Source organism: Mangrovibrevibacter kandeliae, assembly GCF_024519155.1.
Classification (GTDB): domain Bacteria; phylum Pseudomonadota; class Alphaproteobacteria; order Rhizobiales; family Rhizobiaceae; genus Mangrovibrevibacter; species Mangrovibrevibacter kandeliae.
Window position 1 is genome coordinate 1 of record NZ_JANIFJ010000004.1, and the last position, 114727, is coordinate 114727.

Consider the following 114727-nt stretch of genomic DNA (forward strand, 5'->3'; position numbering starts at 1 on the left):
AGATCGCCCGCGACGGGGAGGCCGAGATCGGCATCGAGGACGAGATCGGTGTCGGATGGATCGGACGGATCGCCCGCACCGTCGCCGGTGTCGAGCAGGCCATCTGTCAGGTCTGCCGCCGGATCGGAGAGGTCCGCGACCGCATCCGCAGTCGCCTCGACGCCGTCGCCGGTCGCTCCTGCGAGATCCAGGTTCACGTCGAGATCGAGGTCGATGTCGCCGACCAACGCCTCGACCGGGTCGAGCCCGACCTCGGCGTCCACCGCAAGATCGCCCAGGACGGGCAGGCCGAGGTCGCCATCGAGGACGAGATCGGTGTCGGATGGATCGGACGGATCGCCCGCACCGTCGCCGAGGTCGAGCAGGCCATCTGTCGGCTCGGCGACGGAGTCCGCCAGGTCCGCGACCGGGTCGGAGAGGTCCACGACCACGCCCGATATCGTTTCGACGCTGTCGAGCAGACCATCGGCGGTCGCGCTGAGGTCGCCGGTCGTCTGCGTGGCATCACCGACCGTTTCGACCCCGTCGCCGGTCGCTCCTGAGAGATCCAGGTCCGCGCCGAGATCGAGGTCGATGTCGCCGACCAGCGCCTCGACCGGGTCGAGCCCGACCTCGGCGTCCGCCGCGAGATCGCCCAGGACGGGGAGGCCGAGATCGGCGTCCAGCACGAGATCGGTGTTGGAGGGATTGGACGGATCGCCCGCACCGTCGCCGAGGTCGAGCAGGCCACTGGTCAGGTCTGCCGCCGGATCGGAGAGGTCCGCGACCGCATCGGCAGTCGCCTCGACGCCGTCGAGCACGCCATCGGCAGCCGCGCTGAGGTCGCCGGTCGCCTGTGGAACATCACCGACCGTTTCGACGCCGTCGCCGGTCGCTCCTGCGAGATCCAGGTCCGCGCCGAGATCGAGGTCGATGTCGCCGACCAGCGCCTCGACCGGGTCGAGCCCGACCTCGGCATCGGCCGTAAGATCGCCCAGGACAGGCAGGCCGAGATCGGCATCGAGGACAAGATCGGTGTCGGACGGATCGGACGGATCGCCCGCACCATCGCCGCCGGTGTCGAGCACGCCATCGGCGGTCGCGCTGAGGTCGTCGGTCGACTGCGGGGCAACGCCGACCGTTTCGACGCCGTCGCCGGTCGCTCCTGCGAGATCCAGGTCCGCGCCGAGATCGAGGTCGATGTCGCCGACCAGCGCCTCGACCGGGTCGAGGCCGACCTCGGCATCGGCCGTAAGATCGCCCGCGACGGGGAGGCCGAGATCGGCATCGAGGACGAGATCGGTGTCGGATGGATCGGACGGATCGCCCGCACCGTCGCCGGTGTCGAGCAGGCCATCTGTCAGGTCTGCCGCCGGATCGGAGAGGTCCGCGACCGCATCCGCAGTCGCCTCGACGCCGTCGCCGGTCGCTCCTGCGAGATCCAGGTTCACGTCGAGATCGAGGTCGATGTCGCCGACCAACGCCTCGACCGGGTCGAGCCCGACCTCGGCGTCCACCGCAAGATCGCCCAGGACGGGCAGGCCGAGGTCGCCATCGAGGACGAGATCGGTGTCGGATGGATCGGACGGATCGCCCGCACCGTCGCCGAGGTCGAGCAGGCCATCTGTCGGCTCGGCGACGGAGTCCGCCAGGTCCGCGACCGGGTCGGAGAGGTCCACGACCACGCCCGATATCGTTTCGACGCTGTCGAGCAGACCATCGGCGGTCGCGCTGAGGTCGCCGGTCGTCTGCGTGGCATCACCGACCGTTTCGACCCCGTCGCCGGTCGCTCCTGAGAGATCCAGGTCCGCGCCGAGATCGAGGTCGATGTCGCCGACCAGCGCCTCGACCGGGTCGAGCCCGACCTCGGCATCGACCGTGAGATCGCCCAGGACAGGCAGGCCGAGATTGGCGTCCAGCACGAGATCGGTGTCGGACGGATCGCCCGCACCGTCGCCGGTGTCGAGCAGGCTATCTGCCAGCTCGGCGACGGGGTCCGCCAGGTCCGCGACCGGGTCGGAGAGGTCCACGACCACGTCCGATGTCGTTTCGACGTCGTCGAGCACGCCATCGGCAGCCGCGCTGAGGTCGCCGGTCGTCTGTGTGGCATCGCCGACTGTTTTGACGCCGTCGCCGGTCGCTCCTGAGAGATCCAGGTCCACGCCGAGATCGAGGTCGATGTCGCCGACCAGCGCCTCGACCGGGTCGAGCCCGACCTCGGCGTCCGCCGTGAGATCGTCCAAGACAGGCAGGCCGAGATCGGCATCGAGGACAAGATCGGTGTCGGATGGTTCGCTTGCGTCGATCGGTCCGGACCCCTCACCGACCTCGCCATCACCGACAGGATCGTCGGCCTGATCGCTCGCGGGATCGGGTCCCTCGGCGACACTCGCGGTCGCGTCGACGCCATCGGTCGCCAAATCCAACACCGGAGGCGCCTCCGGGGTCGGATCGGCGCCCGGCTCCCCGTCCGGCAGCGGATCTGCGACGGAGGGCTCGTCATCGCTCGACCCGGGACCGATGGACGCTTCCTCGAACGACGCGCTGCCGGGCTCCTCCTGCGGCGGGTCGGCGGGACGACCGGTTGCCGTCGCCGTCTCCTGCACGGCGCCGACGGTTTCGAAGAGACCCGTCGGCGCGTTCGCCGTTGCGGAGAACGTCTCACCGGAACGCGCGATCACGGAGGCGGAAGCGTCGAGTGCTGACCCTGCGAGCGGCACCTCCGGCGCTCCCGAACCGATTTCTGGTCGCGGTGCGGCGCGCTCCCGCTGGAGCGACTCCCCGCCCGGTGCTTCCACGCCCATAACACCGTCTGCGACGTTCGACGTGCTGGTGGCGCCACGCGCTTCCTGAGATGCGGCATCTGCCGCGACAGTGGTGACTGTTGCCAGCCGGGCTGCGTCGCTTGCATCGAGAGCGGGCGCGTCGCTCGATCCCTCGGCGATCGACGAGGTCTCGACGTCCGCGCCCGCCAGCGCGCCGGCGCTGTCGAAAAGATCGAGAGATTCGTAGATCTTCGACTCGAGCGCGGACGGATTGCTGGTGTTCGACATGAGGGCCTCCTCGCCATGCTATACCGAGGAGATCTGAACTATATCTTTAAGCAGTAAGAGGAAAAAGATAAGTACATGATGATTACTGGTGGCAGAACTATCAGATATGCGTACAGTCACGACCATCGACTGCTTCGATAAGGTCCTCGTCGTGCGCGCTCAGGCGGGAGGGTCGGGCGCAGAGCGGATCAGGGCGCCTGGATGCGCCGACGCCGCCAGGGCTTCGGGCGCCAGAATGCGTGGCCGCATCGCCGCGGCGAACAGGACGCAACCGCTCAGCGCGAGCAGCCGATCTCCCGCATGATCGCCGCAACCTCGGCGCGTGAGCGGCAGACGTTCTCGCAGGGGATGCCGTCGCTGTCTCCGTCGGCTCCGGGATGACGACCGGCGCACCAGGCGACCACGGCCTCGCGGCAGGTCCGGTAGCTCTTGCAGGAGGCTGCGAGACTCTCGCCGAGGCAGCAGGCGGTGAGGAGGGCGGCGAGAGCGAGGCGAAGCAGGACCCGGCGCCTGCCGCCTGCGAACCGAGGCGATGCAATCATAGGATGTCCTTAGTCTTCCGAGGTTGCGGGCGTCAAGGCGCCGGGGCCGGCACCGCCGTGCCTGCTTCCCAACCGGCCCCGCCCGTGCTAGCAGCCCGTGCCATCCTTTCATCGGCCGATGGTTCGCCGAAACCGTCGCAGCCTCATCCGCAGGACTGGCATGGCCCGCATCATCGAGACAGCGACGGGCGCGATGGCGCTCACCTTCGACGACGTCCTCCTGCAGCCCGGGCACTCCGAGGTGATGCCGGGCCAGGTCGACATCCGCACGCGCATCACCCGCACGCTGAAGCTCAACATCCCGATCCTCTCGGCGGCGATGGACACCGTCACCGAGTCGCGCCTCGCCATCGCGATGGCGCAGGCCGGCGGCATCGGGATCATCCACCGCAACCTCAAGCCGGCCGAGCAGGCCGAAGAGGTGCGGCAGGTGAAGAAGTTCGAGAGCGGCATGGTGGTCAATCCGGTGACCATCGGCCCGGACGCGACGCTCGGCGATGCCCGCGCCCTGATGCAGCGCCACCACATCTCGGGCATTCCGGTGGTCGAGAACGGCGGTATCGGCGGCCAGACCAAGGGTCGGCTGGTCGGCATCCTGACCAATCGCGACGTGCGCTTCGCCTCCGACGACTCGCAGCCGATCCACGAGCTGATGACGCGCGACCGCCTGATCACCGTGCGCGAGACGGTCGACCAGGAGGAGGCCAAGCGCCTGCTGCACACCCACCGCATCGAGAAGCTGCTGGTGGTCGACCACGAGGGCCAGTGCATCGGCCTCATCACCGTCAAGGACATCGAGAAGAGCCAGCTCAACCCGAACGCCTCCAAGGACGCGCAGGGCCGCCTGCTGGCCGGCGCGGCGATCAGCGTCGGCGACGACGGGATCGAGCGGGCCGAGCGGCTGATCGACGCCGGCATCGACCTCATCATCGTCGACACCGCCCATGGCCACTCGCAGCGGGTGCTCGAGGCGGTCGGCACCGTCAAGCGCATGTCGAACCACGTGCAGGTGATCGCCGGCAACGTCGCGACGCCGGAGGGCACGCAGGCGCTGATCGACGCCGGTGCCGACGCGGTGAAGGTCGGCATCGGCCCCGGCTCGATCTGCACCACGCGCATCGTCGCCGGCGTCGGCGTGCCGCAGCTCTCGGCGATCATGGGCGCGGCGGAGGCGGCGGACCGGCAGGACGTGCCGGTGATCGCCGATGGCGGCATCAAGTTCTCGGGCGATCTCGCCAAGGCGCTCGCCGCCGGTGCTTCGGCCGCGATGATCGGCTCGCTGCTGGCCGGCACCGAGGAGAGCCCGGGTGAGGTCTACCTGCACCAGGGCCGCTCCTTCAAAGCCTATCGCGGCATGGGCTCGGTCGGCGCGATGGCGCGCGGCTCGGCCGACCGCTACTTCCAGGCCGAGGTGCGCGACACCCTGAAGCTGGTGCCGGAGGGTATCGAGGGCCAGGTGCCGTACAAGGGTGCGACCTCAGCCGTGCTGCACCAGCTGACGGGCGGCCTGCGGGCGGCCATGGGCTATGTCGGCGCCGGGGACCTGCAGAGCTTCCGCGAGCGCGCGACCTTCGTGCGCATCACCAATGCGGGCCTGCGCGAGAGCCACGCCCACGACGTGACCATCACGCGCGAAAGTCCGAACTATCCGGGCGCCGGCGGCTGACGCGACGCCCATAAGGGGAGACGGCGATGCCCGGCAATCCGGCGATCTTCTGGCCGATGATCCTGCAGGCGTTCCTGACGCTTGCGGTCTACGCGGTGCTGTTCGTGCGCCGCCGCGGCGCCGCGCGGGCCGGCGGCGACTTCGAGGTGATGGCCAACGGCGGCGCGGAGCCGGCCGGGTGCCGTCTCGCCAGCCGCAATCTCGCCAACCAGTACGAGCTGCCGGTGCTCTTCTACGCGGCCTGCCTGGCGCTGCACGCCACCAACGGCGCGTCCTGGCTGGCAGTGGCGCTCGCCTGGGTCTTCGCCCTGACGCGTCTCGTCCACGCCGCCATCCACCTCACGGTCAATCACGTGCCGGCTCGCGGCGCAGCCTTCATCGTCGGCTATGTCTGCGTCGGCCTGCTCTGGTGCCTCCTGGCGCTGCACCTGCTGGCGCCGGCCGCCTGAGCCCGGCCGTCGCGCCTTGCGCACGAATGCCGTTCTCCGGGACGGGCCGACGCGACGGCCTCCGGCCGCGACGGCCCGTGGCGCTGCCGCGGCGTCGCCGGATCAGTCGGTGTCCGCACGAACGGGGGCGAGACTGTCACGCAAAAGATCCGCCAGCGCCTCGAAGTCGGCACGGCGCGCGGCCGAGCGGCGGAAGCTGAGCGCCAGGGTGCGCGACGGCGCCGGCTCGGCGAGCGGCAGGAAGGCGATGCCGCCAGCCATCCGCTCGGACTCGACCGCGAGTTCAGGGATCAGCGTGATCCCAAGACCACCCGCCACCATGCGCAGGATCGTCGTCAGGCTGGTCGCGCCGAAGCTCGCCAGCCGTCCGGCTCCGGCGATCTCGCACACCTTCAGCGCCTGGTCGCGCAGGCAATGCCCCTCCTCGAGCAGGATCAGCTTCTCGTCCTTGAGACGCGCCAGCGGCACCGGCGTGCCGAAGCGGGCCTGCGCGGCCTCCGGCACGGCGAGATGGAAGCGGTCGACGGCAAGCTCGATGTGGTCGAGCCCCGCCTGTTCCACCGGCAGGGCGAGCACCACGCAATCGAGTTCGCCGGCTTCCAGGCCATCGATGAGGGCCGCCGTGACGCTCTCGCGCACCTCCAGCTCGAGCTGCGGATGGCGCTCGGCCGCAGCCGGGAGCAGGGTGGGCAGGAGGTAGGGCGCGACCGAAGCGATGACGCCGATCTTCAGGCGGCTCTGGAGGAGAGCCGGCCGTGCGGCGAGCGCCTCGAGATCGCGCACCTCGGTCAAGATGCGGCGGATCCGCTCGCCGAGGGCGGCCCCCTCGGCGGTCGCAATCAGGCCGTTGCTGCGGCGCTCGAACAGCGTCGTGCCGAAGAAGGCCTCCATCTGCGCGATCTGCGCCGACAGCGCGGGCTGGCTGATGTTGAGCCGGCGCGCGGCACGGCCGAAATGCAGGGCCTCGGCGAGGACTTCGAAGTAGCGCATCTGCCGGATGGTGATCATCGTGATAGGATAAACTGATCAGCGAGGCACGAAAATACGATTTGAAACTATCGGGTCGATGTGGTGCAAGGCGCCTGGAACCGTTCCAGACAGGGAAGGCAGGCCCAGATGGCTGACAGACTGACGACGACGGCCGGCGCGCCGCTTTCGAGCAACCAGAACTCCAAGACGGTCGGCCGCAACGGCCCGGTGCTGCTCGAGGACTACCAGCTGATCGAGAAGCTGGCCCACCAGAACCGCGAGCGCATCCCCGAGCGCGTCGTGCACGCCAAGGGCTGGGGTGCGTTCGGCACGCTGACCGTCACCGAGGACGTGTCGAAGTACAGCCGCGCCAAGGTGCTGCAGCCGGGCGCCAAGACCGACATGCTCGCTCGCTTCTCGACCGTCGCCGGCGAGCAGGGCGCGGCCGATGCCGAGCGCGACGTGCGCGGCTTCGCGCTGAAGTTCTACACCGAGGAGGGCAACTGGGACATCGTCGGCAACAACACGCCGGTGTTCTTCGTCGCCGACCCCTACAAGTTCCCCGACTTCATCCACACGCAGAAGCGCCACCCGCGCACCAACCTGCGCTCGGCGACCGCGATGTGGGACTTCTGGTCGCTCTGCCCGGAGTCGCTGCACCAGGTGACGATCCTGATGTCGGATCGCGGTATCCCGGTCGACCCCTCGCGCATGAACGGCTACGGCTCGCACACCTTCTCGCTCTGGAACGACAAGGGCGAGCGCTTCTGGGTGAAGTTCCACTTCAAGACCCGGCAGGGCCACAAGATCTACACCAATGCCGAGGCCGAACAGGTCATCGCCAAGTCGCGCGAGAGCTATCAGGAAGCGCTCTACGGCATGATCGAGGCCGGCAGCTTCCCGCAGTGGGACTTCTTCATCCAGGCGATGCCGGAGGGTGAAGAGGAAGAATTCGAGAAGAAGACCGGCTGGTCGGCCTTCGACCTCACCAAGGTCTGGCCGCACGGGATGTACCCGCTGATCAAGGTCGGCGTGATGGAGCTGAACCGCAATCCGGAGAACTACTTCTCCGACATCGAGCAGTCGGCCTTCAATCCGTCCAACGTCGTTCCGGGCATCGGCTTCTCGCCGGACAAGATGCTGCAGGGCCGCCTGTTCTCCTATCCGGACGCACACCGCTACCGGATCGGCACGCACTACGAGTCGCTCGCGGTGAACAAGCCGAAGAGCCCGGTGAATCACTATCACCGCGACGGCACGATGCCCTTCGGCCTCAGGACCAACCCCGACGCCTATTACGAGCCGAACTCGTTCGACGGCCCGGTCGAGGATCCCTCGGTGGAGGAGCCGCCGCACCGCTATGCCGGTCAGGTCGCCCGCTACGACTATCGCGGCGAGGCGGACCACTACTCGCAGCCGCGGGCGCTGTTCGAGCTCTTCGACGATGGCCAGAAGCAGCGGCTGTTCCACAACATCGCCGGCGCGATGCAGGGCGTGCCGCAGTTCATCGTCGACCGGCAGCTGGCGCATTTCGACAAGGTGCATGCCGACTACGGTGCGGGCGTGCGCAAGGCGATCGCCGAGCAGACCCGCGACGACGCCGAGGCGAGCCTTTCGACCAGCCACAGCGCTGCTGCAGAGTAAGCCTCGGCCGGCCGAAGGGTGGCCGGTGCGACAGAATAGGAGAGGCCGGGGGCGATCCCGGCCTCTTTGCATTCGCAAGGACGTCCGCTCGGGAGGATCGAGCCTCCCGACAGCTGACGGCGCGCGGCGCAGGGTCCTGCCAATGTCTCCCGCGCCCTACGGCGTTATTCCCCTCCCGCAACGCGGGATAGGGCGGATGGGAGCATAAGCGAGCAGCCGGGTGAGGGCCTGCAAAAGGTCCTTCTCATCCGCCTGCCGGCACCTACTCCCCGACGGGGAGACGGCCACGGCGTCGTTTTCAGCCGACCGTCGCACCTGTGCGCTCGGCCGCCGCGTCGCGAGCGTGACCGGGTCGCCTTCCCCGATATCCGATAGCACCAAGCGCGTCGGCATCGTTGAAGCCGCACGCCGTCCGGCCTAGTCTTTCTCTCGCACGCGGAGTTTGTCTGATGGGCAATCAGTGGACCTTGCAGGACGCAACGAACGAGTTCCCGGCGGTGGTCGAGGCTGCGCAGGGCGGGGCGCCGCAGCACGTCACCCGGCAGGGCGTGGAGGCCGTGGTCGTGCTTTCCGCCGAGGAGTATCGCCGGCTTATGGCGCTGGATGCAGGACGAGAGCCAAAGCGGGATTTCGTCGAGTTTCTGTTTAGTGCTCCTAAGTTGCCGGATGGACTAGAGGATCTCTTCGAACCGGAAGAGCGCCCGAAGATCGTTATGCGCGGTAGTCCATTTCGAGAGGGCGACTGATGTATCTCCTCGACACGATGGTGGTGTCGGAGAGTTTCAAGCGCCAGCCGAACGAGCATGTCCGCCGTTGGCTGGACGGAACGAGGCGCGATCGGCTCTTCATCAGCGTCATCTCGTTCGGAGAGATTGCGGATGGCGTCGTGCGGGCTCGGAAGAAGGACCCTGCCTTCGCCGCTCGACTCGCAAGTTGGGCGGCTTCAATGCAAGCCGAGTTCGGCGCGCGAACGATCCCGTTCGACCTCCCCGCTGCGATCTGTTGGGGAGACCTCTACGCGGAACTCGGCCGCCAGGATCTCGATCTCCTGATCGCCGCGACGGCCCTGACACACGACCTGACGGTCGTCACCCGCAACGTCCGGCACTTCGAACCGACCGGCGTCCGGCTTCTCGATGCCTACGAGGCTTGACCTCGACCCCGTCCGGCGGGCATCCGGGTCCACCAATGGCAGGCTCCTGAGAGCCTCGCCCGACCGCGCGCCCTGCGCGGCGACAGATTCAAGGACACGCCCATGCGCCTCGGCGGCCGCATCTCCGCTGCGATCGACGTTCTGACCGACATCGACACCCGGCACCGTCCGGTCGCCGACGCGCTCAAGGACTGGGGCCTGTCGCACCGCTTCGCCGGCTCGGGCGACCGCGCCGCGATCGGCAACCTCGTCTACGACGTCCTGCGCCGGAAGCGCTCGCTCGGCTGGCGCATCGGCGACGACACCCCGCCCGCGCTGGTCTACGCCGCACTTCTCGACGGCTACGGCCAGACCGGCGCCTCACTCGAGGCGGTGCTTGCTGGCGACCGCTTCGCGCCCGAACCCCTTGCGCCCGACATGGCCGAAACCTTCGCCGCGCGCGCGCTTGCCGGCGCGCCTCCGGCGGTCCAGGCCGACATACCCGATTGGCTTTCCAGGGAACTCGAGGCGCAGTTCGGCGAGGCATGGATCGCCGAGGCGCAGGCACTGGCCGAGCGCCCGCCGCTCGATCTGCGGGCCAACCGGCTGAAGGCGGATCGCGACAAGGTGCTGAAGGCGCTCGACGGGGAGGGTGCTCTGCCGTCCCGGCTGGCGCCGGATGGCGTACGCATCGCGCCGATCGCCGGCGACGGACGGCATCCGAACGTGCAGGTCGAGGCTGCCTTCCAGAAGGGCTGGTTCGAGATCCAGGACGAGGGGTCGCAACTGGCCGCCCTCCTTTCGGGCGCCGCCAGCGGCGAACAGGTCCTGGACCTGTGCGCCGGCGCCGGCGGCAAGACCCTCGCGCTCGCCGCCCAGATGGACAACCACGGCCAGGTCCACGCCTATGACAGCGACAAGCAGCGCCTCGCGCCGATCTACGAGCGCCTGAACCGTGCCGGTGCGCGCAACGTCCAGGTCCATCCGCCCCGGGCCGATCTCGCCGACCTGCAGGGCAGGATGGACCTCGTCCTCGTCGACGCGCCTTGCACCGGGACGGGGACATGGCGGCGCCGTCCGGATGCGAAATGGCGGCTCTCCGACGCCGCGCTCTCGCGACGCACCGACGAGCAGGATCGCGTGCTGGACCAGGCGACGAGCTTCGTCAGACCGGGCGGCCGTCTGGTCTATGTCACCTGCTCCATGCTGCGCAGCGAAAACGCAGCACGCGTCGAGGCGCTGCTTGCGCGCAACCCCGAGATCTCGGTGCTCGATGCCGCCGCGGCATGGGGCGAGCGGGTCGGCTCTGACGCCGGGGCCGATGCCCTCGTCCAGCCCATCGCCGGGGGGAGCGTGTTGACGATGACGCCCCGGCGCACCGGCACCGACGGCTTCTTCGTCGCCATCCTCCAGCGCCGGTGAATTGACCGACATGTCCAGGCCCTCCCGATCCGCAGCATGGCCGACGCTCGCCGGCTTCCTTCTCCTCACCGTCGGCGGCGGACTTGCCATCGGCTACTCGATCCAGCCCGGCAGCTGGTATGCGGGTCTGGCCAAACCGTTCTTCACGCCGCCGAACTGGCTCTTCGCGCCCGCCTGGACGATCCTCTACGTGCTCGTTGCCATCGCCGGATGGCGCGTCTGGCGGGTGGCTGCCGGCACGGCCACGCGGCTCTGGGCGCTGCAGCTCGCGCTCAACTTCCTCTGGACGCCGGTCTTCTTCGGTCTGCACCGCATGGGCGCCGGTCTCGCCATCCTGCTCCTGCTCCTCGTCACGATCCTCGGCTTCGTGCGCACCGCATTTTCTGCAGATCGCATCGCGGCGCTCCTCTTCCTGCCCTACGCCCTCTGGGTGGCCTATGCCTCGGCGCTCAACGCGGCGCTGTACATCCTGAACTGAGGCGGCGCCCGTCCGCTTTTCCGGCTGCGGGTTTCATGCTCTCTTCGCACCGCCGCATGGGTGCGGCATGAGAGGCCGCGGCGATGAGCGAGTTGGATCCGGGCACCATCGATGCGGCAACCGAGATGCTGGGCGGACGGCGGGTGCTGTTCGTCATGGCGGCGAGCGCCGAGTATGGGGCGCATCTGAAGGCGCGGATCCGGCCGCTGATGACCGGGGTCGGGCCGATCGAGGCGGCGCTCGCGACCGGCGTCGCGCTGCAGACGCTGACGATGGCCGGCGACAAGCCGGAGCTCGTGGTGTCGCTGGGATCGGCCGGGTCGCGCACGCTGGATCAGGGGCACGTCTACCAGGCCTCGTCCGTATCCTGGCGCGACATCGACGCCTCCCCGCTCGGTTTCGTGAAGGGCGTCACGCCCTTTCTCGATCATCCGGTCGACACGCCGTTGCCGACCCCGATCCCGAGCGTGCCGACGGCCCGCTTGTCGACCGGCTCCGACATCGTCACCGGGCTCGGCTACCACCGCGTCGATGCCGACATGGTGGACATGGAGACCTTCGCGGTGCTACGCGCCTGCCAGCGCTTCGCCCTTCCGCTGGTCGCCCTGCGGGGCATCTCCGACGGGGCCGCCGACCTCCACCACTACGACGACTGGACGACGCTCCTCCACGTGGTGGACGAGCGGTTGGCGGATGCGGTGGACCGGCTGGCCGTCGCGATCGAAGCGAAGCTTCTGTGACGTTCGCTGCAGCGCAGCGATCCAGCTTCGATCCATAAAGGCCGGTTAGCGTCCCCCTCGCCGGACCGGCTGTGCGAGATGTGGCGCAGGCTCCGGCTGGGAACGCGCGGCATCGAGTCTGGTGGTCTGCTGCCGTTCATCTTGCATCGCAAACGGACATCGGAGCGCAGCCAAATGTCGGATCTCGCAAGAGAGCGGCCCGCGCCACCTGAATCGATCCGCCGCCGCCCGGTGCAGGGCATGACGGCGCTCGCGCTGCTTTTCGGCTCGGCCTTGCTCGGCCTGGCCGGCTGCAGCACCGTCAACACCTACAGCTCGGTGGAGCAGGCGCGGACGCTGCTCCTCGGATTCTCACGCGACGACGTGCTGATGTGCGCTGGCTTCCCGAACCGCAAGCAGGTCGACGGCGACAACGAGATCTGGAGCTACGAGTCCAGCGAGAATCCCGGCGGCGCGTCGATCTCGACCACCCCGCTGTTCTTCGGTCTCGCCAATGCCTCGATCAACTACTCGCCCGGGGGTAGCTGCAAGGTGCAGATGCGCTTCGTCGACGGCAAGCTGCAGCGCGTGGCCTATGCCGGCAACAACGACTCGAGCACGGGCCGGGACACGATGTGTACGCCCGTCGTCGACGACTGCGTGAACTACGCCCACGAGGGCTATCGCATCCTGCCTCCGCCGGTGTTGCCGCCGCCGGACACCGGGGAGCCGCCGCGCTCGTGGAAAAATCCGGGGCCGGACAGCCGCTGAGCGGGCCGTTCCACCCGTACGTCGCGGAATTGCTGCGCAGCAATTCCAGTCGGAGTGAGAGGGCCGGCCAGCGGCCGACCCCTCCATCCTATCTTAGGCGGCCTTCTTGTTGACCGCGCTCTCGCCGAGCTTGCTGAGCGCCGAATCCGTCGCCTTCTCCTGCTCGAGCGTCTCCTCGAGCAGCGACACCACCTCCCCGTGGCCGAGGGTCTTGGCCCACGAGATCAGCGTGCCGTAGCGCGAGATCTCGTAGTGCTCCACCGCCTGGGCCGCCGCGAGCATCGCCGCGTCGAGGGTCTGTTCGTCCTCGACCTCCTCCATCAGCTCCTGGGCCTCTTCGATGATGCCCTCGATCGCCTGGCACTTCACGGCCTTCGACTTCTTGCCGAGGGCCTCGAAGACCTGGTCGAGACGCTCGACCTGGCCCTTGGTCTCCTCGAGATGCTTCTCGAACGCGCCCTTCAGCTCGCTCGAAGCGGCCTTCTTGGCCATCTTCGGCAGCGCCTTCACGATCTGTTTCTCGGCATAGTAGATGTCCTGCAGCGTGTGCAGGAAGAGGTCGTCCAGAGTCTTCACGCTTGCCATCGTTGTTCTCCAAGTCGGCGTCATGCCGAAGTGGCGACTCAACGAAGTTGTGATGGCTATGTTCCCGCCCAGTATTGCCGGCGCGCACCGGTTTTTCGCGGCGGCGCACTCGGCCGTGGCGGCTGCTTGCAAGGCTTGCAGGAGCAGCTTAAACGCTCGCCATGACGACCCATCCCGACTCCGTCCTCATCGTCGACTTCGGCTCCCAGGTGACGCAGCTGATCGCGCGCCGCGTGCGCGAGGCCGGCGTCTATTCCGAGATCGTGCCCTTCCAGTCCGCCGACGAGGCGCTGACCCGGCTGAAGCCGAAGGCGATCATCCTGTCCGGTTCGCCCGCGTCCTCCATCGACGCGGACTCGCCCCGGGCGCCGGCGGCGATCTTCGAGGCCGGGCTCCCGGTGCTCGGCATCTGCTATGGTCAGCAGACGATGTGCGCGCAGCTCGGCGGGCGGATCGAGGGCGGCCTCCACCGCGAGTTCGGCCGCGCTTTCGTCGAGGTGAAGAAGCCCTCGCCACTGTTCGACGGCATCTGGGCCGAAGGCACGCGGCATCAGGTCTGGATGAGCCACGGCGACCGCGTGACGGCCTTGCCCGACGGGTTCGACATCGTCGCCGTGTCGCCCGGCGCGCCCTTCGCCGCGATCGCCGACGAGCGCCGCCGTTTCTACGGCGTACAGTTCCACCCGGAGGTCGCGCACACGCCGGATGGCGGGCGGCTCCTGTCGAACTTCGTGCATCGCATCGCCAAGCTGCCGGGCGACTGGACGATGGCCGCCTTCCGCGAGCAGGCGATCGAGGACATCCGGAAGAAGGTCGGCTCCGGCCGGGTGATCTGCGGTCTCTCCGGCGGCGTCGACTCGGCCGTCGCAGCCGTTCTCATCCATGAGGCGATCGGCGAGCAGCTGACCTGCATCTTCGTCGATCACGGCCTTCTCCGGTTGAACGAGGCGGAGGAGGTCGTCTCGCTGTTCCGCGAGCATTACAACATCCCGCTCGTCCACGTGCAGGCGGAGGACACCTTCCTCGAGGCGCTGGCTGGCGTCAGCGATCCCGAGGTCAAGCGAAAGACCATCGGCCGCCTGTTCATCGAGACCTTCGAGGCCGAGGCGAAGAAGCTCGGCGGCGCGGACTTCCTCGCGCAGGGTACGCTCTACCCGGACGTGATCGAGAGCGTCTCCTTCACCGGCGGTCCCTCCGTCACCATCAAGTCGCACCACAATGTCGGCGGCCTGCCCGAGCGGATGAACATGCAGCTCGTCGAGCCGCTGCGCGAGCTCTTCAAGGACGAGGTGCGGGTGCTCGGCCGCGAGCTCGGCCTGCCCGAGAGCTTCGTCGGCCGCCACCCCTTCCCGGGTCCGGGCCTTGCCATCCGCGTACCCGGCGCGATCACCCGCGACAAGCTCGAGATCCTGCGCCAGGCCGACGCGGTCTATCTCGACGAGATCCGCAAGGCCGGGCTCTACGACGCCATCTGGCAGGCCTTCGCCGTGCTCCTTCCGGTGCAGACGGTCGGCGTGATGGGCGACGGGCGCACCTACGACTATGCCTGCGCGCTGCGCGCCGTGACCTCGGTCGACGGCATGACGGCCGACTTCTATCCCTTCGACATGGAGTTTCTCGGCGCCGCCGCGACGCGGATCATCAACGAGGTGCGCGGCATCAACCGGGTCGTCTACGACGTGACGTCGAAGCCGCCGGGGACGATCGAGTGGGAATGAATGAGGCCCGTCCAGACGTCGCGGTCGAAGCGTAGATCGTCGTAATGTTCTCCAACCTCGTCGAGTCCTGCTCCGGGCCGGACGCGCTCTAGAACAGCCCGATCGCAGGTTCGCCGGAGGGCGCGGCGTTGGCCCCGCGGGGTTGCGTCGGCATGTCGGTCGCGCGCGGTGCGGCCATGACTTGGGTATCGTACAGCGCGTCAGGCGATCTGCTGCAGCCGGCTGCCGTCCGCGGCGTCCGGCGAGCGCAGGAGATCGCGGATGCCGCGCCGGCCACCTCAAGCATCCCCCGCTCGACGTGCCCGCTCTGCTGGCGCACGATGTCCTGGAACTGCACGCAGCCCGCCAGCCTGGATCGGGACGTTGAGGCGGTCGCGGCCATTTGCCGGATCGGTTCCGCCCGACCCGGCACGATGTCGGAGAAGCGCTCGAGCGGCGCCGCTTCCTGTCCCAAAGAGTCGGCCGTTGACTCATCGGCCCCAGGAGCGGCGCCGGCCGACGGTGCATCGTCGGCTGCAGCCTGCATGCGCTCCTCTGCCTGCGCGACCGGCTTTGCCGCCGCTGGCGATGAGCCGGATCGCGCCGGATGTGCCCTAGCCGAAGCGATCGGCCCGGTAGGGGGACGGGTCGAGGAACGGCGGCGAACCGGTGACGAGTTCGGCGACGAGGCGGCCGCTCGCCGGCCCGATCGTCAGGCCGTGGTGGGCATGCCCGAAGTTGAACCACAGCCCGTCGTGGCGATGCGCGGCGCCGATCACCGGCCGCATGTCGGGCAGGCAGGGCCGGCGTCCGAGCCACGGCGTCGACTCGACCGGCTCGCCCAGCGGCAGCAGTTGGCGGGCCCGCCGCTCGGCGTGGGCGATCTGGCGTGCATCCGCGGGCCGGTCGGCGCGGGCGAACTCGATGCCGGTGGTCAGCCGGACTCCCTGACGCATCGGTGCGAGAACGTAGCCGGCCTCTTCGTCGACCATGGCGTGGCGCAGCCGCACCCCCTCGGGCAAGGCGAAGTGCCTGTGGTAGCCACGCTTGATGCCGAGCGGAATCCGGTAGCCGAGCCGGCGAAACACCAGCCCCGCCTGGGGACCCAGGGCCACGACGACATCCCGGGCGCGGACCTCGCCGTGCGCGCTCTCCACCGACCAGGACCGCGACGTCTCGGCGAGGGTGGCGGCGTCGCCGACGAGGATGCGGCCACCGCGCCGCTCGAACAGCCGGGCGTAGCGCTTCGTCAGTTCGCCGGGATCGCGCACCGTCTTCGGGTCCAGCCAGTGAACCGCGCCATGGATGCCGTCCCGGCCTGTCGTCATCGAGGGCTCGAGGGCCGACAACGCCGCCCCGTCGAGCAGCGCCAGCCGGAGGCCGTAGGGCGCCAGCGCGTCCGTCTCTGCGACCGCCGCCTGGAATCGCCGCGGCGTCCGGTAGGCGGCGATCCACCCGTCCGCCCGCACCAGGTCGCCGGCGCCGGCCGCTTCGATGAAGGCCTCGTGTTCGCTGACGCTCGCCTCGATGAGGGGGAGCATCGCCCGGGTGGCGGCTTGAAGGTTGCGCGGCGAGGACTGTCGCCAGTAGCGCAGGAGAAAAGGAACGGCCCCAAGCAGGTCGCGGGGCTCGTACCGGACGTCCGAGGAGCGATTGAGGGCATAGCGCAACAGGGTGGTGACGCTGCGCGGGAAGGCGTAGGGGACGACGCTCGACCGCTCGATCAGCCCGGCATTGCCGTAGCTCGTTCCTTCGCCGGGCTGGCCGCGGTCGACGAGCGCGACGTCGCGGCCGAGCGCCTGCAGGTGCAGCGCGGTGGAGACGCCGACGATCCCGGCCCCGAGGACGACGACGTCGGCCTTCATCCGTTCCTCTCGCACGCGGCGCGCCGGACACCGCCCTCGACTGCGCCGACCACGGGTCGGCGTCGCAAGGGAGGCTTGCTGCCGGCCATCCTGCCACAGGTGGAACCGGTGGCGATACCGACATCGCGGGGCTCTCGCGAAACGTCGGCGCCCGTCCAGAGCACGATGCCGGAGTCGCTCATGTCGAGAAGGCCTCGAACAACAGGCGCCCGATCTCCGGGAAGGCACGGGGGTTGTCCTCGCAGAGGCCTTTGCCGCGCGTCATCAGCGAGATCACGAGAGGAACGCCGTCGGCCGGGATCGTCCGGATGAGGTCGTGCTTGTGATAGGCGACGCGGGCGTCGCCCGTCCAGGCGAGCCGGCCCGCCTTGCTCCAGAGCGGCAGGCCCGCCGGGATTCCGCCGCCGAGATAGGTGTCCACCTGGAACAGGGGATTGCCGGCATCGGGACCGCGACGGTCGCGCACGAGAATGTCCTGTGCCCGGCGGCGGGCATCCGGGGAGAGGGGCAGGCCGTCGCCGAAGAGTTCGGCGAAGAGCCGGGCGGCGGCCAGCGGCGTCAGGGCGTTCATGTTCTCGCCCTCGATCCCGGCATAGCGCGCCTCGCGGCCGTAGCGCATGTCGTCCATCAGCTTCTGCGTGATGTTCGAGGTCGCAAATTCCGGCCAGCCCAGCGCCTGGAAGAAGCGGTTGAGGCCGTCGCGGCGGTGCCGCCACTCGTCCCACGCCGGCCCGTCCAGCAGGGTGTCGCCGGTGGTCCCGGTGATGATGTCGATGACGTAGTTCGTCGCCATGTTGGACGACCACAGGATCATGTCGCGCAGCGCACGGTCGAGTTCGGCATGCGGTGCGATGCGCCCCTCGTCGAGGAGCGCCAGGGCGTGCACGAGGTGGAAGGCCTTCACCACGCTGCACGGATAGCAGCGCCAGTCGCCGCGATAGGAGAAGCCCGTTGGACGCAAGCTGGCGTCGCCGCGGAGGACGACGAGGCCGAACCCGTCGGCGGTCAGTCCGGCCCCGGCGAACCGGTCCAGCAGCAGGGCCACCGCCGTCCGTCCTGCGGTCTCCATCGCCGGGGTGGTGTCGAAGAAGGTGGCGCCAGGCGCCACCGCGCTTTCGGTCATGTCAGATCGCTCCGAGAGGAGGTTTGGATGGATGCCGCGGCGAGAGGCGGTGCCTTCCAGCAGCGCACCAGCCCGCCGCCCGCGGCGTCGGTCAGGAGCTGCGGGGTCTCGCATCGCGGCTCGGCGAACCGGCAGCGGCTGGCGAAGCGGCAGCCGTCGATGACGGCGTAGGGATCGGGCATCTCGCCTCCGAGCGCGACGCGGGGTTCGCCGCGCCGTCGGGCGATGTCCGGGACGGCCTCCATGAGACCGGCGGTGTAGGGGTGCTGCGGCTGGTCGAAGAGCCGGTCGACCGGTGCGAGCTCGACCACCTCGCCGAGATACATCACCGCGACCCGGTCGCAGAGATGCCGAATGACCTGCATGTCATGCGAGATGAAGAGGATCGTGATGCCGGTGTCGGCCGAGAGCCGCTGCAGCAGGTTGATGATCTGTGCCTGTACGGAGGCGTCGAGGGCGGAAACCGGCTCGTCGGCGACGAGGATCTGCGGGCGCGGGCACAGGGCGCGGGCGATGGACACGCGCTGTCGCTGGCCGCCGGACAGCGCGTGCGGATACTTGTCCGCCGTCTCCGCCGGCAGGCCGACGCGCCGCAGCGCCTCGCCGGCTTCGGCGCGCCGCTCCGCGGCCGACAGGTCGCGGTGGTAGTGGGCAACGACTTCCTCGAGGAGCGCCCCGATCGTCATCCGCGGGTTCAGCGACGAATACGGGTCCTGGAACACCATCTGGATCCGTCCGGCGGGATCGGGCCCCTGCATCGGAGTGCCATCGAACAGGACCGCGCCCTCATCGGCCGCCTGCAGGCCGACGGCGAGCCGGGCCAGCGTGCTCTTGCCGCAGCCGGACTCGCCGACGATGCCGAGGGTCTCGCCGCGGTCGACGCTGAGATCGACGTGATGCACCGCCCGGAGCACGGCCGGTGGTCGGCGCAGGACGGCGTCGGCGAGGCTGCGGCGGGCCGGGAAGTGCCGCGACACGTCGCGGAACTCGAGGAGGGTCATCGCACACCTTCCAGGAGGCAGGCGTCGGCGTGCAGCGGCGCGGCGCGGTCGTGCAGCATCAGCGGCGGCGGCGGTCCGGCGCGGCAGACCTCCGCGGCCTGCGGGCAGCGCGGCGCGAAGCGACAGCCGGGCGGCGGGGCCGTCAGGCTCGGCGGCGTGCCTTCGATCGGCGCCAACGGCTTGCCGCGCATCGCGCGGGAGGGCAGGGCCGAGAGCAGGGCGCGCGTGTAGGGATGACGGGGCGAAGCGAGAACGGTCGCCGTCGAACCGGTCTCGACGAAGCGTCCGCCATACATGACCGCGACGCGGTCGCAGATCTCGGCGACGACTCCGAGATCGTGGGTCACCAGGATGATCGCCGTTCCGGTGGCGGCGCAGCGTTCGAGGAGCAGGCGCAGGATCTGGTCCTGGACGGTGACGTCGAGGGCCGTCGTCGGCTCGTCGGCGATGATCAGGCGCGGCCGCAGCGCCAGCGCCATCGCGATCACGACCCGCTGGCGAAGCCCGCCGGAGAGCTCGTGCGGCCAGGCATCCAGCCGCCGCTCCGGCGAGGTGACATGGACGTCGCGCAGGAGCTGGAGCGCGATCGCGCGCGCCTCGCGCCGCGACACCCTCCGATGACGCTCGACCACCTCCGCGATCTGCCGTCCGATGCGCATGGTGGGGTTGAGCGCCGTCAGCGGGTCCTGGAAGATGAAGGCGACGTCCCGGCCGCGGATCCGGGCGAGCTCGCGTTCGGGCAGGGTCGCAAGGTCGCCACTGCCGTCGAGGCGAACGGAGCCGCCGGCGATGCGGGCGTCGGCGCCGCCGAAGAGGCGGACGATGGACCGGCAGGTCGCCGACTTGCCGCAGCCGCTTTCCCCGACGATGCCGAAGATCTCGCCGGCATTGACGTCGAAGCTGACGCCGTCGACCGCCCGCGCGGTTCCGCCGGGGCCATGGAATTCGGTGACAAGGTTCTGGACCGACAAGAGCGCCATGATCAGCCCCTTGGTTGCAGGGCGGCGGCGAGGCCCTCGCCGAGCAGCGCGAAGGCGACGCCGACGAAGGCGATCGCAAGGCCCGGGAAAATCGTCATCCACGGCGCATCCCGCATGTAGTCGACGCTCTCGACGATCAGGAGACCCCATTCGGGGGCCGGCGGCTGGACGCCGAGGCCGAAGAAGGACAGCGCAGCGACCGCCTGCACCGTGAGCACCAGATCGGACATCGAGTAGACGATGGCCGGCGTCACCGCGTTCGGGAGGATGTGCCGGAGCATCGTGCGCGCCGGGCCGAACCGCAGGATGCTCAGCGCCTGGACATATTCGAGCCGCGCGATGACCAGGGTCTCACCGCGGACGATGCGCGCATAGCCGATCCAGTTCACCAGGAAGAAGGCGATGTAGAGATTGCCCTCGCCGGGGCCGAGGACGCCGACGATGGTGAGAACGAGGACGTAGAAGGGAAAGGCCCAGACCACGTCGGTGAGCCGCATCAGCGCGACGTCGATCCAGCCGCCGAAATATCCGGCGCACAGCCCGACGAGGATCCCGAGGAGCATGGGCCCGAACACGCAGGTGGTGGCCAGCCGGAGGTCGTAGGCGGCTCCCGCGAGGACGCGGGTGAAGATGTCGCGGCCGAAATTGTCGGTGCCGAACCAGTGCGTCGCATCCGGCGGCAGCAGGGCGTTGCCGAAGTCGAGCGCATAGGGATCGTAGGGCGAGACCAGCGGCGTCGCCACCACCGCGATCAGCAGCGCGAGGAGCATGACGAGGCCGCCGAGTCCCGCGGGACTGCGGAGCAGACGGTGGAGCATGGGCTTCACGTCAGCCTCGCTCTCGGGTCGGCAAGGGCATAGGCGATGTCGGTGAGGAGATTGACGAGAACGACGAGGACGGCGAAGCACACCGTCAGCCCGCGGATGACCGGGAAGTCACGCGCCTGGATCGCGTCGACGAGCAGGCCGCCGAGGCCGGGCACGGCGAAGATCTTCTCGACCACGACCGTGCCGCCGATGATCCAGCTGACCCGCACGCCGATGACCGAGATGGTCGAGATCAGGCTGTTGCGCAGGATGTGGCGGCGGAACACCTGGCTCGCGCTGAGGCCCTTGGCGCGGGCGGTGTCGACATAGTCCGCCTTCATCGTGTCGATGAGCGTCGCGCGGAGGCTCTGCTCGATCAGCGCGGCGGTCGACAGGCCGACGACGAGCGCCGGAAGGAACAGCCGGTGCAGGTTCTGGAGCACGCCGGTGCCGAGACCGCCGGTCGGAAACAGGCCAAGCCGCAGTGACGCCTCGAGGATCAGCACGAAGCACAGCCAGAACGGCGGCATGGCGAGGAGAAGCACGAACAGCTGGCGGATCAGGACGTCGGCCAGGCGCCCTCGCCGGAGCGCCGCGAGAATCGCGAAGGGCAGCGCGATGGCAAGGCCGATGCAGGTGGAATAGAGCGCCAGCGCCAGGGTGACCGGCAGGCGCTCCAGCACCAGTCGCGACACCGGCAGCTTGTAGAACAGCGAGAAGCCGAAGCTGCCGGTGGCGCAGTCGCGGAGGAAGATGAGGTACTGTTGCCAGAGCGGCAGATCGAGGCCCCACAGCCGGCGCATGGCCGCAAGGTCCTCGGCGCTCGCCCGGGTGCCCATCGCATGCTCCACCGGATCGCCCGGCATGACCTGCAGGAGCAGGAAGCTGAGGATCGTGATCCCGAACAGCACCGGCACGAGCATCATCACACGCTGGAGGATCAATCGGAGCATGATCGAGACCGGTCCTCGTGACCAGCGCTTTCGGACGCGTCGCGTCAGTCGGCGAAGGTGACGTCCTCGAGACGGAAGTTCGACGTCGGCAGGATCTCGAAGCCCTTGACGTCGTCATGCACCGCCCAGGCGGACGCGGGGTGGTAGAGGAAGATGTCCGGCGCGCCTTCCTTGAACAGGCGGATCATCTCTTGGAACTGCTGGCCGCGTTTGTCGCCGTCGACGGTCGATCGCTCTTCGGCATAGAGCGCGTTCAGCTGCTCGTTCTTCCACTGCGTGTGGTAGGCGTTCGCCCGCTCGGGATTGACCGCGAGGAAGCCGATCAGCTGGTCGGGGTCGATGGTATCGGAGGTCGCGAAGCTCAGCGCCGTCTCGTAGTTGCCGGCCTTGGTGGTCTCCCACATGGTGCCACCCTCGATCATCTGGATGTCGATCTTGACGCCCACGGCGCCGAGCATGGCCTGCAGGGCGACGGCGACGTTGCGGTGGGCGGCGTTGCTGGAGTTGACGAGCATGGTGGTGCTGAAGCCGTTGCCGAGGCCGGCCTCGGCCAGCAGCGCCTTCGCCTTCGCCGGATCGTAGGGATAGGGCTCCAGGCCCGGATCGGCATAGGCCATCACCGGCATGGCGGTCGCCGCCACCTTGCCGGCGCCGTAGAGGACGCCTTTGATCAGTCCTTCCTTGTCGACCGCGTAGTTCAGCGCCTGACGAACCTTCTCCTGGTCGAACGGGGGCTTGGTGGTGTTGAGCATGACGAAGTCGCTGCGATAGGGCACGACCTGGCCGACGCTGATGCCGTCTTTGGCCTCGAGTGCCTTCATCTGGTTCAGCGGCGGATCGAGAATGAGGTCGGATTCGCCCGCCTCGAGCTTGAGGACGCGGGCCGCTCCCTCGGCCACGATGTCGAGTTCGGCTCCTTCGATGCCGGGCTTGCCCGCCTGCCAGTAGTTCGGGTTGGCGGCAAGGACGATCTTCGAGCCGCGCGACCATTGCTTCAGGACGAAGGGACCGGAGCCGACCGGATGCTCGAAGAAGGCATCGCCTTCGGCCTCCAGCTTGGCCTTCGGCAGGATCGCGGCCGAGAACAGCGCGAGGTTGTTGAAGGCGGGCGTGAACGGCTTGTCCAGCGTCATGACGATCTCGTGGTCGCCCTGGATCTTGAAGCCGGTGATGGGCCGGAAGAAGCGGCCCCAGTCCGACTTCTCCGATGCGGCGCGACGCAGCGAGTATTCGACGTCCTGGGGCGTCACAGGCGTTCCGTCGGAGAACTTCGCCTCGCGCAGCTGAAAGGTCAGCGTGAGGCCGTCGGGCGAGACGGTCCAGGATTTGGCCAATCCCGGCTCGAGGCCGGTGCCGGCTTTGTCGGGCCGGATCAGGGTGTCGTAGATCAGGAGCTGGGTCCAGATCGAGCCGTTGTCGCTGGTGGCGATGGGATCGAAGGACACCGCATCGGTGCCCATGGCAACACGAAGCGTGCGGGCCTCGGCAGAGGCGGACAGGGCAAGGCTCGAGACGGCGAGGCAGCCGGCCAACAGGAACGCCTTCATTCTCTCTCTCATCGCATTCTCCTAACGCGCATTGCAGACGATTCTGACGCTTTATTGGGCAGCGGGAAACTTTGTGCTGTGACGCTAGCACGACGAATTTCCGCGCGGTAATAATAACGCGATGGTGTTCAATCGACTGGCTGATAATGAACCTGCGTGAGCTCGAGCTTTTCGGCACCCTGATGCGTGTCGGCACCACGATCGAGACCGCGCGGGTCCTGCGCATGTCGCAGCCGAGCGTCAGCGGCCATCTCAAGCGGCTGGAGGCGCGGATCGGCTTCTCGCTGTTCCACCGGGTCGGCAACAGGCTCGAACCCACCGCGGAGGCGCATCAGCTCTTCGCGGACGCCGGACCGATCTTTGCGACGCACACGCAGATCCGGGGGCGGCTTGGCGAACTCTCCGTGCAGGCGGTGCGGCCCGTCGCCATCTCGGCGACACCTGCCGTGGTCGAGGGCTATCTCGGCGCGCTGCTGTCCAGCGCCGGATACGAGGATTGGCAGAAGCGCCTGCATCTTCGCGTCACGGAGCCGGAGATCGACGTGCGGACCGGCTGGGCGGACATCGGCTTCCAGATGGCGGTCCCTCCCAAGGCGGAGTTCCACACCGAGGAGCTCGCACGAATTCCGATGCACGCGGTGTTCCGGCGCCAGCACCCGCTGGCATCCCGCCGGACACTGCGCCTTGCCGACCTCGCCGGTCTTCCCCTGGTCTGCTACAATCCAGGCTTCTCGCCTATGGGAGCGGCCATCCGGGATGCGTTCGAGGCACAGGGACTGTCCTACGACCCCAGCTGCATCGTGCCCTTCTCCTCCACCGTGTGCCATCTCGTCGAAACCTGCGGCGGGCTCGGCATCATCGACGAGCTGACGGTCTCGCGCCTGCGCTCCCCGGAGCTGCTCACCCGGCCGGTGATCGATATTCCGACCCTGGGGCTGATGGCCTTCCATCGACGCAACGAGCCGCTTCGCGCCGCCGTGCACGATCTGCTCGAGGCGCTCCTCAGACGCGGCTGAGGCCTCGCCGGCGCATCCTGTGGAGCGGCGACGAGGCCTGCGGCCCATCCCGGAGCGGCGGACCGGGTCGAGTCGAGACGTCGGGATCGTTGCGCGGCACGGTCGGATGCTCAGTCCGGCAACGACAGCCCGCAGGATCCTTCCGTCGCGGTCGACGAGCCACCGCCGCAGGCGCCGTTCGTCGACCTCTGGTTCTACGAGGTGCCGGTGCATGCCGACATCCCGCACCTCGATGTCGTCATTCTCGATCGTCCGGACGCCGTGTCGTCGCTGATGAAGGCAAGGCGCAGCGGCGAGATCGGCTCTGCGGCGTGGCCGCCGCCATCGGATGCAACGGGGGCCGATATTTCGAGAAGCGCCTAGAACGCTTAGCTCCATCGCGCCGCTGCCGGTCTGTCTCCCCCGCTATGACCTCAGTCTTCTGTCGAGCGGATCGCATGCGATTTCACCAATAAAGTGCATGCGATCGTGGCGGTGAAGCGATTGAGATAGAGGGCTCTGGACTGCTAGCGTCGCCCACACGAGCGAATGAGTCTTGAGCATGGATTTCTCCGATCGCGCGTCGATCATCTGCCGGGCCATCCGCCGCGCGATCCTCGAGCAGGCGTTGTCTCCGGGCGACAAGCTGCCGGAGGACACGCTCGGCGAACGGTTCGGCGTCAGTCGCACCATCGCGCGGCACGCGCTCGGCCAACTCGCCTCCGAGGGGCTGGTCGAGCTCCGCCGGAACCGCATCGCGCTCGTCGCGACGCCGTCCTTCGAGGAAGCGCGGGACGAATTCGACATCCGCCGCGAACTGGAGCGCCTCGTGGTGCGGGCCTTGTGCGGCCGGCTCAGCGCATCGCAGATCGAGGAGCTGACGGCTCACGTCGCCGGCGAGGAGGCGGCGCGGGGCGGATCGGAGGCCAACTCCATCCGTCTCGCCACCGAGTTTCACGTCAAGCTCGCCGAGATGACGGGAAAGCCGACGCTGACCCGTTACGTGCGCGAGATCGCCTACCGGTCCAGCCTGTCGCTGGCGACCTTCGGCCGGCCGCATTCCCCCGACTGCGCGATCTCCGAACATCGTGCGGTCATCGAGGCGGTGGCCGCCGGCGATGCGGAGCGCGCCGCCGCTCTGATGGCCGAGCACCTCGACCAGGTCGCGGCTCGCGCCTTCCTGAAGGCGCGGCCGTCCCGCGGCGACTTGATGGAGGTTCTCGCCCCCTACGCGGATGCGGAGCGCCCCGGCCTCGGCGCACGTGCCGGCCGCGAGACGGAAAAGACCGCGCAGCCGCAGAGCCGGCGACCGAAGCACGCCTGAAATTTCCGCTTGCGCGACGCGCCATCCTCCGTGCAGTCTGATCGAAGAAGTGCATGCAAGTGTAATGCTCAATCGTTGGGCATTGCCCGCTTCGAAAGGCGGCACTTTCTCCAGGTCAACCGCATCGTCGAAAGGACAGGATCATGTTCGCCAAGACATTAGCCGCCGTCTTGATGGCCGCCGCCGCCATCGCCGTCCCCGCCAGCGCCAAGACGCTGAACGTCGGGGCGAATGTCGGGAACGTCCCGTGGGAGTTCCAGGACGAGAAGGGCGATACCGTCGGCTTCGAGATCGAGCTGGTGAAGGAAGTCGCCAAGCGCATCGGCTACGACGACGTGAACATCGAGAACATCCCCTTCAACGGCCTGTTCTCCGCCGTGCAGTCCGGGCGGATCGACGCGGCCGTGTCCTCGATCACCATCACCAAGAAGCGGCTGGAGTCGGTATCCTTCGCCCAGCCGTACTACGACAGCGACCAGTCGCTCTCGGCTCTGAAGTCCTCCGGCATCCAGGGGCTGAAGGACCTGTCGGGCAAGACGGTCGGCGTCGATACCGGCTCCACCGGCGACATGTGGGCGACCGAGCACCAGAAGGAGTACGGGATCAGCGACATCCGCCGCTTCGAAGGCCTCGCGCCGGCCATGCTTGATCTCGGCAACGGCGGCATCGACGGCTACATCTCCGACATCCCGGCGGTCGCCTACTACATCAAGGACAAGCCGCAATTTGCAGTGGTGGAGCGCATCAAGACGGGCGAGCAGTATTCGATCATGTTCGCCAAGGACTTGCCGCTGGCTGCCGAAGCGACCAAGGCGATCTCCGCCATGAAGAAGGAAGGTTTCGTCGCCGACCTCCACGAGAAGTGGTTCGGCTCCAAGCCGGACGCCTCGACGTCGACGGCGATGGACGCCGACCAGCCGAAGCTCTGATCCAGGGAGCCTGGAGCCGCCGGCCTCGTCGCCGGCGGCCTTCACGGGTGAGGCGCTCGCGTGGGCATCGTTCAGACCTTCTTCAACATCGACGTCCTCGTCCGCTATTTCCCGCTGCTGCTGCAGGGGCTCGGCCGCACCGTGCTGCTCGGCCTCCTGTCGATCGCGATCGGCCTTGCCGGCGGTCTCGTCCTGGCGCTGGTGCGGCTCTACACGGCGAAGGTCTTCCGAGCGCTGGCCATCGCCTATATCGACGTCTTCCGCGCGCTTCCCGTCCTGGTGTGGCTCGTCGTCGTCTACTACGCCTTGCCTTTCCTCGGGATCCGCTTCTCGCCCTTCGCCGCGGCCGTCTTCGCCCTGTCCACCGTCTCGAGCGCCTACGCGGCGGAGATCTTCCGGGCGGGCATCGAAGCCATTCCGCGCGGCCAGTTCGAGGCCGCCGATGCGCTCGGCCTTCACATCTACCGCCGGATGCGGCACGTCATCCTGCCGCAGGCGGTGCGGATCGTCATTCCGCCGCTCACCAACAACTCGATCAACGTGATGAAGGATACGGCGCTCGCATCCGTGGTGGCGCTGCCGGATCTCCTGAAGCAGGCGACGCAGGCGCAGGCGCTTGCCGCCAACCCGACGCCGCTCATCGGCGCGGCCGTTCTCTATCTCCTGCTGCTGTTGCCGCTGGTCCGCCTGGTCGCGCGGTACGAAACCCGCACCGCGCGCCGCGGCGCACGCTGAACCGAAAGCATCCCTCATGCCCCTCGATCTCGATTTCGTCCGTTCGCAGTTTCCGGCCCTGTCCGGCGAATGGGCCTTCATGGACAATGCCGGCGGCAGCCAGACCCTGAAGCGGGTGGCCGACCGCGTCGCCGACTACCTTCTGACCTCCAATGTCCAGACCGGCGCGAGCTACGCCCCGAGCCGGTTGTCCCTGGAGCGCGTCTCGCAAACGCGCGACGCCTTCGCCCGATTCATGAACTGCGATCCCGGCGAGATCGTCGAAGGGCCGAACACCACGATCCTCATCCGCTTCCTGTCGGAAGCCATGACGGGACGTCTGGCGCCCGGCGACGAGATCATCCTCACCAACACCGACCATGAGGCCAATATCGGGCCGTGGCTGAAGCACGAGGCGCGCGGCGTCACGGTGAAGTGGTGGCGCTGCGATCCCGAAACCTTCGAACTCGACCTCGACGACCTGCGCGCCCTGATGACGGACCGGACGAAGCTCGTCTGCGTCACGCATGCCTCGAACATCCTCGGAACGATCAACCCGATCCCGGAGATCGCCGCGATCGCCCACGACGCGGGCGCCGAGCTGATGGTGGACGCGGTCGCCTATGCGCCGCACCGGGCCATCGACGTGAAGTCGCTCGGCGCGGACTACTACGTCTTCAGTGTCTACAAGGTCTTCGGGCCGCACCATGCGGTCATGTACGGGCGGCGCGAGAAGCTCGAAGCGCTCGACAACATCTACCACTACTTTTTCGACAAGGCCCGCGTGCCGCACAAGCTGGAACCCGGCAACATCAACTACGAGTGCGCCTGGGGCTCGATCGGCTCGATCGAGTATGTGGAGGAACTCGGCGTCCGTGAAGGTGCGCCGGCGGGGCGCGCCGCCATCGAGGCCGGCTTCGCGGCGATCGCCGAGCAGGAGCGCGGCGTCACCGAACGTCTGATGGACTTCCTCGACAGCCGCAACTCGGTCCGTGTGATCGGTCGCAGCTCGGCCGCCATCGAGGATCGTGTCTCCACCGTTTCCTTCACGGTGGGCACGGAAAGCTCGAAGCGGATCGTGGATGCGGTCGACGCGGCGAAGGTCGGCATCCGCTTCGGCGACTTCTATGCCCGCCGCATCGTCGAGGAGCACGGGCTGATGCCGCAGGACGGCGTCGTGCGCGTATCGATGATCCACTACAACACCCTGGAGGAGGTGGACCGGCTGATCGCCGCGCTGGAGCCGGCGCTGTGAGCCTCGACCTCGCGATCCTGGGCGGGACGGTCGCGACGGCGTCCGACGTGTTTCGCGCCGACGTCGGGATCCGGGACGGCACCATTGTCCAGCTCGGTCTGGGGCTCGAGGCACGGGAGACGATCGACGCGACGAACTGCCTGGTGCTGCCGGGTGGCATCGACAGCCACGTCCACATCTCGCAGCCGTCCGGCGACGGCATCGTCATGGCGGACGATTTCGAGAGCGGCACGCGCTCGGCGCTGTTCGGGGGCAACACGACCGTGCTGCCGTTCTGTCTGCAGCAGAAGGGGCAGTCGTTGCGGGCCGCGGTGGAGGCCTATCACCGGCTGGCGGCCGGCAACTGCTACACCGACGTGTCCTTCCACCTGATCGTGTCCGACCCGACCCCCGCCGTGCTCGGCCAGGAACTGCCGGCGCTGGTGGCCGATGGCTACACCTCGTTCAAGGTGTTCATGACCTACGAGGGGCTCCGGCTGAACGATGCCGAGATCCTCGCCACCATGGACACGGCGCGGCGCACCGGCGCGCTCGTCATGGTCCACTGCGAGAACGAGGACGCGATCCGCTACCTCGTCGGACGGCACGAGGCGGCGGGCGACGTGCGTCCGCGCGCGCATGCCACGACACGGCCGATCGTTGCCGAACGGGAGGCCACGCATCGGGCCGTCAGTCTGGCCGAAGTCGTCGACGTGCCGGTGGTGATCGTCCACGTCTCGAACGGCGCGGCGTTGGGCGAAATCCGCGCGGCACGGGGACGGGGCCGCAAGGTCGTCGCCGAGACATGCCCGCAATACCTGATGCTGACCGCGAGCGACCTCGACGGCATGGATTGGGAGGGCGCGAAATTCGTCTGCTCGCCGCCGCCGCGCGACGAGGCGGAACAGCGTGCCTGCTGGACCGGGATCGAACAGGGCGACTTCGACCTCTTCTCGTCCGATCATTGCCCGTTCCGCTACGACGATCCGGCCGGCAAGCTGAACCCGAAGGGGCGCACCAGCTTCGCCCATGTCCCCAACGGCATACCCGGCGTCGAGACGCGCCTGCCGATCCTGTTCTCCGAAGGCGTGTCGAAGGGCCGGATCGACCTTCCGCGCTTCGTCGCCCTGACGTCGACCAACCATGCCAGGCTCTACGGGCTGGAGCGGAAAGGCTCGATCGCGGTCGGCATGGACGCCGACATCGCGATCTGGGACCCGATGGTCCGGCGCACCATTCGGCACGCGGACCTTCATGACGGGGCGGACTACAGCCCTTACGAAGGCATCGAAGTCACCGGCTGGCCGCAGACCGTGATCCTCGGCGGTCGCGTCATGGCGCGGGACGGCGCGCTCGTCGGCACCAAGGGCGTCGGCCGCCACGTGCCTCGCGCGCTGTCCAGCCTCGCGGCGCGACCGCCCGGGCCGGCATAAGAGCCTGGCGTCGCGATGGCGCTCGACCGGGAGGCGCGGGAAGGCGGCATCGAGGTTTTCACCACCCGCCGGAACCTTGCCTGCCGCGCAGCGCAGGCGCGCGTGGATCAGCGCGGTGGGACCAAGCGGATCAGTCGCGAGGTGGCATCTTCGACGCGCTCTGTCGTGTAGAGGAGCGGCACATAGCGTCCCGTCGCCCAGAGCGGCGCGAGGTCGCCGTAATGCGGCGAGGCGGGGTCGCCCGATTGGCCGGGCGCGTTGATGCAGAGGCTCGCATCCCAGTTGCCGACGTCGATCAGGAGCCGCACCGAGGCGCCGGCGGTGACGCGGAAGTCGCTCAGCCGGTAGCCGGCGTGCGCCGGCGTCGAGCGACTTCCGCCGAGCGGCAGCGGCCCGACGTCCCACTCCGTCCGTTCGCTTTGCGCGCGGATCGGTGCGGCGGCGTGCTCGAAGTAGCCGTGATGGAGATCGCCCCAGCGCCAGGCTGAGGGATCGGGGCCGAGCCGCCGGCAGAGGTCGGCAAAGGCGCGGGCGAGCGTTGCCCGGAGCAGCCGGTCGCGGGCGCCGGCCGGATCGGGCCCGAAGCGGGGGTCGGGCTGTTCCAGCAGCCCGATGAGGCTTTCGACATGGCCGGGCAGGAGCAGCGCGCGCACCGCCGGGTCGGGCGCGAGCACCTCGAGCAGGCCCGGGCGCAGATGCTTCATCCACCACACCTCGCACAGCGCGGCCGGCGCGCTGTCTGCGGCGAGGCGCCCGTCCCAGCCGGCAAGCAGTGCGCGCGGCTCGGCGACCGCGCGATCCCGATCCTCCGACAACGCCGCGAGGAGCGCGCACAGCCGCACGGCCGGCAGCGACTGGACGTCGTTCTGCAGGGCCCCGGCGGCCTCGAGCGTGTGCCGGTCGTCGGCGCGCAGCACCCCCTTGATCCGCTCGGCTCGGCTCGGCTCGATCCACTCGTGACCGATCGACGGCGCATCGGCCGGCCGGTCGGCCGGCAGGTTCATCTCGTTGGCGGTGGCGAAGAAGCCCTCCGCGGGGTTCACCACATGCGGCAGAGCCTCGGCAGGCAGAAAGCCGGCCCACTCGTGGCTGCCGTCGCCCGGGACCGGCAGCAGGCCGTTCCAGTTCGGGCGGATCGGCGTGAAGCCGGCGGCATACCAGGCGACCGTGCCGCTGGTGTCGGCGCAGACATGGTTGACCGAGGGCGTGCCCCAGTGCGTCAGCGCGGCGCCGAACTCCGCGACGCTCGTCGCCCGCATGGCCGAGAGGCTGCCGAGATAGGCGGCCGATCCCGGCTCCAGCCAGACGGAGCGCAGGGCGATCGCCTGCCGGCGCACCGGATCCTCGTGCAGCACCGGCCCGTGCCGGGTGAAGGAGAGCGTCAGTGTCTGCTCGGGAGCGCTCGCGACGGCGAAGCGCTCCTCGATCCGGCGAAACGCCTCCCAGCCGTCGGCGTAGCGGTAGCGCTCGGGGTCGCCCGCCTGCGTCTCGTAGACGTAGACATCCTCCTGGTCGGCGCCGAAGATCGTCAGGCCGAAGGCGGTGCTGCCGTTGTGGCCGATCGAGATGCCCGGCACGGCCGGCTCGCCGGCGCCGATCGCGTCGAAGCCGGGAGCGCTGAGATGCACGAGATAGCGCAGCGAGGGAATCGCATGCGCCCGGTGCGGATCGGACGCCAGGAGCGGCCGTCCAGTCGCGGTGCGCGCGCCGCTGACGACCCAGTTGTTGGAGCCCTCCTCGGTCGTCGCGCGGACGACCTCGCCGAGATCGGTCACCTCGGTCCAGCGCCAGGCCTCGTCCAGCGTCGCCGCGAGACGGGCGGGCTCGAAGGTGACCGGCGCGGTGGCGAGCTTGAACAGGCGCAGGGCTTCGAGCGGAATGGCGCCGAGGTCGATGCCGGGCGCCGCGTCGAGGCCGGTCGGCGGCTCGATCGCCGCGCGCAGCGCGTCCGTCGCGGCGTCGCTTCGGGCGAGGACATTGGCGCGCAGGATCTCGGACGCGGCGTTGCGGGTCAGGGCGTGGGTGCGGATGCGCACCACGTCCTCCGGCTGCCAGCGCGCCGGGCGGGTCCCGAACAGCGCGAACTCCGGCGGCAGGCGGCCCGGCTCGGCCTCGGTCAGCGCGACATAGGCGTTGATGCCCGCGGCAAACGCTTGGCAGATCGCCTCGGCACCGGAGGCGTAGGCCGCCCATTCGGCCGCCATGTCGCCGCGATAGAGGAAGTGCCGCGCGGCATGGTCCTGCGCGAGATAGCCGGGCCCGAAGTCTGCGGCGAGCTGGCCGAGCCCGCGCTTGCGCCAGAGATCGATCTGCCAGAGCCGATCGCGCGCGGCGTTGAAGCCTTGCAGGAAGAAGAGATCCGCCTCGCTCGCCGCCCTGAGGTGGGAGACGCCCCAATGGTCGACGCGGATTTCGGCCGGGCTGTCGAGGCCGTCGAGGGTGATGGTCTCGCTCGGTACGCTCAATCGCGCCTCACGCATGATGGCAGGCGACGCGCGCGCCATCCGGGCGCGGCGTCAGTTCGGGGCGGTCGCTGACGCAGATCTCGGTGGCGAGCGGGCAGCGCGTGTGGAACGGGCAGCCGGGCGGAATGTTCGCCGGGCTCGGCAGTTCGCCCTTCAGGACGAAGCGCTGCTTGGCCCGCTGGACCACCGGATCGGCCTCCGGCACCGCCGACATCAGCGCCCGCGTATAGGGATGCTTCGGTGCGGCGAAGAACACCTCGCGCTCGGCCTCCTCGACGATCCGGCCGAGATACATCACCACCACCCGGTCGGCGATGTGGCGGACCACCGAGAGGTCGTGCGACACGAACAGGTAGGCGACGCCGGTGCGCTTCTGCAGCGTGACGAGCAGATTGAGGATCTGGGCGCGGACCGAGACGTCGAGCGCCGAGACCGGTTCGTCGCAGACCACCAGTGCCGGCTCGAGCGCCAGCGCCCGGGCGATCACCACGCGCTGGCGCTGGCCGCCCGAGAACTGGTGCGGATAGCGCGTGGCATGCTCCGGTCGCAGCCCGACCTGGGTCAGAAGCTCGGCGACCCGGCGCTTCAACTCGCCGCCGCGGGCGACGGCGCGCACACTGAGGGGCTCGGCGACGGTGGCGCCGATGGTTGCGCGCGGATCGAGCGACAGGGCCGGATCCTGAAAGATCATCTGCACGTCGCGCCGGATCTCGTTCAGTGCGCGGCGACCGGCGCCGACGACCTGACGACCCTTGATCGCGATGCTTCCGCGGGTCGGTGGCTGCAGCCCGACAATGGCATTGGACAGGGTGGACTTGCCGCAGCCGGACTCGCCGACGAGGGCGACGGTCTCGGACCGGCGGATCACGAGGTCGACGCCGTTGACGGCCCGCACCGTCGCCGGCGGTCGGCCGAAGAGCGTCGAGCGGCCCCCGAAGTGGACCGCGACGTCGCGGGCGTCGAGCACCGTCTCGCCCTCCTCGCTCATGCCGCTGCTCTCGCGATCTCGCCGACGCGGTCGCGGTGCCAGCAGGCGGTGCGGTGGCCGGGCCGCTCCTCGAACAGCGGGGGCTGCTCCGCCCTGCACCGCTCGCTCGCGAGCGGGCAGCGATCGGTGAAGCGGCAGCCCTCGCCGAAGTCGCCGGGCGAGGGCACCAGCCCTTCGATCGTCGCGAGCGTGGCCTTCGGCGCGACGTCGAGCCGCGGCACGCTGGCGAGCAGCAGGGCCGTGTACGGGTGCGCCGGGCGGGCGAAGAGGTCGTCCACCGGCGCGATTTCGGCGATGCGCCCGGCATACATCACCGCCACGTGGTCGGCGATGTCGGCCACCACGCCCATGTCGTGGGTGATGAGCACGATCGACGTGCCGCGCTCGGCGACGAGCCGCTTCATCAGGTCGAGGATCTGGGCCTGGATGGTGACGTCGAGCGCGGTCGTCGGCTCGTCGGCCACCAGCACGCGCGGCCCGCAGATCAGCGCGATGGCGATCATGATGCGCTGGCACATGCCACCGGAGAGCTCGAAGGGGTACTGGTGCAGCCGCCGGTCGGGATCGGGGATGCCGACCGCCTCCAGCATGTCGCGGGCCCGCGCCAGTGCCTCGCGGCGGGACACGGCTTCGTGCTGGCGCAGGGCCTCCGCGATCTGCGCGCCGACCGTCGCCAACGGATCGAGGGAGGCGCTCGGCTCCTGGAAGATGATCGAGATGTCCTTGCCGCGCGCCTTGCGCAGCCGCCGGGGCGGCAGGGCGGCAAGGTCGGTGTCGGCAAGCCGGACGGATCCTGCGGTGCGCTCGGCGACGTCGGGCAGGAGGCCGAGCAGCGCGTAGGAGGTCAGCGACTTGCCGCAGCCCGACTCGCCGACGAGCGCCATCACCTCGCCCGGCTGGACCGCGAAGGACACGCCGTCGACGACGCTCGCACCCGCGATCTCGATGGTGAGATCCTCGACCGACAGAAGGGGACGATCCGCAGCGGACATCGGCGACGATCCTCAGGCTGTACCGGGAGTCTTGCCGAGCTCGCCGGTTTCGAAGGTGCCGATGGAGTTGCCGCCGTCGACCGAAAGCACCGCGCCGGTGATGAAGGAGGCCTTGTCCGAGCAGAGATAGGCGATGGCGCCCGGCGCGTCCTGCGGCCCGCTGGTGCGGCCGAGCGGAATGCGCTTGGTCATGCGCTCGACGTAGTCGTCCGAGAGCATCGATACCTCCGAGCCCGGGGCGAAGCCCGGCTCGACGACGTTGACCCGGATGCGGTGGGCCGCGAGCTCGAGCGCGAGGCCCTTCGACAGGCGCTCGAGCGCCGTCTTCGAGGTGCAGTAGGGCACGGAGCCGTTGCGCATCTGCCGGCTGGCGCCCGACGAGATGTTGATGATGGAGCCGGGCTTGCCGGCGGCGATCATCAGCTTGGCCATCTCGCGGCTGACGAGGAAGGGCGCCCGCAGGTTGACCGCGAAGATCCGGTCCCAGTCGGCGACGTCCATGTCGAGCAGGCTGAACTTCGGATAGAGGCCGGCATTGTTGACGACGACGTCCGGCGCGCCCCAGTGGGCCTTCACCGCGGCGGCAAGCTCCAGAATCGAGCCCGTCTCGGTCAGCTCGGTCGCGTGGCAGAGCGTGGTGTCCGGAGCGAGCGCCAGCTCGGCGGCGACGCGCTGCAGCTCGTCCGCGCGCCGGTCGGACAGGACGAGCCGCGCGCCCTCCCTGGCGAAGTGCGCCGCGATCCACCGGCCGAACACGCCGGCGGCTCCGGTGACGACGACGATCTTGTCCTGGAACTCCATGGTGAACCTCAGCGGATGCGGGAACGGGGGTCGAGCCGGTCGCGCAGCCAGTCGCCGAGCACGTTGACCGACAGCACGAGCAGAAACAGGCAGGCGCCGGGGAAGGCGACGATCCACCAGGCGCGCTCGACGTATTGCCGCCCGACGCTCATGATCGAGCCCCAGCTCGCAGACGGGGGCTGGATGCCGAGGCCGAGGAAGGACAGTCCGGCTTCGAACAGGATCATCAGCCCGAACTCGGCGGTCGCGACGATCAGGATCGGCCCGGCGATGTTGGGCAGGACGTGACGGAAGAGGATGCGGGCGGCACCGGCGCCGGCGAGTTCCGACGCCTTGATGTAGGGTAGGTTGGCGACCTGCAGCGTCTGCGCGTAAGCAACGCGCGTGTAGCGCGGCCAGCGCGTGAGCCCGAGCACCAGCACGAGCTTCAGGAAACCCGGCCCGAGCACCGCCACGGTCAGGACGGCGAGGAGGATTGCCGGGATCGACAGCATGATGTCGACGAGCCGCATGATCACCGTGTCGGTCCAGCCGCGGAACCAGCCGGCCATCATCCCGAGCGTGACGCCGACGAGAGTCGAAACGAGCACCGACAGCACCGCCACGCTGAGCGAGACGCGGGCGCCGTAGAGGATGCGCGACAGGAGGTCCCGGCCGAGATCGTCGGTTCCGAGCAGATAGGTGACGCCGGTGCGTCCCACCGTGCCCGGGGGCTTCAGCCGGCCGAGCAGATCCTGCCGGAGCGGATCGGCCGGCGCGATCCAGGGCGCCAGCAGCGCCACCGCGACGATGACGAGAATGATCGCCGAGACGAGCATGATCGACAGGGGCACCCGCGGCAGGCGCGGGCGGAAGCGGCGGACGGGCTGCAGGACGCTCATTCGGGCATCCTCAGCGCGCCAGCCGGATGCGCGGATCGATCGCCGCGTAGGCGAAGTCCGCCGCGACGCTGGTCGCGACATAGATGAAGGAGATCAGGAGCACGATGACCTGCACCACGAGAAAATCGCGCGACTGGATCGACTGGATGGCGAGCTGGCCGATACCCGGCCAGGCGAACACCGTCTCGACGATGACCGCGCCGGCGAGAAGATTGCCGATCTCGAGCGCGGCGATGGTGATGACCGGGATCGCCGAGTTGCGCAGCACGTGGCGCAGCACCACCGCCCGCATCGACAGGCCGCGGGCGAGGGCCGCGCGGACGTAGTCCTTGCCGAGTTCGTCGACCATGGCGATGCGCGTCATCCGGGCGAAGGTCGACATCGACAGCGCGCCGAGCGCGATCGACGGCATCACCAGGAAGCGGACGTCGCCGACGCCCGAGGTCGGCAGCCAGTGGAGCTGCACCGCGAAGACCATGATGAGGAGAATGCCCGACAGGAAGGTCGGGACGCTCTGGCCCGTGAGCACCACGGCGGCCAGGGCCCGCTCGAGCGCCGTGCCGCGATAGGTCGCCATCAGCATGCCGACGGGCAGGCCGACACCGATCGCCACGATCAGCGCGCCGATGGCGAGCTCGATGGTGTAGGGCAGGCGCGACAGGACGATGCCGAAGGCCGGCGCCCGCTGCACCACGGACTGACCGAAGTCGCCTTGCAGCAGGCCGCCGAGATAGGCGAGGTACTGCACCCAGACCGGCTGATCGAAGCCGAGCTGATGGCGCAGCGTCTCGATCTGCTCGGCCGAGGCGCCCTGTGGCACGAGCAGCAGGGTCGGGTCGCCGGAGAAGTGCATCACCACGAAGACGATGGTGATGACCCCGAACACCGAGATCGCCGCCTGCAGGAGCCGCCAGAGCGCATAGCCGAGCATGTGGTCGTTCCCGCCCGCCCGTCAGTTCTTCCAGGCCATGTCCATTACGAACATCGACTCGTTCGGGGTCGGCTGCCAGGTCAGGTGCGGGTTGGCGCCATAGACCGCGAAGTCCTGGTAGAGGCCGATGCCCGGCACGTCCGTGCGCAGGATCTCGTAGGCGGTCTTGTAGTCCTTCAGCCGCTCCGCCTCGTCGAGGGTCGAACGGGCGGCATCGACCGCCGCGTCGAAGTCCGGGTTGGAGTACTTCGCCCAGGTGCTGCCGGTGCGGAACAGCGGATAGATGATGCCGTCGGCGTCCTGGCAAGCGCAGGACCAGCGCCCAATCGCGACACTGCCGGCATTGGCCGGATCGCCCTGGCGGCGCTTCAGGAACGTCGCCTGGTCGGTGGAGGTGATCTCGGTGTCGAGACCGGCGTCGTTGATCATCTGCTGCAGCGCCTCGACCAGCGCCCGATTGTAGGAGGGCGAGGTCAGGAACTCGATCTTCGCGCCCTCGGCGCCCGCCTCCTTCACCAATTCCCGCGCCTTGTCCGGATCGTAGGCGTAGCCTTCGACCGCGTCGGTGTAGCCGAACACCGGCGGCGCGCCGATGATGTTGACCGGCTTGCCGTAGCCCTGCAGCAGCGCGTCGATCAGGCCCTGCTGGTCGATTGCGTAGGCGATCGCCTGGCGCACGCGCGCGTCCTTGGTCGGGCCGCTCTGGGCGTTCATGTACATGTAGCCGACCCGCTCGGTGGCGACCGAGAGGATCTGGACGCTCGGATCGTCCTTCAGGCTGATCGCCTGGTCCGGCGGCACGTCGCGCACGAGATCGGCCTGGCCGGTCTTCAGGTCGGCGATACGGGTCGACACGTCCGGCACCGCGCGGAAGGTGACGTGGGCGAAGGGTGGCTTGCCGCGCCAGTAGTCCGCATTGGCCTCGAGATCGGTGCGCACGCCCTGCTGGTGGTCGACGAGCTTGTAGGGGCCGCTGCCGACGGGCTTGGCGTTGAAGCCCTGGTCGCCGACCTTCTCGAGATAGGCCTTCGGCACGATGGACAGCTTCACCAGCTGGGCAAGCATCGCCGGGTAGGGCGACTTGGTGGTGATCCGCACCTTGGTGGGACTGACCGCCTCGGCCTTGTCGATGGGGCTGAACTGCGAGAATTGCGGACTCTTGAGCGCCGGGTCGATGATCCGGTTGATGCTGAAGGCGACGTCGTCGGCGGTCAGCTTGCTGCCGTCGTGGAAGGTGACGTCGTCCCGGATGTCGAAGTCGAGCGTGGTGTCGTTCTCGTAGGACCACTTGGTGGCGATCTGCGGCACGATCTCGCCTGCGGCGTCGCGGGTGACGAGGTTGTCGAAGATGTTGCGATAGATCGTGTAGCTGTCCGTGTCCCACTGCAGGTGCGGGTCGAGCGTCGCCGCGTCGTTCGGCAGGTCGATCGTCAGCGTGTCCTTTGCGTCCTGCGCCAGCACCGGCGCGGCGAGGAGACCCATGGCGAGGGTGGTGGCGGCGAGAAGTCTCAGCATCCGGGTAAATCCCCTTTCGTCGTTTCGGCGATAGAAGTGGTCGGCGTCAGGCTTTGGTCGCGTCGGCTTCGGCGAGGCAGTAGCGGACGATGTCGGCATGGGTCGCGAACCAGACGTCGCCCTTGCTCTTGGCGAGGCGGATGACCTCGTCCAGGATGAAGATGCGCGAGCGGTGGCCGACATGGTGTGGATGCAAGGTGAGCTGGAACAGTCCGCCTTCCTCCCAGGCGAGCTCCAGTTCGCGGCTCAGGATGTCGAGGAGCATCGCCGGCCCACCATAGGGGCGCGCGGTCCCGCCACGGTCCATGTTGAAGTACGGCGCGTCGTCGCGGATCCATTCGACCGGAAGTTCGACCACGCCCGTGACCTCGCCGTCCTCCAGGAGCTCGTAGGGCTCGTCGTCGGCCATCAGCGAGGAATCGTAGAGGAGGCCCATTTCGCGCACGATCGAAAGGGTGTGCGGAGAGAAGTCCCAGGACGCGGTGCGCATCCCGACCGGGCGGGTGCCGGCGAGCTTCTCCAGCACGTCGGCCGCGCGCAGCGACAGGTCGCGCTCGGTGGCGTGGTCGAGACCGGAGTTGAACTCGTGGATCCAGGAGTGGATGCCGATCTCGTGGCCGGCGCCGGCGACGCGCTCGACCTCGTCCGCGTTCAGCATCGCCGAGACAGCCGGCATGAAGAAGGAGGCCGGAACGCCATGCCGCGCGAGCAGGCCGAGGATGCGGGGCATGCCGGCGCGCGCGCCATAGGTGCCCTGGCTCATGCGTCCGGCGGAGAGGCCGCCGTTGCGCAGCTCGATCGTCTCGTGATCACTGTCGAAGGAGAGGGCCACCGCCATGCGCGCGCCGCCCTTCCATGACGCGGGCTTCAGCGAGCGCCCCGCCGCTGCCTTGGCCACTTTGCTGCGCCATACCGGCTCCGGCCAAAGCCACGGGGTCTTCGGATCGGCGATGTCTTGAGCGTCTGGAGCCATTCGATGCTTATTCTGTCAGGTTTCCAGTCGCAGCTGCCCGCATGGAGGCTGCCCCGCACTGGCGCTTCTCTGTGCAGGAAGGTTATGAGCCTACTGTCTGACCAGCAACTGGGCGGTGTTCACATCCATGAACTCTGAGGTCAAGAGCGCCGGCCGCATCCTGGATCTCCTGGAATTGCTGGCCGAAAGCCGCGAGGCGGTCTCGTTCACCCGCATCACCAGCGCGCTGTCATTGCCCAAGAGCAGCGCCCATGCGCTTCTGCAGACGTTGATCGGGCGCGGCCATGTCGTTCATGACGCCGATGGTCGCTACCTCCTCGTCGAGGCGAGCCGTCACGGGTTTCCGTTCCGGCCGATCGAGGAGCCGCTCGTGGCCAAGGCCATGCCGATCATGCAGCGGCTGCGCGACGCCTCGGGCGAAACGGTGCTGATCTCGACGATGAATGCCCGCGGCGACATTCGCCGGCTCGCCAAATGCGTCAGTCGCCAGCCGGTGCGCTACGACGTCGATCTCCAGTCGCCGATCGCGGCGTACTGCACGGCAACCGGGCGCGCACTCCTCGCCTTTCGCGGCGATCACGAGATCGAGGCCTATCTCGATCGTGTCAGCCTCCTGTCCTACACCGGCTTTACCGTCACCGGCCGGGTGGCGCTGATCGACGTGCTCGCCGAGGTGCGCCGCCGCGACTTTGCGATCAACGACCAGGAGTTCATCACCGGATCGACGGCCGTCGCCGCGCCGGTGCGCGACGGAAGCGGAGCGGTGATCGCCGCCCTGAACCTCGGCACGCTGACCAGCCGGTTTCGCGAGCGCGAGGAGGAGCTCTGTCGGCTCGTCGTCGCGGCGGCCGCCACCCTGTCCGCGCGCCTTAAGGCCGATGCCTGACGCCCGGCCGACCGCCGGACTGCGCGGCCGGCCGTCGCGCACCGCGGCCGGCGTCGCCTGGAGGCGCGGCATGATGCTGCCGACGTGCGGCGTCCTCGGCCGGTCAGGCGGGCGGGGTCGCAAGCGACCGCATCGTCCGCTCCAGGCCGTCGCCGAGCCTGACGTGGGCCCGAAAGCCGAGCTCGTCCGCAGCACGGTGCGACGTGTAGCCGTCCGGCCCCTCGGCGGAGGGTTCTGCGCGTTCGAAGTCGATCCGGCTCTGCGGACACAGACGACCGACGACGTCGGCGACATCGCCCAGGGTCTCGCCGGCGGGGCCGACGATGTTGAAGATGCGCGACGTCACCGCGCCGGCCGTCGCGGCGGCGAGGAGGCCCGACACCGCATCCTCGATATAGAGGTAATGCGCGACGTCCGCCGGATGCCCCTCAACCTCGAAGTCTCTCCCTTCCGTCGCCGCCCGCAGCAGCGCCTCCAGCATCGTCGGGGTCGCGCGCCCGGGGCCATAGACCCAGCCGAGACGGAGCGCGAGGACGTCGAGGCCTTCGCCGTTGGCGTAGCCGATCACGGCGGCCTCCGCCGCCAGCTTGCTCGCCCCGTAGACGCCCGGCGGATCGGGCGGCGCGCTCTCGTCGAGAACGCCGCGGCGGCGCGCACCGTAGACCTCGACGGACGAGCACACGACGATGCGCCCGGCCCCGCTTCGCCGCGCGGCCTCGAGAAGCTCCGCCGTCCCCTGCGCGTTGATGCGCCAGATGTCGCCCGGGCGGTCCGCGAGCACCATCGGACCGGAGACGGCTCCGCAGTGCAGGACGGTGTCGAAGGGCGCACTGGCGAAGAGCGCCACGATGTCATCGTTGCACCGAAGGTCGCACGCCGTGATGCCGTCCCCGGGCATGCCGTCGCCGATGTCGGCGCCGACCACGTCGATCCCCTCCTGGCGGAGCCGCGCCCGCGTGGCGCCGCCCAGGAAGCCGCGCGCGCCGGTCAGAAGCACGCGGCCGAGGGAACGGGTCGCACGGCCGCTCATCCTGCGGCCAACCTCGGCTTCGCTGGCCGGAGCTGTCCACCTGCGCAGCGACGGACGGAGCAGCCCCAGGCATTGCCGCACCGAGGGGCCGATGTTCGCGCTCGGCGGAGCGTCTTACAAAGCCGGGCCATCGACGTTCCTCTTCTCAGCTGCTGCCCAAGTCCTGAGCGTGCCCGATATCGAGCAGGGCTCGCTTGTATCAGAAGATAACGCCATGGTAGCGATCGATGCGATGACACTGCACCGGCGATGGGGTCGAGCGTCCACCATGATCGAACCCGCCGGGACCTCGGCGCGAGTTGCACGCGCTTTGCCGAGGCCACGCGCGGGGTGTCCTGCCTCGGCATGTCTCGGAGCCTTCATCGCCAGTACCCCTATTACCCTGTCCTCGCCACGACCAGACACTCGCGGCCCGCGCGACAGGGCGGCTGCGGCCGCCGATCTCGGCGGGCGCGAGCGCTACCGGCGCGCGCGCACCGCCGCATCGGAAGCCTCGCGCATGTCCACCGCTATCCGAAGGTGACAGGATGATCCGAGAGCCGCTGACCCTGTTCTGCTACGCCGACCTGTCCGGGCAGGTGCGGGGGAAAGGCTTCCCGACCCGCCTGCTCGACAAGCGGCTCAAGGCCGGCATCGGCTGGACGCCGACCAACCTGATGTTCACGGCCCTCGGCACGATCGCATCCTCACCCTGGGGACCGCACGGCGACCTCACGCTGATGCCCGATCCCGCGACGCGCGTGGAGGTCGACTTCGAGGACGGATCCCCGGCCGAGCGCTTCTTCCTGTGCGACCTGACCGAGACCGACGGCACTCCGTGGGACTGCTGCCCGCGCACCGCACTCAAGATCGCAGCGAAGGACCTGCTGCGCGAGACGGGCATCGTGCTTCGCGCCACCTTCGAGCACGAGTTCGTCTATTCCGGCGCCGAGACTCGGGCCGGCGACATGTACGGTCTCGGCGCGGTGCGCCGCCATGGCGTCTTCGGCGAAGTCTTCATCGCCGCGCTGCAGGCGGCGGGCCTGGACGTCGAGTCCTACCTGCCGGAGTTCGGTCCGGGCCAGTTCGAGGTGACGCTGCCGCCGGCCGAAGCCCTTGCCGCCTGCGATCAGGCCGTAACCGTGAAGGAGCTCGCGCGCGCCACCGCGCACCGGCTCGGCCACCGCGTCACCTTCGCGCCGCGCGTCGCGCCGGACGGTCTCGGCAGCGGCGTCCACATTCACTTCAGCCTGTGGACCGAGGCGGGCGAGCCGATCAGCTTCGACCCGGATCGACCGTTCGGTGTGAGCGAGCGGGCAGGCAGCTTCCTCGCCGGCGTCCTCCGGCACATGCCGGCGCTCTGTGCCTTCACCGCTCCGACGGCTGTGTCCTACCTGCGTCTGGTGCCGAACACCTGGACCGGCGTCTGGTCCAACCTCGGCTACCACGACCGCGAGGCCGGCATCCGCATCTGCCCCGTCTTCGGCGCGTCCAGGAAGGCGGCGCGGCAGTTCAACTTCGAGTTCCGCGCCGCCGATGCCACCGCCAATCCCTATCTGCAGCTCGCGGCGATCATCCGCGCCGGGCTTGCAGGCCTGCGCGACGGTGCCCCGACGCCAGAGCCCACCACCGGCATCGATCCCGGCGTGATGGATGAGGCGGAGCGCGCGGCACGGGGCATCCGGCGCCTGCCGTCGAGTGCCGGCGCGGCGCTCGACGCGCTCGAGGCCGACGCTGCCGCCAGCGCGTTCCTGTCGCCCGCGCTGACGCAAGCCTATCTCGCCAACAAGCGCAGCGAGCTCGAGCTGACCCGCGCCTGGAGCCCCGAGGAGCTCTGTGCCCGGTACGCCGAGGTCTACTGAGGAGCGCCGTCAGATGGGCAAGTTGAACGGGCGCATCGCCGCCGTCACCGGCGCGGCCACGGGCCTCGGCCGGGCCATCGCGCTTCTTTACGCCGCCGAGGGCTGCGACGTTGCCGTGCTCGACCGCAATGGCGAGGGCGCCGAGACCGTGGCGCGCCGCATCCGCGACCTTGGCCGGCGCAGCATCGCCGTCACCGTCGACGTCGGCGACGAGGCGGAGGTCGCCGCTGCCTTCGCAAGGGTCGCGGCGGAGCTCGGCCCGCTCGACATTCTCGTCAACAATGCCGGCATCGTCACCGTGGCGCTGCTCGAGACGATGGCGACGGAGACGTTCGACGAGATGATCCGGATCGACCTGAAGAGCGTCTTCCTCTGCACGCGTGCCGTCGTGCCGCAGATGAAGGCGCGCGGCTACGGGCGGATCGTCAACATCGCGAGCCAACTTGCTTACAAGGGCGGCGAGGGGATGACCCACTATGCCGCCGCGAAGGCCGGCGTCGTCGGCTTCACCCGCTCCCTCGCCTACGAGGTGACGCGGCACAACATCGCCGTGAACGCGATCTGTCCCGGGCCGATCGACACCGACATGAAGCTGCCGTCCGAGTGGGTGGGCCGGAAGGAGGCGGAGCTCGTGATCGGCCGCCAGGGGCGGGTGGAGGAGGTGGCACCGACCGCGCTGCTGCTCGCGCTGGAGGATGCCGCCTTCTATGTCGGCGCGACGTTCCATCCGAACGGCGGCGACGTGATGGTCTGACCCGGAGAACCCTTCATGCAACGTCCCGAAGATGCCGGCCTCACGCGCGAGCGCCCGTTCGATCCCCGGCGCACCTGCCTGCTCCTGGTCGACACGCAGAACGTCGTCTGGAACCCGGACGTCGCGGCGCGTCTGCCGGAGTTCGACGCGGTGGTGCGCGACACCGTCCTGCCCAATCTCGAGCGGCTGGTCGCCGGCTTCCGCGCCGCCGGCGCAGAGGTGATGTACACGGTGATGGAGAACCTCACCAAGGATGGGCGCGACCGCAGCCTCGACTACAAGCTGTCCAACTTCTTCATCGCCAAGGGCTCCTGGGACGCGAAGGTGTTCGACGCGCTCGCGCCCGGCGAGGACGAGATCGTCATTCCCAAGACCTCGTCCGGCGTCTTCAACTCGACCAACATCGAGTACGTCCTGCGCAACATCGGCATCGACACGCTGGTGGTCACCGGCTTCCTCACCGACCAGTGCGTCGACCACACCCTGCGCGACGCGGCGGATCGCGGCTTCTATCCGGTCTGCGTGTCCGATGCCTGCGCAACGCACACGCCGGACCGCCATGCGGCAGCGCTGAACGCCTTCGGCGGCTACTGCCGCACCCTCGGCACGGCGGAGCTTCTGGAACACCTTGCGATGTCGTCGCGGGGCGCAGCGTCGTCCGACTGAACCGGCATCCATGACCGGCAGAACGGGAAGGGGCCCGGCTTGCAGTGCCGCAGCCGCCGCCGCGCGGGGGACTGAGCCGCCGTTGAAGGGCGCCAGCCGATGAAAGGCGCCGGCCGCCGTCGCAGTCGCCTCCGATCGACTGTCGCCATCGCCGGCCTCGACGGGGATCTGACTGTCCAACCGAGCGTCAAGCCGTGGCGCGCCCGGTCCTGCAACATCCTGCGGAATGAGCGCGAAGGCGTTCAGTCATCGCTCAAGCTGACGCCTTCGAAGTTGTGGTAGCCAAGCGGATCGATGACGAAACCCTTGACCGACTTCCGAGCGGCGACCGTGAAGATCGAGTGCGCGATGGGCACCCAGGGCACCTCGCGGCGGAAGATGGCTTGCGCCTGGTCGTAAAGCTCGCGGCGTCGTTCCCGGTCGCTGACCTCCCGCGCCTCGCGGATCAGGTCGTCGAACTCGTGGTTGCACCATCGGGCGATATTGTTCCCGCCGATCCGCGCGGCGGTGCAGCCGAGCAGCGTGCCGAGGAAATTGTCGGGATCGCCATTGTCTCCGGTCCAGCCGTAGAGCGCCAGCGTCACCCCGCCGTCCTGCATGGTGATCCGATAGTCGTTCCACTCGGCGGTCTTCAGCTCGAGCCGAATCCCGAGTTCCTCGAGATCGTCGGCGATCATTTCCGCGATGCGCCGGCCGTTCGGATTATAGGGGCGCGAGACCGGCATGTACCAGAGATCGGTGGTGATGCCGTCGGCGTGGCCGGCTTCGGCAAGCAGGGCTCTCGCGGCGGCCGGATCATGCGCGACCGGTTCCGCGCTCTGATCGAAGGCCCAGGAGGTCGGCGGAATGGGGTTGCTGGCGAGCGTCCCGGTTCCCGGGAAGACCGCGTCGATGATCGCCTGCCGATCGATCGCGAGGTTGATCGCTCGGCGAACGCGCACGTCGTCGAAGGGGGGGCGTGTCGTGTTGATCCCGAGATAGCCTATGTTGAAGCCGGGCAGCTGATAGAGACGCAGTCCGTCATCGGCCTTGATGGCCGCGATGTCTTCCGCACCCGGGAAGGCGCTGACATGGCATTCGCCGGCTTTCAGCTTGGTCACGCGCGCCGAGGCCGTGGGCGTTATGGAAAAGACGAGGGTTTCGATCTTCTGGCGTCCGCGCCAGTAGTCCGGAAACGCGCGGTAGCGCACCATGATGTCCTTGCGGAAGTCGGCAAGCTCGAAGGGGCCGGTGCCGATCGGATGCGTATCGAGGCGCTCCGGCGTTCCAGCCTGCATCATCCGGTCGGCATATTCGGCCGAGAGGATGGCGTTGAACGGCATGGCGAGGGAGGCGAGGAACGGCGCTTCGGGGCGGGTCAGGACGATCCGCACGGTGCGCTCGTCCAGGGCGTCCACGCTGGCGAGGAGTTCGCCGAACCCGCTGTCCTTGAAGTAGTCGAACCGCGCATTCGAGACGTTATGGTAGGGATGGTCATCCTTCCATTGACGCGTCAGCGAAAAGACGACGTCGTCGGCGTTCATCGGCCGGGTGGGCACGAAGCTCTCGTTCGAGTGGAAGCTGACGTTCGGCCGCAGATGGAACGTGTAGGTCTTTCCGTCCTCGGAGACCGTCCAGCTTTCGGCAAGCGCTGGCCGCAGATCCGTCGTGCCCGGCGCAAATTCCACGAGGTTGTTGAACATCGGCCGCGAGGCATCCATGGCGGTGCCCGTGATCGCCAGCTGCGGATTGATCGCCTCGGGATTGCCCTCGGAGCAATAGACGAAGGTCTGCGCCGCTGCGCCCCCGGTCAGGCAGGCACTGGCGAACATCACGAGGAGAGCGAGCTGACGGAGCAAGACGGGGATCCTCAAGCAAGAGGCTCGGACGCCATCGGTGTTGGGGCGCTGAGCGGAAGGTCGATGATGAAGGTGGAGCCGCGGGGTGTGTTGCTGCGCAGCGTGATCGTGCCGCCCAGGGTGACGGTGACGAGGTTGTAGACGATGTGGAGGCCGAGCCCGGTCGAGCCCGACGCCCGCCCGGTGGTGAAGAACGGATCGAAGATCTTGGAGCGATGCGCGGCGTCAATGCCTCGTCCGTCGTCGGAAAAGGTGATGCGCAGTTCGTCGCAGTCCCGCCGGGCGATCAGCACCGTGATCGTGCCGGTCTCGCCGGGACGATAGGCATGGGCATAGACGTTCGAAAGGAGGTTCGTCAGAACCTGCGAAAGCGCGCCTGGATAGCTGTCGATCTCGAGGTCCGGCTCGCAGGCGATCTCCAGCCGGTGGCCGGCGCGTTTGCCCATCGGGCCGAGACTGGTGAACAGATCGCGCGTGAACGCCTCGACGAGAAACGTCCGCCGTTCGCCGCTGGCTTGGTCTGCCGCGACGCGCTTGAAGGATTGGACGAGGCTGGCGGATCGCTCGACATTGGCGACCGTCAGCCGCGACCCCTCGTCCATGCGCCGCACGAATTCGTCGAAGGCCGCCTTCGTGACGCCGCCGGACGATGTCTGATGCTGGAAGCGCTCGACATCCACGGCCATGACGGTCGCAGTCGTCAGGGCGACGCCCAGCGGCGTATTGATCTCGTGCGCGACGCCGGCGACCAGTTGGCCGAGCGAGGCAAGCTTCTCGGCCTGGATCAGTTCGCTTTGGGTCTCCCTCAGGCGTTCCAGCGACTCTTCCGTATCCTCCTTCGCCCGCCGCAGCGCGTTTTCGCGCCGCTCGAGTTCGGTCAGGAAGCGGTTCGTCGCCCGGGCCATCGCACCCAGCTCGTCGCGTCGGTCCGTATCGGACATTCGATCGGCCCCGGTGTTGAAAGCTCCGGCGATCATCCCCTGCTCGAGCCGCTTCAGCGGACGGGTGATCGACCGCGCCGTCAGCAGCGCCGCCAGCGCCGCCAGGAGAAATGCGGCCCCTCCGCCGAAGACGATGATCTGTCTCACCTGCGAGCCGATGCGATCGGCATTTGCCGACAGGGTGGCATTCAGCGATGCGACCTGAAGAAGGAGGAACTCGGCCCGGTCGGACATGTCGGTGCGCACCGCGCCCTGCGCCCGCAGCCCTTCCTCGGCCGCCTTCAAGGCTTCGCGCCAGTCCTCCAGCGCGTCCAGCATGTCGCTCTGGATGAGGGGCGAGATCGGGAGCGAGGAGATGCGCTCCCCGAGAGCGCGACTGCGGTCGACGATCTCGGCGATCTGTGCGCCTTCGCGCCGGGCGATGACCTGGCCGGTCTCATCGCCGAGCTTCAGGGTCTCGATGGCGATGTTCTGGGTGGCCTGTTCGGTCTCGCTGGCCTCGACCGAGTAGGAGAAGAGCTCGAGCAATTCGGTCTGAAGGGTGCGTTCGGCCGTGACATCGACCTTCAGCTGGCGATCGAGCCGGGCAAGGCTGTCGCGCGCCGCGACGATGTTGGTGCGCAGGACCGCATCTTCGTCGAGGATCGCATCATCGAGAGGCGGCGTCGGACGGCCCATGCTCGCGTGTCGATAGACCTCGTAGGCATTGCGAATGCGAGCCGCTTCGAAGGAGACGGACAGGCGATCCTCGCTGACGGCCCGTCCGCTCGCGGCCATCAGCGAGGCGTCCGCGATGGCGAGCCTGAGAGCTTGCTGCGCCGCCACGATCTCGCGTGTCGCCACGAGGACGCCGCTGCGCGCGCGAAGCGTCTTGACGATGTCGAGATTGGACACGTGCTGACGCTCACGGGCTTCTTCGGTCAGGGAGATGAGGTGACCGAGGCGCTTGTCCATTTCGGCGACCAGCCCGTCGTTCCAGGCCGTGGTCGCCATGAGCTGATCCATCTGCCGGGCGTAGCGATCGAGGGCCTCCATGGTGGACTGGATGGCGGCGCGTTCTTCAGGCTCGGGCGAGCGTGCCGAGAGACTGGCGAGACCGCGTCTCGCACCGGTGATCGAGGCAGAAAATCCGGCGGAAAAGCGCGTCCGATCCGATGGGTCTGCATCGAGATAGGCGTCGCTCGCGCTCATGGCCGAGACGCCCTGTCGATACACCGTCGAAGCGTCGAGCGCGCCCTGCCGGGCGACGTCCGCGCGTCCGAGCAGCAGGATCGACAGAAACCCCATCAGTGCGGTGATCGCGATCGGCAGCGCGCCGACGAGGAAGACGCGCTGGGCGATCGTCGGCTTCAACGCGGAGCGGGAGTGCCGCCGCCAGTCAAGAAGCCGGGGGATGGCCTCGACGGCCTTCGACGGCCAGGCCACGAAGCGTGCGGACGGCCGGGCCGGGCGAGACGCATGAAGGTCGTTCGAAGCGAGAACCATCCGGCCGCACTGCATGGGACAAACGAGACGTCCCGTTCATGCGGCAGGAATGTTTCGCCATGATTTCGCAGCGCCGTCACGCCTCGGGCGAGAAGATGTAGCCGGACCCCCTGACCGTACGAATGACGGTGGGATGCGCCGGATCGGGCTCGATCTTGCGCCGGATGCGGGTGATCCGCACGTCGATGGCGCGGTCGAACGGATCGGCATCGCGCACGCTGGCGAGATCGAGCAGGCGCTCGCGGGTCAGGACCCTGCGCGGATTGTCGGCGAAGGCCTTGAGCAGCGCGAATTCGCTCTGAACGAGCTGCATCATGTTGCCGTCCTCGTCGGCAAGGAGCTGCGCGTCGAAATCGAGCCATTTGGTGCCGAACCGTATCCGGCGCGACGCGGGAGGCACCGGCCCTGCCGGCATCGGGGCCGCGGCCTGGTTCTGCGAGCCCTGGGCCCGCCGCATGACGGAGCGAATGCGCGCGAGAAGTTCGCGAAGCTCGCAGGGTTTGGCCAGATAGTCGTCGGCCCCGAGCTCGAGGCCGACCACGCGGTCGACGAGACTTGCCGTTCCCGTCAGCATGATGACGGGGATGTCGGTCGTCCCCTTGAGATGGCGCACGATCGACAGCCCGTCCTCGCCCGGCATGTTCAGGTCGAGGACGACGAGATCCGGCTTCCCGCTGTTGAGAAAGGCGCGGAACGAGGGCCCGCCGTCGAACGTCTCCGTGCGGAAGCCGTTCATGCGGATGTAGTCCGAGATCATCTCGCGGGTCGGCGCTTCGTCGTCCACCACGGCAATCAGTGGGTCGGTCATTCTCGTACCTCGGATGAGCGCCTCAGGCGAGCATTCGGCGTTTGAAGGTCAGGGTGAAAGCGGCGCCCCCCAAGGCCGAGCGCTCCTCGACTTCGATCTCGCCTTCATGCAGATCGACGATCTTGCGGACGATCGAAAGCCCGAGGCCGGTCGAGCTCTCGCCATTGGTGGGCTGGGCGGTGAGCCGCTGGAACCGGCCGTACAGGCGCACGAGATCCTGGGCTTCGAGGCCGGGGCCGGAGTCGGAGATCCTGACGCCGACCTCGGTCGCCGTGCCGAATGCTCGAAGCTCGATCGCACCGCCGATCGGCGCATATTTGATGGCGTTGGAGACGAGGTTGTCGATCGCTTCGGCGAGACGATCCGGATCGCAGTAGGTCGGCAACGGCCGGTCGATGCTGACCGCAAAGCGCTGTTGCTTGGCTTCCGCAAGCCCGGTGTTCAGATCCGCGACCAGTTGGGCCACGTCGCCGAGGTCGATGAAGCGCCGGTTGATGGAGATGTCCACCGCGTCCGCGATGGCATCGGCGACGGACACGTCGATGATGCGTGTCATGCGTTGGGCGGCGAGACGAAGGTGGCCGATCTGGACGGCGAAGGGCTCGGAGCTCGTCGCCGGCAGCGCGTTCGTCAGCGCCGTCATCATTTCCGCCCTGCCGAGGATCACCGCGAGCGGGTTCTTGAGATCGTGGGCGATCGTGCCGAGGATCTCGTTCTTGAACGTGTTGACCCGTTTCAGCTGCGCGCCCTGCGCCTCCAGCCGTTCGTTCGCGGCAACGAGCTCCCGCGTCCTCGCCGTGACTGTGGCCTCGAGCTCCGCATTGGCGTTGCGCAGGCGCTCGTTGAGCCGAACGTTGTCGAAGGCGACGGCGAGCTTGGCGCAGAACACGTCGACCAGCGCCTGCTGTGTCTTGGTCAGCTCGGCGGCATTGTCGAGGATGACCAGCACTTCCGAGCCGGTGTTCGTGCGCAGGTAGAGATGCGTCCTTCGGCCGAGGCACATGGGCCGGCCGGCGCTGCGGGCCTGGGCGAAAAGGCGGGGGTAATCGGTCTCGGCCTCCTCTCCTGCGAACGCGCCGATCTCGGCCAGGATCGCATGCTCCCCGTCGTCGCCGTCGCGAATGACGAGGAGCCCGGCCGATTGAAGGCCGAGAAGCGCGTTGAACTGAACGAGGACGCCGTGCGCGAGGGCCGCAAGCGAGCGCCCGTCGAACAGCTCGGCCGATGCTCCAACGATCAGTTCCAGTCCGGCCCGCGTGTCGTCGAGGCGGCGCAGCTGGTCGTGACTGCGCAGCGCGGACGTCAAGGTCGTGAAGAGGCGCTCCGCCGTCAACTCCGTCTTCGCCTTGTAGTCGTTGATGTCGTATTCCACGACGATGCGGTGTTCCGGCGCCTGGCCGGGCTGTCCCGTGCGCAGGATGATGCGGATCAGTTCGTTGCCCAACTCGTCACGGATGGCGCGCGCCAGCCTCAGCCCGGCATCCTCCGTCTCCATGACGACGTCGAGCAGGACGACCGCGATGTCGGGATGGGCTTTGAGAAGGCGCAGTCCTTCGGCAGCGGAATAGGCGCTGAACAGCTCGAGCGAGCGACCGCCGAGCTGAAAATTCTGAAGGGCGAACCGCGTGCCGTCATGGACCGCCTGATCGTCGTCGACGATCGCGAGCTTCCATGCCGGCAGGGCCGGCACGACCACCGCCTCCTCGGCGTGCAGAAACTCGAGCATTTCCCCCGGCATCGTCTCGGATCCCTGAGAAGGCGCCGATCCCACACGGTCGACTTCCCCTTGGTAGGATGGCACGACAATCTGCCTCATGCCAGTATGTGGTGGGCTTATACTCAAGACGAACGGCCATCGGCGCGGTGCCGAAGGAGTTCGACGTAATATTCGTAATCGAACTCGTGATGGTGCCGGTTCGGTGTACCTCGCCCGTTCGACTGCGCGATTCCGCCGTTGCAGAAGCGGAGGAAGCCGAGCTGACGGGTGATCGCGCCCCAGCGGGGGCGGTCGGCCTTGTCTGGATGCGTCATGATGAGTCCTTCCTGCCCAAACCTCCGCGTCGAGCTTCGAGTTACCGAGGCAAGGTTTCGCTGCGACGACGCGATCAGCCGATCCGGTTTCACGCCTGTTTCGCGGGACGGGCCCGCCGTTTCGGCGCCATCCGTGTGGCGGTCGCTGCATGGGCAGGAGGCGGGGGAGGCGAAGCGGCGCGAAACCATCTTTCCCCCCGGCGCAACGTCCTCGGCATCGTGCCGAAACGCCGGCATCCCTAGAAGCGACGCTCGAACAGGAGAGCGCAGCCCGTCGCAGGGTTCGTTGCGCGGGACGTCTGGAGCGCATGGCATGTACACCCCCTTCCTCGACCCGCACATCGCGACCAAGCTGACGGCGAGCCTCGTCGTCGTCTGCCTCTCCCTTCCGTTGCGCAAGCTGGCGTTGCGGCGGGCGCGCTCCCTCGGCTGCGGGGCGGACGGACGGCAGGAAATGCGGCTGTCGCGGGTTCGCACCGTCTTCGGCCTTCTCCTGACGCTTGCCCTCGGGACGATCTGGTTCACCGAGATCCAGTCGCTCATCTGGTCGGTCACGGCCGTCATCGTGGCGTTCACCATCGCCACCAAGGAGCTGATCCAGTGCGGCACGGGAGCTCTGATGCGCGCGGCCGGACGCAGCTTTCAGGTCGGCGACCGGATGGAAATCGACGGCGTCTATGGCGAGATCGTCGCCCACGGCATCCTGACCACGACGATCCTGGAGATCGAGCGGGCGGCAGGCGGAACGCGCGCAACGGGCCGCACGATCGTTCTTCCGAACAGCCGCCTGTTCGCAGCCGACGTGTGCATCGACGTGCGCGAACGCCAGCTGGTCGCGCATCGCTTCCACGTCATCTTCGATCCGTCCGTTTCGACGCACGCGGCCGTCAAGGTGCTGGAAGCCTCGCTTGCGCGCTACTGCCTGCCGTTCGCCGCGGAGGTCGAGGCCGCAACCGCGACACTCGGGCATCTGCGCGCCGGGGAGCTCTTCCTGAAGCCGCTCGTCACGCTCGGGACGACCGATCTCGCGCGGATCCGGCTCGACGCGCTCTGCACGGTTCCGGCGACACAAGCGGTTGCCCTGGAGCGCGAAGTGAAGATGGAGTTCCTGGAGTGGCTCTGGGCCGATGCTCAGGCTCGCCAGATACAGGCGGCGTCCGGGGATCAGGCCGCGATCCATGCTCAACCGGCGGCGGCCATCGCGGCGTGACGATCAGGGTCTGCTGCAAGCGAGACTCTTGCGTCAGCGACCGCTGCGCCACGTGGGTGTGCGAGGACAAGCGAACGCTACGCGATCCTCGGGATGCGCCGTCATGCGCTCGATCTCGGAGCGGAAGAGCGGGTCTGGGCGAGGCTTCGTGGTCATACCGCAGCAGGGTCTCGGGCTGAGGTCGGCGAGGACGAGATCGAGCCGGCGGGCCATGCAGGCCGCCTGGCCGTGGTCGGACTGTGGAAGGCTGAGCGAAAGCCTTGCCGACTCTCAGACTGCCGCGAACCGGGCGGGGACCCTGACGCGCCAGCAGAACGTGTGATCGCGGCCGTTCAAGGTTCTGGACGTCGTGTCGCGTTGCCACCGAACTGCCCCTTACGCTGGCCGGAGCACGCCATGGGCATCAGCTCCGGGCATCAGATTTGGGCCCAGGCGACAACAGGAGCAGCCGAGAGGATTCTCAGCCAGACAGAAAGATCAACGATCGCAGTAGGTTGCCTTCCCCGGAGGGGGAGCTGGCTGGGGGACCTGGATCCCCAGCCAGAGCAAAGCTAACCTTCTGCAACCCGTGGCGTTTCTCACCTCAGGCCGAATGGGCATCATCTCTGTGCCCTGGCAACGGGCATGACGTCAATCGCGGCTTTAGCTCGTTCAAGGCGCAGCGGGATGTTTCCCGGGGCCGGCTTCCAGTCGCCCCGGCGCCGGCTGCGATGGTTGGATCGGGCGGGGCGATCATTCCATGCGGGATGACAGCCATAGCGGTGAGAATCTGGGAATCTCCCGGTTGGGCTCCGGAAGAGCGTGGCAGCGCAACCGCAAGGCACGAGGGCCGACCGTCAGATCGATGGAGCAATTCAGTAATCTACGGGATCGATCGGATTTTAGACGAACGCTTAAGTCGCCCTGAGGAATGCGAGCGGCATCATTGCCTGATCAGAAAGGGGATCCTCTAACCAAGCCTGCCTCCCGTGAACCGCGCCCCAGAAACCAAGCCCCTCTCCGCCGGGGGCGCGGCCGTCCCAGCGATGGGCGGTCGGCGGAGTGAACAGGAGGAACAACATGGTCAACGACCAGACGTGGGGGGTGACCCCTAACGATCAGGCCGTCCGCGACGCTGTGCGCACTCTCTATTACGCGGCGAACACGACGGACGCGGAAACGACCAACCCGATGGCTCCCTTTGTTGGGGTCAACGGACCACCGACGCACGCGTTGTTCGTCGGTGGCCGCCTGCACGCTGTGCAGGTCGGCTGGAGCAAGTCGGGTGTCGAGGAGATCCTCCGGGATCAGATTCGGCAGATCGTCGCTGCTCCGGAGCGCGTGAACTCGCCGCCGTTCGCGGCGGCGGAACTGGGGGCGATCCGGCAGGCCTTGGCCGGGGCGGAGAGCAACCACGACGAGAGGGGCGTGCTGACGTACATGGCTCCGACGCTCGCGGCTGAAATCCGCCGCATCGCCGGATGCGTCGTGTGGTCCGATTGGGTTCACGACTACGTCCAGACGGAACTGCGCAAGGGGCTTGCCGCGTCGATGACGGCGCTCGGTCCCAACCCGCAGCCGATGTCACCCATGGAGATCGATGTCGCGGCCAGCGCGGTCCGCGCGATCTCCAACCAGCCTCGCACCGGCGAAAAGTAAAGATGGGGCCCCGGCGGGAGCGCCGGGGCCTCATCATTTCAGGGCCACCGTCTAAGTCGGTGGCAGCCGTCGAGTTTGCTCCGGTGCAGGTTGGTTCGGATTGAGCGCTAATCGGCGCGACTTACCATCGATGCGTCCCGCATGGGTGAGGGACTGACGCGGTGCCGGATGACAGGTGGAGTCATCATACGGTTCAAAGTGTCATACGATGAGTTCACCGGCCTTCCCATGAAAGCGGCGTTGTAGTTGAGCCTTCGCTGGGGAATGATTTCTTGTGGCTGCTTCGGGCCGATAGCGGACTGGCAGATTCTGGCGGATACAACGCTGTGAGCTGCCGTCCGCAACCGACCACTTGTCATCGTCCCGTCTGCTTGAGGTGCTCCTCGAACTTGAGCCAGCGCGTCCGGTCACACTGCATTGATATTCCTACCACCGCCGTACATTATGGCTCATAACGTTGCCGGGGGGACGCGTTGTCGAAGCAGTCTTGGTTGCAATATAGCGATGCTTGTTCATCATGAACGGCACCACTTCATTGTTCTCGGCCGCCGAGCCCGGATTGGGATATATTTTCCAAGCCCGGTACGCTTTGTTGCGAATGTTTGACTTGCCGGAGGATGGCGAGGTTTACATAGAGCGCAACGACGATGTCGAGTTTGTGCAGACAGACGGCACCATCACACTGGCATCGCTGAAGCACAAAGCAGTAGGCGATCGCCTGACGGATCTATCGGTCGATTTCTGGAAGTCGGTCAGAATCTGGGTCGCCCATTACAAGAGTTCAGGGCGCGTCAGCTCGTCTGCGCAATTCATCCTCTTCACCACCGCCAGTGTCTCCTCCGGCTCATTCATTGAACTCTTCGTCGGCTCCGGCGGGTCGGCGGAGGGTCGAGCGAGCAAAGCAGGGGAGGCTCTCGCCAGCAGCACATCGCAGGAAATTGCCAAGGTGAAAGCCGATCTGGCTGATCTGAGCGAAATAGAAGCGCAGGACTTCTACTCCCGGATCACCATCTCGGCCCAAACCTCTCGCATCGACGACATCCCGCATCTAATCGACCAACGGCTCCGCACCATGAGAAGGGAAGATCGGACCGCGCTGTTCAATCGGCTCGAAGGCTGGTGGACCGATCTCGTGATTCGCGTCCTGACCGGAAAAGCTGGCCCCGCTATCAAGGTTCAGGACGTCAGCGACAAGCTCGCCTTGCTCAGCGATCAGTTCAAAGCCGACAATCTGCCCATCGACTTCCGCGGAAAGAAGCCCGAGGACATTGATGTTGCAAGGGACCCGCGGATGTTCGTCGCCCAGCTTCGGGCCCTGAAGCTATCCGAGCAGCGCATCCAGCATGCTATTGTCGACTACTATCGTGCCTATGAGCAAAGGTCCCTTTGGGCCCGTGAGCGATTGGTCATCGCCAGTGAACTGGAAGACTACGAGGATTTGCTGATCGAGGAATGGGACCGGCACAAGGCCGTGCTGTGCGAGAAGCTCAGCGATGCCAGTCACGATGACGCCTGCATCGCCGCCGGCGAAGCGCTGTATCGCTGGGCGTTGGAAAATACCGGCCATCTGCGTATCCGCGAACGTGTTACCGAGCCTTATGTCGTGCGGGGCGCCTTTCAAATCTTGGCCAATGACCGGCCTTCACCCCGGGTCCACTGGCATCCGCGCTTCCTTGAAAGCCTCGCCGGAATTTTGGGAACGGCAGCATGAAGGATTGGGGCACCAGACCAATCGAGGTTCGAAACCTCTTCAACCCAGCGTTTTGTGGGCTGGTCCTCTATCGGGCGCTGGTAGGATTCCAGGAGGCTGATACCAGGGGAATGCCCTTTTCGATGTCGCTGTTGGTCCTGCCGCTGGCGCTGCAGCGCCATTCCCGTGAAGTGATCCAGCGCGGTAACCGGAACTATCTGCTGCGCGTGATCGCAGATCATCCCGAACTTCAAGTCGGCTTTCAGCAACGATGCACCGAGATGCTGCCCTTCACGCTTGAATCGCTGGGTGTCCTGCATAGCGTTGGCACTTTGAGCGTGTCCGAAGACGGAAGACTGACCACGAAGCCGGATGGTGTCAGGAAGACGGTGAGCGGCACTGACGAGTCCAAGCAAGCCCAGCGCGTCGCGACCTTCATCGGCAAGGAATTTGCCAGCATCGGCCGCAGTAGCACCATTTACACAACGATGGGGATACGTCCGTGAAGATCAAGTCGCTTCATATTTACAGCGACAATGGTCGCCGGCGTGACGTCAGGTTCCACGATGGGCTCAACATCCTGACCGGCCAGTCGTCGACCGGCAAGTCTGCCCTATCGGAAATCATCGAGTTCTGCATGGGCCGATCCACGTTCAATGTCCCGGAGGGCGTAATCCGCGACAAAGTACGGTGGTACGCGGTGATCTATCGCTTTGCCGGTGAAGAGGTTCTCATCGCCAAGCCTGCTCCCGGCCCCGGTGCGCAATCGTCAAGCGCGGTCATGGTCTGGCGTGCTGCCGAAGTGAACGCGCCCGCTTTCGACGAACTCATCGTCAATGACAATGACGATGGCGTCGTTGCGCTTCTCTCATCGCTTCTCGGCATTCCCGAGAACACCACCGATGTTCCCATTGAGAGCAGCCGCGAGAGTTACGACGCAAACATCAAGCACACCCTCTATTATCTTTTTCAAAAACAGACCATCGTCGCGAACAAGGACCAACTGTTCTATCGCCAGAACGAAGACCGCCAGACACAGACCATCAAGGACACTCTGCCAATCCTTCTTGGGGTTTCGGGGCGTGACAAGTTCACACTGCAAAGCAAATTGCGTACGGCGAACCGCGACCTGCGTCTCAACGTCAAGCTTGTAACGCAGGCGCAAGATGCCATCGACAATTCCGAGCAGCGCGCGATTGGTCTGCTTTCCGAAGCTCGAACGGTCGGCATATCGATCAGGGCCGACAGTGGCGCTGATGTCATTGATCTGTTGCGGCAGGCCCTGGATTGGCGACCGCAATCGGTACCCGACGAAGACGGCGAACGGTTCTCGATCATTGAAAACGAGCTATCGGACATTCGTGCGCGCCGGCGCGAGGTCCAGCGGCAGATCGAAAGCGCCCAGCTCTTTGCCCGGCAAGCAAATGGCTTCGAGGGAGAAGTTGTCGAACAACGCGATCGTCTCGCTTCGATAAAAGCCCTGCCCTTCAACAAGGCCACCGGCGACTGGCAATGGCCATTCGCCCCCGCAAACCTTGCGCTCGAATCCCCAATCGCTGCGGCAATGCTGGCCGAGCTCGAAAATCTCGATCGGGAACTGGAAGCGGTGACCGGAGAGCGGCCTGCCCTTGAGGCCTATCTATTGGCGCAGCAAAACGATGTCGCCACGCTCTCCGAGCAGATCCGCGGCAAGGAGCTCGAGCTGTCTTCTGCAATCGCCAGCAATGAAACGATTGCGGAGATGGGCAGCCGGAACAATGCCGCTGCCCGTGTCGTGGGGCGCATCAGCTTGTTTCTGGAGAACCTTGCGACCGATGAGGAGCTCAATCGCCTGCTGACTGAGCAGCGCCGATTGAAAGCGGTCATCGCCGACCTCGAGGGGCGTCTGGGGGCTGATGATAGCGAGTCGCGTCTCGTTGCCACGCTCTCCAATATCGCCATGCACATGTCGTCTTACATCAAGGATCTGAACGGCGAGTTCGCCGAGTTCCCCGCGAGGCTGGACCTGCACAATCTGACGGTGGTGATCGATCGACCGGGCAGGCCCGTCTACATGTACAAATCAGGCGGCGGCGCCAGCCATCTCGCCTACCATCTCGCCGCCCTGCTGTCGCTGCACCGCTTCGCCGCCGACTATGCGCAGCCGCTCCCCCGTTTCTTGGTCATCGACCAACCGACGCAGGTCTATTTCCCTTCCGAGAGTGCATATAAGGCAGCCGGCGGCTCGGTTGATCAAACTGAGCTGCAGGATGCAGACCTCAACGCCGTGCGCCGCTTGTTTGAGGTGCTCAACAGATATGCGACCCAAGATGTGCCAGGCTTTCAATTGATCGTAACCGAGCATGCCAATCTGCGGGACGACTGGTTCCAGGCCGCTCTTGTCGAGGACCCGTGGACGAAACCGCCTGCACTGGTCCCTGACGATTGGCCCGACATGCCTCTTGTCTAGCCCACTGCGGATCGTGGCTTTTTGCTTCAGTCATCTTTGTTGGCGATATAGGTGCAGTAACTGCAGAGCCCTTCATTGAAGCCTACCAGCGCGTCTTCCAATGGGATGCCACCGTGGCAGCGAGCACATTCGTGCTCATATTCGAAGGTTTCGCCGCATACCGCACAGGCCTCTTCTTCATCGATATAGGCGTGTCGGTCGCATGACGGGCAGTCGTAAATTGGTCCGGGCTCGCCGGTCTCCTTGGCACGAATATAGGCCTCGCCGCCCAGCGCTCTGTCGACAGCATCGACAATCGCCTCGTCCCAGCCCGGCTCCGCACCACAATTGCGGCAGATCAGGTCCATTGCTTCCTGGTTGGGGTTTTCCGCATCGCGCTGCTCGATCAGGTCCGAACCACATTCGGTGCAGCGCAGATGCTCGTTCGCCACGGTCGGCGACACCCAGTCCACCCCGGCCAGTGAGGATCGGCAGCGTGCCAATTCCTTCTTATGAAGCGCGCGCACCTCGAGCATGCTCTGCCACGCGTCGCCGAGCACGTCTGCCGGATGCTCACCGGCCTGGTGGAACATGGCGACAGTGATCGGGAAGGCGCGAGCGATTGCTTCCCGCACCGCCTGCGCCGGCTGGTCGGTAAAGCGGTGCTCGATATTGTTTCGCAGATCATTGAGTTCCTCCAGCTCCCTTGTGTCTATTGGGATTTTGAAGGCTTTGAAGCGCTTGCCGAGCGTGTGGAAGTTAATGGTCTGGCCCCCCTCATTGACATGCTCGACACCCCCTTGGTCATTGGGAACTGGCATGTATCTGGCGCCGATGACCTCATCGGGATCCGCAAGGGGCACCTTCCGGATCAGCACTTCTTTGCCCAGCAGCAGCACGCCGGCATAAAAATTTCGCACTGCCGACAGGGCGCGTGACGGCGTATCGACGGCATAGTCTTCAATTCCCATCTTGATCGACTTCACCGCATTAGTGAACATATCGCTGGCGTTTCGCTGGGTCATTTTCCCTTCCCGATGGCGGCCCCATATAGATGAGATGGGTGAAGTTTGTTGAAGTAAAAGCAATCGATATCGAGGGCGTCCAGCCAGGCGACATCTTGGTCACGGTGCGCCGCCAGGAAGCTCGAACGAACCATTCGCCGGTTCACCGCTGGCCGGGTTTTGCACGCCATGATTTGCGTCGGGCCCGATAGTTCATCGACTCTGCCCAGGCCGGGCGTTCAGGCCAACAATCTTCAGCCGGTATTGTTCGAGGACGATAGGAAGGCATATCGGCTTCGGCTGTCCGCTTTGGGGGACTGCGCCGAAACGCATGAACGACCGAAAAGGGCGCCTTGCGGACCTTCGTGAGCCGGAGAATGAACAGGTTACTCTGATGTGGAAACGGTGATTAGGCTCAAAGCTGCTGACCCCCACCCACCGGCAGGCTCTCCTCGATGTCTGCGTCGACATCGAAGCGAAGGAGCCAGCACGCATTGCTGCCCGCCGCGATTGCGGCAGCAATGAAGGCTTCCGAAAACCCTGCGGTCCGCAACTCCGTCACCACCTCGTCGCGTGTCTCCTCGTCCATCAATCGAGCGGTCGAGACGATCCAGCCGTACTCATAGGCCATGGTGTCGATCGGCAGGTCCTTGCCGCTGTCCAGCAGCTCGACATCGCCATCGGTGAGGTGCGCTGCGGCGATGTCGAGAAAGGGCAGGATGTTCATCGGGTCGTGCGATCCGCATTTGATGTGTGAGGGGCGAGGATACCGCGCCGGGCGCGGTCAGCGATACGAGCGACTCACCAATGGCGCGAGCCCGCTCTTAACCATGCCGGCGTCCGGGCATCGCCGGCGCCTTGCGATCGTGGGTTGAAGACGTCAGGTATGTGGAGGAAGGGGCGGCGGCGTGCCGTTGCCCCTGGGCAAAGACGGCCCCCGCTGGTGCTGGTAACACCGGACGGAGGCCTGACCCGCAACCTGACTGAGAGGTCTTGGGCTATGACGAGCCATATCCGCTTCGTCCCTTCCTGGAAAGAATTGCAGACGGTGCCGGTCCCGCGAGGGCCTCAGCCGAATAGCGCCGCGAACCTGCACCGTGCGGTCGGCCTGACCGCCGCGCCGGCGCCAGACGGCCGCTGAACGGGTCGGCTCCGCGCCGCCACTTTCTATCCTGCATCCGAGACGATCCGAACCGTCTGCCGCGCTGGCAACGACCCAGCAGGCGGCCGGACCATCGTGCCTTCGTGCGCCCTCGTGGTCGGTTCGCCGTCCTCGTCGATCGGGCACGGCAGGACGTGATCGTCTCCCTTCGAAGGGACTTCCATGACGCATTCTTCCCATACCGCTCCGGCTCGGCCGGATGCGGCGCTCTTCGACGTCCGGCCGCTTGCCGCGACGCCTGACGTCACCGCCACACGCTTCCCCTGCCGGGTCGATCCGAAGGCGATGGCGGAGGATCTCGATCCGCTGGTCGAGAAGGCCACCGCGCTGGTCGCCGCGGCCGTCCCTGCGCCGGACGCGATCCTCGGCGGCTTCGTCGGGATCGCCGCGCTGATCCGCTCGGTCTCCTTCCACGAGGGGCGGCTGCTCGAGGAGGCGATGATCGCGATCGGGCGGCGCAATCCCGATCTCGTGGTGCTCGGCGGCGGCGTGCGCCTGCCGGTGACGCCCGCGGCGCTGGAGGCCGTCGCGCACAACCGTTCTGGCGCGTTGAAGGGGCTGTCGCTCGATGCCGATGCCAGGGCGCGCGGCAGCTATGCGCCTGACATCGTCACGGTGAACCGGCGCTATCGCTCGGCGCTGGTGATCGACGTGAAGCGCTCGCTCGCCTCCTATCTCGCCACGCACCGCCTGAGTGAGCTGCGCACGAAGATGCTGGCGGCCTCGCTGATCCTGCCGGACTGGCTCTACAAGGAGAAGAAGCGCCTCTCGGTCGACAGCGTCGGCATTGCCATCGTCGACGGCTCCTGCGGGGTAAGCGAGCACGAGGCGGGGCTTTGGAGCCTTGCCGAGATCGACGATCTCCTGGAGGTCGAGGGCGCGGCTGCGGCGATGATGGCGATGCGCCAGCGCTTTGCGGCCCGCGTGCAGGGGCTGATCGAGGCGGAGATGCTGCGGCTGGCCCGGCCGCTGGTCGAGGCGGAGGCGCTGGATCGCGCCCGCTTCGGTGGCGGCAGCGATGGTGCGACCGCGAATGGGCATCCCCGCCTCGATGCGGACGCCGATGACGGGGGCGATCCGGAGGCGTTCGAGCGGGCGGCCGTCGGGACGGGCGGTGGCCTGCGAGGCGACGCCCTTGGCGCCCGTGGAAATCATTTCCACGGGTTCGCGTCCCGCCACGCGGCGGGAGCGTCGAGCACCGATGCGCCGCCGCGCGCCGAGCGGCTGATACGCTTCGGCTTCGCGCAGCCGCGCCTCCACGCCTGAGGCGGTGCCGGCGGCGCTGCCGTTCGGCCCGATCCTCTTCCTCCGGCGACCGCTCTCGCGCGGGCGGCGCCAGCTTTCTCCCTTTCTCATGTGCCGTGCCACCGACGCCGCCTCGCGGACGTCGGGGCGCGCAGGATCTGCTCATCCATGACCAAGCTTCCTTTTGATGACCGCCGCCGCCCGACCTCGGGCTCCGGCGCGCCGCCGCATCCGACGTGCAATTCGGCGCAGACGCCGCACCCGACTTCACGCTCATCGCAGGGGTCCCGCCCGGACGTTGGCTCTGACACGCCGCCGCGCCCGTCGCTCGCTGCCGCTTCGGCACAGACCGGCACCCACCCGGCTTCGTCCTCGACGGCACCCGCCCGTGCCGTGTCCTTCGACGCGGATGCCAAGCTGAGCGACCTCGCCCGCGCCGCCGGGGCGCGGCGTCACGGCGAGACGGCGCCCGATCTCAGCACCGCTCTGCCGCTGCCCGATGCCGCGCTCGTCGTCGGCCTGGCGATCCAGAGCGTCAGGCAGATCGGCCGCGTGCCGATGCCGATCCGCGACGCCCTCGGCCGGCTGGCCGCGTCGGGCGAGCCGACCGCGCAGGTCGTCCTGAACTGGCTCGGGCGATACGGGAGGAGACCCACGCAGCCGGGGAGGGCGGCCCGATGACCCGGCGGCTCTCCACGAGGCGCAAGAGCGGGACCGCAAGCGCGCAGGAGCGGAAGGATGCGGACGCCGCAGCCACCACCGCTGCCCTGCCGTCCGATGCCGATCCCTTGGCTGCGGCGCCGCCGTCTTCGATGACGCCTGCCACGGCGCCCTGCATGGCGCCACCGGCAACGTCCGGACCATCGCACGACCTGCCGGTATTGTCGGCCCTGCCAGTTCTGCCTGCCCTGCCGCTGCTGGCGACAGCGCCCGTCGCGACAAAGGGTGACGCCGGCAATGTCGCGGCGCTGCTCCTGATCGAGCGCGCCCTGAGGCATGGCGGCGTGGATCCGGCGGAGCTCGAACGGCTCTGCCGCGGGCCCGGCGCGATCGTCGCGATCAGGGCGGATGTCGACGGGTTCGCGGAGACCGCGCGCAGGCTGGTCGAGAGCGGCGCCGTGCTGCCGGGCCGGGTCGAGACCGTCGAGCTGACCCGGATCAGGCTTTCCACCAGCCTGCACTTTCCAGGGAGCGAGCACCTCGACTGGTCTGTCCTGACGATGACGCTCGACCGGACGGGCCTGATCGTCCTCGACGCCAGGACGTCCGGCGGCAGGGAGGACGCTATCGGGGGCCATCTCGCCTTCGCCGCCCGGTCGGGCCACCCGCTGATCGTCCTTTCCCAGCCCGAGATCCCGCCGCTCCTGCGCCTTGCCGCCCATCACTGCCTCGATGGCGGCAGGCTCGATGCGGCCATCGTGGCGCAGACGATCGCGGTGGTCACCGGCCATGCCCTCGAGGTGGTCGAAGACGCGCTCGCGCCGCTCGAGGGCGACGAGGTCGAGCTGGCGCTGCTTGGGCTCGCCGACCTGTCGCTCGCGGTGCGTGCCGGCCTGCCGCTCGACCAGGTCATGGCGCTGCTGACGCAGCTCGGCCAGCGGGCCACCGCGGCGGCACGCGCCAGGGCGGCGGAGGCCGAGAGCGGCGATGACGACGACGAGGACGACGAGGACGACGAGGGTGATGAGGACCTCGGGGCGGGCCAGTCGCGGGGACGCGGGGAGGGCGAGGCCCGCTCATCGAAGCCAACGGGCGCGAAGACGTCGAAGGGTGGGACGAGCCGCACGTCCGGCAGCAGCGATCACAGGCGCGACGATCGCGGGGACGCCGGATCGACCGTCATCGAGCCGGAGCCGTCTTCCAGCGACGCGAGGGTGACGGTCGAGAGGCTTGCCGGCTACGGCAAGGCGAAGGACTGGGCGCTGGATCTGAAGGCCGATCTCGACCTCTGGCGGACGGGCGAGATTGCCTGGGACACGATGAGCACGCGGCTGCTCCTGTCGGGACCGCCGGGAACCGGCAAGACCACCTTCGCGCGGGCGCTCTGCAACACGCTCGAACTGCCGCTGCATGTCGCCTCGGTGCAGGTGTGGCTGGAGCCCGGCTATCTCGGCAGTGTCCTCGGCCGCATGTCGGCGGCCTTCGCGGCGGCCGAGGCGGCGGCGCCGGTGATCCTGTTCATCGACGAGGCCGATGCGATCGGCCGCCGTCAGCCGGATACGAAGGACTATGCCGACTACTGGAACGCCATCGTCAACCGCATGCTGGAGCTGATGGACGGGGCGGTGCGGACCGAGGGTGTCATCGTGGTCGGCGCGACCAACCGGCCGGAGGCGCTGGATGCGGCGCTGACCCGCTCCGGGCGCTGGGAGACCGAGATCGTCGTCCCCAAACCGGATCGGGCAACGCTCGCCGCGATCATCGCCCACCATCTCGGCCCCGATCTCGAACGGCTCGTCGCCGAAGACGAAGGCGCCGATCCGGCGTCTGCGGACGGTGCTACGTCAACGGCAAGGCTTCTCGACCGCCTGTCGCGACAGGCGGTCGGGCGCACCGGCGCCGACATCGAACGGCTGCTGCGCGAGGCGAGAGGCCGGGCGCGCCGGGAGAAGCGCTCCGTGAACCTCGCCGATCTGGAGACGGCGCTGGGGGCGGGCAAGCCGCAGCGCTCGCCGCAGCTCCGGCGCCGCCTCGCGGTGCACGAGGCGGGGCACGCCGTCCTGCGCCACGCGCTGAAGCTCGGCACGCTGCTGGACCTGTCGATCGAGGATGAGGAAGGCGGCTATGCCGTCACGTGCCTTGACCTCGGCGTCGAGCAGGACGAGGGCTGGATGATGGCGCATCTTGCCGCGCTTCTCGGCGGCCGGGCGGCCGAGGCACTGGTGTTCGGCACCGTCACCGGCGGCAGCGGGGGCGACGGCTCGAGCGATCTGGCGCAGGCAACGCAGCTTGCGCTGGCGATGGAGACCGAGTTCGGCTTCGGTCGGGAGCGCCCGCTCACCCATCGCCCCATCGCGATGGCGCAGAGCCTGCTTCTGCGGCCAGGCCCGCTGGCCGAGGCGGTGGAGGCGCGCCTTGAGGCCGCATCGGACCTGGCGAGGACGACGCTCGCCGCCCATCGCGGGCTGCTCGAGCGCCTCGCCCTTGCGCTGGGCAGGGCCGGTTCGCTCGATGCCGGCGAGATCGAAGCGATCTTCAAGGCAACGCCCGACGCCATGCCCGTTGCCGTGGCCGAGGCCGCGACCGCAGGCCCACCGCAGCCGGATGGAGGCGGAGCCGACGGCGGACCGATGGGTACATCCCATTGCAACGCTGTCGACGGCGAGACCGTCATCACGCGCACCGAAGCGGCTGCGCCGTCGAAGTGGGAGGGCGACGGCGAGGCTGTCGGCACCGGCATCGAAGCGAGCATGCCGTCGGACGGCCTTGGCGACACAGAGGCGAGCGCGGCATCGCAGCCGCGCCGGCGCGGAGGCGCGCGGCAGGCTGCGGCCGTCAGGCGGTCTGGCACAGGCTGGGCTGAGAGGGAGGACGCGTGATGGTGCTGCACGTTCCCCCAAACGGACCCGCCAAGGACATCGCATCCGTCATCGAGCGGCTGCGGCGTCTTCTCGCCGATCTCGAACGGATCGAAGCGGGCTGGCGTCCGACCCTGCGCGACTTGGGCAATGCCCCGCATCTTGAGGACTGGCAGATCGTGCACCGCATGCTGCCCTCGCTGGCGGGCGTCGTCCACGAGCATCCGGTGATCGCGGACGGCCACCGCACGCTCACCTCTGACCTCTGGCTGATCGCGCCGGAGCTCGGCTTTGCCCGCACCTTCAGCCGCTTCTATCGGCTCGGCCAACCCGAGGCGGACGACTGACGCACCCGCGGCTGCGCCAGGCAGGGGGCGGCGGATCGAGCCGCCCCCACTCCTATGAACACTCTAGAGGACGCGGCGCCGCACCGACGCGGCGTGGCACCGGTGCGACGCTCGGCCGCCGCTGCGCCGTCAGCCTGCCGCTCCGAACCACCTCATGCCGCTGACCTCGGATGACGGACTGACGGCAGCAGGACCAGTCCCAGGCGATCGCTCCGGCATCGGTCGGCCGCGTGCCAGCAGGGAGGAACAAGGCGGCAGGTGCTCCTGGAGTGCGAGCGTGACCGCAGCCGCTTGCGTCCCCAGCGGCAGTCCCGCGACGGCCGTGCCGGGTCGGCCGTCTAGACGCATCGCCTTCGATCTTCGGCAGGGCATCTCGATCTCCAGGCAGGTCATCGCAGGTCGAGACGAGTTGCGCATCCTCGTTACCAAGCTTCGGACGAGTGTTACGGAGGTCGCGGCAAGCGTGACGAAACGTGACGCGCGCGAGTCAGGGATCCAGGTCGGCGTTGCGGCTCTCAAGATCGGCGATTCAACGCCGTCGGCCGCAGGACGCCAGTCGTACACACCGAGCCCGACCCCGAGGCTGACTCCGCCGCAGACGGCTGCTCGGACCGGATGCCGCCACACGCTCTGCGCATCGGTGTGTCCGAACCCTGGCTCGGCGTTGCGGACTTCGGGATCGGCGTGACCAGCCTCATCATCGGCGTTGCCGGGTACGAGATGGACGATTCCGTCGCAAACGGGGTGAGCAACCGGCAAGCTGTCATCGCAGCAACCGTGTGGTGTCGAAAGAGGCCGAAGGGCCGTCCAGAAAAATATCCTGCAGCCTCTCCAGAGCACCGACGAACATGAGCTTACGTCGACTACATGCTCTGCGTTTATCCACTTCAAACATCTCAGAACGGTTGCCGTGTACTGGCGGATTACCGGCGGATGCCTCACGTCAAGAGACTGCAGGTCTTCCCCAATGCCTGCGCACAGGGATCAGCGACGGCCAGATTTATTTTTTCCGAAGCAACACCTGTGGATATCCCTAATGAAGGTGAAGTCGACTGCGGCCGTGGCGTGAATCCGGGGAGAATTTTGGCTATCAAAAGACGATACAGCCAAAGCCGTCAGAAAAGCCAAGTTGTACGACCGAATTGATTTGCCGTATCGTTGAACATGTCGCGCGGATAAACATGCGACGGGGAGATTGATGGTATGATCGACATCGATAGAAGGCGGAACGACTACAACGACAGCGTGGAGAGCATGGAGAGCGCGAGCGTGGCGGCGCAGGCGGACGACGCGCCCGCGCCCCTCGCGCGGGTGCAGGACAAGGAGGGCGGGGAAGAGGCCGCGAGCGCCGACGGCGTGGCCGTCTCGAACGGCGAGGCGTCGGCAGAGAGCCGGGCCGCACCGAAGCGCAAGGGCGCCGGAGCCTCGCGCGTGAAGAAGGAGATCGAGGCGAAGAAGGCGAAGAAGGCGGCGGCCCGCGCCGAGCGCCAGGTCCAGACGGCGGCAAAGGCCGCGCGGGTGCCGAAGGAGAAGCGCCAGCGCTTCGACGTCGACACGCTAGAGCCGGAGCCGCGCGCGATCGTCCTCTCCAGCGCCGCGGTCGTCGACGGCATCGCCCGCAAGACGGCCGAGAACACGTTCGACCTCGGCGAGGCCTTCGAGGCGATGGCGGGCGCCATCCCCGACGAGAAGGACTGGAAGGTGGCCGTCCCCCAGCTCTGCCGCCTGTCCTCGAAGACCGCGGACAACTGGCGCGCCGTCCACAAGAAGCTCGGCCGCTGGCGCGAGGCCATGATCCGCAACCAGGTCACGCCGACCGTCCTCGTCAGGCTGACGGCGGCGAGCCCGGAGCAGGTGGAACAGGTCATCGCTGCCTTCGAGGCGGGCAAGCCGATGAAGGTCCGCGAGGTCGAGGACATGGTGAAGGGCGTCGGCGCCACAGCCGGAACCGGCGCCGTTCAGGCGGGCGGCCTGAAGGGGCTGAAGGCGCAGGCGCTCGCCAAGGTCGCGCGGCAGACGAAGGACGTCGTCGCCGGGCTGAAGCTGATCCGCGCCGCGCTGATCGAGGCCCTGGAGGCGGCGGCGGGCGAGAAGCGGCTGAAGAAGGGCGAGCTCGTCGACGCGCTCGCGCCGATCGCCAAGCAGGTTCACCGCGACCTGACCGAGCTCCTCTGCGACATCGACCCCGCCTCGCTGGTCGGCGGCCTGGCGCTGCGCCACCAGAAGGCGCCGGACGAGCGCTGGGAGGGCGTGCTGGCGCTTCTCTACAGGCTCGGCGGCGACCGCTGGGCGGAGGCGACGGCGCTGAAGGCCTTCGTCGAGGACGAGGTCCTGCCGATGCTCGCCTTTGTCCTTGACGGCATCACGCCGGACGGGGAGGGGCCGGATGACGGCGGCGGCAAGCGCTCCGTCGAGGTCGATGAGGACGCGGATACGAGCGACGGCAACGACGCCGGCGACCACGAGGTGCCGTCCGCCTTCGAGCCGGTTGAGACGCAGGGGGTCGCCGCTTCGGCGGCCTCCACCCTCGATGCAGTCGAGGGCGGGAGCACCGCCTCGACGGCGGGGACGCAGGCGCCGCCGCGGCGGCGCGTCAGCCAGGCGACCCTCGAGCGCCACCGGCGAGCCGCAGAGGAAGGCAACCGCTCCTACGAGCTGTACTGCCTCGAGCGGGACAGGGAGGCGATGCGGGAGATGGAGGAGCGGGAGGCGGAAGACCACCAGCAGATGCTCACCGACTTCGCCTCCGGCAAGATCCCTGCCCACGTCCTGGTGCCGGGCCTCGCCGCGTTCGCCCCAAGCGCGCCGACGGGCAAGGCGCCGCTGGCCTCGGCGGTCCGCCGCAAGTAGGCGGCGCGTCAGCCCGGACCGCCGGCCTCGCCATGCGCTGGCGAGGCCGGAGGTCCAGTCGCCATCAATCCGGATCTTGCTGTCGGCTTCGGCAAGGCCGACCAACCTCTCGAGAGGCATCATGCCCAAGACGCCATCCTCCGATCCTCGCCGAACGGCGAACCCGTCCCGTCGCGAACGGCGCCTGGCCAGGCAGGCCGAGTACCAGCGGACCTACCGCGAGACGCAGCGCAAGACGAAGGCGCCGTCCCGCATCGACGTCGCGAACCTCACCCTCCATTGGCTCATCAACCTCTACATCGAGAACAAGGACGACGTCGGGCTGATGAAGCTGCGGGCCTACCTGATCCACGGCCTCGTGGAGCAGGGCTTCGACGAGGAGAAGACGGCCCGCCGCGTCGACGACATCATCGAGCGCACCGAGGACGGCTGGACCTTCCGGCCGAAGGCTCACCTCAGCCCAGCGCCGGGCGGCATCACGCTGGCGGCGCTCATGGACGGGACGGCCATCGATCCGGACGGCTCCGGCGGAAGGGGCTGACGACATTGCTCCCGGGTGGTCCCGGCGGAGGAAGCGGTCTCTCCGGCTGGCGCCAACGTCGCCTTCGCGAATGCCGACGGCTCGACCCATCCGGATTCGGCTCCTCCGTCGCTTCCGCTGGCCCTCGTAGCCTCCTCGCGCGCGGCCTCAAGGTGAGGTCGCCGCCATGACTCCATCAAACGCGAACGGCACCTGTAACGATCATCCAGACAAACGGAGTTTGCATCGGTGACGGCCGATCTTCAGGCTCGAGAAGCCCGGCCGCCGGTCCGCCGACAGGAGCGCGGAAATCATTTCCACGCCGCAGTCCAGCAAGGCGAGGAGCAGTTCCTTGTCAGCGAGACACTTCTGATGTGACAACGCGCCAATTCCGGCCGTCTCTGCCCGTCTTGCGAGCTTGCATCCCTATAGGACAAGCGTTGCGCTTAGCCGTGTCCCCTCCTCGTCACTCGGCTGATGTCTCACCTGATGGTCCGAAGTGGTGTCTTGGCTTTGTCTTCGCGGGAGCGTCGTCGAACCCGATCCCAGGCAGAACGGGTGCATAGGTCGTGGGCGGAGCGAGTTCGAGACGCGTGGGCTTCTTGAAGAGTGAGGCGCCGCCGTAGAGAACGCCGATGGCGATCATCCAGCTTCCGAAGATGCGGATCGCGACGTCGGGCCAGCGGGCGTCCATCCCGCGTACTGAGAGGGTGACGCCCGCGATCAGCCAGAGCGAGAAGAGGATACCGGTGATCGGGACGAGACGAATGCCGAGTGTGGGGTTGGTCAACATCACGCACAGCCCGATCGCCGCGCCAACGCAGAAGCTGGCGGGCGGGAGGACCAAGGGACGGATCCTGCCGGGCGCGACGAGCGCTGCGCCGATGGCGATCGTCGCGATCGGAGCGGAGTAGAAGCGCTGCTCGAATGCAGCGGGAATTCCTGCGAACACTCGATCCCAAGCGGTGCCGCCGAACAGGCCTGCCGTAAGTCCGGCCGCGAATAGACACGCGGCAGCGAGCAGAGGAAGGGCTCTCAAGCGCCGGCTCGCCAGTCCGCAGCCGATCAAAGGCAGCAGGAAGCTCGGCTGGACCGCGCTATGACGCAACCACCAGAACGGCGTGGACAGCCGCTCCGGATTTAGGAAAACGAGGGGCAACATCACGAGGGCGCCGACTAGGAGGATAGCCGGGCCGGCGAGTGTGCGGAGCCAAGCGCGGACCTGTCGACGCCCGTCAAGCCGCAAGATAATAGACACCCGCCGCCGCGATCAGCCCGCCGAGACTCCGCGAGACCCTGCCGTTCCAGACTGGGTTCAGCAGAAGTCCGACGCCGATGCCGATCAGATGGATCGCGCCGGTCGCCAGAACGAAACCGATCGCGTAATCGGCGGGATCTGCGGCCCGAGGCAATTCGGCGCCATGCGCATAGCCGTGGCAGATCGCGAAAACCGCGATCAGCAGCAGCGCCACCCACTCCGCCGGGTGCCAGGCGAAGGCGATCGCGAGGCCCAAGGCGACGATCGATAGGGCGATGCCGATTTCGGTGCCGGGAAGAACGAATCCGGCAATGCCGAGCACCCCGCCAACGACCATGATGAGAGGAAACGTCACCGGCAGCGACCAGACCGGCCGTCCGCCCATCTGGGCGCCCCACAGGCCAACCGCGAACATCGCCAGAAAATGGTCAGCCCCAGTCAGCGGGTGCTCGAAGCCGCTGCCGAAACCGCCCGCGTTTCCCTGGATGATATGCGCCAGCAGTGGCGCGGGATGGGAGAGGACGATGAGACCGGACGCGGCGAGCAGCGCGGCTCGGCCGGGGCCTGAGTTGAAGCGGCTGGTGATCATCGTCTCTCCAAAGTTTCCGCCGCAGCGTCGCGCGGCGGCAGCATGCGAGGCGCATGTCTATCGTTTTAGCCATTGCATGGCGGGATATTTTGCGCAGCAATGGGTCCGGCGTAGGAGGTGAGGGCGGTGACGGATGCGTAAATCAGCGGCGGCCTTTGCGATGCTTCTCGTCTCGATGGCATCCGGCTCTCCCGGCGCCGAAGCCGTGCACGAAAAGACGACGTATTTCGCGGTCCACGGTTCGACAATCAAGGAACTGGAAGCGCAGATGGCGCTCAAGGGTCCCTATGTCGCAGGCACCGCCTCCCAGCACCCGGGCGCGATCGAGGTGAGCTTCGACGGCAATGTCAACTACAAGCGCGCACCGGGTGGAGGCTGTGCAGTCGACCGACCGGAGATCACCCTTCAACTGCACATCATCCTTCCGAAATGGCAGGTTCCGCCCGATGCGGACGCGGTCACGAAGGTGTCCTGGAAGGCGGTTATCAACGACATCGAGACGCACGAGAAGCATCATGCGGCGATCTCCCGGGAGTGGCGGACCCGCATGACCGAGGCGATCCGTCGGCTCAGCCCGCAGCCGACCTGCGATCAGATGAAGGCAAGGGTGGACGCCACCACCAAATCCTATCTTGCCGGTCATGATGCGGCGCAATTGGCTTTCGATCGAAGGGAGAGCCAGGTGGTGGATGCCCGAGTGCGCAGCGCTATCGCACGGGCAGTCGCCGCTCTGCATCGATAACGATCGCCGCCGGCGGGCGATGCACAGGTGTCGCCATCGTCCTCGGCGCCTTGGACGTCATGGGTGCGGCCGGCAGACCGCGAGGCGCGGCGACGCCGCCCAACACCCGGGGTTCACCAATGACCAAAGGTCCGTGCGCGGTCCGTTGGCAGCGCGCGCATCGACGCGAGTTGGCCGACCGGAGTGCGACGTCCCGACGCGGTGCATACGGGCGACGCTTGTAATGTTATTTCATTTTGCGTAAGCCGAAGGTCCACCGACGGACCTCGACATGCTGCGCCCTGACCCTCTCTCCACATCCCTGATCGCGCGTCCCGCGCTCCACCGCGTCGCCGGGGTTCTGGCGATACTCGCCGCCCTGTGGCTGGCGATCGGCTGGGCGGCGGCGCTGCCTTGAGCGGATCGCCCATTCGCTTCGACGACGTCACCGTCGCCTATGACCGCCACCCCGCGGTGCATCACCTGTCAGGCGCCTTCGCGCCGGGCAGCATGACGGCGGTGGCCGGACCCAACGGTGCCGGCAAGTCGACGCTCCTGAAGGCGCTCATGGGGGAGCTGTCTCCGGCAAAGGGGTCGATCGACCGCGGCGGACTCTCGTCGCGCGATATCGGCTATCTGCCACAGGCGGCGGAAATTGACCGCAACTTCCCTCTGACCGTCGCCGACACTGTCATGCTCGGCGCCTGGCGGCAGGTCGGAGCGTTCGGCGGGATCACGGGCACGATCGCAGGGAGAGCTCGGGAAGCCCTGTCCGCGGTCGGGCTGGAAGGCTTCGAGGCTCGCTCCATCCGGGCGCTATCGGCCGGCCAGTTCCAGCGTGTGCTGTTCGCCCGGCTGCTGCTCCAGGATGCGCGGGTTATCGTCCTCGACGAGCCGTTCACGGCGATCGACGCCCGCACGACGGCCGACCTTCTGGATCTCGTGGTGCGCTGGCATGGCGAGGGTCGCACGGTAATCACCGTGCTGCACGATTTCGAGCAGGTGCGCGCGCATTTTCCCCAGACGCTTCTGCTCGCCCGCGAGATGATCGACTGGGGGCCGACGGAGAAGGCGCTGTCGCCCTCTAATCTGTTGCGGGCTCGTGCGATGGCGGAAGCGTGGGACAGCGACGCGCAGGTCTGCAGGCGCGCGTCGGGGAGTTCGGCATGACGCTTCATTCCCTCCTGATAGAACCGTTCGTCGACTATGGCTTCATGCGCCGCGCTCTCGTGGCGTCGGTCGCGCTCGGGCTGGGCTCGGGTCCCGTCGGCGTGCTCCTGATGCTGCGACGCATGAGCCTCGTCGGCGACGCCATGAGCCACGCGGTCCTGCCGGGCGCCGCGCTCGGGTTCTTGATCGTCGGCAACCTTTCGCTGCTCGCGATGGGGCTTGGCGGGCTGATTGCAGGTTTGAGTGTCGCTCTCCTGTCGGGCCTTGTCAGCCGTGCGACGGACCTGAAGGAGGATGCGAGCTTCGCCAGCTTCTATCTGACCTCGCTGGCGCTCGGCGTGCTCATCGTCTCCTTGCGCGGCTCCAACATCGACCTGTTGCACATCCTGTTCGGAACGATCCTCGCAATCGACTCCCAGGCGATCGTCCTTGTCGGCGGGATCACCACCTTCACGCTGCTGGCGCTGGCGCTGGTCTATCGGCCACTCGTGGCGGAGTGCTTCGATCCCGGCTTCCTGCGGGCCGTCGGCGGACGCGGGCCTCTCTATCACTTCCTGTTCCTGTTGCTGGTGGTCATCAACCTCGTCGCCGGATTCCAGGCGCTCGGCACGTTGATGGCGGTGGGCATGATGATGCTGCCCGCGGCCATTGCCCAGCTCTGGGCGCGCACACTGCCGATGATGTTCGTCGTTGCCGCATCGAGCGCGGCCGCCGCAGGCTTCCTCGGTCTGCTCGTCTCCTACCACCTCAGCTTTGCCTCCGGGCCGACGATCATCCTGACCGCCAGCCTGATCTACGGCGTCTCGTTGCTCGTCGGGCCGTCCGGCGCGCTTCGGCGCTTCATCAAGCGCCCGCATCTCGCGGGCTAGAACCAAGGAGATGATTGCATGAACAAAACGCTTCTCGCTTCCGCCGGGGCGGCGATGCTCAGCCTGATGATGGGCGCGTCCGCATCGGCCAAGACGCTTGATGTCGTCGCCAGCTTCACCGTCCTCGCGGACGTCGTGAAGAATGTCGGCGGCGAGCATGTGGAGGTGAAGAGCCTCGTGCCGGCCAATGGCGACCCGCACGATTACGAACCGACGCCGGACGATGCAAAGGCGCTCAAGGCGGCGGATGCGACCTTCGTCAGCGGCGAAGGCCTCGAAGGCTGGTTCCAGCGTCTCGCCAAGGCAGCCGGCTCGTCCAAGACACCGATCGTGGTGTCCGAGGGCATCAAGACGCACGAGATGGACGAGGACGGCGAGACCGTCACCGATCCGCATGTCTGGAACAGCGCGGCCAACGTCATGATCTGGGTCGACAACATCGAGAAGGCGCTTGTCGCAGCCGATCCCGAGGATGCCGCCGACATCAGCAAGAGCGCCGACGCCTACCGTGCCAAGCTGAAAGACCTCGACGCCTCGATCAAGAAAGCCATCGGTGCGGTCCCGAAAGACAAGCGCAAGGTGCTGACGAGCCACGACGCCTTCGGCTACTATGGCCGCGAGTACGGCGTGACCTTCCTGGCGCCGCTCGGGGTGTCGACCGAAACGGAGGCCTCGGCCGCCGACGTCGCGCAGTTGATCGACCAGATCAAGGAAGAGGGCGTGAAGGTCTACTTCCTCGAGAATTCCAACGATTCCCGCCTGGTCAAGCAGGTTGCCGGCGCCACGGGAGCGGTGGCCGGCGGCGAGCTCTATCCCGAAGCGCTGTCGCCTGCCGATGGTCCGGCGCCCACCTATCTCGCGATGATGCGCTACAACACCGATCAGATCGCCGGCGCGATCTCGAAGTGATCGGACGGGGCCGGTCGTGAACTGCAGCCGGCCGGTTCCGCCTCGGAGTTGTCCGATGAAAGCGCTTCAACCTCAGGCCAGCCGCGGCGTGCATGGCCTGCGCAGATGCGGCAGCAACACGCATTCGGACTCGACTTTCGGTATGTTATGACGTAACATCTGATCGATGCCGCTGCCGCGCAGCGGCATCGATGGCAGCCCGGCGGTGGCGCATGCGCCACCGCCGGGTTTCAAGCGCCTACGAGAGCCATACTTGCTTCGAACTCAGGACCCACACCTCACGGTGCGCCATGCCGTATTCAGCGCTGCAAGCTGACGTCGTTCGGAGACAACGCAAAGGACGAGCGGGTTCGGTGCGACCCGTCGAATCGTCACGTCCGCCTTATCGAGACGACGTTTACTTGCAGATGGGCAGAGGCTCTGGTGGCGGCGCGGGATGGGCGGCCTTGTAGCGTGCGATGAGAGGCTCGAGCGTCGCCGCCGGCCAGAACCGCGGCCTGCCGATCTGCTGCAGGCATGTCGGGTTCCAGTATGTGCCTGCGCTGGCGGGAGATCGGCCGGCCTGGGCGGCTGCGGCGACCGCCTCGATGTCGCGCGCTTCCGGATAGATGTAGAGTGTCGTCGGGTCGTTCTGCATCACCGGGATGATCCGGGCCGCGTCGGCTGCCGACCAGCTCGTGCAGCCGTTGCTGCGGCCGGCTGCATAATCCACCAGCGTACCGAAGGTCACATAGCCCTTCGCGTCAGCATGCGGGCTCGCCGCGTCCCTGCGTCGGCAAAGTCCGCGCAGCACTTGTGCCGGATGCCCCCCGATGGCACGGGTCCGGGCATTGGCGGTGTCGCCTTCGCCATCGAACTGCACGAAGGGACGGGAGAATGCAACGATTTGCCCGGATGAGCGATAGTAGCCCTTGAAGGAGGCGCGCGCTTCGGCCGTCACATAGGATCCCCCTGTGGTCAGAAGTGCGTCGCGCGCATTGCCGAAGTTCTTCGCGCATTCGCGGCCGTTCGAGACATCCACGATGCCGCTGAGGTTCCGGCCGCTGCCATGGCCGGCCGAGAAGGCGCGGAACGACTGGTCCGCCTCGCAGATCATGTAGAAGCGTTCGCCGATCCGCCCGTTGCCGAGATCGCTCGGACGCGTCGCATCCATCGCGAAGTAGCAGGGGTTCTTGACGATGCCGGAGGCGACCTTGCTGCGATAGAGCGCCTGCGCCCGCTGCAGGATGATCGGAGCGATCTGCCCGTCGCCATCGCCGACATGGGGCCTGAGCCAGTCTGGCAGCCCGGCCGGTGGTGCCGCTTCCGCCGCCCCAGGGATGGCCAAGCCTATGGCGAGGACGGAACCCGTCATTGAGAATAGACGGCGCAACAGCATTTTTCGGATCACGTCCTCGCCTCCGCAATAAGCAAGGCGTCTATCGGCGGATCGTGGCAGATTGAAGCAGAACTACGTATCATCGTCTGGATCTGCGTCTCGCGGCGCGGTCGAGTGCCGCTTGTAGACGAGCGTCGTCCTCTCTTGACGGCTAACTACGTTATGTTATCACATTCGTATCAAAACGTTATTTTATAACGGAGTTGGCGGCATGGACGCGAGCGCGTCGGAGGAAAGGCAGGCGCTGCGGCCCGGTCGTAACCAGCAACTGGTCTATGACGCGATGCTAAAGTCCGGCAGACCCATGCGAGCTTACGAGCTGCTCAAGTTGCTGCACGCCGATGGCATTCGCTCGCCGCTCCAGGTCTACCGCGTGCTGGACAAGCTCGTCCGCGAGGGCAAGGCGCGCAAGATCGAAACCCTGCACGCCTTTGCGATCTGCGGAAAGCCGAGCAATGGAGGCGGGCAGGTGGCGGTGACAATCTGCACGCAATGCGGCCAGACCGACGCGATCGAGGATGCTGAGCTGAAACGGCAGCTCGCTAAACTGTCACGCGGCTCCGGCTTCCTTGCAGAGACGGCGACCGTCGAGCTCGCCGGCCTTTGTCTTGGTTGTCAGGAGGTCGAGGCATGACGAAGATCCCGGTCTTCCTCCTGACCGGCTTCCTGGGCGCGGGAAAGTCGACGCTCCTGAACCGCGTCCTCGGCGATCCGGCGTTTGCCGATACGGCGGTCATCATCAATGAGTTCGGCGATGTGGCGATTGACCATGACCTTGTCCGCCAAGGCCGCTCACGTGTGTCGCGCACGACGACCGGTTGCCTGTGCTGCACGATCGGCAGCGACATCCGCTCGACGCTCTGCGAACTCCATGAACTGGCCGCCGCCGGTGAGGCCTCTTTCTCGCGAGTCATCGTCGAAACAACTGGGCTCGCTGACCCCGCACCTCTCGTGAACGAACTCATTCCGGGCGGAACGCCGGCGATGGGGCTGCGTGATCACTTGGTCGCTCGTCATTTCGACCTTGCGGGCGTCGTCACCCTTGTCGATTTCGTTACCGGGGACCTCTCTATCGAGAACCATTTCGAGGCGGGCAAGCAGGTGGCTTTCGCCGATCGGATCGTCCTGACGAAGATGGATCTCGCCCGCGACCCGGTGACCTTGAAAGACATCGACGCCCTCAAGTCGCGCCTCGCCGTCCTGAACCCTGCCGCGCAGATCTGCGACGGCAAGGATCCGTCGGCGCTCTTTCTACCGCGCCGCTATGCACCCGTCGCCTTGGGCGAGGACGTGGCCGGCTGGCTGGCGCTCGAGACCGCACTGCGCGTAGAGGGCGCTGCGCATGGGGCCGGCGGCGAGGCTTCGCCGCCATCGTTGTTCGACCGCCATGGCGGGCGCATCCGCACCTTCACAATCATTCGCGACGAACCGATAGCGGAGAAGGCGATCCAGCATTTCCTCGCCGTGCTCACTGGCCATGCCGGCCCGCGCCTGCTTCGCGCCAAGGGCCTGATCGCGATCGCCGAAAATCTCGAGCGGCCCCTCGTGGTCCATGCCGTCCAGCATGTCGTGTATCCGCCGGTGCGGCTCGAGGACTGGCCGAGCGAGGATCGCCGGACGCGGCTCGTCTTCATCACCGACGGGATCGATCCCGAACCGGTGCGCGAGCTTTTCGAATCCACCCTCGATCCCGACGCAAACCCCTTCCGTCAGATCCTCGCAGCCCTCGGCAAGGGCGTGTCCGAAACGCTTCGCTCGCGAGCGGCAAGTCTTCGCCTTCCGCGTGCCCGGCGAAACGCCAACTGACATCACCGGAGATTGCCTCATGCCCCTTCCGCAGACACCTCAGACGCTCGTCACCGTCCTCACCGGCTATCTCGGAGCCGGCAAGACGACGCTCTTGAACCGCATCCTTTCCGAACAGCACGGCAAGAAATACGCCGTCATCGTCAACGAGTTCGGCGAAGTCGGTATCGACAACGACCTGATCGTCGACGCCGACGAGGAAGTGTTCGAGATGAACAACGGCTGCATCTGCTGCACCGTGCGCGGTGATCTCATCCGCATCATTGAAAGCCTGATGCGCCGGCGCGACCGTTTCGACGCCATCATCATCGAGACGACTGGGCTCGCCGATCCGGCTCCCGTCGCCCAGACATTCTTCGTCGACGACGAGGTTCGCCAGAAGACGAAGCTCGACGCCATCGTGACCGTCGTCGACGCCAAGCACCTTCTCGGTGAGCTAGATCAGGCCCATGAGGCGCAGGAACAGCTAGCGTTCGCCGATATTGTCATTCTCAACAAGGCCGACCTAGTGACCCCGGACGAGCTGAAGACGGTCGAAGGGCGGATACGCAAGATCAACCCGACGGCGGTCATTCGTCAGTCCACGCGCTGCGACGTGCCGCTCGATCAGGTGATGAACCAGAACGCGTTCGATCTTGCACGCGTCCTCGAGATCGAGCCAGAGTTTATGGACGAGGTCCATGACCACGAGCACGACGATGCCGTGACGAGCTTCTCGCTGACCAGCCGCGAGCCGCTTGATCCCGAAAAGTTCTTTCCCTGGATCCAGTCCGTCGCCCAGCACTTCGGCATCGACATGCTCCGCATGAAGGGAATCATCGCCCTTGAGGGCGACGACGACCGATATGTAATCCAGGCCGTCCACATGCTTCTCGAAGGGGATCACCAGCGCGCCTGGAAGGCCGACGAGGCGCGGCTCAGCCGCATCGTCTTCATCGGTCGCAATCTGCCGCGGGAGATCATCGAAGACGGATTCATGAAGTGCCGGGCAAGGGTCGAGGCGGTCGCGTAGCGCAAACTTCTGCGGGGACTCGGCGCGAGCCGGGTTCCTGCATCGACGGGTTGAGAAAGCTCCAGCGTGTCCGAAAACCCCCTTGCCCCCCGCAGCCGCGCCCTTCCGCGGAGACTGAATGAAATCAAGGCCTGGACTCGAAGCATCTATGATCTCGACGACGGCGTGGCGATATCGGTGGCCGAGATCGCCTGCCGGGACGAGGACTGTCCCGATATCGAAACCGTCATTGGCATCATGCGTCCGGGCGAGCAGATCGAGATAGTGCGTGTACACAAGCTGCTCGTTGATATTTTATTTGACGACCTAAAGCAGATCGCGAGTTGATCTTCCACCCATTGCGTACGCTGCGATGGACCAAGTCTGCCGCAGCTTGCGTCGGATGCGGCTGACCAATCCAGATGGTCGGAAAGAACTGTCCCCGATCGCCGTGCTTCGCGTTCTTGTCGAACGCGGGACGGCACTGCACCTTCGACAGGATGGCTGCTTGAGGAACGAAAGTGTTGAGGAACTCGAGTGGGCCTGGAACGGGCAGACCGTCCGGATCGGCGTCACGTCGGTGGGGCAAGGCCCATTGGTGCTGCTTCTGCCGGCCCTCAGTTCCATCTCGACGCGCCAGGAGTTTGCGCCGCTTCAGCGGCGTCTGGCGGCCAGTTTTACGACGGTGTCGGTCGATTGGCCTGGCTTCGGCGATCTGCCCCGGCCCGCAATCGCATGGTCGCCCACCGCACTGTCGGCCTTTCTGGACCACGTTCTGGACGAGGTCCTGCAGGCGCCATACGCCACGCTTTCAGCAGGACATGCCGCAAGCTACGTACTGGATAGCGAGAGAGAGCGTACGGGCCGAGCAGGTCGCCTCGTACTTCTCTCACCCACCTGGCGCGGACCTCTGCCGACGATGTTTGGCAGGCGCCTGCCGATCTTCCGGCGAGTGGCTCAGGCGGTTGATCTTCCCGTGTTGGGAGAAGCTCTCTACCGCACCAACGTCAATGCGCCGATGATCCGGATGATGGTTGGTGCACACGTGTATCGTGACCGGAGGCGGTTGACACCGGATTGGATGAAAAGCAAACGCTGCGTGACCGATGCGCCCGGCGCGAGACACGCTTCACTCCGTTTCGTGACGGGCGGACTCGATCGTTTCAATAGCCGAGAGCAATTTCTTGATGCAGCGAGAGCTTGCCAAGCGCCTATTGACGTCATCTATGGCGACGACTGTCCGCCCAAGTCCAAGGCTGAGATGGATGCGCTGGCGGCCCTGCCGAACGTCCACTCGAGCATCGTGACAGAGGGCAAGCTCTCCTTCTACGAGGAATTTCCTGAGGAGACCGCCTCCTTAGTGATCAGCCGCCTTGCCTCTCGACCAGGCGATCGGACTTCGACGGCAAAAAGCGTCTGATAGTTTGAAGCGTGCCGCATCAGGGGCAGGCGACGTTTACTTTCGTCGACAACAGCTCGGCATAGTTGATGCCGTCCGCCGGAATGGTCTGCGACTTGCTTAGGCCCGCGACCTGATTCAGCCAGGCGCTGGCACCATCCGTTGGCGTGTCGGACGAGATCGATGAGCGACAGCCCTTTGGCATGTCGGTAAGGAGGGCGTGCTCGTCGCTGCCGACATCGAATGAGACGTAGAAACTCGGATCGTAAATCGACAGGGTGAGATTTGCTCGTGTAAGCTTCAAGGGCTTGACGACGGCCATCTCCGTCAAGAGCACCAAGTGGCCGTTCTCGAAGAGAACGCGGAAATTGCTTGGAGCGGTCAGCGCGACAGGTCTCCCTGCGTCCTTCAGGAATGTGAAGAAATTATAGTCCTTCGCCGACCCGAGGACAGTCTGACCAATCTCGGTTAACTCGGCCGGTTCGAGCTTGTTGTTTGCGTTAGCATCGAAGTCCATTAGTAGAGACGATGAGAACATCTCGTCGAAGACCCAGCCTGTCCTAACCAGATTAAGTTTATCCTTTCCGTCGCCGACGAACTGAACCGTCGCGGTGACGAAGACGTGCGGATGAGCTGTCGCTGGAGCGGCAAATAGCAAGATCATCATAGAGGCAGCCGCGACGGCAATGCCACCTTGTCCGAGAGATGCGCCAACAGTCATTCAAAACTCGCTTTCGGTCCGACTTGCAGCAGCTCCGAATGGCAGGATCATGACCCCTCATCGGCAGCAAAGCACCGAGCCTGAAGCCCATCCGGCTGACGAACTGTCGCCATAGTATGGGAGTGAGTGCTCAGGCGCGGATCGGAAGGAAGCATGATGGCAGGCACAGGAAGGGCGGGCAGCATCGTCGGTGTCTGGCTCGCCTCAGCCGTCCCGGTACTGGCTCATCCACACGTCTTTGTCGATGCGAGAATGACGATCCAGGGCGACGGCCACGGCCGTCTCACGGGCCTCACGAACGTTTGGGCCATGGACGAACTGTTCTCCGCCAGCGTCATACCGGATTTCGACGCCAACGCGAACGGTAAGCTCGACAAGACCGAACTGGCGGCCGTGGGCGAACAGGTGCGCAAGTCGATTGCGGAATGGTCCTTCTATACCTTCGTCAAGGTCCAGGGTGAGGAGGTCGCGCTCCTTCCTCCGAAGACATTCCAGGTCGAGTGGGATGACAGGACCGGCAAATTGCTATTCCGCTTCGATATGCAGCTTCGCAAGCCAATCAACCTGACGACGACGCCGGTGACGCTGACTGCTTTCGACAAGACGTACTTCGTCGCATTCGATTTTCCAGATGCCGCCAGATTCACCCTGAAGGGTATGCCAGCCGCCTGCCACCATGAGATGGTCGCGCCGACACCCGACGAAGCCGAAAAGATCTGGATGGACACCCTCTCGAAGCTGAGCCCCGACGAAGCGCCTCCGGAGGACGGGATCAACTTTTCGGAGGCTTTGGCAACGCGGCTCGAAGTCGATTGTCGGGCTCCTCTCCTGGCGAAATCCCAGCTTCGCGAGTGATTCCTCGGTGGGTGGTAGCAGCAGTGCGTGGCCCGGCATGGCGTCCCTGCCACCGACGAAGCAGCCACGTCGTTCCCGATCCGGCCGCCAGCCCCCGTATCTCAATTGAAGTTTTGGATTCCCCCCGCGAGCAGCGCGATGCCGACCAGAAGCAAGAGCGTCGAACCGGCAACCTCAAGCGAATCGACGAGCCAGATGCGGCTCCCTCCGGCGCGCAAGACGGCGCCTTTGGCGAAGACGGCGAGAGCTGCTATGGCCGAGACTGTGATCGCCGTACCAAGGGCCATCGCGAAGACTGACAGGAGACCCCCCAGCCAAAGATCGTTGATCAAAGCGAAGGTCAGAACGACGATCGCGCCAGAGCATGGACGCAGACCCATGGCGAGCACCGCCGAGGCCATTGAGCGGAAAGAAAGGCGACTGCGAGACAGTTGCGCCGGATCCGGCATGTGGGCGCGGCCGCATCCGCACTCATCGACGTCTCCCCGGCAGACGTCCGACGCGAAACCACGCGCAGCCGCAAAGCCGTGGGAGCCGCTGCCAAGTGTCGAGAACCGACCGGGCAGGCCTGCGAGAGCCGGTTCCGAGAAGGACTGCGCCGGCACCGCCACGGGATGGCGCGCAAGACGCCCGAGCTTGCGGACCAGAAGCCAGGCTCCGAATGACGCGACGAGGGCGTAGGATGTCATCTCCACAACATCGGACGCCATGGTCATTGACACCCCGGTGCCGCGAAGAACGAGCCAGCCGGCGCTGACGATCGCCAGAGCGGAACAGGCCTGAACGAGCGAGGAGATGAGACACAGTAGGATGCCACGTCGAAGCTGCACCTTGTTGGCGAAGATATAGCTGGAGATCACCGCCTTGCCGTGTCCGGGGCCGGCGGCGTGGAAAATGCCGTAGACGAAGGACACTCCGACGAGGACAGCGATCCCACCAGGCTCGGTCTTCATCGCGACGAGGGAGTGGCGCAGAGCGGTGAAGAACTCCCGTTGATAGCCGATCAGAACGGCGAAGAAGCCGCCCATGATACCGCTCGTAGGTGGCGTGACCTCGGCACTACCGATGCCGATCGAGGACTTCGCCAGCGCCGGTCCGGCCGCCGTGACAGCCAGGGCTAGGGTCGCGACCGCGATTACCTGAAGCGCCAGGTTCCGGTATCGCGCCGCCTGCGACGCTGCCAGTCTCGCCGCTCTCCGGAAGTCCCCCATCGACCTCTCCATGTTCCCCGTCCCGTCTTCGACATCAAGACCGTGGCCGAACTTGGAAGCGATGGCGTTTCGGGGCTGAAGCATCGCAATCGACGCGCGACAGCAAGGGGGGCTGTCATCGCACTGCAAAAATCCTGGAATAATTCTAGGTCGCAATGCGTAACAACATTACCAACCATGATTTTTCCATCAAAGGATCCCCATCTCATGACCGAGCCATCAACGCTCTCGCGCCGTTCCGTCATCAAGGTCATCGGGGGAGGACTGATCGCGCTTCCCATCTCCCGCATGGCCTATGCCGATGGTGTCATGCAGGCGACGCACGGCTCTGCCGCCGGCATGCCGGGCACGGCGCTGTTTGAAGGCATGGCCGCGCCGGCTTTGAACGATCCCGATGCCATGGCCCGCGTGACGGTGGGCTCCAAGCTGACGCTCAAGGGCGCCGACGGGGCCGCCAAGTCCGCCGACCTTTCCTACCAGGCGTTCTTCAAGACCGGCGACAAGGTGCCGTCGAAGGACGGCGAGATGGTGGTCGCCGGCGGCTATTACGACATCCACGGCCGGCCGATCATGGACACTTCCGAGGCCGGCATCTCGCGCCAGATGTTTTCGGACTGCCCGGACGGCATGACCCTGCTGCAGCCGATCGAGGGCGCCGACAAGGCCGCTCTCGGCGTCACCGGCAACCCGGTCTTCGCCGTCGTGCAGTTCGAATATACCAGCCGCAACCTCGCCAAGGAGGACATGTACGGCCGCCTGCCTTCGCCGATCGCGGTCATGACCTTCGACCAGGATCCCAACACCGGCCATCTCAAGCTGGTGCGCTACGACAATGTCGACACCGCGCCCTCGCACGGCCTGTGGATCACCTGCGGCGCCTCGCGCTCGCCCTGGAACACCCATCTGTCGTCGGAGGAATACCCGACCAACGCCTTTGCCTGGGACGAGGACGAGCAGTTCCTCGCCTATATCGCCAACCTCTACGGTGATCCGGAGGCCGCCAAGGATCCGGCCAAGGCCAACCCCTATCTCTACAACCACATCCCCGAGGTGAAGGTCGCGGCCGACGGCACCGGCACCGTCACCAAGCACTACTGCCTCGGCCGGATCTCCCACGAGCTGGTGCAGGTCTGCCCGGACAGCCGCACCGTCCTGATGGGCGACGACTTCACCAATGGCGGCGCCTTCATGTTCGTTGCCGACAATGCCGAGGATCTCTCCGCCGGCAATCTCTATGCCGGCAAGTGGCACCAGACCGACGGCAAGGGCCCCGGCGCGGCGGATCTCACCTGGATCCATCTCGGCCACGCCACCAGCGACGAGGTCGAGACATTCGCCAAGACCCTCAAGGCCACCGACATCATGGAGCGCGTGACCGAGGATCCGAAGGACGCCTCCTTCACCAAGATCCCCTATTCGGGAAAGACCGAATGGGTGAAGCTGAAGCCGGGAATGGAACAGGCCGCGGCCTTCCTCGAGACCCATCGCTACGCCGCGCTCAAGGGGGCGACACTCGGCTTCACCAAGTGGGAAGGCACCACCGTCAATGCGGCCGACAAAAAGGCCTATGTGGCGATGAGCTACATCTACAAGACGATGACTGACGGCTCGACCGACATCAAGGTTGAGGGCCCGGCTGCCGGCGCCGTCTACCAGATCGATCTTTCGGGCGGCGTAGCGGACGATGCCGGTCGCGCCATCGACTCCCAATGGGTGCCGATCCACATGGCCGGCCTACCCGGCATGACGGGCGAGGACCTCGCCGAAGCCGACGCCCTCGGCAACAAGGCCAACCCCGACAAGGTCTCGAATCCGGACAACATAAAATATTCTGAGGACATGCGTACCCTCTTCGTCGGCGAGGACAGTGGCATGCACGTCAACAACTTCCTGTGGGCCTACAACGTCGACACCGGTGCGACCGCCCGCATCCTTTCCACCCCCTCGGGTGCGGAATCGACCGGTCTCCAATCCGTCGACAACATCAATGGCTGGACCTACATCATGTCCAACTTCCAGCACCCGGGCGATTGGGAGAAAGGCCTGCACGACAAGGTCAAAGACGTGCTTGAGCCGCTGATAAATGCGAACTACGCCGACCGCTACGCGGCGCAGGTCGGCTATGTCGCCGGTATGCCGCGGACGGGAAACCTTGGATAGTCGCTGGTAAAAGTGGTTAGCCGTGGCGCCATGGAAGAAATGCGCCGGCAATGAGACTGCCGCGCGCTGTGCCGCGCCTGTTGTACGAAAGACGGAAGTGGTCCCCCCGCGATCTCGCGGAAGCGAGCCGGGGGGACGAGCCGTTGCCGGCTAGGCCGTGGGCGTCGATTAGCGTGCCGCCCTCAGGGATGTGGGCTCGTCGGCCGCCGTATCGGCCTCGACGATCCTGACACGAGAGGCGTGGGATGCTGTAAAAATGCCGCCGACGCTGACCATGAACTGCGAAGCGGCACTACCGAAGGTGACGCGGTCCGAGCCGATTGGACTCAACCGACCTCATCGGCGCTCGGGAGTGCGCCCGCCTGATGTGAACCTGTCCCCTGGCTTTCTTCCCGCCCACGGCGGTGAAGTGTTTGCTTCGACCCAAGGCAGAAGTCGAACAGGCGTCGGGGCCAGGTGGCCTGTAATGATCGGGTACTGCCTAAGCTTCTCACGCAAGAGGCTGAGGCCCGCGACGTTGGTGTAGCGCGTCTGCGTCTCGCCGGACCCTAGACGCCCCGACAAGTCATCGATGATGGCGATCTCGACGCCCAGTTGCTTGAGGGTGTTCGCCAAGCCATGACGGAATGCGTGGATCGTTCGCTCCCAAAGGCCATCCGCCAAAACGGGAGAGGCTTTTAACAGGGGTACAAAGTCCTTGTAGAAACGATCTCCGGGATCGTTTGTCTTCAAGGCCGGCGAGTAGAGTTCTGGAAACAGCCTCTCGTGCCCTAGCCTCTCGATTGCCGCGACGTAGTCCATGAAACCGAGCCGGACCAGCTCGTCCGGGACGGGCAGCAGTCTGTCGGACTGCGGATTCTTGATGGTGCGGAATGTGTTGTTGCGGATGTGGATGGCCGGTCCGTTCGCGGTGGCGATGACGTCCCGCGTGGCCAGTCCGGCGAACTCGTTCCTGCGCGCGCCGAGATACACGAAAAGAACCGGCAGGAAGTAGCTGGCGCTGTGGAAGACGGCCTTCCCCGGCTTGTCCTGGTTGAACTCGTCGAGGCAGCCGGTGAAGACCGGAAGGTCGAAGATCGGGCGGATAGCCTCCGGGGACGGCTTAACCTGTTCCAGGCGGATCGTCCCGAGCTTAGGTTTTGCTGGCCGGAGATCGTCCAGCGCCCAGTCGCCGACGGTGTAGCCGTTGGCCCTGACATGGCGAAGGAACGTGTCGAGATTGCCAAGATGTTTCCGGATCGTAGCCGCGGACAGGCCCACGGAATACGACGGCTTGTTCAATCGTACGGCTCGGGCCACCTGCTCCGCCGCGAATGCTCGCAAGGCTGCGGGCTTCATGATCCGTAGTCGGGCGCTTTTGCCGTAATGCGTCGGGATGTCGTTGAAGTGCTGCCGCAAGGCGGCGATGTGGTGCTGCCGGATTTCACCCGAGTGCAGGACGCCGCACTCATCGAGGATGTCGCGGAGGGTGACGACCAGCACATGGGCATCCTTGGCGCTTGCGTCAGTCCAGTTGTTACCCTTGTTTTTACGCAGCTTGGTGAACTCGGCTTCGAAGTCTGCAAGTCCCAGTACGAGTGCAGCGCGGTTTGCCTCCTCGGCCGCCGCGACCGGCGCCGCGGAAATGATTTCCTCGCCAAGAGCAGGACCACCGGCCGGAGCTTCTGGCGCCGCGCGTTCCGCCGGCGACGCCGGGCTGGTTGGGGCCTGACTCCGATCTGGGTCGGCTGAAGGCACAGCGTTGCCGCCCGCTAGCTCCGGCTCCTGCGATGCCGCTTCTCCTGAAGATGCGTCGGGCTCCTCGGCAGGAGCGGGCTGCGTGGCGTCAGGCAGAAACTGCGGCCGCTCGTCTTCCGGAAGCGTCGAAGCAGTAAGGGCGTTCTGGCGGCGGTCGATCAGAGGCCAGCGAGTCCCGACGTTCAAGAGCGCGTCCGCCTTGGCGCGGAAGATCTCCATCTTGGCGCGCTCGCGGTTGGCGATCGTGTCCGGAAGGCCGACCTCCGACATCTGCTGGCGAATTTCACGATCGAAGACAGGGTTTTGAGCAGCGGCCTGTTCCGAGCGATGGGTCGCCGCAATGACGGCGATGTGCGGGTCCGGGATCCCGTTGCGGGTCAGGATAGCGCGTCCTGGGCAATCCTTGTCCAAAGTCAGCCGTCGACCCGTCCCGAAGAGCTGGAGCAGGCGGTAAGCCCACCCCACCTCGATATCCGCTTCCATCTCCCTGACGTCGTCGTAGGTGCCGGCGTAGCGCGCAGCGAAGGCAAGGTCCTCAAGATGCGCCGTCATGCGCTCGATTTCGGAGCGGAAGAGCTGGTCGAGTTGAGACTTCGTGGTCATACCGCAGGAGCGTCTCGCGCTGAGTTCGGCGAGGAGAAGGTTGAGACGGCGGGCCATATAGGCCGCCTTGCCGTGGTCGGACTGGCGAAGGCTGTGGCAGAGCCTCGCCGTCTTCGGGATTTCCGAAAACCATACAGGAACCCTGGCGCGCCAATAGAAGGTATGCCCGCGCCGTTCAAGGTTCTGGACGTCGTGTCGCGTTGCCACCGAACTGCCCCTCACGCTGGCCGGAGCACGCCATGGGCATCAGCTCCGGGCATCAGATTTGGGCCCAAGCGACAACAGGAGCGGCCGAGAGGATTCTCAGCCGGAGAGAAAGGTCAACGATCACAAGAGGTTGGCATTCCCGCGAGGGGAGCTGGCTGGGGGACCTGGATTCGAACCAAGACTAGCGGAGTCAGAGTCCGCTGTTCTACCCTTAAACTATCCCCCAGCAGGGCCGAGCGCGTCGGTGGGCGCTGTATAATGGCTCCGACCCGGACTGTGAAGCCCGTGCGACAACTTTCTGTCACGCGGCAGGCGCCGGCGGCTTGGCCCGGCGTGGTCGCAGCGCAGCGGTCCGAGCCCTTGATCGGTTCCGACGGCAGCAGCGCAGCGACGTCGCGTGGCCGCGGCGGGCTAGGAGCTGGCACACGGCACCTGTGCACGCGCCCCGCGCAGCCTTGTGCTTCCCCAAGGGCTTGCTACACTCGCGTTCGACTGAGGGACGAGAGGCGCCTGTGCCAGCCCAACCGGCCGCGCGGCGCCGGAGAGACGTAGTGAGTAGTCATGAGCATCACGGGAGAAACTATCCGCCGGTCACGCTAGTCAGGGATAGTTCCGGGTCCCGCGGGGATCCGCTCGTCAAGGGAGTCCGCGCCGAGACCGGCGTCACACGGCCGGCCGTGCGTCAGCAGCCAGCGCAGGAGGCAATCGTCGCCGCGCCGCGGGAAGCGGCTGCGCCGCCGCCGAAGCACGAGCTGCCGACGAAGCGCCAGAAGCGGCGCCGCCGCAAGGCGAGCGGCGCACCGGCGACGGCCGTCGCTGGTCCCGACACGGTCGACGCGCTCGATCCGCTCACCGACGATGCCGGCGGCGGCGGGAGAAAGCGCCGACGGCGACGTCGGGCCGGCAGCAAGCGCCCGGCGGTGACCGAAGCCGCATCGACGCCGACCGTCGATGCGCCGTCTTGGCGCAATGGAGCGGCCGTGGCCGACACGGCCCCGGCTCCCGCGGCGCAGGAGCGGGTGCGTCCCCCGGTCTATGCGGCGCTCGATCTCGGCACCAACAATTGCCGCTTGCTCGTCGCGGTGCCCACCCGGCCCGGCCAGTTCCGGGTCATCGACGCCTTCTCGCGCATCGTCCGGCTCGGCGAGGGGCTGAGCCGCACCGGCCGGCTGGGGCAACCGGCGATGGACCGGGCCATCGCCGCGCTCACCGTCTGCAGCCAGAAGCTCGCGGCCCGCTCGGTCGCAGGCGCCCGGCTGATCGCGACGGAAGCCTGCCGCGCCGCGGCCAACGGCGACGAGTTCATCGAGCGGGTGAAGCGCGAGACCGGCCTCGAGCTGGAGATCGTCAGCCGCGAAACGGAGGCGCGCCTCGCCGTCTCCGGCTGCGGCTCGCTGGTCGACCGCTCGGCCAAGGGCGCCGTGCTCTTCGACATCGGCGGCGGCTCATCGGAGATCGCGCTCCTCGACCTCTCCTCCGGCCCGACCCGGCGCCTGTCCAACCACATCGTCGCCTGGACCTCGCTGCCGGTCGGCGTCGTGTCGCTGGCCGAGCGGCACGGCGGACGCGACGTGACGCCGGCGCTGTTCCAGTGCATGGTGGACGAGGTCATCGGCGAGATCGACCGCTTCGAGGGCCGCTCGCGGCTGGGCGCCATCGTCGGGACCGAGCGGTTCCATCTCCTCGGCACCTCCGGCACGGTGACGACGCTCGCCGGCGTGCATCTCGGCCTCGAGCGCTACGACCGGCGCCAGGTCGACGGCCTGTGGCTGACAGACGAGGAGGTCGACCGCCTGGTCGCGACGTTGTGCTCCTGGACATTCGAGGAGCGCGTGGCCAACCCGTGCATCGGCAGCGACCGGGCCGACCTCGTGCTCGCCGGCTGCGCCATCCTGGAGGCGATCCGCAAGGTCTGGCCGGCCCGGGCGCTGCGGGTGGCCGATCGCGGCCTGCGCGAGGGGCTGCTGACCGAGATGATGGTGGCGGACGGCGTCTGGCGGCGCGGCGGAGCGGGTGAACGGGCAAGGCGCGGAGCATGACGACCAAGAAGACCGGCGGCGGACGTGGGCTCACCGTCCACGTCAAGAAAAAGCACGGCGTCACCGCCTCCTCGCGCCGCTGGCTCGAGCGCCAGCTGAACGACCCCTATGTCCGCCGCTCCAAGGCGGAGGGCTACCGCTCGCGCGCGGCCTACAAGCTGATCGAGATCGACGAGCGCCACAAGCTGCTGAAGCCCGGCCAGCGGATTGTCGACCTCGGCGCGGCGCCGGGCGGCTGGTGCCAGGTGGCAGTGAAGGCGACTGGCTCGACGGCAGAGGACCTGCGGGTCGTCGGCATCGACTACCTGCCGGTCGATCCGATCCCCGGCTCGGAGATCCTGGAGCTCGATTTCCTCGACGACAGCGCGCCCGAGCGGCTTCTCACAGCGCTCGGCGGGCCGCCCGACATCGTCCTGTCCGACATGGCGGCGCCGACCATCGGCCATCGCCGCACCGACCACCTGCGCACGATGCACCTCGTCGAGGTGGCGGCCGACTTCGCCGTGCGCACGCTGAAGCCAGGCGGCCACTTCCTGACCAAGACCTTCCAGGGTGGCACCGAAGCCGACGTGCTGGCGATGCTGAAGCAGCATTTCGCCAGCGTCCACCACGTCAAGCCGCCGGCCTCGCGCGAGGATTCGGTCGAGCTCTATCTCCTGGCGAAGGGGTTCAAGGGGCGCCGCGACCGGCCGCGGGATGACACGGAGCCGCAAAGCGCGGACGCCGACGCCGACGCGGAGCGGTCGCCGCTCGGCTGACGGCAGGCGGCGTGCTCCCGGCTCACTCGGCCGGCAGGCGCCGTCCCGAGACCTCGTCGCCCGCGTCGACCGGCAACGGCAGGAAGAAGAGCGCTGCCGCAGCGGTGATGACGCCGACCACGACGAAGGCGAGCGAGAAGTCGGCGAGCGTCGAGTGGTCGCGCCCGGCCATCAGCATCTCGCCCTCGAGGATCGCGCCGGCCACCGCGACGCCGCTGGCGATGGCAATCTGCTGGGCGGTGCCGAGGATCGCCGTCGCGTCCCCCGCCCGCTGCGCCGGCACGTCGGCGAAGGCGAGCGTGTTGGCGCCGGTGAAGAAGAGCGAGCGGAAGAAGCCGCCGACGAGCAGGATCACCGACAGGAGCGCCAGCGGCGAGGTCGGGCCGAACAGCGCGATCATGCCGGTCATGGTGCCGCCGACCACCGAGGTGAGGAGCATCGCGCCGCGGAAGCCGAGTTGCTTCAGCATCGGCTTGGCGACGAACTTCATGGCGATCGCGCCGCCGATCGAGGCGACGGTGATGAGGCCGGACTCGAAGGGCGAGTAGCCGAAGCCGAGCTGCAGCATCAGCGGCAGCAGGAAGGGCAGGGCGCCGGCCCCGACCCGGAAGAAGAGGCCGCCGAGGATCGCGGCGCGCAGCGTCGGGATCTCGAAGAGCGACAGCACCAGCACCGGACGCTCCACCCGCCGCGCGTGACGCACATAGATCGCGGCGGCGAGGAAGCCGAGGAGCGCCAGCGCGATCCCGACGATCGGCGGCAGCGCCGGCAGCGAGATCACCGAGAAGCCGAAGACGATGCCGGCGCAGGCAAAGCCGGACAGGACGAAGCCGACGAGATCGTAGTGGATGCCCTTGATCCGGTCGACGCGCGGCAGGAAGCGCGTCGCGAGCCAGATGCCGACGAGGCCGATCGGCAGATTGATCAGGAAGATGTAGCGCCAGTCGGCGAAGGTGGTGATGGCGCCGCCGACCGGCGGGCCCACCAGCGGACCGATCATCGCCGGGATCGAGAACCAGGCCATCGCACCGACGAGGTCGGATTTCGGGATCGCGCGCACCAGAAGCAGGCGGCCGACCGGGGTCATCATCGCCCCGCCCATCCCTTGCAGGAAGCGCGCCGCGACGAAGCCCTCCAGCGATCCGGCGAAGGCGCAGGCGAGGGAGCCGGCCATGAACACGCCGATGGCGAGACGGAACACGAAGTTCGGCCCCCAGCGGTCGGCGACGCGGCCGGAGATCGGAATGAAGATCGCGAGCGCCACGTAGTAGCTCGTCAGCGCGAGCTTCAGCGCGATCGGGCTGGTGCCGATGCTGGCGGCGATGGCGGGGAGGGACGTGGCGATTACCGTCGAGTCCATGTTTTCCATGAACAGCGCGACGGCCAGCACCATCGGAACGATACGTTGCAAGGGGAGCCTCGGAAGTCAGGCAAGCACTTACGGCTCAACGCCGGACTGTCAACCAACCTTATCGTGCCGACCTGACGCCGGGCTCAACTCCGCGTGCATCACCTTGACGCAGGCGGCCCGCGCTCCTGCTTTCCCGCAGCACCGCGGGACGTGCGCGCGCTTTGCCGCGTGACGCGGGATCCGCAGGCCGGACCGGGCATGGCGAGGCGATCGGCCGGTCCCTACACCACACTGTCGAGGGAGAGAACGATGACGGAAAAGACGGGCATGACACGCCGCGTGGCCTTGCAGGCGGCGGCCGCTGTTGCAGGTGGGATCGCAGGCGTGGGCGCGGCGACTGGCCTCGCACGGGCGCAATCTTCCACCTCAACCAGCGGATCCTCCATGACTTCATCCGAGACTTCGAACGGCGCGATGACGCCGCAATGGCACCGCGTGTCGCTCGGGGAAGCCAAGGTCACGACGATCCTCGACGGCACCCGTCCGGGTGACGGGCCCTATCCGACCTTCGGCTCGGATCAGTCGGCCGAGGCGATGGCTGCGCTGATGCGGGAAAATTATTTGCCGGAAGACAAGTTCGTGAACATGTTCAACCCGGTCGTGATCGAGATCGGTGGGGAACTCGTCCTGTTCGACACGGGCATGGGTCCCATGGGTCGCGCGAACGGCTCGGGACATCTGCGCAGCGTCCTGCCCCAGGCCGGCTACAAGCCGGAGGACGTCTCGATCGTCGTCCTCACCCACTTCCACGGCGACCACATCGGCGGTCTGATGGAGGAGGACGGCCCGGCCTTTCCGAATGCCCGCTACGTCGCCGGGCAGAAGGAGTGGGACTTCTGGACCTCCGATGCGGCGCGCAGCGGGCCGAGCAGCGGCGGCGCCGACCTCGTGCAGAAGAACGTCGTGCCCCTGAAGGACAAGATGACCTTCATCCGCGGCGGCGACGCGGTGATCGCCGGCATCACCGGCATGGACGCCTTCGGCCACACGCCGGGCCACATGGTGTTCGAGGTCAAGTCCGGCGACCGGACGCTGATGCTGACGGCCGACACCGCCAACCACTTCGTCGCCTCGCTGCAGCGGCCCGACTGGCAGGTGAAGTTCGACATGGACAAGGACATGGCGGCCGCGACGCGCAAGGCGGTGTTCGATCGGATCGCTGCCGAGCGCCTGCCCTTCATCGGCTACCACATGCCGTTCCCCTCGCTCGGCTACGCCAAGAAGGAGGGCGAGGGCTACCGGTTCATCCCGGAGACGTACCAGCTGGAGATCTGAAGGCCCGGTCACGCGACCGCGAGGCGCGCTCTTGCGAGCGCGTCGCTGCAGCGCATGCAGCGACGCCGAGCAGGTGTGACGACCGACACCCGGTCCGTTCGGCTGGAGGGAGCGGCAGTGCGCAGCCGCTCACTGCCCGAAAAGCCGAGGGCTCTGCGCGAGCCCTCGGTGCACCGGGCGTCAGGTGTCGAGGACGCCGCGGGCGGCGAGGTTCTTCATCAGCGCGCGGGCGCCGAAGGTCCACGGCGGCACAAAATCCGACGTCGTCACCGTGTTGGCGAGCGTGCCGAGGAGGGGCGTCGAGATCTCCACGACATCGCCCGGCTTGTGGGTGAAGCCGCCGCCCGGCGTGTCGCGGTCCTGCACCGGGGCGAACATCGTCCCGAGGAAGAGCATGAAGCCGTCCGGATACTGATGGCTGGCGTTCATCGCGTGGCGCACCAGTTCGGCCGGCGCGCGGCTGATCTCGGCCATGTCCGAGCGACCGGACAGGGTGAAGCCTTCGCGGCCGGTCACCGACATTCTCAGCGTCGCGGCCTCGACATCGGCGAGCGCGAAGCTGTCGTCGAACAGGCGGATGAACGGCCCGATGGCGCAGGAGGCGGTGTTGTCCTTGGCCTTGCCGAGGAGAAGGGCCGAGCGGCCTTCGATGTCGCGCAGGTTGACGTCGTTGCCGAGCGTCGCGCCGCGGATCGTGCCGGTCGAATCCACCGCGAGCACGATCTCCGGCTCGGGATTGTTCCAGGCCGAGATCGGGTTGATGCCGACCTCCGCGCCATGGCCGACCGCCGACATCGGCTGCGACTTGGTGAAGACCTCGGCGTAGGGGCCGATGCCGACCTCGAGATACTGCGACCACAGGCCCTCGCGCTGCAGGACGGCGCGCACCTCCTCGGCCGCCGGCGAGCCGGCCTCGATGTTGGCGAGGTTGCCGCCGATCAGGGCGCCGATCCGGGTGCGGATCGTCTGGGCGCGGGCCGGATCGCCGCCGGTGCGCTCGTCGATGACGCGCTCGATCATGCTCTGCGCAAAGGTGACCCCGCAGGCCTTCAGCGCCTGCAGGTCGCAGGGCGCGAGCAGGCAGGGCGCGTCGGCGCCGCTGCGCATCTGGTGCGGCTCGTGCAGGAAGCTCTCGACCGGCCCCAGCGGCTCACCCTCCAGATAGTCGAAGCGCGCGGCCGGATCGTCCTCGAGAAAGTCCGACACCGTCGGCACGCTTCCGGTGACGTCGATCAGCTGGCCATCGCGCAGAATGACGACGGAGGGGCCGCCGAGCTCCGGCCGCCAGACGCGGCCGACGAGCTTGGCGGTGGAGGGAGAGTCAGGCAGCATCAGGGTTCTCTGCAAGGTTCACTGTTCACCATGCCGGGCTTAGCACGGCGGACGGCGACGGTCGCCCTCCGCCGCCGGCGCCGCTGCCATCCTCAGGCTGCGCGTCCGGCTGCCCCTGCGGTGCGGGGCCGCGCGGCGTCGAGCCGTTCGCCCGTCTCCTGGTCGAAGAGATGGATCTTGTCGCGCTGCAGGCGCAGGCCGATCCGCTCGCCCGGGCGGCCGATGGGCCAGTCGCGGAAGGTGCCGGTGGCAAGGTGCTCGCCGAGCCGCATCTGCACCTGCGTCTCGGCGCCGGTCGGCTCCACCAGCTCGATGGTGGCGGTCGCGTCCGCATCCGCTTCGGCCGCGGGCGCGACGTGTTCGGGCCGGACGCCGTAGACCAGTCGCCGGCCGGGGGCGGCGTTCGTGCCGTCCGGCAGCGGCAGGGCCAGGCCGTCGGTCGTACGAAACAGCGGCCGCCCGTCGCCGCGTGCGACCTCGCCCTCGATCAGGTTCATCGAAGGCGAGCCGATGAAGCTCGCGACGAAGAGATTGGCCGGCGTCTCGTAGAGGTCGAGCGGGCGGCCGATCTGCTCGACCCGGCCGCCGTTCATCACGACGATCCGGTCCGCCATCGTCATCGCCTCGATCTGGTCGTGGGTGACGTAGACCATGGTGGTCTTCAGCCGCTGGTGCAGCGACTTGATCTCGCCGCGCATCTGCACGCGCAGCTTGGCGTCGAGATTGGACAGGGGCTCGTCGAAGAGGAAGACGCTGGGGTCGCGCACGATCGCGCGGCCCATCGCGACGCGCTGGCGCTGGCCGCCCGAAAGCTCCTTCGGATAGCGCCCGAGCAGCGGGGCGAGGCCGAGGATCTCGGCTGCCCGCCCCACCGCCGCGTCCTTTTCCGCCTTCGGCGCGCCGGCGAGCTTCAGCGAGAAGGCCATGTTCTCGGCGACCGTCATGTGCGGATAGAGCGCGTAGTTCTGGAACACCATGGCGATGTCCCGCTCCTTCGGCGCGAGGTCGTTGACCACCCGGTCGCCGATGCGGATGTCGCCGGCGGTCACTTCCTCGAGCCCCGCGATCATCCGCAGGAGCGTAGACTTGCCGCAGCCCGACGGGCCGACGAGGATGACGAACTCGCCGTCCTCGATGTCGATCGAGACGCCGTGCAGCACCGGGTGGTAGCCGAAGGACTTGCGGACCGACTGGAGCGCGATGCGGGCCATGTGCGGCGACCTTTCCGTTGTGCGCCTCAGCCCTTCACCGCGCCGGCGGTGAGGCCGGAGACGATGTGCTTCTGGGCGGCGAAGAAGACGATGACGGTCGGCAGGATCGTCAGGGTGATGAAGGCGAGGACGAGCTGCCAGTCGGTCGAGAACTCACCCTGGTAGACCATGATGCCGAGCGGCCAGGGGTACTTGTCCTGGCTGTTCAGCATGATCAGCGGCATGATGTAGTTGTTCCACGAGTTCACGAAGGCGACGATGGCGACGGTCGCCAGGATCGGGCGCGACAGCGGCAGCGTGACGTACCAGAAGAAGCGGATGTAGCCCGAGCCGTCGACGAAGGCGGCGTCGAACAGCTCCTTCGGGACGTTGCGGAAGAAGTTGCGGAACAGGAGGATCGCCATCCCCAGGCCGAAGGCGACCTGCGGCAGCACGACGCCCATGTAGCTGTCGAGCAGGCCGAGGTCGCGGATCCGGATGAACAGCGGCAGGATCGCCGTCGCGATCGGGAACATCAGCCCGAGCAGGAAGTAGTTCATCAGGAAGCCCGCGCCGAAGAAGCGGACATGGGCGAGCGTGAAGGCGGCCATCGCCGCGACCGCCAGCGTCAGCGCCGTCGTCAGGCCGGCGATCAGGAACGAATTGCCGAGCATGCGCCAGTAGCGGCTGCTGAACAGGATGTCGCCGTAGTTCGCCCACTGCCATTGCGTCGGCAGGCCGAACGGGTTGACGCGGAGCTCGCCGAGCGTCTTCAGGCCGCCGAGCGCGGTCGTCAGCAGCGGCACCAGCACGATGGCCGCGACGATGAAGAGGCTGCCATAGATGTAGAGCTGCGTGACGAAATCCGGCCGCCTGCGGCTCTCGGCATAGCCGGGCTGGCGCCCGGACGTGGCTGCGAGGTCAGTCATTTTTCATGAAGATCCGTCTGTAGCCGAAGGCGAGCGTCACGCAGATCACGAAGAGGACGACGCCGATGGCGCTGCCGAAGCCGACCTTCATCCGGGTGATCCCGTAGGTGTAGAGGAAGGTCACCATGGTCTGGGTCGAGTTGGACGGGCCGCCGCCGGTGAGCGGCATGATCATGTCGAAGAGCTGCAGCGAGCCGACCACCGCGAAGAACACCGAGAGGCGGATCGTCGGCGACAGCAGCGGCAGAGTCACGTTGGTGAACTTCTGCCAGCCGGTGGCGCCGTCGATGTCGGCCGCCTCGTAGAGCGACTTGTCGATCGACTGCAGGCCGGCGATGAAGAGCATCATGTGGAAGCCGAAATACTTCCAGACGATCACCGCCAGAACGGCATAGATGGCGATGGTGCGGTCGGCGAGGACGTAGGGCGTCTCGAAGCCGAGGAGGCTCGCGATCGAGGCGACGAGGCCGTAGTCGCCGTCATAGATGAAGCGCCAGATCAGGCCGGCGGCGACGTCGGCGAGCACGTAGGGCAGGAAGAAGATCAGCCGGAAGACGGTCGCGCCGGGGATGCGGTGCGAAACGAGCGTCGCCAGCCACAGCGCCAGCGGCAGCTGCAGCGCCAGCGAGATCACGATGATCAGGCCGTTGTTGGTGAGGGCGGTCCGGAAGGCGCCGCTGCGCCACAGGAGCTCGAAGTTCTTCAGGCCGATGAACTCGTCCGGACGGCCGTAGCCACTCCAGTCGAACAGCGAGTACCAGCCGGCCTCGCCGATCGGCAGGATCACGAAGAGGGTGAAGAGCAGGATCGCCGGAGGCAGGAACAGGACGAGCACCGGCCAGGTGCGGCCGATGTTGCGCAGTCCGCCGCTGCGCCGGGCCGGTGCGCGGCTCTGCGCGGCCGGTTCGACGAGCGGGCTCTTGCCCGGGGCGAGGCTGGTCGCTTGCGCCATGAACGGTCTCCGGAACGGGAGAGCCGCGGCGCTGGCGCCGCGGCCCGCGGGCGTCGGACTTACTGGTCGAGCTCGAAGGCGTCCTGGATCTGCTGGGCGGCCTCGTCGGGCTCCATGTTGCCGGAGACGACTTCGACGGTGACGTCGTTGACGACGCGCCCGACCGAGGGGCCGAGATCCTGATCCAGGAAGAGCTGGTGGAACTTCGAGTGGTTCAGCTCGTCCGAGAAGGTCTGCACGATCGGATCCTTCAGGCCCTTGTCGGCGCCCTTGGCGGCCGGGATCAGCTGGCCAGCCTCGGCCATCGCCAGCTCGGCCTCGGGGCCGGTGAAGTACTTCACGAAGTCGATCGCCTCGGGCGAGGCGTTGCGCGACACCGCCCAGCAGTTCACGCCGCCGAAGGTCGAGGAGGGATCGCCGGCGCCGCCATCGACGCTCGGGAAGGCGAAGACGCCGAGATCCTCGCGCGCGATGCCCTTGCCGTCGGCCGCCGCCGCCTTCTGGCGGTTGGCGCTGTCGTCGAAGGAGAGGAGCATCGCCGCCCGGCCGTCGCCGAAGAGCGCCAGCGTGTCCTGCCAGCGGGTGCCGAGATAGCCCGGCTGGAACGGCTCGAGTTCGCCGAGTTCCTTCAGCTTCTGGAAGGCGTCGACGAAGGGCTTGGCGGTGAAGCCGTCGCCTTCGCCGGCCTTGGCCTCGGTGAAGGCCGCCTCGCCGCCCTCGCGCAGCGCCAGGTACGACCAGTAGAAGTGGAGCGGCCACTTGTCGCCGCCACCGCCGGCGATCGGCGTGATGCCGGCGTCCTTCAGCTTCTTCACCGCACCCAGGAAGTCGTCCCAGGTCTTGATGTCCTCGGCCTTGACGCCGGCCTTGGCGAAGAGCGGCTTGTTGTAGAAGAAGCCGATGACGCTCATCTTCAGGGGAGCGCAGAGCATCTTGCCGTCGATGGTCACGCCCTTCACGGCGGCCGGGATGTACTGGTTCGCCCAGGCGCCGCCGTCGGCCTGCATCTTCTCGGTCAGGTCCTGCACGGCTCCCGCCTTGAACTGCGCCTTCAGGACGCCGCCGGTCCAGGAGTAGAAGAGATCCGGCGCGTCGTTCGACTGCAGCAGCGTCGGCAGCTTGGCCTTGAACGCCTCGTTCTCGAGGAACTGCAGGTCGATCTTCACGCCCGGATGGGACGCCTCGTAGGCGTCGGCGATCTTTCGCCAGTTCGCGGAATAATTCGGGTTCTGCTCGACATGCATCAGGTGCACTGTGGTGTCGGCGGACGCCGTCGTGGCCGTCAGGCCGGCGGAAAACAGGGCGCAGCAGGCGGCGAGGGCGCGCGCGTGCCGCCAGGTGATGGCTCGTGTCATCGGTTTCCTCCCATGCCAGCGATTTTTTGCGCTTGGCGGATTTAATACGATGCCTTTTGCGGCAAGCTGTCAAGCGGTCGCAGGCATAGTGATCGAAAACCGGGCAAGGCTGCATTGACAGGGAGGCGTCGGAAGCGCTTATTTCCGGGCTCGGAATTAAATATCCCAGGTTCGTGATGAAGACCGGCGACCCGGAGTTGATGCGGGAGATCAACCGCTTCCACATCCTCAACATCATCCGGCGCCATGGTCCGATCTCGCGGGTCGAGATCTGCAGCCGCGGCGCACTGTCGTCGACCACGGTGTCGGCGATCACCGGTTCGATGATCGAGGACGGGGTGATCGAGACGCGGCCGGTCGGGGGCATCCACGAACCGACCCGCGGTCGGCCGCGGGTGATGCTGCAGCTCAACCCGGCCGCGGCGCGCGTCGTCGGCATCAAGCTCGGCATTCACAAGATCGTCGCCGTCGTCAGCGACTTCCGCGGCGGCGTGCTGGCGAGCCTCGAGCTGCCGCTGCGCGTCGCCCGCCAGCCGGTCGCGGTGGTGGCCGACATCCTCGACGACCTGGTGCGCCGGGTGGTGGTCGATGCCGGCCTCACCCTCAAGGCGATCGACAGCATCTGCGCGACGATGCCCGGGATCGTCGAATACGGCACCGGAATCGTGCGCACGAGCCCGATCTTTGCGGAGCGCGACATCTCCTTCGGCCGCGAGCTCAGCCGCCGCGTCGGGCTGAAGGTGATCGTGGAGAGCGACGTCAACGCCGCCACGCTGGCACAGCAGTGGTTCGGCAACTGCCGCGACCTCGCCGATTTCGTGGTGGTGTCCCTGGAGCAGGCGATCGGCCTCGGCGTGCTGCACGAGGGCGAGCTGTTCCGCGGCTCGCGCGGCCTCAGCCTCGACATCGGCGGCATGGTGATCGGCGCGGACGCCGCCGGCCGTTCGCTGCGGCTCCTCGACCTCGCCTCCGAGCAGACGATCCTCGCCGCGCTGGAGGCCGACCCGGCGGCGGCCGACGCGATCCAGGTCGGGCGCGGGCTGCGCCACGCCGTCAGTCACCTCGGCGACGGCAACGGCGACGTGCGCGAACTGGTGGAGCGCGCCGGCCACGCTGTCGGCGTGTCGCTCGCCAACATCGTCTCGCTCTTTGCCCCGCCGCGCATCGTGCTCGTCGGCTCGCTGCTGTCGCTGGGCGACCTCTTCACCAAGGCCGTCGGGCGCGGCTTCGACGGAGCGGTGGCGCCGGCGCACGGCGACGTCACCGAGATCGTGGTCGAGCCCTTCGCCGATGCGCTCTGGGCGCAGGGCGCGGCGGCGATCGCACTGCGCGAGCTCTACGGCTCGCCCTGGAACACCACCGGGCCGGTATCGGCCGGCTGACATCGGCGCCTCGGGAGGAGGCGCTTCGAACCTTTTGGGAGGAACGCACATGCAACCCGTCGGGATCGGCATCATCGGCTGCGGCAACATCAGCGCCGCCTATCTGACTGCCGCCAAGAACTTCCCGGTGCTCGACGTCCGGGCGCTCGCCGACCTCGATCCGGCCGCGGCCGCGCGGCGGTCGGAAGAATTTGGCGTGCCGGCCGTCACGATCGAGCAACTGCTGGCGGATCCGGCGATCGAGATCGTGTTGAACCTCACGATTCCCGCCGCGCACGTGTCGGTCGGCCTCGACATCCTGAAGGCCGGCAAGCACGCCTACTCCGAGAAGCCGCTCGGCATCGACTTCAGGGACGCGACGCGGCTGATCGAGGAGGCGGAGCGGCGGAACCTGCGGGTCGGCTGCGCGCCCGACACCTTCCTCGGCGGTTCGCACCAGGCCGCCCGCGCCTTCCTCGACACCGGCAAGCTGGGCCAGCCGGTGGGCGGCACCGCCTTCTTCATGTGCCCCGGCCACGAGCGCTGGCACCCGAGCCCGGACTTCTACTACAAGCGCGGCGGCGGCCCGATGCTCGACATGGGCCCGTATTACGTCACCGACCTCGTCAACCTGCTCGGCCCCGTCGCTCGCGTCGCCGGCATGGCGCCGGTGCCGCGCGCCCATCGCACCATCACCAGCGAGCCGAAGAAGGGCCAGGCGATCGATGTGGAAGTGCCGACGCACGTCGTCGGCCTGCTCGAATTCTTCTCCGGCGCGGTCGTCTCGATCACGATGAGCTTCGACGTCGCGGCTCACAAGCATCTGCCGATCGAAATCTACGGCACCGAGGGCAGCCTGATCGTGCCCGACCCGAACCGCTTCGGCGGCGAGGTCTCGACCTTGCCGAAGGGCGGCGAGTGGACCGACGTGCCGGTCGAGACGCCATGGGCGGACGGCAACTACCGCTCCCTCGGCCTCGCCGACATGGCCGCCGCGATCCGCCAGGACCGGCCGCACCGGGCGAGCGGCGCGCTGGCGCTGCACGCGCTCGAGGTGATGGAGGCCGTCGGCAAGGCCGCCGAGACCGGCACCACCGTCGCCATCACCACGCGGCCGGAGCGGCCGCAGCCTTTGTCGGACAGCCCGTCGCTCGCAAGCCTCGCCTGAGGCCGTCGCACATCAAGGGAGTATCATCGTCATGAAGGAAGCGCTCATCGTCTGGGGTGGCTGGGCCGGTCACGAGCCGAAGGAGGGCGCCGAGATCGTCGGCGCCATGCTGGAGGCGGAAGGCTTCAAGGTCTTCACCGAGAACACCACCGAGGCCTTCGCCGATCCCTCGATCCGCGATCTCAGCCTGATCGTTCCGATCATCACCATGGCCAAGATCGAGAAGGAGGAGCTCTCCAACCTCGCCGCCGCGGTGAAGGGCGGCGTCGGGCTCGGCGGCTATCACGGCGGCATGGCCGACGCCTTCCGCGACCAGCCGGAGTACCAGTTCATGGTCGGCGGCCAGTGGGTCGCCCATCCCGGCAACATCATCGACTACCGGGTCGACGTCACCCGACCGGACGATCCGCTGATGCAGGGCATCGAGGGCTTCGCCTACCATTCCGAGCAGTATTTCATGCATGTCGATCCCTCGATCGAGGTGCTGGCGACGACCCGCTTCAACGGCGACCACGCCGACTGGATCGACGGCGTGGTGATGCCGGTGGTCTGGAAGAAGCACTACGGCAAGGGCCGCGTCTTCTACTCCGCCCTCGGCCACGTCGCCTCCGAGTTCGCCGTACCGCAGATGAAGGAGATCCTGCGTCGCGGCCTCCTCTGGGCGGCGGCCTGATCGCGAGGCGGGGACATCGCTGGCGGAGCGCGTGACAGGCGCGCACTACCGCCTATTCTGCTGATTGAGGAGCGCGGCGCGAGGCCGCCACGGACGGCCGGGAGGAGAGCGGCCGTCGCCTTCGAAGGGGAGAACCAGATGAAGACGATGAAGGGGCCGGGGATCTTCCTGGCGCAGTTCGCCGGCGACACCGCGCCGTTCAACGACCTGAAGTCGATCGCCGGATGGGCGGCGGGCCACGGCTACAAGGGCATCCAGGTCCCGACCTGGGACGCGCGGCTGATCGACCTCAGGAAGGCGGCCGAGTCCACCGGCTACTGCGAGGAGATCACCGGCATCGCCCGTGAGGCGGGCGTCGAGATCACCGACCTGTCGACGCACCTGCAGGGCCAGCTCGTCGCCGTGCACCCGGCCTTCGACGAGGCCTTCGACGGCTTCGCGGCGCCCGAGGTGCGGGGCAATCCGAAGGCGCGCCAGGCGTGGGCGGTCGAGCAGATGATGCTGGCGGCCAAGGCCTCGAAGAACTTCGGCTTCACCAGCCACGTGACCTTCCCGGGCGCGCTCGCCTGGCCCTTCCTCTATCCTTGGCCGCAGCGCCCCGCCGGCCTCATCGACACGGCCTTCGAGGAACTGGCCAAGCGCTGGGTGCCGATCCTCGACGCCTTCGACGCGGCGGGCTGCGACGTCGGCTACGAGATCCATCCCGGCGAGGACGTCTTCGACGGTGCGACCTTCGAGATGTTCCTCGAGGCCTGCGGCGACCATCCGCGCTGCCAGATCAACTACGACCCGTCGCACTTCGTGCTGCAGCAGCTCGACTATGTCGAGTTCATCGACATCTACCACGAGCGGATCTGCGCCTTCCACGTGAAGGACGCCGAGTTCAACCCGACGGGACGGCAGGGGGTCTATTCCGGCTATCAGCCCTGGCTGAAGCGGGCCGGCCGCTTCCGCTCCCTCGGCGACGGCCAGGTCGACTTCGCCGCGATCTTCTCCAAGCTCGCCGAATACGACTACGACTCCTGGGCCGTGCTCGAATGGGAGTGCGCGATCAAGGACGCCGAGCAGGGCGCCGCCGAGGGCGCGCCCTTCATCGCCGGCCACATCATCACCGTCACCGAGAAGGCCTTCGACGACTTCGCGGCCGGCGGCACCGACGAGGCGGCGAACAAGCGCATGCTCGGCATTGATCGCTGAGGGGGAGGGCGACATGGCTATCGAAGGACGCGACGAGACTGCATTTGCCGGCCGCATCAGGCTCGGCATGGTCGGCGGCGGGCAGGGCGCCTTCATCGGCGCCGTGCACCGCATTGCCGCCCGGCTCGACGACCAATACGAACTCGTCGCCGGCGCACTGTCGGCGACGCCTGAGAAGGCGCGCGCCTCGGCCGCCGAGATCGGCCTGCCGGCCGAGCGCAGCTACGCTTCCTATGAGGCGATGGCAGAGGGCGAGAAGGCACGGCCGGACGGCATGCAGGCGGTGGCGATCGTCACTCCGAACCACATGCACTTCCCGGTGGCCAAGACCTTCCTCGAGGCCGGCTTCCACGTCATCTGCGACAAGCCGATGACGCTGAACCTCGCCGAGGCGAGGGAGCTCGCGGAGATCGCCAAGACGTCCGGCAAGGTCTTCGTGCTGACCCACAACTACACCGGCTACCCGATGATCCGGCAGGCGCGGGCGATGGTGGCGGCGGGCGAGCTCGGCGCGATCCGGGTGATCGTCGCCGAATACGCGCAGGACTGGCTCGCGACCCGCACCGAGGACACCGGCTCCAAGCAGGCCGACTGGCGGGTCGATCCGGCCCGCGCGGGCGCCGGCGGCGCGATCGGCGACATCGGCACGCACGCCTACAACCTCGCCTGCTTCGTCACCGGCCTGAAGGCCGAGAAGCTCTGCGCCGACCTGACCAGCTTCGCGCCGGGCCGCCGGCTCGACGACAACGCCACGATGATGCTGCGCTTTGAGGGCGGCGCCAAAGGCACGCTCTGGGCGAGCCAGGTGGCGGTCGGCAACGAGAACGGCTTCACCCTGCGCGTCTATGGCGAGAAGGGCGGGCTCGAATGGGCGCAGGAGGAGCCGAACAAGCTCTGGTACACCCCGCTTGGCGAGCCGAAGCGCCTGCTCACGCGCAACGGCGCGGGTGCGACCGGCCCGGCGACCGCGGTCAGCCGTATCCCGGCCGGCCACCCCGAGGGCTATCTCGAGGGCTTCGCGACGATCTACACGGAGGCCGCCGCGCTGATCCGCGCGGCCGAAGCTGGCGGGGCGGCATCCGACAACGGCGTGCTGCCGGGGATCGAGGAGGGCATTGCCGGCCTTGCCTTCATCGAGGCCTGCGTCGAGTCGTCGAAACGGGACGGCGCCTGGGTGGATCTCTGATCGCCGAGGCCCTGCGCGATGATCGGCGGAGGGCTCAAGATCGGGACTTCCGATCGTGGCGTCCTCCGCAGTAACAACCGGGCACTATCGACAGAACTGCCGATCTGGAAGGGGAGATCAGCTGACCGCCTTAGGCTTGCGCTGCTCGTTCGGCACTTGGGCGCGGCTACCCCTTCCCGCTCCCGCTTACTCGCGCGGCAGGCCCTTCGGCCGCAGGCTGCGCTTTTGCGCGGCGATGCGGAACTGGGCGTTGGGTGCGCCGTAGCCGTCATAGCCGCCGCGCCGCTCGACGATCTCGAAGAAGAAGCCCTCGCCGTAATTGGGCGAGTAGAGCTGGAAGTATTCCCGCCCTTCGGCGTCGCGGTCGTAGAGGATGTTCTCCGCCTTCAGCCGGTCGGTGAGGCTCGGGTCGAGGCCGAAGCGGGCCTCGAGGTCGTCATAGTAGTTCGGCGTGATCTGCAGCGGCTTGAAGCCGAGGGCGCGCAGCCGTTCGGCGGTCGCGAAGATGTCGTCCGTCGCGAAGGCGAGGTGCTGCACGGCCGAGCCGAAGCTCTCGGCGATGAAGTGGCCGGCGAGCGTCTTGCGGCTCTCCGCGCCGTTCAGCGTGATGCGAAGGCGCCCGTCGGCCGTCTCGATCGCTTGGCTGCGCACGAGGCCGCCGGGGTCGACGATGTCGATCATCGGCGTACGGCGGGTGGCGAAGATGGACGTGTAGAACAGCGTCCAGGTCAGCATCTCCTCGTAGTTCATGGTTTGGGCGATGTGGTCGATGCGGGTGAGACCGGCGCCCGCCGCCGGCATGCCGGTCGCCTCTGACAGAGGCCGGAACTCGGTGCTCCAGACGTCCTTCAGCGCGCTGCGCCCGTCGAGGAAGTGCATCACGCCGCCGCCGACGCCGCGGATCGCCGGGATCTTCAGCTCGGCCGGCCCGACCGGCTGCTCGAAGGGATCGGCCTTCAGCGCCCGCGCCCGCTCCAGCGTCGCCCCGGCGTCCTCGACCGTCAGCCCGATGTCGCAGACACTGGTGCCGTGCACGAGATAGGCCGCGTGCGCGAAGCCCTCGCGCTCGGTGTTGACGACGAGGTTGATGTCGCCCTGCCGCCAGAGCGTCACGTCCTTGGCGACGTGGCGGGCCGCGCGCGCGAAGCCCATGCCGGCGAAGAGGGCGCCGAGTTCCTCGGCCTCTGCCTCGTTGGCGGCGAACTCGACGAAGGCGACGCCGCTCGCCGCGATTCGGTCCGGCATCGCCGGCAGGTCGACGGCGATCCCCGGCTCGGTCCGGCGCACCCCGTCCATCAGGCTGACCAGCGAGCGGTAGCCGTCGCGCGCGATCGACTTCGGCGAGCCGCCGCGGAACTGGTCGTTGAAGATTTCGAGCGACAGGACGCCGGCATAGCCGGTCGCCATCACCGCGCGCATGAAACCGGGAACGTCGAGGTCTCCTTCGCCCGGCATGTTGCGGAAGTGCCGGCTCCAGTAGAGGAGGTCCATGTCGATCTTCGGTGCGTCGGCGAGCTGCACGAAGGCGATCTTGTCGCCGGGAATCGAGCGGATGGTGTCGGGGTCGATGCCGCGGGCGAGCGTGTGGAATGAATCGAGGATGACGCCGACGGCCGGATGGTTGGCCCGGCGCACCACCTCCCAAGCGTCGCGGTGGTCGCTGACGTGCCGGCCCCAGGCGAGCGCCTCGAAGCCGACCCTGAGGCCGCGCCGTGCCGCCCGCTCGCCGAGTTCGCGGAAGTCGGCCGCCGCGCGGTCGATGCCGCCGAGGCTGATCGGGGACGTGTTGGAGCAGACGAGCATCAGGTCGGTGCCGAGCTCGGCCATGACGTCGAACTTGCGCTCGGCCCGGTCGAAGGTGCGGGCGCGCTGCGGCTCGGGCATGCCCTCGAAGTCGCGGAACGGCTGGTAGAGCGCGATCTCCAGCCCGTGGTCGCGCACCATCTCGCCGACCTCGCGCGGGCCACCGTCGAAGGCGAGGAAATCGTTCTCGAAGATTTCGACGCCGGTGAAGCCGGCCGCCGCGATGGCGGCGAGCTTCTCCTTCAGGTCGCCCGAAATCGATACCGTCGCGATCGCCGTCTTCATCCTGGTCCTCGCCGCTGGATTGCGCGGGTTCTCATCGATCAATGTCATGTCGCTGCGGTCATCCGGCGACGGTCAGGCGATGGGCGCCGCACCGCCGTCATCCCCCAGCGCCTCGAACCGCGCGCGCATCCGCGCCGGGTCGGCGTCCCGTCCGGTGAAGTGGCGGAAGGCGCGGACGGCCTGGCCGACGGCCATGCCGGCGCCGCCGATCGCCCGGCAGCCGAGCGCTTTGGCCGCCCGCACCAGTTCGGTCTCGAGCGGGAAGTAGATCACGTCGGCCACCCACATGTCCGGCGTCAGTCGATCGACCGGGTAGGGCGAGCCCGGCAGCTTGGCCATTCCCATCGGCGTGGCGTTGACGACCCCGTCGAAGCGGCCGTCGACGTCTGCCGCCAGCGACACCCGGTCCCGGCCGTAGCGCTTGGCGATCGTCGCCACGAGGGTCTCGGCCCGCGGCCGATCGAGATCGTGGACGGCGAGGTGCTCGACGCCGTTGTCGAGGAGAGCGAAGGCGACCGCGAGCCCGGCGCCGCCCGCGCCGATCTGCAGGACGTCGCGGCGCGGCACGCCGGCCATTTCGGCGGCGAAGCTGTCGGAGAAGCCGCCAAGGTCGGTGTTGAAGCCGAGCCGAAGCCCGTCGCGGAACACCACCGTGTTGACCGCCCCCAGCGCCTGCGCGTCGTCGCTGAGCGAATCCAGGTGCTCGGTCACCGCAAGCTTGTAGGGGAAGGTGATGTTGAGCCCGGCAAAGCCGCAGAGCTCGGCCGCGCGCAGGAGCTCGGCGATCGGTGGCACGGGGTCCATCCGGTCCGCGTCGAGGAGGCGGTAGACCAGCCGCAGCCCCTGCGCGGCACCCTCGGCCTCGTGCATGGCGGCCGAGCGCGACAGCTGGATTCCTGCGCCGATCAGCCCCACCAGCACGGTGGCGGGAGTCCCCAGCGCGTCGAAGGGGGTGCGGGTCATGACAGCGTCGCGTCCTCGGGTTCGCCGGGCTCAGCCGGCGGGCGGGCGGGGCCCGTGCGCCCGCGTCGCCAGCGCTTCCACAACGGCGTCTGCGACACGAAGATGAAGATGACCGACAGGAACAGGACGAGCGAGAGCGGGCTCGTCACGAGGCCGTGGAAGAAGGCCGGCAGGCTCTCGCGCTCCGAGATGATCGCGCGGCGCCAGTTGTCGTCGAGGAGGCGCGACAGGATCACCCCGAGGATGATCGGCCCGAGCGGGTAGCCGTAGAGCTTGAGGAAGTAGCCGAACACGCCGAAGCCGAGCATCCAGTAGACGTCGGTGATCGAGTTGTTCACCGCATAGGCGCCGACCACCGACAGGAGCAGGATCAGCGGCACCATCACGGCACGCGGCATCTCGACGATCTTGACGAAGAGGCGGATGCCCGTGAGCCCGAACAGGAGCATGCAAAAATTGGCGAGCACCAGAGCGCCGACGATGAACCAGAACATGTCCGGCTTCTCGACCATCAGCATCGGGCCGGGGTTCAGCCCGTGGATGAACAGCGCGCCGATCATGATCGCGGTCACCGCGTCGCCGGGGATGCCGAGCGTCATCATCGGGATGAAGGCGCCGCCGACGGCCGCGTTGTTGGCGGTCTCCGGCGCCACCAGCCCCTCGATCGCGCCGTCGCCGAAGGCGCGCTCCGGATTGCGGGTGACGCGCTTGGCATGGTCGTAGGCGAGCAGCGCCGCGATGTCGCCGCCGGTGCCGGGCAGGGCGCCGATGAAGACGCCGATCGCCGAGGTCTGCATCGATAGAGGCAGGTGCTTTCGCACCGTCGACCACGAGGGCACGATCCGGTCGATCGACTGGCGCACCGCCGCCTTGTCGATCTGGTGCAACTGCGTCAGCGCCTCGGAGACTCCGAAGAGGCCGATCATCACCGCGATGAAGGAGATGCCGGACTGGAGCAGCGGGATCTCGAAGGTGAAGCGCTCGGTGAAGGTGAGCGGGTCCATGCCGACGGTGCCGAGCATCAGGCCGAGCGCGCCGGCGAAGATGCCCTTCACCAGCGAGCCGCTGGCGAGCGAGCCGACGAGGAGGAGGCCGAGGACGGCGAGCAGCATGTAGTCGCGCGGCTGGAACGAGAGTGCGAAGTCGGACACGACCGGGGCGGCCACGGCCAGCACGATGATGCCGGCGAAGCCGCCGATGAAGCTCATCACCGTGGTGATGCCGATCGCCTCGCCGGCCTCGCCGCGCTGCGCCATCGGATAGCCGTCGAGGGCGGTGGCGATCGCCGAGGGCGCGCCGGGGATGTTCAGGAGGATCGCGGTGCGCGAGCCGCCATAGACGCCGCCCATGAAGATGCCGATCATCAGGGCGATCGCCGGGTTCACGTCCCAGGAGAAGGTGAAGGAGATCAGGATCGAGACGGCCATCGTCACCGACAGGCCGGGAATCGCGCCGATATAGATGCCGGCGAAGGTCCCGACCGCGACGAGCGCGAAGAGCTTCGGATCGGCCCAGACGGTGAAGAAGGCGGCGAGCGTCTCCATGGCGTCAGCGTCCCGCGCCGAAGAGGCCCCGCAGGGCCTGGAGGATCTCGCCCTCCGGCACGATGCCGGCCGGCATCAGCACGGTGAAGACGATGCGGAAGAGGACGTAGATGACGAGGAGGCTCAGTGCCGAGACGCCGACCGCGAAACCCCAGCCGCGGCCCGACAGGATCTTCACCGAGCCGACGAGGAACAGCGCCGAGGTCGGCAGGAAGCCGAGCGGCTTCAGGAGAAGGGCGTAGGCGAGAAGGAAGAGGGCGAAGACGAAGACCAGCGGCGGCAGCACGTCGCGCCCCAGCTTCTCGTCCGCCGCGGCCGGACGCCGGGCTGTCTTCACCGCCACGATCAGCGCGGTGGCGAGCATGGCGAAGGTCGTCGCCATCGGCACGGCCCCCGGTGAACTCAGCGCCTCGAAGCCGGAAATGCCGAAGGCTGTCCAGAGCAGGAACAGGCTGACGACCGCGAGGAAGAGGGTGAAGGCCAGCTCGCCCGGCCGACGCGTCGTGTTGCTCGTCATGGTGCCGTCCCTCCGATCAGGACGCGATCTATGGGTGGTCGTCAGGTGGTCGTCGTCGCGTGGCCACGGCGCGCGGCGCGCGGCCCACCCACCCTGTGGGCCGGTGGAACCACGAGGGCAAGCGCCCTCGTGGCGGATGCAACCCGCTGCCGCCCCTCGACGCTGCTCAGGACGCGCACCACGAGGGGCAGGAGGCCGGCGGCGCTCCTGCACGGCACGGGCATGCCGGCCTTACGGCTTGGCGATGCCGAACTCCTCCGGCGACTTCTTGGTCAGCCCGGCGTCCTGCAGCAGCCAAGTCGTGTTCGACTGCCACTTGGCCATGAAGTCCTCGGCCTCCTTGCCGGAGACGTTCATCAGGATGAAGCCGCGATTGTCCATCAGCTGCTTGAAGCTGTCCTGATCGGCGGCCTGCTTGAAGGCGTCCTGCAGCGTGGCGACCGCGTCGTCCGGCGTGCCCTTCGGCGCGAAGATGCCGAAGAACGGGCCCCAGGGCAGGAACTTGCCATACTTCTCGTCAGCCTCGGTGATCGGCTTGACGTCGGGAAGCTGCTCGACCTTGTCGGTCGAGAAGACGGCGATCGGCTTCATCTTGCCGGCCTTGACGCCTTCGATGGCGGCGCCGAGCACCGCCGGCATCACGTCGATCGCTTTGCCCTGAAGGGCCGTCAGCGCCGGGCCGTCGCCATCATAGGGAACGAAGGTCACGGGCAGCTTGCCCTCGACATTCTCGATCATGGCCGTGACGACCGAAGGGACGCCGCCGGGCCCGGTCGAGCCGAACTTCACCTCGTTCGGATGCTGCTTGATGTAGGCCATCATCGACGCGTAGTCGTCGTAGGGCGCGTCGGGACGGGCGACGAGGATCGGCGTGCCGCGGGCGAGAATGTTGATCGGGACGAAGTCGCTGTAGTCCTTCTGGCCGAGGCCCATCACCTTGTAGAGCAGCGGGTTCTCGGCGCCCATCAGCAGCGTGTAGCCGTCGGCGTCGCTGTTGGCGACCTGGTTGAGACCGATGGCGCCGACGCCGCCGGTGACGTTCTGCAGGACGATCGAGCCGCCGAGCACATCCTCGGCCTTCGGCGTCACGGCCCGCATCACCGTATCGGTCGAACCGCCGGCGCCCCACTGGATGATGCCCTGGATCTCCTTGCTCGGATAATCGGCGGCCTGCGATACGCCTGCGCCGAAGCCGAAAACGGCCGCGATGGCGGCCGCGATGAGCGGTGCTCTCATTGTTCCTCCCTTACCGGATGATCCTCCCCCCGGCCGCGCCACCCGGTCCACGCCGCGCCGGTCCGTCACATTTCCATCCGCGCCACGATAACGCAAATACCAAATCAGGACGCGTCTATACCCTTATGGTATGGATGCACCGCTGCTGGGCCGCTCCGGCGCCGCGACCCGCAGCGGCGAGGCGAGCACCTGCATTTCCGCCCGCAGACGGTCGACGAAGAACTGCGCGAAGCTTGACAGCACGGTGCCCGCTCGCGACGCGACGAAGGTCTCGAAGCGCGTGTCCTCTTCGATCTCGATGACGGCGAGGCGGTCGCGCGGCAGGTCGGCCGCGGTGAAGATGTCGAGGACGGCGATGCCGAGATTCTGCGCCACGAGCGCGGCGACGGTGCTGCCGAACCGGGCCTTGACGACGACGTCGTAGGGCAGGTCGCGCGCCCTGAAGATCTCGGCCATGATGCGCCCGTAGGGATCGTTCGGTTCGATCCCGATCAGCGGATGGCGGACGATCTCGGCCGCACTGACGCTCTGCCGCCCGGCGAGGGGATGGCGGGCCGAGGCGATGCAGACGAGATTGCCGGCGGCCAGCGGCTCGAAGGCGATCGACGGGTGGTCGAGCCGGTAGCTCATCGCCACGCACTCGCCGCGGCCGACGAGGATGTAGTCGATCGCCTCCTCGATCTTCAGGATCTCGACGTTCATCCTGAGGTCGGCATAGCGCCGCCGCACGGCGGCGATGGCGCGGGGCATCATCACCTGGGCGAGGCTCGGCACGGAGCCGATCCGCAGCTCCACGTCTTCGCCGCGCTCCAGCCGGCTGACCGCCTCCTGCAGGTTCTGCACCCGCTGATGCACCTCCTGGATCTGGGCGAAGACGTCCCGGGCTTCGTCGGTCGGCACATAGCGCCCCGCCTCGCGGGCGAAGAGGCGGATGCCGAGCGAGCCTTCGATGTGCTTCATCGCGCGGCTGACGCCCGGTTGGCTCACGCCGAGCAGGCGTGCCGCCCCGGCGATGGATCCGGACACCATGACGGCGCGGATGATTTCGATCTGCTTCAGCGTCAGCATGAGGTCCGGCCCGTCTTCGGCTGCAGCTTGGAATTCCGGCGTGCATCGGCCGGCATGGAAGTCGAAGAGGGGCGCCGAGGCAACACCGGCGCGGGCCACGGCCCTGCGCGACCGCAAGATGCGATGCTCTCCGCGGAAGGTTGCATTCCGTTACGATCGTCTTGGCGCTATGAATCGGTCGACCGAATCGGAAGGCCGCCTCGTGAGAGAGCGGGCGAACGGCGGGTTCGGCCGGACTTGGCGACAGGTTCTGTCGGCGGTGCCGGAGAACGGAGGCCTATCGATAGGCAGGGCGGCTGGGTGCCGCGACTGAACGGTGATTGAGCGCTATGCAGCCTCCTGACAAGGATCGTCGGATGGTCGCCGCGCGGCGGTTGGTCCCGCCGCCGACCGGCGCCGACATGGTCTGATCGATGCCGCCGATGACCGACGTCGCAGAAATGGTCAAGACGGTCTGCCTGGTGGACGACGATCCCCAGGTGCTGGCGTCTCTCACGATCCTGCTCGAGCGGGCGGGCTTCAAGGTGGGCGCCTTCGGCTCGGCCCACGACTTCTTCGCCGACGGCTTTGCCGATGCCGGTTGCCTGATCGTCGACATGAAGATGCCCGAGATGACCGGCATCGAGGTGCAGCGCCGGCTCGGGGAAGAGGCGCCCACGCTGCCGGTCGTCGTACTCAGCGGGTCGAGCGAGTTGAAGACGGCCGTCGAGGCGATGAAGCTCGGCGCCGTGGACTTCCTGGAAAAGCCGTTCAACGCCGACACGCTGCTCGCCACCGTCGAGAAGGCGCTGGCGGAGGGACACCGACGGCGGGCCGAGGAGGCGCAGCGCGATCGCGCGGCCGAGCAGATCCGGTCGCTGTCGCCGCGCGAACTCGAGGTGCTCGAACGCGTCGCGCGCGGCGAGCAGAGCAAGGTGATCGCCTTCGAGCTCGGCATTTCCCCCCGTACCGTCGAGATCCACAGGGTGAACATCCTGCGCAAGACCGGACTGCGCAACGTCGCCGACCTCGTCCACCTCGTCGAGCGCGCCGGGCCGCGCGCCGCCCATCCGGCAAACTCCGACAATAACCCATCCCACGACTGAACTATAAAATTGCGATAGGCAAACTATCTCGGCCTTCCATTAGGAAGAATTACCCGAAGCAAGTCTTATAGAGTATTGATCATCCCGGCTGATACGTAGAATCACGAATTTCGGGCCGCGGCACGTCGTGGCTTACTGCACCCATCGGAAACGCGAAGAGGGTCGGCGTCAGTGCCGACCGCGCCGGGGTGACAATGCTTCAACACCAGACAGACAACAGCGCGGCCTTCGTTCTCACCGACGCCGCACGTCTCCTGCGCGGCGAAATCGACCGCTGCGTGCTGCGCAGCGGCCTGCCGCTGACGCCGGGCGCGATCAACACGCTGACGATGATCGAGCGTCACGAAGGTGTCCGCCAGAACGTCCTGGCCGAGAAGATGGGCGTCGAGCCGATGACGGTGTCGAGCTACATCGACCGGCTGGAGGCGCTCGGGCTGGTCGAGCGCAGCACCGATCCGGTCGACCGCCGCGCCAAGGTGGTGACGCTGACCGAGGGGGTCGCGCAGGTGTTCGACGCTGTCGGCCCGATGATCGCGTCGGCCTACGAACGCGCGATGGAGGGAATCGATTCCTCTGCCCGTGAGGCGCTTGAGGGGGCGCTGAAGCGGATGCGGCAGAACCTGAGCCGAGCCTGATCCGGCGAGGGTTCTTCTAGGGCAGAGGTGCCTGGTCGCCGGCGTGCGCAGGGGTGGGCATGCCGGCGACCAAATGATCTCGACGACGGGTGGGGAAGATCGTGATGACAACGAAGCCGACGCGCGAGCGCTCCGTGCATGCCGGGCCGGAGCGCGCGGACGCTGCGGCGGCCTGCGCGAAACTCGAATTGCTGACGATCCTGGCCTTTCTGCAGCGGTCCTATGAGGACCGCATCGCCGAGGTGGTCCGGGCGCTCTCGCCGACCCGGCAGCAGGCGCTCGCCGACCTCTGCCGACAGCGCTCGCACGGCGAGCCGCTGGCGGTACTCATACTCTCCCATTGCAGCGCCGGCGATGCCACGGATGTCATTCGTCCTGCGATCGAAACGCCATACCGCCAGCAGGCCCTCCCGGAGGCAGGGATGTCCCAGGCGGCGGCCTGAGGCTGGAATGGTCGGCCTCCGCCTTCGGCGAAGCGGCACCCCCCGCGCGGTTCACGGCCCTCCGGCGGCGGCCACGGCGCCGGGATGCGCGCTGCCGCGCTCGTTCAGCACCTCGCGCACCATCTTGAGGAGCTCCTGCGGCCGGAAGGGCTTCAGGAGGACCGGCACGCCCTTGATGGTGCTCTCGCCGTCCTGCCGGGTGATCGGGTGGTCGCTGTAGCCCGTCATCAGGATCATCGGGAGGTCCGGCAGCTCGCGTTCGACGTATTCGGCAAGCTCGAGGCCGCCCA

The 114727-nt window shown here is 67.3% G+C and carries 101 protein-coding genes and 1 tRNA gene (1 of these 102 cut by a window edge); 55 read left to right on the plus strand and 47 right to left on the minus strand.

Translation table 11 applies throughout. The annotated features are described in order from the left end of the window. Positions 1–3032 (minus strand): hypothetical protein (locus NPA30_RS11790; protein ID WP_256802893.1); only part of this gene is annotated, 3032 nt, incomplete at its 3' end. A 275-nt stretch (positions 3033–3307) separates the two neighbouring features. Beyond that, positions 3308–3574, minus strand: coding sequence for a hypothetical protein (locus tag NPA30_RS11795; RefSeq protein WP_256802894.1), 267 nt, complete (start codon positions 3572–3574; stop codon positions 3308–3310). Positions 3575–3734: 160 nt separating this feature from the next. On the opposite strand from NPA30_RS11795, the gene guaB reads away from it, so the two are divergent. Beyond that, positions 3735–5240, plus strand: coding sequence for an IMP dehydrogenase (gene guaB, locus NPA30_RS11800; protein WP_256802895.1), 1506 nt, complete (start codon positions 3735–3737; stop codon positions 5238–5240). Between the two features lie 26 nt (positions 5241–5266). Continuing rightward, the gene (locus tag NPA30_RS11805) at positions 5267–5689 is read left to right on the plus strand and encodes an MAPEG family protein (protein ID WP_256802896.1); all 423 of its coding nucleotides are present in this window, start codon (positions 5267–5269) and stop codon (positions 5687–5689) included. 102 nt (positions 5690–5791) lie between these two features. On the opposite strand, the gene NPA30_RS11810 is transcribed toward NPA30_RS11805, so the two are convergent. Beyond that, positions 5792–6697 carry a LysR substrate-binding domain-containing protein gene (locus NPA30_RS11810; RefSeq protein WP_256802897.1) on the minus strand — a complete coding sequence of 302 codons (906 nt, stop codon included), beginning with the start codon at positions 6695–6697 and terminating at the stop codon, positions 5792–5794. Between the two features lie 108 nt (positions 6698–6805). On the opposite strand from NPA30_RS11810, the gene NPA30_RS11815 reads away from it, so the two are divergent. The 7 genes from NPA30_RS11815 to NPA30_RS11845 all read left to right on the plus strand — a co-directional run bounded on the left by NPA30_RS11815 (position 6806) and on the right by NPA30_RS11845 (position 12824). Further along, complete coding sequence (locus NPA30_RS11815; protein WP_256802898.1) at positions 6806–8302, plus strand: catalase; 1497 nt, start codon at positions 6806–6808, stop codon at positions 8300–8302. 449 nt (positions 8303–8751) lie between these two features. Then, the gene (locus NPA30_RS11820; protein WP_256802899.1) at positions 8752–9048 is read left to right on the plus strand and encodes a type II toxin-antitoxin system Phd/YefM family antitoxin; all 297 of its coding nucleotides are present in this window, start codon (positions 8752–8754) and stop codon (positions 9046–9048) included. Then, positions 9048–9455, plus strand: a complete 408-nt coding sequence (locus tag NPA30_RS11825) for a type II toxin-antitoxin system VapC family toxin (protein WP_256802900.1) — start codon at positions 9048–9050, stop codon at positions 9453–9455. The genes NPA30_RS11820 and NPA30_RS11825 overlap by 1 nt, the downstream gene beginning before the upstream one ends. Positions 9456–9557: 102 nt before the next feature. Further along, a complete protein-coding gene (locus tag NPA30_RS11830; protein ID WP_256802901.1) occupies positions 9558–10856 on the plus strand; it encodes an RsmB/NOP family class I SAM-dependent RNA methyltransferase in 1299 nt (432 codons plus the stop codon). Positions 10857–10866: 10 nt separating this feature from the next. Further along, complete coding sequence (locus NPA30_RS11835; RefSeq protein WP_256802903.1) at positions 10867–11334, plus strand: TspO/MBR family protein; 468 nt, start codon at positions 10867–10869, stop codon at positions 11332–11334. Between the two features lie 83 nt (positions 11335–11417). Then, positions 11418–12074 (plus strand): 5'-methylthioadenosine/S-adenosylhomocysteine nucleosidase, encoded by a 657-nt coding sequence (locus NPA30_RS11840; RefSeq protein ID WP_256802905.1) that lies wholly within the window; start codon positions 11418–11420, stop codon positions 12072–12074. Positions 12075–12152: 78 nt separating this feature from the next. Beyond that, the gene (locus NPA30_RS11845) at positions 12153–12824 is read left to right on the plus strand and encodes a hypothetical protein (protein WP_256802906.1); all 672 of its coding nucleotides are present in this window, start codon (positions 12153–12155) and stop codon (positions 12822–12824) included. 93 nt (positions 12825–12917) lie between these two features. On the opposite strand, the gene NPA30_RS11850 is transcribed toward NPA30_RS11845, so the two are convergent. Beyond that, positions 12918–13409 carry a YciE/YciF ferroxidase family protein gene (locus NPA30_RS11850; RefSeq protein WP_256802907.1) on the minus strand — a complete coding sequence of 164 codons (492 nt, stop codon included), beginning with the start codon at positions 13407–13409 and terminating at the stop codon, positions 12918–12920. A 161-nt stretch (positions 13410–13570) separates the two neighbouring features. Between NPA30_RS11850 and guaA the strand changes: the two genes are divergently transcribed. After that, entirely contained in the window at positions 13571–15127 is a 1557-nt protein-coding gene (guaA, locus tag NPA30_RS11855; RefSeq protein ID WP_256802908.1) for a glutamine-hydrolyzing GMP synthase, read from the plus strand. Positions 15128–15215: 88 nt separating this feature from the next. Here guaA and NPA30_RS11860 read toward each other — a convergent pair whose 3' ends face one another. The 8 genes from NPA30_RS11860 to NPA30_RS11895 form a co-directional block, all read right to left on the minus strand. After that, positions 15216–15653 carry a hypothetical protein gene (locus tag NPA30_RS11860; protein ID WP_256802909.1) on the minus strand — a complete coding sequence of 146 codons (438 nt, stop codon included), beginning with the start codon at positions 15651–15653 and terminating at the stop codon, positions 15216–15218. A 67-nt stretch (positions 15654–15720) separates the two neighbouring features. Then, entirely contained in the window at positions 15721–16971 is a 1251-nt protein-coding gene (locus tag NPA30_RS11865; RefSeq protein WP_256802910.1) for an NAD(P)/FAD-dependent oxidoreductase, read from the minus strand. Between the two features lie 178 nt (positions 16972–17149). Then, positions 17150–18094 (minus strand): class A beta-lactamase-related serine hydrolase, encoded by a 945-nt coding sequence (locus NPA30_RS11870; RefSeq protein ID WP_256802911.1) that lies wholly within the window; start codon positions 18092–18094, stop codon positions 17150–17152. Next, a complete protein-coding gene (locus NPA30_RS11875) occupies positions 18091–19095 on the minus strand; it encodes an ABC transporter ATP-binding protein (RefSeq protein ID WP_256802912.1) in 1005 nt (334 codons plus the stop codon). Before NPA30_RS11875 ends, NPA30_RS11870 begins: the two co-directional genes overlap by 4 nt. After that, on the minus strand, positions 19092–20075 hold the full coding sequence (locus NPA30_RS11880) for an ABC transporter ATP-binding protein (RefSeq protein ID WP_256802913.1): 984 nt from the start codon (positions 20073–20075) through the stop codon (positions 19092–19094). Before NPA30_RS11880 ends, NPA30_RS11875 begins: the two co-directional genes overlap by 4 nt. Before the next feature lie 2 nt (positions 20076–20077). Further along, positions 20078–20893, minus strand: a complete 816-nt coding sequence (locus NPA30_RS11885; protein ID WP_256803244.1) for an ABC transporter permease — start codon at positions 20891–20893, stop codon at positions 20078–20080. 5 nt (positions 20894–20898) lie between these two features. Beyond that, on the minus strand, positions 20899–21834 hold the full coding sequence (locus NPA30_RS11890) for an ABC transporter permease (RefSeq protein ID WP_256802914.1): 936 nt from the start codon (positions 21832–21834) through the stop codon (positions 20899–20901). A 44-nt stretch (positions 21835–21878) separates the two neighbouring features. Continuing rightward, on the minus strand, positions 21879–23393 hold the full coding sequence (locus tag NPA30_RS11895; protein WP_256802915.1) for an ABC transporter substrate-binding protein: 1515 nt from the start codon (positions 23391–23393) through the stop codon (positions 21879–21881). Between the two features lie 134 nt (positions 23394–23527). Between NPA30_RS11895 and NPA30_RS11900 the strand changes: the two genes are divergently transcribed. The 7 genes from NPA30_RS11900 (at position 23528) to hydA (ending at position 30010) form a co-directional block, all read left to right on the plus strand. Beyond that, positions 23528–24397, plus strand: coding sequence for a LysR family transcriptional regulator (locus NPA30_RS11900; protein WP_256802916.1), 870 nt, complete (start codon positions 23528–23530; stop codon positions 24395–24397). A gap of 207 nt (positions 24398–24604) precedes the next feature. Next, positions 24605–24760, plus strand: coding sequence for a hypothetical protein (locus NPA30_RS11905; RefSeq protein WP_256803267.1), 156 nt, complete (start codon positions 24605–24607; stop codon positions 24758–24760). Between the two features lie 178 nt (positions 24761–24938). Beyond that, on the plus strand, positions 24939–25700 hold the full coding sequence (locus tag NPA30_RS11910) for a GntR family transcriptional regulator (protein WP_256802917.1): 762 nt from the start codon (positions 24939–24941) through the stop codon (positions 25698–25700). 143 nt (positions 25701–25843) lie between these two features. Next, positions 25844–26629, plus strand: a complete 786-nt coding sequence (locus tag NPA30_RS11915) for a transporter substrate-binding domain-containing protein (RefSeq protein WP_372338794.1) — start codon at positions 25844–25846, stop codon at positions 26627–26629. A gap of 60 nt (positions 26630–26689) precedes the next feature. Then, the gene (locus NPA30_RS11920; RefSeq protein ID WP_256802918.1) at positions 26690–27364 is read left to right on the plus strand and encodes an amino acid ABC transporter permease; all 675 of its coding nucleotides are present in this window, start codon (positions 26690–26692) and stop codon (positions 27362–27364) included. A 16-nt stretch (positions 27365–27380) separates the two neighbouring features. After that, positions 27381–28598 carry a cysteine desulfurase-like protein gene (locus tag NPA30_RS11925; protein ID WP_256802920.1) on the plus strand — a complete coding sequence of 406 codons (1218 nt, stop codon included), beginning with the start codon at positions 27381–27383 and terminating at the stop codon, positions 28596–28598. Next, positions 28595–30010: a dihydropyrimidinase gene (gene hydA, locus NPA30_RS11930; RefSeq protein WP_256802921.1), complete on the plus strand. Its 1416-nt coding sequence runs from the start codon at positions 28595–28597 to the stop codon at positions 30008–30010. The genes NPA30_RS11925 and hydA overlap by 4 nt, the downstream gene beginning before the upstream one ends. 107 nt (positions 30011–30117) lie before the next feature. Here hydA and NPA30_RS11935 read toward each other — a convergent pair whose 3' ends face one another. From NPA30_RS11935 to NPA30_RS11970, 8 genes are read right to left on the minus strand one after another with little or no spacing between them, the layout of a single operon-like run. Beyond that, positions 30118–32475, minus strand: coding sequence for a penicillin acylase family protein (locus tag NPA30_RS11935; RefSeq protein ID WP_256802922.1), 2358 nt, complete (start codon positions 32473–32475; stop codon positions 30118–30120). A gap of 7 nt (positions 32476–32482) precedes the next feature. Then, positions 32483–33463, minus strand: coding sequence for an ABC transporter ATP-binding protein (locus NPA30_RS11940; protein WP_256802923.1), 981 nt, complete (start codon positions 33461–33463; stop codon positions 32483–32485). Beyond that, positions 33460–34455, minus strand: coding sequence for an ABC transporter ATP-binding protein (locus NPA30_RS11945; protein ID WP_256802924.1), 996 nt, complete (start codon positions 34453–34455; stop codon positions 33460–33462). Before NPA30_RS11945 ends, NPA30_RS11940 begins: the two co-directional genes overlap by 4 nt. Before the next feature lie 12 nt (positions 34456–34467). After that, positions 34468–35256: an SDR family NAD(P)-dependent oxidoreductase gene (locus NPA30_RS11950; RefSeq protein ID WP_256802925.1), complete on the minus strand. Its 789-nt coding sequence runs from the start codon at positions 35254–35256 to the stop codon at positions 34468–34470. Between the two features lie 8 nt (positions 35257–35264). Continuing rightward, a complete protein-coding gene (locus NPA30_RS11955; RefSeq protein ID WP_256802926.1) occupies positions 35265–36137 on the minus strand; it encodes an ABC transporter permease in 873 nt (290 codons plus the stop codon). A gap of 10 nt (positions 36138–36147) precedes the next feature. Further along, positions 36148–37068, minus strand: a complete 921-nt coding sequence (locus NPA30_RS11960; protein WP_256802927.1) for an ABC transporter permease — start codon at positions 37066–37068, stop codon at positions 36148–36150. Positions 37069–37089: 21 nt separating this feature from the next. Next, positions 37090–38583, minus strand: a complete 1494-nt coding sequence (locus NPA30_RS11965) for an ABC transporter substrate-binding protein (protein WP_256802928.1) — start codon at positions 38581–38583, stop codon at positions 37090–37092. A 46-nt stretch (positions 38584–38629) separates the two neighbouring features. Next, positions 38630–39556 carry a polysaccharide deacetylase family protein gene (locus tag NPA30_RS11970; protein ID WP_256802929.1) on the minus strand — a complete coding sequence of 309 codons (927 nt, stop codon included), beginning with the start codon at positions 39554–39556 and terminating at the stop codon, positions 38630–38632. Between the two features lie 127 nt (positions 39557–39683). Here NPA30_RS11970 and NPA30_RS11975 point away from each other — a divergent pair, with 127 nt between their 5' ends. Then, complete coding sequence (locus NPA30_RS11975; RefSeq protein ID WP_256802930.1) at positions 39684–40442, plus strand: IclR family transcriptional regulator; 759 nt, start codon at positions 39684–39686, stop codon at positions 40440–40442. A gap of 103 nt (positions 40443–40545) precedes the next feature. On the opposite strand, the gene NPA30_RS11980 is transcribed toward NPA30_RS11975, so the two are convergent. Next, entirely contained in the window at positions 40546–41472 is a 927-nt protein-coding gene (locus NPA30_RS11980; RefSeq protein ID WP_256802931.1) for an NAD-dependent epimerase/dehydratase family protein, read from the minus strand. Between the two features lie 527 nt (positions 41473–41999). On the opposite strand from NPA30_RS11980, the gene NPA30_RS11985 reads away from it, so the two are divergent. From NPA30_RS11985 to NPA30_RS11995, 3 genes are read left to right on the plus strand one after another with little or no spacing between them, the layout of a single operon-like run. Next, a complete protein-coding gene (locus NPA30_RS11985) occupies positions 42000–43313 on the plus strand; it encodes a glutamine synthetase family protein (RefSeq protein WP_256802932.1) in 1314 nt (437 codons plus the stop codon). A gap of 13 nt (positions 43314–43326) precedes the next feature. Then, positions 43327–44067 carry an SDR family NAD(P)-dependent oxidoreductase gene (locus NPA30_RS11990; protein ID WP_256802933.1) on the plus strand — a complete coding sequence of 247 codons (741 nt, stop codon included), beginning with the start codon at positions 43327–43329 and terminating at the stop codon, positions 44065–44067. Between the two features lie 15 nt (positions 44068–44082). Further along, the gene (locus tag NPA30_RS11995) at positions 44083–44733 is read left to right on the plus strand and encodes a cysteine hydrolase family protein (RefSeq protein ID WP_256802934.1); all 651 of its coding nucleotides are present in this window, start codon (positions 44083–44085) and stop codon (positions 44731–44733) included. Between the two features lie 242 nt (positions 44734–44975). Here the strand turns inward: NPA30_RS11995 and NPA30_RS12000 are convergent, their stop codons facing one another. The 4 genes from NPA30_RS12000 to NPA30_RS12015 all read right to left on the minus strand — a co-directional run bounded on the left by NPA30_RS12000 (position 44976) and on the right by NPA30_RS12015 (position 51987). Next, positions 44976–46571 (minus strand): ABC transporter substrate-binding protein, encoded by a 1596-nt coding sequence (locus NPA30_RS12000; protein WP_256802935.1) that lies wholly within the window; start codon positions 46569–46571, stop codon positions 44976–44978. 11 nt (positions 46572–46582) lie between these two features. Beyond that, entirely contained in the window at positions 46583–48865 is a 2283-nt protein-coding gene (locus NPA30_RS12005) for an ATP-binding protein (RefSeq protein ID WP_256802936.1), read from the minus strand. Positions 48866–49073: 208 nt separating this feature from the next. Further along, entirely contained in the window at positions 49074–49805 is a 732-nt protein-coding gene (locus tag NPA30_RS12010) for a response regulator (RefSeq protein ID WP_256802937.1), read from the minus strand. 22 nt (positions 49806–49827) lie between these two features. Further along, positions 49828–51987, minus strand: a complete 2160-nt coding sequence (locus NPA30_RS12015) for a sensor histidine kinase (RefSeq protein ID WP_256802938.1) — start codon at positions 51985–51987, stop codon at positions 49828–49830. Positions 51988–52149: 162 nt separating this feature from the next. Between NPA30_RS12015 and NPA30_RS12020 the strand changes: the two genes are divergently transcribed. The 5 genes from NPA30_RS12020 to NPA30_RS19620 all read left to right on the plus strand — a co-directional run bounded on the left by NPA30_RS12020 (position 52150) and on the right by NPA30_RS19620 (position 58823). Further along, positions 52150–53046: a mechanosensitive ion channel domain-containing protein gene (locus NPA30_RS12020; protein WP_256802939.1), complete on the plus strand. Its 897-nt coding sequence runs from the start codon at positions 52150–52152 to the stop codon at positions 53044–53046. 1059 nt (positions 53047–54105) lie between these two features. Next, complete coding sequence (locus NPA30_RS12025) at positions 54106–54684, plus strand: hypothetical protein (protein ID WP_256802940.1); 579 nt, start codon at positions 54106–54108, stop codon at positions 54682–54684. Positions 54685–55201: 517 nt separating this feature from the next. Beyond that, complete coding sequence (locus NPA30_RS12030; protein ID WP_256802941.1) at positions 55202–56395, plus strand: ABC-three component system protein; 1194 nt, start codon at positions 55202–55204, stop codon at positions 56393–56395. After that, a complete protein-coding gene (locus tag NPA30_RS12035; RefSeq protein ID WP_256802942.1) occupies positions 56392–56880 on the plus strand; it encodes a three component ABC system middle component in 489 nt (162 codons plus the stop codon). Before NPA30_RS12030 ends, NPA30_RS12035 begins: the two co-directional genes overlap by 4 nt. Continuing rightward, positions 56877–58823, plus strand: coding sequence for a DUF3732 domain-containing protein (locus NPA30_RS19620; RefSeq protein ID WP_256802943.1), 1947 nt, complete (start codon positions 56877–56879; stop codon positions 58821–58823). Before NPA30_RS12035 ends, NPA30_RS19620 begins: the two co-directional genes overlap by 4 nt. 26 nt (positions 58824–58849) lie before the next feature. Here NPA30_RS19620 and NPA30_RS12045 read toward each other — a convergent pair whose 3' ends face one another. Then, complete coding sequence (locus NPA30_RS12045; RefSeq protein ID WP_256802944.1) at positions 58850–59827, minus strand: hypothetical protein; 978 nt, start codon at positions 59825–59827, stop codon at positions 58850–58852. A gap of 394 nt (positions 59828–60221) precedes the next feature. After that, on the minus strand, positions 60222–60533 hold the full coding sequence (locus NPA30_RS12050; RefSeq protein WP_256802945.1) for a DUF5983 family protein: 312 nt from the start codon (positions 60531–60533) through the stop codon (positions 60222–60224). Positions 60534–61130: 597 nt separating this feature from the next. Between NPA30_RS12050 and NPA30_RS12055 the strand changes: the two genes are divergently transcribed. The 6 genes from NPA30_RS12055 (at position 61131) to NPA30_RS12080 (ending at position 69469) form a co-directional block, all read left to right on the plus strand. Continuing rightward, a complete protein-coding gene (locus tag NPA30_RS12055; protein ID WP_256802946.1) occupies positions 61131–62234 on the plus strand; it encodes a hypothetical protein in 1104 nt (367 codons plus the stop codon). Positions 62235–62606: 372 nt separating this feature from the next. Continuing rightward, positions 62607–62894 carry a hypothetical protein gene (locus NPA30_RS12060; protein WP_256802947.1) on the plus strand — a complete coding sequence of 96 codons (288 nt, stop codon included), beginning with the start codon at positions 62607–62609 and terminating at the stop codon, positions 62892–62894. A gap of 155 nt (positions 62895–63049) precedes the next feature. Then, entirely contained in the window at positions 63050–65752 is a 2703-nt protein-coding gene (locus tag NPA30_RS12065; protein WP_256802948.1) for an AAA family ATPase, read from the plus strand. Next, entirely contained in the window at positions 65752–66078 is a 327-nt protein-coding gene (locus NPA30_RS12070) for a DUF6634 family protein (RefSeq protein WP_256802949.1), read from the plus strand. Before NPA30_RS12065 ends, NPA30_RS12070 begins: the two co-directional genes overlap by 1 nt. 1203 nt (positions 66079–67281) lie before the next feature. Continuing rightward, complete coding sequence (locus tag NPA30_RS12075; RefSeq protein ID WP_256802950.1) at positions 67282–68928, plus strand: hypothetical protein; 1647 nt, start codon at positions 67282–67284, stop codon at positions 68926–68928. Positions 68929–69049: 121 nt separating this feature from the next. Further along, positions 69050–69469 carry a hypothetical protein gene (locus NPA30_RS12080; RefSeq protein WP_256802951.1) on the plus strand — a complete coding sequence of 140 codons (420 nt, stop codon included), beginning with the start codon at positions 69050–69052 and terminating at the stop codon, positions 69467–69469. A 445-nt stretch (positions 69470–69914) separates the two neighbouring features. On the opposite strand, the gene NPA30_RS12085 is transcribed toward NPA30_RS12080, so the two are convergent. Then, positions 69915–70610 carry a hypothetical protein gene (locus tag NPA30_RS12085; protein ID WP_256802952.1) on the minus strand — a complete coding sequence of 232 codons (696 nt, stop codon included), beginning with the start codon at positions 70608–70610 and terminating at the stop codon, positions 69915–69917. A 73-nt stretch (positions 70611–70683) separates the two neighbouring features. Further along, positions 70684–71295, minus strand: a complete 612-nt coding sequence (locus tag NPA30_RS12090) for a HupE/UreJ family protein (protein WP_256802953.1) — start codon at positions 71293–71295, stop codon at positions 70684–70686. Positions 71296–71428: 133 nt separating this feature from the next. Here NPA30_RS12090 and NPA30_RS12095 point away from each other — a divergent pair, with 133 nt between their 5' ends. From NPA30_RS12095 to NPA30_RS12115, 5 genes are all read left to right on the plus strand, one after another. Further along, positions 71429–72037 carry a DUF922 domain-containing protein gene (locus NPA30_RS12095; protein ID WP_256802954.1) on the plus strand — a complete coding sequence of 203 codons (609 nt, stop codon included), beginning with the start codon at positions 71429–71431 and terminating at the stop codon, positions 72035–72037. A 271-nt stretch (positions 72038–72308) separates the two neighbouring features. Then, entirely contained in the window at positions 72309–72434 is a 126-nt protein-coding gene (locus tag NPA30_RS12100) for a hypothetical protein (protein WP_256802955.1), read from the plus strand. After that, complete coding sequence (locus NPA30_RS12105) at positions 72398–73186, plus strand: metal ABC transporter ATP-binding protein (protein ID WP_407944104.1); 789 nt, start codon at positions 72398–72400, stop codon at positions 73184–73186. The genes NPA30_RS12100 and NPA30_RS12105 overlap by 37 nt, the downstream gene beginning before the upstream one ends. Next, positions 73183–74055 carry a metal ABC transporter permease gene (locus tag NPA30_RS12110; RefSeq protein WP_256802957.1) on the plus strand — a complete coding sequence of 291 codons (873 nt, stop codon included), beginning with the start codon at positions 73183–73185 and terminating at the stop codon, positions 74053–74055. The genes NPA30_RS12105 and NPA30_RS12110 overlap by 4 nt, the downstream gene beginning before the upstream one ends. Before the next feature lie 18 nt (positions 74056–74073). Beyond that, on the plus strand, positions 74074–74964 hold the full coding sequence (locus NPA30_RS12115) for a metal ABC transporter solute-binding protein, Zn/Mn family (protein ID WP_372338795.1): 891 nt from the start codon (positions 74074–74076) through the stop codon (positions 74962–74964). Between the two features lie 397 nt (positions 74965–75361). Here the strand turns inward: NPA30_RS12115 and NPA30_RS12120 are convergent, their stop codons facing one another. Then, positions 75362–76342, minus strand: coding sequence for a hypothetical protein (locus NPA30_RS12120; protein WP_372338796.1), 981 nt, complete (start codon positions 76340–76342; stop codon positions 75362–75364). A 211-nt stretch (positions 76343–76553) separates the two neighbouring features. Here NPA30_RS12120 and NPA30_RS12125 point away from each other — a divergent pair, with 211 nt between their 5' ends. The 5 genes from NPA30_RS12125 (at position 76554) to NPA30_RS12145 (ending at position 80559) form a co-directional block, all read left to right on the plus strand. Further along, the gene (locus NPA30_RS12125; protein WP_256802959.1) at positions 76554–76976 is read left to right on the plus strand and encodes a Fur family transcriptional regulator; all 423 of its coding nucleotides are present in this window, start codon (positions 76554–76556) and stop codon (positions 76974–76976) included. Beyond that, positions 76973–78148, plus strand: coding sequence for a CobW family GTP-binding protein (locus tag NPA30_RS12130; RefSeq protein ID WP_256802960.1), 1176 nt, complete (start codon positions 76973–76975; stop codon positions 78146–78148). Before NPA30_RS12125 ends, NPA30_RS12130 begins: the two co-directional genes overlap by 4 nt. Positions 78149–78167: 19 nt before the next feature. Continuing rightward, positions 78168–79160 carry a CobW family GTP-binding protein gene (locus NPA30_RS12135; RefSeq protein ID WP_256803247.1) on the plus strand — a complete coding sequence of 331 codons (993 nt, stop codon included), beginning with the start codon at positions 78168–78170 and terminating at the stop codon, positions 79158–79160. Positions 79161–79226: 66 nt separating this feature from the next. After that, positions 79227–79487, plus strand: coding sequence for a nitrate reductase (locus NPA30_RS12140; protein WP_256802961.1), 261 nt, complete (start codon positions 79227–79229; stop codon positions 79485–79487). Between the two features lie 55 nt (positions 79488–79542). After that, entirely contained in the window at positions 79543–80559 is a 1017-nt protein-coding gene (locus NPA30_RS12145; RefSeq protein WP_256802962.1) for an alpha/beta hydrolase, read from the plus strand. Between the two features lie 19 nt (positions 80560–80578). Here NPA30_RS12145 and NPA30_RS12150 read toward each other — a convergent pair whose 3' ends face one another. Next, on the minus strand, positions 80579–81259 hold the full coding sequence (locus tag NPA30_RS12150) for a DUF1007 family protein (RefSeq protein ID WP_256802963.1): 681 nt from the start codon (positions 81257–81259) through the stop codon (positions 80579–80581). A 153-nt stretch (positions 81260–81412) separates the two neighbouring features. Between NPA30_RS12150 and NPA30_RS12155 the strand changes: the two genes are divergently transcribed. Next, on the plus strand, positions 81413–82114 hold the full coding sequence (locus NPA30_RS12155) for a DUF1007 family protein (RefSeq protein ID WP_256802965.1): 702 nt from the start codon (positions 81413–81415) through the stop codon (positions 82112–82114). A 101-nt stretch (positions 82115–82215) separates the two neighbouring features. Here the strand turns inward: NPA30_RS12155 and NPA30_RS12160 are convergent, their stop codons facing one another. Continuing rightward, a complete protein-coding gene (locus tag NPA30_RS12160; RefSeq protein ID WP_256802966.1) occupies positions 82216–83325 on the minus strand; it encodes a nickel/cobalt transporter in 1110 nt (369 codons plus the stop codon). A 207-nt stretch (positions 83326–83532) separates the two neighbouring features. Between NPA30_RS12160 and NPA30_RS12165 the strand changes: the two genes are divergently transcribed. Then, the gene (locus NPA30_RS12165; RefSeq protein ID WP_256802967.1) at positions 83533–85485 is read left to right on the plus strand and encodes a PhoX family protein; all 1953 of its coding nucleotides are present in this window, start codon (positions 83533–83535) and stop codon (positions 85483–85485) included. A 336-nt stretch (positions 85486–85821) separates the two neighbouring features. On the opposite strand, the gene NPA30_RS12170 is transcribed toward NPA30_RS12165, so the two are convergent. Both NPA30_RS12170 and NPA30_RS12175 read right to left on the minus strand, forming a co-directional pair. Then, positions 85822–88032 (minus strand): site-specific integrase, encoded by a 2211-nt coding sequence (locus tag NPA30_RS12170; RefSeq protein ID WP_256802968.1) that lies wholly within the window; start codon positions 88030–88032, stop codon positions 85822–85824. 152 nt (positions 88033–88184) lie between these two features. Further along, positions 88185–88258: transfer RNA gene (locus NPA30_RS12175), tRNA-Gln, on the minus strand. Between the two features lie 451 nt (positions 88259–88709). Here NPA30_RS12175 and NPA30_RS12180 point away from each other — a divergent pair. Together NPA30_RS12180 and NPA30_RS12185 are read left to right on the plus strand one after the other, a co-directional pair. Further along, on the plus strand, positions 88710–90071 hold the full coding sequence (locus tag NPA30_RS12180) for a Ppx/GppA phosphatase family protein (RefSeq protein WP_256802969.1): 1362 nt from the start codon (positions 88710–88712) through the stop codon (positions 90069–90071). Beyond that, positions 90068–90829, plus strand: a complete 762-nt coding sequence (locus tag NPA30_RS12185) for an RlmE family RNA methyltransferase (RefSeq protein WP_256802970.1) — start codon at positions 90068–90070, stop codon at positions 90827–90829. The genes NPA30_RS12180 and NPA30_RS12185 overlap by 4 nt, the downstream gene beginning before the upstream one ends. 22 nt (positions 90830–90851) lie before the next feature. Here the strand turns inward: NPA30_RS12185 and NPA30_RS12190 are convergent, their stop codons facing one another. Then, on the minus strand, positions 90852–92240 hold the full coding sequence (locus NPA30_RS12190; protein WP_256802971.1) for an MFS transporter: 1389 nt from the start codon (positions 92238–92240) through the stop codon (positions 90852–90854). A gap of 249 nt (positions 92241–92489) precedes the next feature. Here NPA30_RS12190 and NPA30_RS12195 point away from each other — a divergent pair, with 249 nt between their 5' ends. Then, entirely contained in the window at positions 92490–93515 is a 1026-nt protein-coding gene (locus NPA30_RS12195) for an MBL fold metallo-hydrolase (RefSeq protein ID WP_256802972.1), read from the plus strand. A gap of 180 nt (positions 93516–93695) precedes the next feature. Here the strand turns inward: NPA30_RS12195 and NPA30_RS12200 are convergent, their stop codons facing one another. The 5 genes from NPA30_RS12200 to NPA30_RS12220 all read right to left on the minus strand — a co-directional run bounded on the left by NPA30_RS12200 (position 93696) and on the right by NPA30_RS12220 (position 99273). Continuing rightward, positions 93696–94847: a fumarylacetoacetate hydrolase family protein gene (locus NPA30_RS12200; RefSeq protein WP_256802973.1), complete on the minus strand. Its 1152-nt coding sequence runs from the start codon at positions 94845–94847 to the stop codon at positions 93696–93698. Between the two features lie 92 nt (positions 94848–94939). Continuing rightward, a complete protein-coding gene (locus NPA30_RS12205; RefSeq protein ID WP_256802974.1) occupies positions 94940–96058 on the minus strand; it encodes an ABC transporter ATP-binding protein in 1119 nt (372 codons plus the stop codon). A gap of 26 nt (positions 96059–96084) precedes the next feature. Beyond that, positions 96085–96966: a carbohydrate ABC transporter permease gene (locus tag NPA30_RS12210; RefSeq protein WP_256802975.1), complete on the minus strand. Its 882-nt coding sequence runs from the start codon at positions 96964–96966 to the stop codon at positions 96085–96087. After that, positions 96959–97918: a carbohydrate ABC transporter permease gene (locus tag NPA30_RS12215; RefSeq protein ID WP_256802976.1), complete on the minus strand. Its 960-nt coding sequence runs from the start codon at positions 97916–97918 to the stop codon at positions 96959–96961. Before NPA30_RS12215 ends, NPA30_RS12210 begins: the two co-directional genes overlap by 8 nt. Positions 97919–97977: 59 nt before the next feature. Next, entirely contained in the window at positions 97978–99273 is a 1296-nt protein-coding gene (locus tag NPA30_RS12220) for an extracellular solute-binding protein (RefSeq protein WP_256802977.1), read from the minus strand. A gap of 176 nt (positions 99274–99449) precedes the next feature. Here NPA30_RS12220 and NPA30_RS12225 point away from each other — a divergent pair, with 176 nt between their 5' ends. The 5 genes from NPA30_RS12225 (at position 99450) to NPA30_RS12245 (ending at position 104858) form a co-directional block, all read left to right on the plus strand. Further along, positions 99450–100655: an ROK family transcriptional regulator gene (locus tag NPA30_RS12225; RefSeq protein ID WP_256802978.1), complete on the plus strand. Its 1206-nt coding sequence runs from the start codon at positions 99450–99452 to the stop codon at positions 100653–100655. A 49-nt stretch (positions 100656–100704) separates the two neighbouring features. After that, positions 100705–101802 carry a Gfo/Idh/MocA family protein gene (locus NPA30_RS12230; protein ID WP_256802979.1) on the plus strand — a complete coding sequence of 366 codons (1098 nt, stop codon included), beginning with the start codon at positions 100705–100707 and terminating at the stop codon, positions 101800–101802. Between the two features lie 31 nt (positions 101803–101833). Next, positions 101834–102475 carry a ThuA domain-containing protein gene (locus tag NPA30_RS12235; protein WP_256802980.1) on the plus strand — a complete coding sequence of 214 codons (642 nt, stop codon included), beginning with the start codon at positions 101834–101836 and terminating at the stop codon, positions 102473–102475. A 138-nt stretch (positions 102476–102613) separates the two neighbouring features. Next, on the plus strand, positions 102614–103672 hold the full coding sequence (locus NPA30_RS12240; protein ID WP_256802981.1) for a sugar phosphate isomerase/epimerase family protein: 1059 nt from the start codon (positions 102614–102616) through the stop codon (positions 103670–103672). Between the two features lie 13 nt (positions 103673–103685). After that, on the plus strand, positions 103686–104858 hold the full coding sequence (locus tag NPA30_RS12245; RefSeq protein ID WP_256802982.1) for a Gfo/Idh/MocA family oxidoreductase: 1173 nt from the start codon (positions 103686–103688) through the stop codon (positions 104856–104858). Between the two features lie 186 nt (positions 104859–105044). Here NPA30_RS12245 and NPA30_RS12250 read toward each other — a convergent pair whose 3' ends face one another. From NPA30_RS12250 to NPA30_RS12275, 6 genes are all read right to left on the minus strand, one after another. Then, on the minus strand, positions 105045–106946 hold the full coding sequence (locus tag NPA30_RS12250; RefSeq protein WP_256803248.1) for a bifunctional sugar phosphate isomerase/epimerase/4-hydroxyphenylpyruvate dioxygenase family protein: 1902 nt from the start codon (positions 106944–106946) through the stop codon (positions 105045–105047). Positions 106947–107018: 72 nt separating this feature from the next. Continuing rightward, complete coding sequence (locus NPA30_RS12255) at positions 107019–107909, minus strand: shikimate dehydrogenase (RefSeq protein WP_256802983.1); 891 nt, start codon at positions 107907–107909, stop codon at positions 107019–107021. After that, the gene (locus NPA30_RS12260; RefSeq protein WP_256802984.1) at positions 107906–109453 is read right to left on the minus strand and encodes a tripartite tricarboxylate transporter permease; all 1548 of its coding nucleotides are present in this window, start codon (positions 109451–109453) and stop codon (positions 107906–107908) included. Before NPA30_RS12260 ends, NPA30_RS12255 begins: the two co-directional genes overlap by 4 nt. Positions 109454–109457: 4 nt before the next feature. Next, entirely contained in the window at positions 109458–109970 is a 513-nt protein-coding gene (locus NPA30_RS12265; RefSeq protein ID WP_256802985.1) for a tripartite tricarboxylate transporter TctB family protein, read from the minus strand. A gap of 231 nt (positions 109971–110201) precedes the next feature. Further along, positions 110202–111206: a Bug family tripartite tricarboxylate transporter substrate binding protein gene (locus tag NPA30_RS12270; RefSeq protein WP_256802986.1), complete on the minus strand. Its 1005-nt coding sequence runs from the start codon at positions 111204–111206 to the stop codon at positions 110202–110204. 123 nt (positions 111207–111329) lie between these two features. Further along, positions 111330–112274 carry a LysR family transcriptional regulator gene (locus NPA30_RS12275; RefSeq protein WP_256802987.1) on the minus strand — a complete coding sequence of 315 codons (945 nt, stop codon included), beginning with the start codon at positions 112272–112274 and terminating at the stop codon, positions 111330–111332. 422 nt (positions 112275–112696) lie between these two features. Between NPA30_RS12275 and NPA30_RS12280 the strand changes: the two genes are divergently transcribed. From NPA30_RS12280 to NPA30_RS12290, 3 genes are all read left to right on the plus strand, one after another. After that, complete coding sequence (locus tag NPA30_RS12280; protein ID WP_256802988.1) at positions 112697–113359, plus strand: response regulator transcription factor; 663 nt, start codon at positions 112697–112699, stop codon at positions 113357–113359. Between the two features lie 194 nt (positions 113360–113553). Continuing rightward, on the plus strand, positions 113554–113994 hold the full coding sequence (locus NPA30_RS12285; RefSeq protein ID WP_256802989.1) for a MarR family winged helix-turn-helix transcriptional regulator: 441 nt from the start codon (positions 113554–113556) through the stop codon (positions 113992–113994). Between the two features lie 104 nt (positions 113995–114098). Continuing rightward, a complete protein-coding gene (locus tag NPA30_RS12290) occupies positions 114099–114437 on the plus strand; it encodes a hypothetical protein (RefSeq protein ID WP_256802990.1) in 339 nt (112 codons plus the stop codon). Between the two features lie 51 nt (positions 114438–114488). On the opposite strand, the gene NPA30_RS12295 is transcribed toward NPA30_RS12290, so the two are convergent. Beyond that, a protein-coding gene (locus NPA30_RS12295) for a response regulator (protein ID WP_256802991.1) crosses the window boundary here: on the minus strand, positions 114489–114727 show its 3' end. Its footprint extends 1633 nt past the window's final position; 239 of the gene's 1872 nt are visible here — the last part of the coding sequence; its start codon lies off the right edge, out of view; the stop codon is at positions 114489–114491.

Coding starts and splice junctions, on each gene's coding strand:
- NPA30_RS11850 (WP_256802907.1), bottom strand. CDS start 13,409: ATGGCAAGCGTGAAGACTCTGGACGACCTCTTCCTGCACACGCTGCAG.
- NPA30_RS11860 (WP_256802909.1), bottom strand. CDS start 15,653: ATGCAGGCTGCAGCCGACGATGCACCGTCGGCCGGCGCCGCTCCTGGG.
- NPA30_RS12250 (WP_256803248.1), bottom strand. CDS start 106,946: ATGAAGACGGCGATCGCGACGGTATCGATTTCGGGCGACCTGAAGGAG.
- NPA30_RS11955 (WP_256802926.1), bottom strand. CDS start 36,137: ATGAGCGTCCTGCAGCCCGTCCGCCGCTTCCGCCCGCGCCTGCCGCGG.
- NPA30_RS11970 (WP_256802929.1), bottom strand. CDS start 39,556: ATGGCTCCAGACGCTCAAGACATCGCCGATCCGAAGACCCCGTGGCTT.
- NPA30_RS12055 (WP_256802946.1), top strand. CDS start 61,131: ATGACGCATTCTTCCCATACCGCTCCGGCTCGGCCGGATGCGGCGCTC.
- NPA30_RS11990 (WP_256802933.1), top strand. CDS start 43,327: ATGGGCAAGTTGAACGGGCGCATCGCCGCCGTCACCGGCGCGGCCACG.
- NPA30_RS11820 (WP_256802899.1), top strand. CDS start 8,752: ATGGGCAATCAGTGGACCTTGCAGGACGCAACGAACGAGTTCCCGGCG.
- NPA30_RS11890 (WP_256802914.1), bottom strand. CDS start 21,834: ATGCTCCGATTGATCCTCCAGCGTGTGATGATGCTCGTGCCGGTGCTG.
- NPA30_RS12050 (WP_256802945.1), bottom strand. CDS start 60,533: ATGAACATCCTGCCCTTTCTCGACATCGCCGCAGCGCACCTCACCGAT.
- NPA30_RS11825 (WP_256802900.1), top strand. CDS start 9,048: ATGTATCTCCTCGACACGATGGTGGTGTCGGAGAGTTTCAAGCGCCAG.
- NPA30_RS11880 (WP_256802913.1), bottom strand. CDS start 20,075: ATGGCGCTCTTGTCGGTCCAGAACCTTGTCACCGAATTCCATGGCCCC.
- NPA30_RS11900 (WP_256802916.1), top strand. CDS start 23,528: ATGAACCTGCGTGAGCTCGAGCTTTTCGGCACCCTGATGCGTGTCGGC.
- NPA30_RS12065 (WP_256802948.1), top strand. CDS start 63,050: ATGGCGCCACCGGCAACGTCCGGACCATCGCACGACCTGCCGGTATTG.
- NPA30_RS12205 (WP_256802974.1), bottom strand. CDS start 96,058: ATGGCCCGCATCGCGCTCCAGTCGGTCCGCAAGTCCTTCGGCTACCAC.
- NPA30_RS12045 (WP_256802944.1), bottom strand. CDS start 59,827: ATGACCCAGCGAAACGCCAGCGATATGTTCACTAATGCGGTGAAGTCG.
- NPA30_RS12265 (WP_256802985.1), bottom strand. CDS start 109,970: ATGACGAGCAACACGACGCGTCGGCCGGGCGAGCTGGCCTTCACCCTC.
- NPA30_RS12120 (WP_372338796.1), bottom strand. CDS start 76,342: ATGCTGTTGCGCCGTCTATTCTCAATGACGGGTTCCGTCCTCGCCATA.
- NPA30_RS12015 (WP_256802938.1), bottom strand. CDS start 51,987: ATGCAGCGACCGCCACACGGATGGCGCCGAAACGGCGGGCCCGTCCCG.
- NPA30_RS12285 (WP_256802989.1), top strand. CDS start 113,554: ATGCTTCAACACCAGACAGACAACAGCGCGGCCTTCGTTCTCACCGAC.
- NPA30_RS11985 (WP_256802932.1), top strand. CDS start 42,000: ATGATCCGAGAGCCGCTGACCCTGTTCTGCTACGCCGACCTGTCCGGG.
- NPA30_RS12115 (WP_372338795.1), top strand. CDS start 74,074: ATGAACAAAACGCTTCTCGCTTCCGCCGGGGCGGCGATGCTCAGCCTG.
- NPA30_RS12165 (WP_256802967.1), top strand. CDS start 83,533: ATGACCGAGCCATCAACGCTCTCGCGCCGTTCCGTCATCAAGGTCATC.
- NPA30_RS12110 (WP_256802957.1), top strand. CDS start 73,183: ATGACGCTTCATTCCCTCCTGATAGAACCGTTCGTCGACTATGGCTTC.
- NPA30_RS12075 (WP_256802950.1), top strand. CDS start 67,282: ATGATCGACATCGATAGAAGGCGGAACGACTACAACGACAGCGTGGAG.
- NPA30_RS12200 (WP_256802973.1), bottom strand. CDS start 94,847: ATGCTGCCTGACTCTCCCTCCACCGCCAAGCTCGTCGGCCGCGTCTGG.
- NPA30_RS11995 (WP_256802934.1), top strand. CDS start 44,083: ATGCAACGTCCCGAAGATGCCGGCCTCACGCGCGAGCGCCCGTTCGAT.
- NPA30_RS12260 (WP_256802984.1), bottom strand. CDS start 109,453: ATGGAGACGCTCGCCGCCTTCTTCACCGTCTGGGCCGATCCGAAGCTC.
- NPA30_RS12230 (WP_256802979.1), top strand. CDS start 100,705: ATGCAACCCGTCGGGATCGGCATCATCGGCTGCGGCAACATCAGCGCC.
- NPA30_RS12025 (WP_256802940.1), top strand. CDS start 54,106: ATGGTCAACGACCAGACGTGGGGGGTGACCCCTAACGATCAGGCCGTC.
- NPA30_RS12150 (WP_256802963.1), bottom strand. CDS start 81,259: ATGACTGTTGGCGCATCTCTCGGACAAGGTGGCATTGCCGTCGCGGCT.
- NPA30_RS11830 (WP_256802901.1), top strand. CDS start 9,558: ATGCGCCTCGGCGGCCGCATCTCCGCTGCGATCGACGTTCTGACCGAC.
- NPA30_RS11810 (WP_256802897.1), bottom strand. CDS start 6,697: ATGATCACCATCCGGCAGATGCGCTACTTCGAAGTCCTCGCCGAGGCC.
- NPA30_RS12255 (WP_256802983.1), bottom strand. CDS start 107,909: ATGACCCGCACCCCCTTCGACGCGCTGGGGACTCCCGCCACCGTGCTG.
- NPA30_RS11965 (WP_256802928.1), bottom strand. CDS start 38,583: ATGCTGAGACTTCTCGCCGCCACCACCCTCGCCATGGGTCTCCTCGCC.
- NPA30_RS12125 (WP_256802959.1), top strand. CDS start 76,554: ATGGACGCGAGCGCGTCGGAGGAAAGGCAGGCGCTGCGGCCCGGTCGT.
- NPA30_RS12080 (WP_256802951.1), top strand. CDS start 69,050: ATGCCCAAGACGCCATCCTCCGATCCTCGCCGAACGGCGAACCCGTCC.
- NPA30_RS12185 (WP_256802970.1), top strand. CDS start 90,068: ATGACGACCAAGAAGACCGGCGGCGGACGTGGGCTCACCGTCCACGTC.
- NPA30_RS12010 (WP_256802937.1), bottom strand. CDS start 49,805: ATGACCGACCCACTGATTGCCGTGGTGGACGACGAAGCGCCGACCCGC.
- NPA30_RS12210 (WP_256802975.1), bottom strand. CDS start 96,966: ATGACTGACCTCGCAGCCACGTCCGGGCGCCAGCCCGGCTATGCCGAG.
- NPA30_RS12280 (WP_256802988.1), top strand. CDS start 112,697: ATGACCGACGTCGCAGAAATGGTCAAGACGGTCTGCCTGGTGGACGAC.
- NPA30_RS11940 (WP_256802923.1), bottom strand. CDS start 33,463: ATGAGCGAGGAGGGCGAGACGGTGCTCGACGCCCGCGACGTCGCGGTC.
- NPA30_RS11795 (WP_256802894.1), bottom strand. CDS start 3,574: ATGATTGCATCGCCTCGGTTCGCAGGCGGCAGGCGCCGGGTCCTGCTT.
- NPA30_RS12130 (WP_256802960.1), top strand. CDS start 76,973: ATGACGAAGATCCCGGTCTTCCTCCTGACCGGCTTCCTGGGCGCGGGA.
- NPA30_RS11875 (WP_256802912.1), bottom strand. CDS start 19,095: ATGACCCTCCTCGAGTTCCGCGACGTGTCGCGGCACTTCCCGGCCCGC.
- NPA30_RS11945 (WP_256802924.1), bottom strand. CDS start 34,455: ATGTCCGCTGCGGATCGTCCCCTTCTGTCGGTCGAGGATCTCACCATC.
- guaB (WP_256802895.1), top strand. CDS start 3,735: ATGGCCCGCATCATCGAGACAGCGACGGGCGCGATGGCGCTCACCTTC.
- NPA30_RS12095 (WP_256802954.1), top strand. CDS start 71,429: ATGCGTAAATCAGCGGCGGCCTTTGCGATGCTTCTCGTCTCGATGGCA.
- NPA30_RS11925 (WP_256802920.1), top strand. CDS start 27,381: ATGCCCCTCGATCTCGATTTCGTCCGTTCGCAGTTTCCGGCCCTGTCC.
- NPA30_RS11915 (WP_372338794.1), top strand. CDS start 25,844: ATGTTCGCCAAGACATTAGCCGCCGTCTTGATGGCCGCCGCCGCCATC.
- NPA30_RS12195 (WP_256802972.1), top strand. CDS start 92,490: ATGACGGAAAAGACGGGCATGACACGCCGCGTGGCCTTGCAGGCGGCG.
- NPA30_RS11980 (WP_256802931.1), bottom strand. CDS start 41,472: ATGAGCGGCCGTGCGACCCGTTCCCTCGGCCGCGTGCTTCTGACCGGC.
- NPA30_RS11835 (WP_256802903.1), top strand. CDS start 10,867: ATGTCCAGGCCCTCCCGATCCGCAGCATGGCCGACGCTCGCCGGCTTC.
- guaA (WP_256802908.1), top strand. CDS start 13,571: ATGACGACCCATCCCGACTCCGTCCTCATCGTCGACTTCGGCTCCCAG.
- NPA30_RS11975 (WP_256802930.1), top strand. CDS start 39,684: ATGAACTCTGAGGTCAAGAGCGCCGGCCGCATCCTGGATCTCCTGGAA.
- NPA30_RS12245 (WP_256802982.1), top strand. CDS start 103,686: ATGGCTATCGAAGGACGCGACGAGACTGCATTTGCCGGCCGCATCAGG.
- NPA30_RS12215 (WP_256802976.1), bottom strand. CDS start 97,918: ATGGCGCAAGCGACCAGCCTCGCCCCGGGCAAGAGCCCGCTCGTCGAA.
- NPA30_RS12155 (WP_256802965.1), top strand. CDS start 81,413: ATGATGGCAGGCACAGGAAGGGCGGGCAGCATCGTCGGTGTCTGGCTC.
- NPA30_RS12235 (WP_256802980.1), top strand. CDS start 101,834: ATGAAGGAAGCGCTCATCGTCTGGGGTGGCTGGGCCGGTCACGAGCCG.
- NPA30_RS11805 (WP_256802896.1), top strand. CDS start 5,267: ATGCCCGGCAATCCGGCGATCTTCTGGCCGATGATCCTGCAGGCGTTC.
- NPA30_RS12135 (WP_256803247.1), top strand. CDS start 78,168: ATGCCCCTTCCGCAGACACCTCAGACGCTCGTCACCGTCCTCACCGGC.
- NPA30_RS12270 (WP_256802986.1), bottom strand. CDS start 111,206: ATGAGAGCACCGCTCATCGCGGCCGCCATCGCGGCCGTTTTCGGCTTC.
- NPA30_RS12275 (WP_256802987.1), bottom strand. CDS start 112,274: ATGCTGACGCTGAAGCAGATCGAAATCATCCGCGCCGTCATGGTGTCC.
- NPA30_RS12070 (WP_256802949.1), top strand. CDS start 65,752: ATGGTGCTGCACGTTCCCCCAAACGGACCCGCCAAGGACATCGCATCC.
- NPA30_RS11865 (WP_256802910.1), bottom strand. CDS start 16,971: ATGAAGGCCGACGTCGTCGTCCTCGGGGCCGGGATCGTCGGCGTCTCC.
- NPA30_RS12030 (WP_256802941.1), top strand. CDS start 55,202: ATGAACGGCACCACTTCATTGTTCTCGGCCGCCGAGCCCGGATTGGGA.
- NPA30_RS12220 (WP_256802977.1), bottom strand. CDS start 99,273: ATGACACGAGCCATCACCTGGCGGCACGCGCGCGCCCTCGCCGCCTGC.
- NPA30_RS11845 (WP_256802906.1), top strand. CDS start 12,153: ATGTGGCGCAGGCTCCGGCTGGGAACGCGCGGCATCGAGTCTGGTGGT.
- NPA30_RS12090 (WP_256802953.1), bottom strand. CDS start 71,295: ATGATCACCAGCCGCTTCAACTCAGGCCCCGGCCGAGCCGCGCTGCTC.
- NPA30_RS12035 (WP_256802942.1), top strand. CDS start 56,392: ATGAAGGATTGGGGCACCAGACCAATCGAGGTTCGAAACCTCTTCAAC.
- NPA30_RS11895 (WP_256802915.1), bottom strand. CDS start 23,393: ATGAGAGAGAGAATGAAGGCGTTCCTGTTGGCCGGCTGCCTCGCCGTC.
- NPA30_RS12240 (WP_256802981.1), top strand. CDS start 102,614: ATGAAGACGATGAAGGGGCCGGGGATCTTCCTGGCGCAGTTCGCCGGC.
- NPA30_RS11870 (WP_256802911.1), bottom strand. CDS start 18,094: ATGACCGAAAGCGCGGTGGCGCCTGGCGCCACCTTCTTCGACACCACC.
- NPA30_RS12085 (WP_256802952.1), bottom strand. CDS start 70,610: ATGTTGCCCCTCGTTTTCCTAAATCCGGAGCGGCTGTCCACGCCGTTC.
- NPA30_RS12100 (WP_256802955.1), top strand. CDS start 72,309: ATGCTGCGCCCTGACCCTCTCTCCACATCCCTGATCGCGCGTCCCGCG.
- NPA30_RS12020 (WP_256802939.1), top strand. CDS start 52,150: ATGTACACCCCCTTCCTCGACCCGCACATCGCGACCAAGCTGACGGCG.
- NPA30_RS11960 (WP_256802927.1), bottom strand. CDS start 37,068: ATGCTCGGCTATGCGCTCTGGCGGCTCCTGCAGGCGGCGATCTCGGTG.
- NPA30_RS11950 (WP_256802925.1), bottom strand. CDS start 35,256: ATGGAGTTCCAGGACAAGATCGTCGTCGTCACCGGAGCCGCCGGCGTG.
- NPA30_RS11815 (WP_256802898.1), top strand. CDS start 6,806: ATGGCTGACAGACTGACGACGACGGCCGGCGCGCCGCTTTCGAGCAAC.
- NPA30_RS12290 (WP_256802990.1), top strand. CDS start 114,099: ATGACAACGAAGCCGACGCGCGAGCGCTCCGTGCATGCCGGGCCGGAG.
- NPA30_RS12225 (WP_256802978.1), top strand. CDS start 99,450: ATGAAGACCGGCGACCCGGAGTTGATGCGGGAGATCAACCGCTTCCAC.
- NPA30_RS12145 (WP_256802962.1), top strand. CDS start 79,543: ATGCGGCTGACCAATCCAGATGGTCGGAAAGAACTGTCCCCGATCGCC.
- NPA30_RS11910 (WP_256802917.1), top strand. CDS start 24,939: ATGGATTTCTCCGATCGCGCGTCGATCATCTGCCGGGCCATCCGCCGC.
- NPA30_RS11885 (WP_256803244.1), bottom strand. CDS start 20,893: ATGCTCCACCGTCTGCTCCGCAGTCCCGCGGGACTCGGCGGCCTCGTC.
- NPA30_RS11840 (WP_256802905.1), top strand. CDS start 11,418: ATGAGCGAGTTGGATCCGGGCACCATCGATGCGGCAACCGAGATGCTG.
- NPA30_RS12160 (WP_256802966.1), bottom strand. CDS start 83,325: ATGGGGGACTTCCGGAGAGCGGCGAGACTGGCAGCGTCGCAGGCGGCG.